Origin of the sequence: Salinimicrobium profundisediminis, from assembly GCF_026241755.1 — a bacterium.
Classification (GTDB): domain Bacteria; phylum Bacteroidota; class Bacteroidia; order Flavobacteriales; family Flavobacteriaceae; genus Salinimicrobium; species Salinimicrobium profundisediminis.
This window is the reverse complement of record NZ_JAPJDA010000006.1, coordinates 8,454-92,051: the sequence shown is the minus strand read 5'-3', so window position 1 is coordinate 92,051 and position 83,598 is coordinate 8,454. Positions and strand designations below refer to the sequence as shown.

The 83,598-nt window shown below is 39.5% G+C and carries 72 protein-coding genes; 32 read left to right on the top strand and 40 right to left on the bottom strand.

Annotation, left to right across the window (positions count from 1 at the left end):
* Positions 1-88: 88 nt before the first annotated feature.
* The 13 genes from OQ279_RS05005 to OQ279_RS04945 all read right to left on the bottom strand — a co-directional run bounded on the left by OQ279_RS05005 (position 89) and on the right by OQ279_RS04945 (position 14,759).
* The gene (locus OQ279_RS05005; RefSeq protein WP_266068738.1) at positions 89-1,501 is read right to left on the bottom strand and encodes an O-antigen ligase family protein; all 1,413 of its coding nucleotides are present in this window, start codon (positions 1,499-1,501) and stop codon (positions 89-91) included.
* A 46-nt stretch (positions 1,502-1,547) separates the two neighbouring features.
* A complete protein-coding gene (locus OQ279_RS05000) occupies positions 1,548-2,612 on the bottom strand; it encodes a glycosyltransferase (protein WP_266068737.1) in 1,065 nt (354 codons plus the stop codon).
* A gap of 178 nt (positions 2,613-2,790) precedes the next feature.
* On the bottom strand, positions 2,791-4,026 hold the full coding sequence (locus OQ279_RS04995; RefSeq protein ID WP_266068736.1) for a glycosyltransferase: 1,236 nt from the start codon (positions 4,024-4,026) through the stop codon (positions 2,791-2,793).
* Positions 4,027-4,830 carry a class I SAM-dependent methyltransferase gene (locus tag OQ279_RS04990; protein WP_266068735.1) on the bottom strand — a complete coding sequence of 268 codons (804 nt, stop codon included), beginning with the start codon at positions 4,828-4,830 and terminating at the stop codon, positions 4,027-4,029.
* A 31-nt stretch (positions 4,831-4,861) separates the two neighbouring features.
* Positions 4,862-5,857: a glucosamine inositolphosphorylceramide transferase family protein gene (locus OQ279_RS04985; RefSeq protein ID WP_266068734.1), complete on the bottom strand. Its 996-nt coding sequence runs from the start codon at positions 5,855-5,857 to the stop codon at positions 4,862-4,864.
* Between the two features lie 21 nt (positions 5,858-5,878).
* Positions 5,879-6,661: a hypothetical protein gene (locus tag OQ279_RS04980; RefSeq protein WP_266068733.1), complete on the bottom strand. Its 783-nt coding sequence runs from the start codon at positions 6,659-6,661 to the stop codon at positions 5,879-5,881.
* 4 nt (positions 6,662-6,665) lie between these two features.
* Entirely contained in the window at positions 6,666-7,682 is a 1,017-nt protein-coding gene (locus OQ279_RS04975) for a glycosyltransferase family 2 protein (RefSeq protein ID WP_266068732.1), read from the bottom strand.
* Complete coding sequence (locus tag OQ279_RS04970) at positions 7,679-9,244, bottom strand: glycosyltransferase family 2 protein (RefSeq protein WP_266068731.1); 1,566 nt, start codon at positions 9,242-9,244, stop codon at positions 7,679-7,681. The genes OQ279_RS04975 and OQ279_RS04970 overlap by 4 nt, the downstream gene beginning before the upstream one ends.
* 133 nt (positions 9,245-9,377) lie before the next feature.
* Positions 9,378-10,451 (bottom strand): glycosyltransferase family 2 protein, encoded by a 1,074-nt coding sequence (locus OQ279_RS04965; protein WP_266068730.1) that lies wholly within the window; start codon positions 10,449-10,451, stop codon positions 9,378-9,380.
* A gap of 7 nt (positions 10,452-10,458) precedes the next feature.
* A complete protein-coding gene (locus OQ279_RS04960; protein ID WP_266068729.1) occupies positions 10,459-11,628 on the bottom strand; it encodes a hypothetical protein in 1,170 nt (389 codons plus the stop codon).
* Entirely contained in the window at positions 11,625-12,770 is a 1,146-nt protein-coding gene (locus OQ279_RS04955; protein WP_266068728.1) for a glycosyltransferase, read from the bottom strand. The genes OQ279_RS04960 and OQ279_RS04955 overlap by 4 nt, the downstream gene beginning before the upstream one ends.
* Positions 12,767-13,501 carry a sulfotransferase family 2 domain-containing protein gene (locus OQ279_RS04950; protein ID WP_266068727.1) on the bottom strand — a complete coding sequence of 245 codons (735 nt, stop codon included), beginning with the start codon at positions 13,499-13,501 and terminating at the stop codon, positions 12,767-12,769. The genes OQ279_RS04955 and OQ279_RS04950 overlap by 4 nt, the downstream gene beginning before the upstream one ends.
* Complete coding sequence (locus tag OQ279_RS04945; RefSeq protein ID WP_266068725.1) at positions 13,488-14,759, bottom strand: glycosyltransferase family protein; 1,272 nt, start codon at positions 14,757-14,759, stop codon at positions 13,488-13,490. Before OQ279_RS04945 ends, OQ279_RS04950 begins: the two co-directional genes overlap by 14 nt.
* Positions 14,760-14,894: 135 nt before the next feature.
* Between OQ279_RS04945 and wecB the strand changes: the two genes are divergently transcribed.
* A complete protein-coding gene (wecB, locus tag OQ279_RS04940; protein WP_266068724.1) occupies positions 14,895-15,971 on the top strand; it encodes a non-hydrolyzing UDP-N-acetylglucosamine 2-epimerase in 1,077 nt (358 codons plus the stop codon).
* Here wecB and OQ279_RS04935 read toward each other — a convergent pair.
* From OQ279_RS04935 to OQ279_RS04900, 8 genes are all read right to left on the bottom strand, one after another.
* Positions 15,954-16,871: a glycosyltransferase family 2 protein gene (locus tag OQ279_RS04935; RefSeq protein WP_266068723.1), complete on the bottom strand. Its 918-nt coding sequence runs from the start codon at positions 16,869-16,871 to the stop codon at positions 15,954-15,956. The genes wecB and OQ279_RS04935 overlap by 18 nt on opposite strands.
* Positions 16,868-17,746, bottom strand: coding sequence for a glycosyltransferase (locus OQ279_RS04930; protein WP_266068722.1), 879 nt, complete (start codon positions 17,744-17,746; stop codon positions 16,868-16,870). Before OQ279_RS04930 ends, OQ279_RS04935 begins: the two co-directional genes overlap by 4 nt.
* Before the next feature lie 27 nt (positions 17,747-17,773).
* Positions 17,774-18,616, bottom strand: coding sequence for a glycosyltransferase family 2 protein (locus OQ279_RS04925; RefSeq protein ID WP_266068721.1), 843 nt, complete (start codon positions 18,614-18,616; stop codon positions 17,774-17,776).
* 229 nt (positions 18,617-18,845) lie between these two features.
* Positions 18,846-19,634 carry a glycosyltransferase family 2 protein gene (locus tag OQ279_RS04920; protein ID WP_266068720.1) on the bottom strand — a complete coding sequence of 263 codons (789 nt, stop codon included), beginning with the start codon at positions 19,632-19,634 and terminating at the stop codon, positions 18,846-18,848.
* Positions 19,635-19,655: 21 nt separating this feature from the next.
* Positions 19,656-20,453 carry an FkbM family methyltransferase gene (locus OQ279_RS04915; RefSeq protein WP_266068719.1) on the bottom strand — a complete coding sequence of 266 codons (798 nt, stop codon included), beginning with the start codon at positions 20,451-20,453 and terminating at the stop codon, positions 19,656-19,658.
* Positions 20,443-21,720 carry an ABC transporter ATP-binding protein gene (locus OQ279_RS04910; protein ID WP_266068718.1) on the bottom strand — a complete coding sequence of 426 codons (1,278 nt, stop codon included), beginning with the start codon at positions 21,718-21,720 and terminating at the stop codon, positions 20,443-20,445. Before OQ279_RS04910 ends, OQ279_RS04915 begins: the two co-directional genes overlap by 11 nt.
* A 206-nt stretch (positions 21,721-21,926) precedes the next feature.
* Positions 21,927-22,793 (bottom strand): ABC transporter permease, encoded by an 867-nt coding sequence (locus OQ279_RS04905; protein ID WP_266068717.1) that lies wholly within the window; start codon positions 22,791-22,793, stop codon positions 21,927-21,929.
* A 300-nt stretch (positions 22,794-23,093) separates the two neighbouring features.
* A complete protein-coding gene (locus OQ279_RS04900) occupies positions 23,094-23,915 on the bottom strand; it encodes a polysaccharide pyruvyl transferase family protein (RefSeq protein WP_266068716.1) in 822 nt (273 codons plus the stop codon).
* Positions 23,916-24,111: 196 nt separating this feature from the next.
* On the opposite strand from OQ279_RS04900, the gene OQ279_RS04895 reads away from it, so the two are divergent.
* The 9 genes from OQ279_RS04895 to OQ279_RS04855 all read left to right on the top strand — a co-directional run bounded on the left by OQ279_RS04895 (position 24,112) and on the right by OQ279_RS04855 (position 33,849).
* Positions 24,112-24,825, top strand: a complete 714-nt coding sequence (locus OQ279_RS04895; protein WP_266068715.1) for a glycosyltransferase family 2 protein — start codon at positions 24,112-24,114, stop codon at positions 24,823-24,825.
* Positions 24,825-25,550 carry a class I SAM-dependent methyltransferase gene (locus OQ279_RS04890; RefSeq protein WP_266068714.1) on the top strand — a complete coding sequence of 242 codons (726 nt, stop codon included), beginning with the start codon at positions 24,825-24,827 and terminating at the stop codon, positions 25,548-25,550. Before OQ279_RS04895 ends, OQ279_RS04890 begins: the two co-directional genes overlap by 1 nt.
* Before the next feature lie 9 nt (positions 25,551-25,559).
* Positions 25,560-26,834: an ArnT family glycosyltransferase gene (locus tag OQ279_RS04885; protein ID WP_266068713.1), complete on the top strand. Its 1,275-nt coding sequence runs from the start codon at positions 25,560-25,562 to the stop codon at positions 26,832-26,834.
* 49 nt (positions 26,835-26,883) lie between these two features.
* Positions 26,884-27,858, top strand: coding sequence for a polysaccharide deacetylase family protein (locus OQ279_RS04880; protein ID WP_266068712.1), 975 nt, complete (start codon positions 26,884-26,886; stop codon positions 27,856-27,858).
* Positions 27,830-28,630, top strand: a complete 801-nt coding sequence (locus OQ279_RS04875) for a formyltransferase family protein (RefSeq protein WP_266068711.1) — start codon at positions 27,830-27,832, stop codon at positions 28,628-28,630. The genes OQ279_RS04880 and OQ279_RS04875 overlap by 29 nt, the downstream gene beginning before the upstream one ends.
* Before the next feature lie 172 nt (positions 28,631-28,802).
* Positions 28,803-30,224 (top strand): glycosyltransferase family protein, encoded by a 1,422-nt coding sequence (locus tag OQ279_RS04870; RefSeq protein WP_266068710.1) that lies wholly within the window; start codon positions 28,803-28,805, stop codon positions 30,222-30,224.
* 169 nt (positions 30,225-30,393) lie between these two features.
* Positions 30,394-31,674, top strand: a complete 1,281-nt coding sequence (locus tag OQ279_RS04865) for an MBOAT family O-acyltransferase (protein WP_306419742.1) — start codon at positions 30,394-30,396, stop codon at positions 31,672-31,674.
* A 35-nt stretch (positions 31,675-31,709) separates the two neighbouring features.
* Complete coding sequence (locus tag OQ279_RS04860; RefSeq protein WP_266068708.1) at positions 31,710-32,579, top strand: hypothetical protein; 870 nt, start codon at positions 31,710-31,712, stop codon at positions 32,577-32,579.
* A gap of 112 nt (positions 32,580-32,691) precedes the next feature.
* Positions 32,692-33,849: a glycosyltransferase family 4 protein gene (locus OQ279_RS04855; RefSeq protein ID WP_266068707.1), complete on the top strand. Its 1,158-nt coding sequence runs from the start codon at positions 32,692-32,694 to the stop codon at positions 33,847-33,849.
* A gap of 71 nt (positions 33,850-33,920) precedes the next feature.
* Here the strand turns inward: OQ279_RS04855 and OQ279_RS04850 are convergent, their stop codons facing one another.
* From OQ279_RS04850 to OQ279_RS04835, 4 genes are all read right to left on the bottom strand, one after another.
* Positions 33,921-34,274 carry a hypothetical protein gene (locus tag OQ279_RS04850; protein WP_266068706.1) on the bottom strand — a complete coding sequence of 118 codons (354 nt, stop codon included), beginning with the start codon at positions 34,272-34,274 and terminating at the stop codon, positions 33,921-33,923.
* Complete coding sequence (locus OQ279_RS04845; protein WP_266068705.1) at positions 34,264-34,788, bottom strand: class I SAM-dependent methyltransferase; 525 nt, start codon at positions 34,786-34,788, stop codon at positions 34,264-34,266. Before OQ279_RS04845 ends, OQ279_RS04850 begins: the two co-directional genes overlap by 11 nt.
* Positions 34,788-35,621, bottom strand: coding sequence for a polysaccharide pyruvyl transferase family protein (locus tag OQ279_RS04840; RefSeq protein WP_266068704.1), 834 nt, complete (start codon positions 35,619-35,621; stop codon positions 34,788-34,790). The genes OQ279_RS04845 and OQ279_RS04840 overlap by 1 nt, the downstream gene beginning before the upstream one ends.
* Positions 35,622-35,729: 108 nt before the next feature.
* Positions 35,730-36,161 (bottom strand): helix-turn-helix domain-containing protein, encoded by a 432-nt coding sequence (locus OQ279_RS04835; protein ID WP_266068703.1) that lies wholly within the window; start codon positions 36,159-36,161, stop codon positions 35,730-35,732.
* A 735-nt stretch (positions 36,162-36,896) separates the two neighbouring features.
* Between OQ279_RS04835 and OQ279_RS04830 the strand changes: the two genes are divergently transcribed.
* Genes OQ279_RS04830 through OQ279_RS04820 form a run of 3 tightly spaced genes read left to right on the top strand, consistent with a single transcriptional unit; the run spans position 36,897 to position 44,126 of the window.
* Positions 36,897-39,869, top strand: a complete 2,973-nt coding sequence (locus OQ279_RS04830; RefSeq protein WP_266068702.1) for a SusC/RagA family TonB-linked outer membrane protein — start codon at positions 36,897-36,899, stop codon at positions 39,867-39,869.
* An 11-nt stretch (positions 39,870-39,880) separates the two neighbouring features.
* Complete coding sequence (locus OQ279_RS04825) at positions 39,881-41,281, top strand: RagB/SusD family nutrient uptake outer membrane protein (RefSeq protein ID WP_266068701.1); 1,401 nt, start codon at positions 39,881-39,883, stop codon at positions 41,279-41,281.
* Positions 41,282-41,294: 13 nt separating this feature from the next.
* Positions 41,295-44,126: a M16 family metallopeptidase gene (locus OQ279_RS04820; protein WP_266068700.1), complete on the top strand. Its 2,832-nt coding sequence runs from the start codon at positions 41,295-41,297 to the stop codon at positions 44,124-44,126.
* Between the two features lie 104 nt (positions 44,127-44,230).
* On the opposite strand, the gene OQ279_RS04815 is transcribed toward OQ279_RS04820, so the two are convergent.
* The 3 genes from OQ279_RS04815 to OQ279_RS04805 all read right to left on the bottom strand — a co-directional run bounded on the left by OQ279_RS04815 (position 44,231) and on the right by OQ279_RS04805 (position 45,972).
* Positions 44,231-44,509: a DUF6520 family protein gene (locus tag OQ279_RS04815; RefSeq protein ID WP_266068699.1), complete on the bottom strand. Its 279-nt coding sequence runs from the start codon at positions 44,507-44,509 to the stop codon at positions 44,231-44,233.
* 160 nt (positions 44,510-44,669) lie between these two features.
* A complete protein-coding gene (locus OQ279_RS04810) occupies positions 44,670-45,584 on the bottom strand; it encodes an AraC family transcriptional regulator (RefSeq protein WP_266068698.1) in 915 nt (304 codons plus the stop codon).
* A 19-nt stretch (positions 45,585-45,603) separates the two neighbouring features.
* Positions 45,604-45,972, bottom strand: a complete 369-nt coding sequence (locus OQ279_RS04805; protein ID WP_266068697.1) for a DUF7793 family protein — start codon at positions 45,970-45,972, stop codon at positions 45,604-45,606.
* Positions 45,973-46,180: 208 nt separating this feature from the next.
* Between OQ279_RS04805 and OQ279_RS04800 the strand changes: the two genes are divergently transcribed.
* A complete protein-coding gene (locus tag OQ279_RS04800; protein WP_266068696.1) occupies positions 46,181-48,586 on the top strand; it encodes a bifunctional aminotransferase class I/II-fold pyridoxal phosphate-dependent enzyme/GNAT family N-acetyltransferase in 2,406 nt (801 codons plus the stop codon).
* 144 nt (positions 48,587-48,730) lie between these two features.
* On the top strand, positions 48,731-49,726 hold the full coding sequence (locus tag OQ279_RS04795) for an N-acetylneuraminate synthase family protein (protein WP_266068695.1): 996 nt from the start codon (positions 48,731-48,733) through the stop codon (positions 49,724-49,726).
* A gap of 196 nt (positions 49,727-49,922) precedes the next feature.
* On the opposite strand, the gene OQ279_RS04790 is transcribed toward OQ279_RS04795, so the two are convergent.
* Positions 49,923-50,561 carry a putative polyvalent protein kinase domain-containing protein gene (locus OQ279_RS04790; protein WP_266068694.1) on the bottom strand — a complete coding sequence of 213 codons (639 nt, stop codon included), beginning with the start codon at positions 50,559-50,561 and terminating at the stop codon, positions 49,923-49,925.
* A 558-nt stretch (positions 50,562-51,119) separates the two neighbouring features.
* On the opposite strand from OQ279_RS04790, the gene neuC reads away from it, so the two are divergent.
* From neuC to asnB, 4 genes are all read left to right on the top strand, one after another.
* Positions 51,120-52,274, top strand: coding sequence for a UDP-N-acetylglucosamine 2-epimerase (gene neuC / locus OQ279_RS04785; protein WP_266068692.1), 1,155 nt, complete (start codon positions 51,120-51,122; stop codon positions 52,272-52,274).
* A gap of 72 nt (positions 52,275-52,346) precedes the next feature.
* Complete coding sequence (locus OQ279_RS04780; RefSeq protein WP_266068691.1) at positions 52,347-52,709, top strand: four helix bundle protein; 363 nt, start codon at positions 52,347-52,349, stop codon at positions 52,707-52,709.
* A 106-nt stretch (positions 52,710-52,815) separates the two neighbouring features.
* On the top strand, positions 52,816-53,514 hold the full coding sequence (locus OQ279_RS04775; protein ID WP_266068690.1) for an acylneuraminate cytidylyltransferase family protein: 699 nt from the start codon (positions 52,816-52,818) through the stop codon (positions 53,512-53,514).
* A 277-nt stretch (positions 53,515-53,791) separates the two neighbouring features.
* Positions 53,792-55,492 carry an asparagine synthase (glutamine-hydrolyzing) gene (asnB, locus tag OQ279_RS04770; RefSeq protein WP_266068688.1) on the top strand — a complete coding sequence of 567 codons (1,701 nt, stop codon included), beginning with the start codon at positions 53,792-53,794 and terminating at the stop codon, positions 55,490-55,492.
* 66 nt (positions 55,493-55,558) lie between these two features.
* On the opposite strand, the gene OQ279_RS04765 is transcribed toward asnB, so the two are convergent.
* The 6 genes from OQ279_RS04765 to OQ279_RS04740 all read right to left on the bottom strand — a co-directional run bounded on the left by OQ279_RS04765 (position 55,559) and on the right by OQ279_RS04740 (position 62,406).
* Positions 55,559-56,233, bottom strand: coding sequence for an outer membrane beta-barrel protein (locus tag OQ279_RS04765; protein WP_266068687.1), 675 nt, complete (start codon positions 56,231-56,233; stop codon positions 55,559-55,561).
* Positions 56,234-56,415: 182 nt separating this feature from the next.
* Positions 56,416-57,339, bottom strand: a complete 924-nt coding sequence (locus tag OQ279_RS04760) for a GDP-L-fucose synthase family protein (protein ID WP_266068685.1) — start codon at positions 57,337-57,339, stop codon at positions 56,416-56,418.
* Positions 57,340-57,376: 37 nt separating this feature from the next.
* Positions 57,377-58,537: a GDP-mannose 4,6-dehydratase gene (gmd, locus tag OQ279_RS04755; protein WP_266068684.1), complete on the bottom strand. Its 1,161-nt coding sequence runs from the start codon at positions 58,535-58,537 to the stop codon at positions 57,377-57,379.
* A gap of 55 nt (positions 58,538-58,592) precedes the next feature.
* Positions 58,593-58,988 carry a four helix bundle protein gene (locus OQ279_RS04750; protein ID WP_266068682.1) on the bottom strand — a complete coding sequence of 132 codons (396 nt, stop codon included), beginning with the start codon at positions 58,986-58,988 and terminating at the stop codon, positions 58,593-58,595.
* 157 nt (positions 58,989-59,145) lie between these two features.
* Positions 59,146-61,614, bottom strand: coding sequence for an exopolysaccharide transport family protein (locus OQ279_RS04745; protein ID WP_266068681.1), 2,469 nt, complete (start codon positions 61,612-61,614; stop codon positions 59,146-59,148).
* Between the two features lie 3 nt (positions 61,615-61,617).
* Positions 61,618-62,406, bottom strand: a complete 789-nt coding sequence (locus OQ279_RS04740; RefSeq protein ID WP_266068680.1) for a polysaccharide biosynthesis/export family protein — start codon at positions 62,404-62,406, stop codon at positions 61,618-61,620.
* Positions 62,407-62,674: 268 nt separating this feature from the next.
* On the opposite strand from OQ279_RS04740, the gene OQ279_RS04735 reads away from it, so the two are divergent.
* Positions 62,675-64,540 carry an ABC-F family ATP-binding cassette domain-containing protein gene (locus tag OQ279_RS04735; protein ID WP_266068679.1) on the top strand — a complete coding sequence of 622 codons (1,866 nt, stop codon included), beginning with the start codon at positions 62,675-62,677 and terminating at the stop codon, positions 64,538-64,540.
* A 183-nt stretch (positions 64,541-64,723) separates the two neighbouring features.
* A complete protein-coding gene (locus OQ279_RS04730) occupies positions 64,724-65,314 on the top strand; it encodes a hypothetical protein (RefSeq protein ID WP_266068678.1) in 591 nt (196 codons plus the stop codon).
* Positions 65,315-65,573: 259 nt separating this feature from the next.
* Here OQ279_RS04730 and OQ279_RS04725 read toward each other — a convergent pair whose 3' ends face one another.
* Positions 65,574-68,372, bottom strand: a complete 2,799-nt coding sequence (locus OQ279_RS04725; RefSeq protein WP_266068677.1) for a DEAD/DEAH box helicase — start codon at positions 68,370-68,372, stop codon at positions 65,574-65,576.
* A gap of 183 nt (positions 68,373-68,555) precedes the next feature.
* Between OQ279_RS04725 and OQ279_RS04720 the strand changes: the two genes are divergently transcribed.
* The 11 genes from OQ279_RS04720 (at position 68,556) to OQ279_RS04670 (ending at position 79,353) form a co-directional block, all read left to right on the top strand.
* Positions 68,556-69,509, top strand: a complete 954-nt coding sequence (locus OQ279_RS04720) for an O-methyltransferase (RefSeq protein WP_266068676.1) — start codon at positions 68,556-68,558, stop codon at positions 69,507-69,509.
* Positions 69,510-70,016: 507 nt separating this feature from the next.
* Positions 70,017-70,718, top strand: a complete 702-nt coding sequence (locus OQ279_RS04715; RefSeq protein ID WP_266068675.1) for an ABC transporter ATP-binding protein — start codon at positions 70,017-70,019, stop codon at positions 70,716-70,718.
* Positions 70,719-70,823: 105 nt separating this feature from the next.
* Positions 70,824-70,994: a hypothetical protein gene (locus OQ279_RS04710; RefSeq protein WP_266068674.1), complete on the top strand. Its 171-nt coding sequence runs from the start codon at positions 70,824-70,826 to the stop codon at positions 70,992-70,994.
* A 474-nt stretch (positions 70,995-71,468) separates the two neighbouring features.
* Positions 71,469-72,044: a cob(I)yrinic acid a,c-diamide adenosyltransferase gene (locus OQ279_RS04705; protein ID WP_266068673.1), complete on the top strand. Its 576-nt coding sequence runs from the start codon at positions 71,469-71,471 to the stop codon at positions 72,042-72,044.
* A gap of 154 nt (positions 72,045-72,198) precedes the next feature.
* A complete protein-coding gene (locus tag OQ279_RS04700; protein ID WP_008272287.1) occupies positions 72,199-72,420 on the top strand; it encodes a DUF2795 domain-containing protein in 222 nt (73 codons plus the stop codon).
* An 88-nt stretch (positions 72,421-72,508) separates the two neighbouring features.
* Positions 72,509-75,868 (top strand): preprotein translocase subunit SecA, encoded by a 3,360-nt coding sequence (gene secA, locus OQ279_RS04695; protein ID WP_266068670.1) that lies wholly within the window; start codon positions 72,509-72,511, stop codon positions 75,866-75,868.
* Positions 75,869-76,046: 178 nt separating this feature from the next.
* Entirely contained in the window at positions 76,047-76,565 is a 519-nt protein-coding gene (locus OQ279_RS04690; protein ID WP_266068669.1) for a DUF4199 domain-containing protein, read from the top strand.
* 197 nt (positions 76,566-76,762) lie between these two features.
* On the top strand, positions 76,763-77,293 hold the full coding sequence (locus OQ279_RS04685) for an iron transporter (RefSeq protein ID WP_266068668.1): 531 nt from the start codon (positions 76,763-76,765) through the stop codon (positions 77,291-77,293).
* Between the two features lie 18 nt (positions 77,294-77,311).
* Positions 77,312-78,043 carry a VIT1/CCC1 transporter family protein gene (locus tag OQ279_RS04680; protein WP_266068667.1) on the top strand — a complete coding sequence of 244 codons (732 nt, stop codon included), beginning with the start codon at positions 77,312-77,314 and terminating at the stop codon, positions 78,041-78,043.
* A gap of 148 nt (positions 78,044-78,191) precedes the next feature.
* Positions 78,192-78,689: a DUF2383 domain-containing protein gene (locus tag OQ279_RS04675; RefSeq protein ID WP_266068666.1), complete on the top strand. Its 498-nt coding sequence runs from the start codon at positions 78,192-78,194 to the stop codon at positions 78,687-78,689.
* A gap of 79 nt (positions 78,690-78,768) precedes the next feature.
* On the top strand, positions 78,769-79,353 hold the full coding sequence (locus tag OQ279_RS04670) for a DUF2911 domain-containing protein (RefSeq protein ID WP_266068665.1): 585 nt from the start codon (positions 78,769-78,771) through the stop codon (positions 79,351-79,353).
* Between the two features lie 110 nt (positions 79,354-79,463).
* On the opposite strand, the gene OQ279_RS04665 is transcribed toward OQ279_RS04670, so the two are convergent.
* From OQ279_RS04665 to OQ279_RS04650, 4 genes are read right to left on the bottom strand one after another with little or no spacing between them, the layout of a single operon-like run.
* Positions 79,464-80,165 carry a peptidoglycan DD-metalloendopeptidase family protein gene (locus tag OQ279_RS04665; protein ID WP_266068664.1) on the bottom strand — a complete coding sequence of 234 codons (702 nt, stop codon included), beginning with the start codon at positions 80,163-80,165 and terminating at the stop codon, positions 79,464-79,466.
* Between the two features lie 7 nt (positions 80,166-80,172).
* Positions 80,173-81,573: a YggN family protein gene (locus OQ279_RS04660; RefSeq protein ID WP_266068663.1), complete on the bottom strand. Its 1,401-nt coding sequence runs from the start codon at positions 81,571-81,573 to the stop codon at positions 80,173-80,175.
* The gene (locus tag OQ279_RS04655) at positions 81,554-82,171 is read right to left on the bottom strand and encodes a hypothetical protein (RefSeq protein ID WP_266068662.1); all 618 of its coding nucleotides are present in this window, start codon (positions 82,169-82,171) and stop codon (positions 81,554-81,556) included. Before OQ279_RS04655 ends, OQ279_RS04660 begins: the two co-directional genes overlap by 20 nt.
* Positions 82,155-82,700 (bottom strand): RNA polymerase sigma factor, encoded by a 546-nt coding sequence (locus OQ279_RS04650; RefSeq protein ID WP_266068661.1) that lies wholly within the window; start codon positions 82,698-82,700, stop codon positions 82,155-82,157. The genes OQ279_RS04655 and OQ279_RS04650 overlap by 17 nt, the downstream gene beginning before the upstream one ends.
* Between the last annotated feature and the right edge of the window lie 898 nt (positions 82,701-83,598).

Here is an 83,598-nt window from a genome sequence, read left to right as displayed (position 1 = left end):
GAACTCACAACTGAGAACTCACAACTGAGAACTCACAACTGAGAACTCACAACTGAGAACTCACAACTGAGAACTCACAACTGAGAACTCATAACTGAGAACTCACAACTGAACTTAGTTTTCGTTCTTCTATTCCTGTCCTTCTATCTCTCCTTTTATCATCAACTATATATAGCAAGGCCAAACCATATACAAATGCCGGTAATGCAATTCTCATGGCTGAATGATTAACAGTAAGGAACCAGAACAGCATAAAGCAAAGAAAGAAATAGTTGTTCTTGAACTTTAGCCAAAAGAGCATAGGTACAATAACTAAAATAGCCACTCCCAACAGCCCCAAAAGACCATGTTCAGAGAGTAGCCTGCTCACTTCGCTATGGGTGGCAATTTCCTCCCCCAATTCCTCCTCCCGGTAAGATTTGGCTTTTCCTACCCCTACTCCCACTACAGGATTATGATAGAAGGCTTCAAGTTCAGTCGACAAAAGATCTACTCTTCCCGTAGTCAAATCTTCCTTCTCTCTACCCCTTGCGTCTTTCCCCGTCCATCGGTTCACTATTAACCCGGAACTTCCGGCAGCCGATAAAGCCCATGAAGCAAAAAGAACTCCTACTAAAAAAATAATTTTAATTTGCAGTTGTTTCTGCTCCCTACGACCCTTCTTGTAGTATAGCAGAAATATAAAAGCCGCCGCACATATTAAAGCAGTTACTATTCCTCCTCTCGAAAATGTAATTATTGCTCTATAACTCATCATACCTAATAAACCAAGGTCAATGAGATTGACCCATTTACCCTTTACATCGAAAAGTCGAATGACCAACAATAAACTTCCCATTCCCATAATAGTGGCTATCTGGTTGGGCCCATAGCCTCCAGTGGCTGCATAGTTGGCTCCAATATTTATAACCATTTCCTGTAGACTTGGAGTATAGAAAAACAAATAGAACATGTTTGTTATTATAGGCAGCAGTAACATTAAAAGTACTTTTTGAAAATTTTTTTTAGAAATTTTCTTATAATAACAATATAAGGCAGAAACCCCCAGGCATACAGGCCCACTCAAGTTAAATGCCACAGCTTTCCTAAATACCTCATCATAGTCGGGGTTCAGAGAAGCAATCACAATACCGGGTACCAGGATCAATAGATAGAGCCAAAAAGGCGTGGTCTTCGCCGAAGTTCCTTTAAAAAGCATTCCTATTAGCAGAAAAACAATAACTGCATATTTACCGGTTTCATAAAAAACGACCCCTCCCGTCATTCTCCAGAATATCTCAACGCCGGCAATGTAAGCAGCGGCCATTAAAGCTTCGTTATTCTTATTTTTTTTCTGTAGGATAGTAAAGATAAAGTAAGCAAAAACTGATAGTGAATAGAGCATAGAGAGAGGCTCGTATAAATAAATAGCAAAAGCTATTGCCAAATGTAGCAACACCAATTTGATATACTCCACCTGTAAAAGGTTTTGCACTACTCTGGATGGTCTCTTATATCTCACTTTGTCTTTTTAACCTGCAACCTATTTTTCATTCCGAATGATCTGATCACAAATCTCTCATGAAGCTCAAAAGCTGTTTTAATACCTGCTTTTCTGAATAAGTTTCAAAAACCCTTTTTTGGAAAGCTACGGAATCTTTCCTTCTTTCAACTTCATTTTCCACATATGATTTAAGAGCCAAAAATAGGGCTTCCGGATCATTCGGGGGAACTAATACCCCCGCTGTTCCGACTACAGACTCACATTCTCCCACTTTTGTACAAACCACAGGTAAACCTGCAAAACCATACTCCAGGAGGGCAACGGGTAAGCCTTCCGAGGAAGAAGATAGCACCCCAAGATCAGCCTGTTGCAAAAGATTCATTATCTCTTCCCTTTCACCGTAAAAATAGATTTTATCTTCAAGACCATTTTCTTTAATAAACTTTCTTAATTCCTGGGAATAAAAATTATTCTCCTCTTTCCCTATTAAATGAAGGCTTACTGATGTATTGACCTGTGATAACTTCCCGAAAGCCTTCAAAAGATTCAGGTGGTCTTTGGGTGGTTTTAAATTAGCCAGATGAATAATTTTAAAACCTTCTCTAATTTGAAGATTATTATCCTTAGGCTCTCTTCCTCCAAAGGAAGCAAAATTAGGTATAAAAGCAATTTTATTACAATGAAGGTTTCTCTCTGCCCACTCCTTAAGTTGTAGGTTCACACTAATAATTCCGTCGAAATACTCGGAAAATATGGATAATAACCCCGGTCTCAGATCTTTCTCTGCCCTTGCCCCATAATGATCATGCCACACCAGCTTTAATTTCGGAAGAGATATTTTTAGAAGTACCCCCATGAACCATGAGCTACCATGGGCCTGTATGATATCTACCTTATTTTCTTTTACAAATTTCTTCAACTTCAGGAAAGCTCTAAGGTCAAAGGTTCCGGTTTTATTAAGGAATAAATAACCTACTTCGGGGGCTAATTGCTTTTTCAGCAAACCCTCCATTCGGGTACAACAGAGGAAAGAAGCATCTATCCGGGTCGTCAAAGCATTTGCGTAGGATACAGACATTTTTTCGGCGCCGCCGGGCCTTAGGCTGTCGATTAGCTGTAATACTCGCATTTTTCTGTTTACTGTTTACTGATTACCGTTTTTCTTACGAATGTCACACTGAGCTCCCCGACTGAAGGAGGGGATGGTCGAAGTGCTTTTTCACTAATGCTTCATTCTTATTCTTCCCTCTTTCCCCGTTTTACCCCGTCCCTAAAGGGAGCCGGGGAAAGCTTCCCTTTAGAAATACTTACCTCCTCATTAGGATGTCATTAGGATGTAAAAGCACTTTCTTTATCGCCTCCTCAAACCTCTCCAACGTATAATGCTGACTCCATTTTTTTGACTCCTCAGACATTTTCTCCATTTCTTCCTGATCAGCTAATAATTGTGCAATTTTCAGGACATCCTGTCCTCTGTCCTCTGCCCTCTGTACACTCCTATTTAACTTTTGGCCGTTAGCTGTTAGCCTTTGGCTTAGATCCTCTAATAATACTCCCCTACTACCGTAGTCGAGCATCCACGGCACACAACTAACGGGAGTGGCAATTGGAATGCAGCCAAAGAACATGCCTTCGGCAAGGGCTTTGGGCCAACCTTCAGATTTGGAAGGGAGTATCACAAAATGGGCTTTTTGGTAAGCTTTTTTCAAGTCCTCTAGAGGTCGGTTTCCTTTTATACTTATTAATTGCTCTAAATGATTTTCCCTTACGTAGGTTTCAAGCTTCTCTCTTTCCGGGCCATCCCCATATAGTTCCAATTTCATTGGAATGTAGCTGGCGCGGATCTCCTGATCCGCACCTTCTCTAAATTTATTTATTTCCTCCGCAAATTTAATCGCTTCCAGTGGCCGCTTTCCCTCCACCAGGTTGCCTACAAACAGGAAAATAAAAGGTTCTGAAAATGCCTTTTTTGGCACCTCAGTTTTTTCTCTCTCTGAAAAGGAAGCTGTGAAAAAAGGTATAATATTTCTTGACTGCTCCGGCCATTCTCCGTAAACCAGTACCTGCATATTTCTTGTCAAAAAGGTGTTGCTCAAAAGCCATTTTTGGAACCTGTAACTCCAGGGTTGTTTCGCCTCCGGGTCCCAGTTACCGGCATATTTAGCTGATTTTGGTTTGGACGGAAAAAAGATCTGGCAAATACATGCCAGCAGACCAATATTCCCCGGACACCGCAGATGCAAATGATCTGCCCTCTTCATTGCTCCCAATATCTTATAGTGTATATAGGGAATTTTTAAAATAGTCTTTAAAGCACCTCTCAAATTCAGAAAATGAAATGACGGAATTGTATTAAAAGTCAGATTTTCATGTTGGTAGCAATTTTGTCCGCCAACCTCCCCCTTTGGGGGCCGGGGGGCCACAACCTCCACCTCCTCCACATATTTCAACCATAGCTTCATCTCCCGCATATAAGGCGCGTAGGCATAATACCGGCCCTCCCGTTCAATATGTTCGACATGTGAAAATATCGCAAATTTCATCTATTCCTTTTTTTGCATCAGCATGCTCAAATGCATACAGCTGAACATATGTTCATCATCAACCGTCGAACGTTCCCAATCTTCGCGGTGCCAGGCGGCAGCTTTTTGTACTTTTTTTTCCTGAGAAACCGACAGGATATTGAGCAGCGCCGTCCACTTGGTCTTTCCCAGCACCGCCCTTCTTTCTACGATCTTGAATTCCTTTGCAAAACTGTAATAGGTCTTCCTGTTAAAAGGCCATTCCCAGTCCCTGTCACTTTGGAAGGGCCTATAGATCCTGCGGATTGTTTTAATAGGTAAACTTGTTTCCAATGGATCGTGACTGACAATTATTCCATCCTGATTAAGCTTTTCCTTCAGCTTCAGGATAAGTTGATCTAAATCCTTAAAGTGGTGCAGCACTCCATAAGCATAGATAAGATCAAAGTTTTTTTCTTCAAAAGCTTCAGAAAGAAAATCCATTGCTTCTGCCCGGGCTCCCGGAATATTTTTTAGGCGCCTGTTCAGGTTTTCGATTCCTTTGGGGCTGAGATCGATGCCAAGGTAACTTTTGGAATTTTCGGCCAGGTAAAAACTCAGGGAGTTTCCCTCATAACAACCCAAATCAAGCACTTTCTTTTCTGAAAGATCTCCAAACCAGGATTTGTGGAGCATATAAATATCGGCTTCGATACCTACCCTCTTCTTGATACGGTTTAGAGCCCCATTCCTCAGGGAAGACCAAAGCCGGGTGGGAAAATTTTTCTTCTTGGAATCATAGAATTCCCGCTGTCGTTGATTTACTGTTGGCCATTTCTTCTTCATATCCTTTGTTCCTGCTAAAGCCTTTTTATATCTAAAGCTGCAAATAATTGTACAAATCGACGAGATTCCATTTTACTGATCTTTTCCACTGAAGTTCTTTGTCCTCTCCTTTGCTCATGTCTCCATCATATACCATATAATAACCACCATCATCTATTGGCTGTACATCCAGGTGGTGCATGCCTCTCTTAAACCAATCAATTTCTTCCTGGGGTTTCAGGAGCAGCTTATTTGCCAATTGAAACTTAAATTCTTCCTCAGTAAAAAGCAGCTTATACAAAGAGATCCCGGTTCCATAGCCTTCTATATGATTTTGAAGGGGAAGATACCAGTCTTCATCAATTGAAACAAATCTTCCACCCGGTCTGCTTTCATTCCCCCAGCGAGGCTGAAATTCTTTTACCTCATTCCATTTTCCGTTAAGGGAGTCTGCCTTGTACATTACTTGTTGTAGATCGTCATCTACTGCCACAAGGAGATTTAGTTCCTTACTTAAAAGAATGGACGCATCCTTTAAAGCCCTGTCTTTAATCAATGTATCCACAACTTTCCAGGAGTAGGGAAAATTTTCAGCTTTATAAAGAAGCACCTGATTTGCTCCTTTGGTTTCAGGCAACATATAAAAATTTTCTTTATGCCGTAAGACCTGAGGGTAAGAAAGGTGGAAAGTTTCATCCAGAACAATTCCCTCATAGCTGTAATCCACCCCATCCTCAGAAGTGAAAAGTGCAATATTCGCATTGTCTTTGCCTTTGATCTCGGTAAATAGATAAAATGTGTCCTGCTCTTTTATGAAAAAAGGATCGGCTATATAGGCTATTTCTTCTTCAGTTATCCTGTTCACCTGTTGATGTGTAATTATACCACTGGGGCTGACATCCATACCCGAAATCTGAGAGGCTTCCTGATAACCTACCGACCAGTTCCCTCCCGGTGCGACCATGAAAGGATACCTGTAGTTCATTATTATAATGATCAACAGTAAAACTCCTAGGAATCCCAGGAAAAACAGTGCTCCTTTCTTCATTCTTCTCTCCGTATTTAAGGCTTAATCCTTAACATTTCCCTGAAAATTAGAGAAATTCTTCACTTCCACATCACTCCTATATAGTTTATCAAGGAATAACTTTACGAGTTCCCTGTTTTTTTGGGACTTCACACTCCGTCCAAGGGGAGAATCCTTATTAAAATATTTATTCCCCCCAATGCCCATATCCAGCCCATATACTTCCAGGGGTTTACTTTCAAGGTACGCCAGTAAAGCAGCAAACACCAAAGTATTAAAACCGGAATTCACCCTGTAGTGCCTGTAATCAAAAGCCTCCTGCAAAAGAATTTCTGCCTGGTAGTAAAGAGATTGTAGTTCTTCTTCGCTTTTATTTGTTATTAGAAACTCCCTTTTTTCTCTGGAATAGCGTTGTAAATATTTACGGGTAAGCCTGTAGATCTTGTGGGAGTGAGGGTTGTTGTAATTATACCAGAAGATACTCCCTTTCCAGCCATTCCCACCTTCATAGGTCTTTAAATACCTGGTAAGGTAAAACATATCGTAAAGCATATATATATGAGGAAGATCCTGCACCAGTCTTAGAGAATCATTACAGGCAAAATAGATGTTCTCCTTATCAAAAATTATTTTCGAGGCAGAAGGACCACTGGCCACAACCACGATCTTCCTGTATTCTTTGATTTCCATATAATCTAGAAGATCGCTCAGATCCTTAAATTTGGAATAGTCAAGCGGTTCTTTTTTTACGGTAGCAGGAAAAGGTTTTATCCTGTGAAAGAAATGCTGATAATTCCGTGATCTAAAGAGTGATTTGTAATTCATGAGCTTATTCTACAGAATTTTTAGATCTTAGGTGAGGGCGTTTCAGCAGCAAACTACACCAGCCTGCTATCCTGCCGAGGCTTTCTGTCAATGCTTCTTTCTTTTTTGAAGTATTAAAGATGTTACTAATGCGCACCAAAGTAAGTAAAAAAGAGGTGCCATGCCATTTCAGTTTGACTTTTGAGGAAGGTTTTGGATGTCTTAGTCTCCATACATACCAGCCATTTCTAACCACCATTTTCCCATACCTGAAATTGTTAGGCCTACCCGCTTCATCGTGATAATGCTCCAGTTTTGCTGCTGTGTTCACGTAAAGTTTACCTTTCCTGGAGACCCTGAGAGAAAAATCGGCATCTTCATAAAGACCATAACCTTCGAAGAAAGGTGAAAATTGAATTTCTGAAAAAATCTGTTTTCGATAAGAAGCAATACCTCCCATTAACATTTCTACTTCATATGTTTTTCCCGAGGGGGGAAGAAATCCGGCAGAATAACCATGAGAGAACTCAGGCATATAACCGGGAGGCACATCAGGTTGCAAACCGAATCTGCGACGTAATAAAAATCTGCTGCCTTCTTTTCGAATCCATCCATCAAACATAAATTCTCCAAAAGTTGGTGTATAATTCTCCTCCACTGCTTTCCATTTAGTTTCGTTTACAGTATATCCTGAAACTCCGTGTGCCTGGGGAAAACTTTGGTAAGTACCCAGGATCTCCTCAAAATAATTTGGGCTTATGATCACATCATCATCCAGGAAAAAGACTATTTCAATTTGTAGATCTAATTTAGAGATACCAAAATTTCGCTGTCGCGTTAATCCTCTATCATCTTTACCCACCTTAAAATACTCCAGCTTAGAAAATTCCTGCTGCTGCAATACCCTTTCAGTTTGATCATCCAGGGAACCATCTACCACCAGGATTTGATTTGGATAAACAGTTTGATCCCTTATAGACCGCATCAATTTCATTATCGCCTCCGGTCGTTGATAAGTACAAATGATCAACCCAGATTTCATACTGTTCTCTCTTTAAGGTTAATTTCCAGCAGCAATAACTTCTTTGCCCATGTTTTACTCTTCTTCCAGCTCTCTCTCATCTCCCTGTTATACTTAAACGGGTTCCTGACCGATTGCTTATTATAATATTTAAGAAGCAGGGAAGTCTTGAAACCCGCTATCTGTTCTTTTGAATAATATTTTAGCACATAAGCCATTAGAGTGGGGGATGGTTTTGGCTTTGGATTTCCTTTCTCCCATTCCATTATAGGTTTGTCACGAAAGCCACCAATGGGAGCCTTGAGATGATGAATAGTGATTCCGGGATGATATACAATATCACATCCCAGATTGCGCAGTTGCATTCCAAAATCTAAATCCTCACCATAACCGTGTTCATAAACTGGAGAAAAGAAACAATTTTTAGCAAATGAGGATTTGACAATACTTGTACCTGAACCGAAACTTCCCCATTGTTTTATTTTGTTAAAAACTGTTTTTTCTCCCTCCTGAACACAGTTCATGCTTAGGGCATCAATTTTATATCTATTGATTTCAAAAAATGCGTTCTCCAACGTATCATGCATGAGCCTAATATCATCATCTGCAAAAAGAACCCATTCAGACTTAATCTCTTTTAATGCTATATTCCGGGCATTACAGGCACCTGTTTGGTGGATGAAATGGTGAATGATCTCAAAAGGCCACTCTTCAGTTTCCAGATAACCCAGACCAGAAACAGAACTCCTATCGGAATTTTGTTCCACAATAATGATCTTTTGAGGAAGACGAGTTTGTTTGGAAAAATCTTTTAGAACATTGAACAAATGTTCCGGTCTTCCCATTGTTGGAATGATGACATCTATTGCATCTGATACCTCCGAAATCCTACCGGTAGAAATCTCAAGTCCTGACAGATCCACTTTATTCTGAAAATATTTGTTCGTTTTGAAGCCTTTCAAAAGAGATCTTAAAGAAAGATCCTTTTCATATTTATAAAAACACCATATAATGATCAACAACCATATAGAATTGTAATGCTGATAGACAAACGTAAAAAGCTGTTGTTTCGAAGCAGTATAGCTAATATTCTCAGCAGGCTGTTTTTGTAAGAGGCTCGGAGCGCTGTAACAGAAGAGGGAATTTTGCTGGCCTAGTTTAGCCACAGAGTTGAGAAGGTACTCCAGGTCCTTGATCTCACTCATCAAAGGCTTAAAACGGTTAAGGACCTTAGCATGAATCCCTCCCACATCCCTGCTCATCCTCCAGGTGGCAAATAGCACATTTCTGTTGAGAGTGGCAAATGGCAACTGCTCCACATATCCTATACTCTCAGGTAAAAAAGTAGTCTCAACAGCATAGGAAGCCATAATAAGATGATGATAAAAAATCTCCTTCCATTGGTTGAGATCCAGGTGTTTCAGATAAGATTCCTCACACCAGCCGATAAGTTCATTAGGAAAACGCCCGGCAAGTTCCCATAAAGCAGCAGTACAGTTTTCGCTTTTCAGAGATATTTCTTCCCCATTAGAAGAAATTCCTTTCACGGGAACAAGAGCTCTTTTATGAACGAGGATCTTCAAATTGAGGGACTTTGCAGCAAATATAATATAATTAATATTCTATTCTTTTTGATCCTTTGAATCGGATGAAATCTGGCAAAAAAGAAAGGGTCATCGGGTGAGTCTATAATCCTAAATTTGACTCGTGGTTAATTTAAAGTTTGATGCTCAACGTTAGGCTGTCCAAATTGTCGTCTACCATATAAATATAAGGTCTAGTTCGGTAAAAAGAAATAAGATGGAGCAACACAAGATCATTTACTTCTTTTAAAGTGTAATATTCAGGAACTTTTTTTCGTAGAATTCTTTTTAATTTATATTTCAGGGATCTTTGATACAGGCTTTTCTTTATCTCAATTTTTACAGCTCGGTTCTTAAAAGAAGGAAACTGCCCATATAAAAGATCATCAATTTTTCTTTTTTCATTATCTATACATTGGTCTGTCTTTAACTGATCTAAAAATTCGAAATCCTCCTTACTGGTAACTACTCCCCACTCTTCCCGATTTGTTGCAGTAGTGTTTTTTTGAATTGCCCATTGAAGGTGTTGATGGTTCAGTTGTACAATTCCATTGATTTGTAGCTCCCGGGTCAAAGTTTTTCTTTCTTCTCTCCGATATGAAGGATGCCATTGGTGGAGGAGCAAAATCTCTTTATCATAAAATTTTACCTCATATCCGGCATTCTCTATACGTACATGCATATCGGTGTCCTCGGCACCCCAAAAGTGATAGAATTCATCAAACCCGCGGAGGTCTTGTAATACCCTAACTGGAAACATGCTTAAACCAGTTGCTTCCCGGGTGCTTTTTCTATAATCCCCGGTTGTGAAATGATTCTGTGTTACCTCATCTCCTTCAGAAAGAAAACCCACCTGAAAATATGTGCTTTTATTGAGATCCTGAAGCTGAATGGCCTTTTGAATGAATTCAGGATGAAATATAATATCCACATCGGCCACAAAACAATATCCAGATACCAGTGTTTTTATTACAGAATTTAAAGCCCGACTTTTATTCCAGGGTTGATGTTGATTAAAGGCGTATCTATAATTTATAAAAGAATATTTTGCACAAAGTTCCTTTACTTGGAATGCAGTTTCAGGGGACGAACCGTAGTCTATGAAAAAAACTTCAAAGGTTGGTTTGGTTTGACTCCGTAAAGAATCCAGGGATCTTTTTACACCTTGTAAGTTACGATTGCGATATGGATAAATTATAGACAGCAATTTAGTTTTATAATTTTTTCTTGAGTAATTTCTTAATCCCCAACGTTTTTGATCTCATTTTATATTTTATTTTATAACTCCAATAGATTCTATTATAAAGTTTTTTTTCTTTTAAAACCTCATAAATATCAATGTTAAAAGGATCATTTGGAAAATTTAAAATCTTTCCAATAAATTGATTCTTCCTTTTATAAAACTCTTCAAGGTGAAAAACATCATGGTACAATTCAAGTTTATCATATAAATCTAGAGTTAGTTGAGTTCTTAAACACTTATCACATTTAGAACAATTAATTTTATTGTTCCTTTCATTTGGATTTGTACAAACATCTAAATGAGAATAAGTATCAGGAAATGTAGAAATGAAATTCGTTCTTTCAGTTCTCTTTAATTGAGAAACCGCAGAATGAAAAGTTAATGACTCCGTGGAAAGTAATCCTAGTATTAATGTATCATAATCCTGGTTATCTTTTGCATTCAAATTGAAAATATCAAACCGGTTCTTGGATGCCAAATAATAGTTTTTAAACAATTTTTGAAGATGGAGAATACAAGAAATATTTCTCAATGAGTTTGTTTGTAAAAAATTCATCTGCAAAATTTCACTAATATTGGAATCTACAGTAATGACGTCTTTCTCAACTTTATGAGCAAAAGAAGAAACTTGGTGCAGTCTATCGTTATAAACCTTCCAGGCATGTTCTCCTCCAAGATCTCCGTGAGAACCTGAATTGAAAAAGGTGAAGTATTCTATTTTAAAGGGTTCTATTTCATCTAAATGATCGTAGTAGGTTGCAAAGGAATCCACGCCACACGAAAGACCAGTTCCCGCTATGTTACCAATATTCAGGTCTACATCACTCAACTGAGTAGCATAGATCTTAATTTTTTTAAATTGTGGATTAGCCAGACAAAGAGCATTAATTAAGTAATGAGATATGTTATAGTAAAGTTTATGGGAAATTGCTGCATTAATTTTTATATCATAACCTTTTTTTAAAGCAAGAAATAATATCCCCACCAGAAAGGCATCTGCTTGCTCAACAACCAAATATTTTTGAAACTTTCCTGACAATTTGTACCACAAAACTCTTTCCTTACCATTAACGTTGATTTTGGAGGAAATATTTACAAATTGAATATCTTCTTTAATAACCGGTTGATGAATAACAATCATAAATTTTCTTCTATAAAACGATACTTTTCTAATACCTGATTTTTTATATACTGCCTTTCCAATTTTGGTTTGATATGTTTATTGTTATACTCAACTCCCAGTTGAACTAGTCGAGGACTTTTTAAAGTTTTTATAATTAAATCCGCAATTCCGGTACTGTCATAAGCGTTTTCAATTAAAAATCCATTTTTTCCGTTTACAATTATTTCAGAAGATGCACCGCCGGGATTAGATTGGATTGGAAAGGCCTCCATGACAATTGCTTCCAAAAGTGTATTAGGCATTCCATCTGAAATACTATTCCCAATATATATAAGAGATTTACCCATCAATCCCATAACCTGAGAATGAGAAATTCTTTCAAAAATTTCAAGCCTTCTTTCAAACCATAATTCTGTTTGAGAAACAAAATTCAGAATTTCGGGATCGGCTCCAAAAACAATAATTTTATTATCACCTAGTGAGCCTTTTATTTCATTTAAAGCTTTTAGTACTTCTATGCAACGACCATGTTTTCCCTGATACCCTTTTATTAATATAACTTTTCTTTCATTTTGCGAGGTTATGAGGTTTCTGAATTTCTCAAAGTCATACCCCCCACCTCCTGGAAAAACACCAAGAAATTCTCCTCTGAACCCATTTCGCTTCGCAATTTCGTAATCTCTTTTACAGTCAGCAAACATAAAATCAATACGAGGTAAAACTTTTTTAATTTTCATTCCCTGCATCCCTTTATTTTCATAAAAATACAAATCACTCCCCCAGGAGGAATATGTCCATTTTATGTTAGGCTCAGCTTTTAAAATTTTATAAATAGGAGTAACTGCAAGAGACATAACAAAAGAATGAACTATATCCGGTTTAACTTCTTTCAGCGTATTATTAAAAACATCTACTAATTTTCTTTCATTAAAAACATTGATGACTTTATCTAAAACAGGTGTGTTTTTTTTAAAAAAATATCTGCCGGGATAATTCCATCTATAACGCCATCCAGTTATTTGCTTTACAAAATTTATCTGTTCTACTTTAGTTTTAGAATCAAAAATATCCAACCAAAATATTTCGTGACCCGAATCCTTTAACTGTTCAGACCAATTAAAAAAATGAGGTGAAAAAATTGAAAGCATCAAAATTTTCATAATTCCTGAAGTCTCTTATAACCTAGTTCAGTGAAATCATCCTTATAATATTCATTTACAAATTCTAGTGTTTTTGGAGTAAAATGACCTAAAGGTAAATTGGATATCTTATTATTTATATTTAAATGGAAAATAGAAGACGGTTCTTTTATAATGTAATTGAAAATAAATCTAATATTCCAGCGACTATAAATATTGAAACCTCCCACTGAACTATTGATGTGCTCTAATTCCGATAATGGAAATGGTAATTTTTCACTAATCCTTTTGAAATCCTCTTGAAGATTTTCAAATCTGCCAATATAATCTATTAAACACTCATTATCTTTTCCAAAAAGATATTCAACCTGAGGCTTAACAAAATAATGTTTTTCTCTATGAAGTTTTGGAAAAACATATTTTATAAATGAGGTAAAAGAAATTATCCGATCGTAGTTAAAATGCCGGTAAATAGACACGATTCTTTCGTACGGATTCCGGACAATAGCAAATTTAAAATAGTCTTTGTATAACTTTTGAGATAAATAGGAGTGCTGCACGTATTCATAACTGGAAAGATGAGCTAAAGATAAAGGTCCAATTTTTGGATTTTTATTATAAGTGAGCATTAGAGGTGGACACTGACCATTATAAAATCTTAAATTCAAAGATTTCATAAAAGCATTTTCAATGCTCATACCCCCAGTTTTTGGAATATGAATAAAAATGCATCCGTGCTTATGTGAAATCATAGTTGCCAATTTTTTTAATTACTCTTTTCAAATGCATTACAGAAAGATAATTAAGTAATTCACCATAACCTTCTGATAACGAGGATTTATTTTGCAACCAACTTTTATAAAGTTTAGAAATATTAAGTTTAATTCGTTCCTCATCATCAATCTCACTCCACCAAGGATAATCATTTCCCAGTAACCTCCTGGATTCACTATAGTAAGGACCTAAGAGCAAGATAGGTTTTCTAGCCTGAATACAATGGGGGAATTTTCCTGGGAGAAAAGGACTAATCGGCCCTTTGGCTTCAAGAATTACATTTACCGCTGCCCTATTTTGTAAGGTCTGGACCTGCTCAAAAGGCAAATTTCCATCACTGCTATAGAATTGGGGTACTCCTTTTTTAATTTTCGCAAATTCTTCAGTATATCTTGATTCTGGACCTAAAAAAAGAAGTTGACTGTTTGCTGCCGCCTCCGGCACTTCTTTCACAAACCTCTTAAAGGCTTCGATCAACCCCATGGGATTCCTGGCACCCATCAAAGCACCCGCATGAACAATAGTAAAAGCCTCTTGTAGGAAAAATTTGGGTAATTCTGTAGTATTGATTTTTTCTTCAACAATTTGATGTGGAATTATTATTCGCTTTCCTTTCAACGGCAGATAATAGCTCTCCATCCATTCTGCCAGCAATGTGCTGGGATAGCAAGCATACTTCGCTTTACTGGCAATTTTTAAAAAAAACTTTCTTTTTTGCTGATGACCCGGTTCAACATAATCGTAAGGTCTGGGGTATGATGCAAAAGGATATGGATCGTGAATATAGGCCATCCACTTGTCATGCCACTGCTGAAAATTTAACATTGCATAATGTGGTCTAAAACTAGCTCCTTTACTTAAGGTTAGCACCATATCTGGGTCAATATCTTTTATTTTCCTTAACCCCCCCGTAATACTATTCCTATCGTTCAAAAAAGTTAAAGAAAATCCCAGCCATCTTTCTATATAAGGATTTAAATTTATTCCAATTTTTTTTCGCAAATGACGTTCCAGACGGCTAAGAAAGAAAAGTATACTCTTCCTATCTTCATTTAAAGCTACACATCTGATACCAGGCAATTGAATTTCCTGACGAGTGTAATGATAAACCACTACATGAAACCCTGCTCTGGAAAGATTTTTAATTAATGCAACCCGGCCTTTTGTTCCACTACTGTCTTCTACATCAATAGATTCAGCAACCACGAGTATTTTCTTGACCAAAGTCTTTTTCAATTTTTCCTGATTTTCGGATAAAGCTATTACTTCTGACCAGAATTTACAACTAGGCTTCTAAAAACTCAATCAATAATTAACGTCAAGTGAGATGACGAAGCAATTCCTTAAATTCGCTCAAACATTTTTGCAGGAATGAAGATAGACCTTATTGCAGGGACAAGACCCAACTTTGTAAAAATAGCCGCAATTATTCATGCTATTGATTCAGAAAGATCCATTAAATATCGCTTAATCCACACTGGGCAGCATTATGATGATGCCTTAAGTGGAAGTCTTTTTAAAGATCTGGAATTACCTGAGCCAGATATCAATTTTGGCATTGGAAGCGGCAGTCAGGCGGAACAGACAGCAGCTATAATGCTTGCTTATGAAAAAGCACTTCGGGAAGAAAAACCTGACCTGTGTCTTGTAGTTGGAGATGTTACCTCCAGCATGGCCTGCGCCATCACTGCCAAAAAAATGCAGGTTAAAGTAGCTCATGTTGAGGCAGGAATACGTTCTGGAGACTGGAGCATGCCCGAAGAAGTGAACCGTATTATAATTGACAGTATAACTGATTACTTCTTCACCACAACCCAGAGAGCAAAGGAGTTCCTCTTACAAATCGGAAAAAAGCAAGAACAGTTGTTCTTTGTGGGGAACACCATGATAGATACCTTGTTAAGATTTAAGCCAAAATTTAAGAAACCCGATTTTTGGGATAAGTTAAATTTGGGAGAAAAGAGCTATCTGGTACTAACCTTGCATCGTCCGGCTAATGTAGATGAATTAAAGAAACTAGCACAAATCCTAAATGAGATCATTCAAAATTCCAATGAGCTTCCTGTAATTTTTCCCATTCACCCCAGAACAAAAAAAGTTTTGTCAACTCTGAAAGTGCCAACACAAAGGCTACATCTTATAGATGCATTAGGTTACTTGGAATTCAATTATCTTGTACAACATGCGAAAGCAGTACTTACCGATTCAGGAGGTATTACAGAAGAAACTACCGTGCTGGGAGTACCATGCCTTACTCTAAGAAACAATACTGAAAGACCAGAGACTATTGAGCAGGGCACCAATGAATTAATAGGTGCAAATCCTGCAAACATTGCTCCTGCCTTGAAAAATCTCATTAATGGGATCACGAAACAAGGAAGTATTCCGAAATATTGGGATGGGAAAACGGGAAGAAGAATTATAGAGATTTTACTTCAAAAAAGTTAAACCTCTATTCATACTTAGTGTTCTATTTTTTGCCGTTTTAAAATATTTTAGTCTTAATAATGTCTGTACTTCTCTTAAAGCTATCTGAATCCCTTTTTTTTCAAACCTAAAGAGGGAAATTGTGAATTTTATAAAGCTAATCAAATAAAAATAGCTTAAAGTCTTCTTGATCTCGGGTCTGGATAGTTCTCGTATTACTATTCGTTCAAAGTTAACTTCAGGGTTTTTTAAGAACCTATTAGATTTTCTGCTTTGCCTATCATGAAAAATTTTGACTGAAGGCACAATTCCAATTTTTAGTTGATGAAATCTTACCCTATCAGCATAATTTAGATCTTCCGAGTAATGGTAGAAAGAGGGATTGAAACCTCCAACTGTTTCGAGACAGTTCCTGGTTAAAAGCCAAGCTGCTGCATTCACAAAATTGACAGCATAAATTTCTTTCAAGGGTTTTCGAACTGCCAAGTCCGAAGTTAGACCTTTACATCTATCGGCTCCTATAAAGGTTGAAAAATTATAATCCAAAGCACTTCCTGTCCCGTTGTAGTGCATAGGGCTCAAAACTCCATACTCTTTATTACTTCTAGCAATTGCAATCAACTTTTCAATAGTGTTGTTTTCCACCCAGGCATCTTGATTTAGTAAAAAAATATAATCTCCATGCTCTTTATAAGCCTTTTGAATTCCAATGTTATTTGCTGCACCAAATCCTAAATTAGAGGAAGATTGAATAAAATCAACTTCAGAAAAATTTCTTTTTATAAACGATTGGGTGCCATCTGTTGAACCATTATCTATAACTATAACATTTAATGGAATAAGACTTGACTGTAAACTTCCAAAACATTTATTGATCCATCTTTTGGCATTAAAAGTAACTATGACAACATAAACTTTCACAAAGGATATCTATTAAAAATTTGCTTCAATTTCCTTATTACTCTTGGCACCGGATGGAAAGTTAACCATAGCTGCTTTTGAACCTTAGGATGAAGAAGCCAAAAATAATTCTGATATAAGATTTTGGGATATAATAAGTAATCCAAAATTTGTCGATTTCTATTTACATTGGTGGCCTGTTGGTCATGTATCCTAAACTTCACTAGGGACTCATCAATTATAGCAATTTCGTGTTTTTTCAAAATACGATACCAATATTCATAATCTAGTATTTGTTCTAATCTTTCATCAAATTCACCAACTTCTTCAAATACAGATTTTGGAAACATAACTACACTTGGTTCACCTATTTTATTAAAAGGTGAAGTATAGAACTGTGGGGAGCTAAAAAAATTTCTATTTAAAATATTTATTCTTCTAGAAGGTAAATGTAGATGTGCCTGGAGATCCGCGTGTCTCTCAATCCATTTATTCGTCCTTTCAGTTTTCATCGATTTCTCAACCAAAAACTTCCTTTTAGAAACTACTAAACCTATTTCATTATTAAATCCAAAAATACTTACCATTTCATTCAGACAATTTGGTTCTAAAAGGTCATCTTGAAAAAGAAATTTAATATACTTACCATTGGCTCTTCTTATACTATTATTCCAATTTGCTCCAATTCCTTTTGGCCTATGATGGAAAATATAAATAGGGAAATCAACTTCTTCCGCAAACTTTCTAACTACCTCAAGAGTGTTGTCGGTCGAATTATCATCGCTCACAACCACCTCAAAATTAGTATAAGATTGAGATTTTATACTATTTAAGGTTTCTTTTATAAACTGCTCTCCATTATATGTTGGAATGCATATCGAAACCATTACTTTCATTTTTATTATTCTGAATAATTACGAATGTTAATTTCTCCATTTGTCCTTAAAAATAGAAAAGCCAAAAAATGTTCTGAAAAAAAGATTAATCACAAATTTTTCACTCTTTAATTTTATTTTATTCTCATACTTTATCCTGTCCACAGTCTCTATTAGTTTTTGAAAAGAACCTAACTGTTCAACATAGAAATGAGCATGTTTAACGCTCAGATATTGAAACATTTTTTTTTGTTTATTTTGGCTTATTTGAGTATTCCTTGAAACCTTTTTGATTCTATAAAAAAAACAAACTTCTTTTAATTTCTTTACTTTACCTCCATTTTTCAAGAGGGAAATCCAAAAATCCCAGTCCTCCAGCCCTATAGCCATATTTTCATCGTATCCCCCTATTTTACACCAGTCCTGTTTCTTAAACACTGCTGAACAAAAGATCATATTGAATCTAGCTAAATTGTTCAAAGAAAAAGGTTGTAGCTTCCATTTTTCCTCTATAGTTCCAAAAGTTTCAGCTTCAGAATAAACTAAAGTTAAATCAGGTTCCTGCCGAAAAGCATCCATAGCTAACCTGATATACTCTTTTGAAATTTTATCATCTGCATCTAATGGCAAAATGAAATCACCATTTGAATGGAAAATTCCGAAATTCCGTGCACTGCTCACTCCTTTATTTAATTGATACAAGTACCTGAACCTTCCATCTTTTGCAACCCAACTTTGGGCAATCTCCTCAGTATTATCTGGACTGCCATCATTTACAATAATACATTCCCAGTTAGAAAATGTTTGTTGTCTCACTGAGGCCAATGCCTCATCTAAATATCGAGCATGATTAAAGCAGGGAACTATAATAGAAACTATTGGATACTCCATTTCAAATTTTCCATAAAGAAATGCTTTCTAATTCTTTAAAAGCTTAAATATAATTCTTATTTGCCGAAGTTACTATTCCAGTATGCTACCGGAATTAAAGCAATGGCTGAGTAAACTGATTAACTATTAATATTTCTGAAATAGTTGGAAAATTATTGACTATAAAAGATATTCTAAATTTTTAAATGTTAATGGAGGATTAGGTACCACTAGTTTTTGATCAAATAATTCAAAACCTATTCAATAAACCTAGCTTTACCAAAAGCTTAATTTTTCTGGATTTTCTCAGACTACTCAAAGTTTCTTCTTTATGTTTTAGTTCTTTATAATCTGAAAGAAATGGATCAAAATGAGTCGCCAAAACAGATTTCCTTTCTTGTAATATTTTCTTATAATTTTTTTCCTTTGAACTTATTCCATCCAGGTAAAATACCGAAAGTGTACGATTAATTTTTCGATAGGAACAATTATATTTAAATAAAGCAAGAATTAAAAACTTCCAATCTGAAGTAATTCTCAAGTTTTCATCAAACGGCCCCACTACTTTAAACATTTTCCTTTTAAGTAAGATTGCTTGATGACAAATAGTGGCATTTATAAAAAATGAAAATCTTAAATCTGACGGGTAAGTTATTTGATTTGCAACTTGGTCTTTCCTAGTCTCTATATTAAAGTATATTACATCAAAAAAAATAACCTCATCTTTAATTTCAAAAAGAATTTTCTTACTATGAAAATGATCCCCACTATTTAAAAACAACAAATACTCACCCTTCGCAACTTGAATACCCTTATTCATCCCACTATAGATTCCGTTATCTGGTTCACTTGTCCAGTAATCTATCTTTGCTGAATTTTCTTCAAGATACTTTTTACTGCCATCATTAGAACCTCCATCAATAACAATATATTCAAATTCCTGCCAGGTTTGTTCGAAAACACTCTGCATAGTTCTTTTTAAACCTTCCAGATTATTGAGATTAACTGTGATAATGCTAAGAAGACATGGATTTCTCATTTTTTCACTTGGATAAAAAAATTATTCATTCCCACTATACCATACTTCCGGAAGAACCAGACTGGAGTTCGTGACATTATCCCTGTCCAGAGGGTGAGGGAAACTCTCCACTTTCCCAAACGTTTTGATTCTATTTTTTCTTATAAAGGTAAATTCAGCTACTACAGGTACCTCAACCTCGTGGACAGTTCTTATTCCACAGCAGTTATTGGGATGAATATGTACGCAGAAATGATTTTTAAGCAGCTTCTTAAAAGCTTTTGTGGCTTCATAGTAGTATATTGGATCTGATAAAAAATGGAGACCGTGAAATTCAATTACAATTATTCTAAATTTTTCGAGGACCTTTTCTGAAGTTGAGTTTAGTACTACAAATTCATGCCCTTCAATGTCCATTTGGAGTAAAAGATCATCGGAATTTGCCATTTTTGAATCTTTGACCCATTTATCCAATGTAACATATTTTCCCCTGGTTTTATTTCCAAGGAATTTTTTGGTAAAATGGAATCTACTGTCTTGAATTGCCGGACCATATACAGAGGCATCAGCCATAAATATTTTCATGCCAACTTCCGCACAGTCCAGCTCAAAATCGCTTAGGTTACCTACGCCGGGTGAAAAACAAGCCTTTATTCCTTTAAGGTCATCTGGAACCAGATATCCTCCATCACTTTCTCCTCCAAGACGGATTAATTTTTTATCAGTCTTTAAAGGCTTCAAAATGGATATCAACTGTAATATATCATCCCTGGATGGATTGGGATAAATTTTCCTCCTAAGAAATTTATTTAATTTAATAATCAACTCTTTAAATCTCATACTTACCTAATTTAGAATCAAAGTGGATATCACCCCATCCCTTATTCCACCTAATAAAAATCCCTGAATTTTTCTCTTGTAGAACATCAAAGCCAATAGATTCAAATGCCTGATCAAAAATGATAAAATTCGACTCTTTCAAACTGCCATTAGCTACTGAAAAGTTCAAATAATATTCTCCGGGAGATAAATTATGATTTGGAATCTTTAAATCTACCCATTGTTCCTCATTGTTTACAACTATTGAATCTGAAAAAAACGACCCAATCCCGAAACCGCTTTGGTTTACAATAGTACCAGTAATACTAATGGGTACAGCAAGGGATGAATTTTTCTTTATGAGAATATGAAATATAATAGGAATATCCTGTTGAAGATTTTCATTTAAAGATCGAACTTTCACAATTTGAAATTCTTTTGAAGTTTTCTGTCTTCTATGATCCTCGCTTATAGTATTTTCTCTTTTTGGAATAGCTTTCGTATTTAACAAATAATGATCCACACTCTCTATTGCTTCTCCAGAAAAATCTATCATTCCTTTGTCAAGAACAAGACCTCTTTGACAAAGAGTTTTTATGCTCGCCATATTATGGCTTACAAATAAAACTGTTCTCCCTTCCCCTGTAGAAAGATCTTGCATCTTGCCAATAGCCTTTTTCTGAAATTCTGCGTCCCCCACAGCAAGCACCTCATCTACCACCAGAATTTCCGGTTCCAGATGTGCGGCCACGGCAAAACCCAGCCGCACTGTCATTCCACTGCTATAGCGCTTTACTGGGGTATCGATGTACATTTCACAGCCTGAAAAAGCTATGATCTCATCGAGCTTAGCTTTAATTTCAGTTTTTGTCATTCCCAAAACTGCACCATTCATAAAAATATTTTCCCTACCTGTAAGTTCGGGATGAAAACCGGTTCCTATTTCCAGTAAAGAAGCAATTCTACCCTTTGCTTTAATACTGCCCGTAGTTGGGGCGGTTACCCGGGAAAGTAGTTTGAGCAAAGTAGATTTTCCTGCACCGTTCTTACCAATAATCCCCAGTACTTCCCCTTGTTTTACTTCAAAATTAATATCCCGAAGCGCCCAAATGTAATCTTCGGTTGCTTTGGCCTTTCGATCGTTTACGCCGCCCACTTTCAAAAAAGGATCTTCTTTACCTCTTAAACCATACCACCATCGTTTTATATCATCGCCTAAAGTCCCCGTCCCCACCTTTCCGAGGCGGTATTGTTTCGAAATGTTTTCGGCTTTAAGGATGGCACTCATCTTTAATAGGTAAGTTTAAAAGAAAATTACTTATGGTTATTTATTTCCCGGGGGAAAATAAGAAATTTTTCAGGGTTTCCCTTTATTCCAATTCCAAGTCGGAAAATTATTTCAGACAAGAACACAATTCCCTCTGAATTTCAGATTATGAATTATTCATCAATTTATTCCAAATCTAATACAACAGACAATTGAATATCAACAAATTATACTGTATCAATAAAATTCTTTTCGGTACGATTAAAGACAACCAGTCCTAAAAGGAAAAGAACAACCGAAACACCAAGTGTATAAAAAAACCCACTCCAACTAAATACCCCCAAATCTAAGACCATATATCTAAATCCTTCTATAATTTGGGCTAAAGGATTATATTGTACCACCCAGGCCAGAGACGGTACTTTATGTGAAACTTCACTCAACGGATAAGGTACCGCTGAGATATACATCAATAATGAGGTGGCAAAACCCACCATAACGGTTAGATCCCGGTATTTCGTGGTAAGAGCTGAAATGATCATTCCCGCACCGAGGCCTAGTAATGCCATCATTAAAACATAAACAGGAAATAATAAAAGATTAGCGTTAGGACTTAATTCAAAGCCCCTAATCAAGAAATAAAAGTAAAAGACAATTAAGATCATCAACTGAATTCCAAATTTGAAAAGTCCGGCTATAACTGTTTTTAAGGGCATAATTACACGTGGAAAATAAACTTTCCCAAAAATTCCGGCATTAGCGGTGAAAGTATTGGACGTCTTAGTAAAACTCTCATTAAAGTAATTCCAGGCAGTAATTCCCGCCAGATTAAACAAAAATGGAGGTACATTCCCAGTAGGAATGTCAGCAATGTTATTAAAAATCAGGGTAAAGATTACAGCGGTAAAAAGAGGTTGAATAAAATACCATAAAGGCCCCAAAATAGTCTGTTTATAAACCGTAACGATATCCCGTTTCACGAACAAAACAAGCAAATCCCGGTATTGCCAGATCTCCCTAAAATTAAATTCGATCAACTTTCGTTTAGGGGATATTTCATAAATCCAATCGTTGTTATTTCTTTTCTTCAACATTCTAATATTGGAATCAAAAATTTATTGTCCAGTAAAGCCCAAAATATCAACTACTACCTGAAATAATGAGATAAAGGTATTGCAAATGTCTGCATTTATCTTGTTCTTTTATGAGCTTATAATTTCAGCAATTGAAAAGATAGCTTCTCAATATAAATCTTGCTATATTTCTAAAATTTTAAATTTCTTTATTTGTTTAAAAACATCAGGCTCTTATAAATGTTATCTTTGAGCTCCCTCCAGCGGGAGATATTTTTACCTCTTTCAAAGAATAATTATATTAGAACAGTAAGGATTTCATTATATAAATGGACAACTGGCTATTAAGGTATTACATAAGCCGTCAATTGTGTCCCTTCCAGGCAAGGCTGGATATTGTTCTATAATTTGCTCAAGCTCCTGCCAATCCCTCTTTTCCTGAAAAAATAACGGCTGATAAACAATTAACCCCACTGATTCAAAATAATCCTGAAATTTTACACCATCTCCAAACAACTTGTTCGAAAATTCCACCCAAACAGAAGGTATTTTATAGGCATGTGAAACAATTAAGCCATGAAGGGAGGAAGATATGGTTTTTTCACACTGAAGAATTTGCCAGGTTACTTCTTCCACATCCATGGTCATCAAATCTATCACAAGGACTCCGGGAGAGTCCCGGTACTCCTGCTCCACCTGTTTAAAATCATGATAATGTGGAATAATTCCCAGTTCATATTTCTTCTCCACCTCAGGCTGGAAGAATCTTGGCAGTAAAAGTGCAGGATCTCCGTATATCGCAGGGCATCCATAACCGGCTTTGAGAACAGCCTTCCTGGTTTGTGGACCGCGTACTGCCAGAAAATTAGCAGGTGGGATCATTTGCTTCCTATCTATGATCCCACTCCCCCATACCACACTATTTTTTGTAGCATGATGAAGAATACTTCCAACCGCCAGGAAATTTTTCCTGTTAAATCTATACCACGGCTGTTTTTTAGGATGGACCCATTTTACAGACCGCCCCGAAAGTTTTTCAACCAGGTATTTTGAAAGTAGATCACCATAATTTTCTTTTTGTTTAAAAGAAAATTTAATTTCACTCCAATAGAAAAGTGGTATTGCTTCTTCTTTTTTTGCCATGTCCCTTAAAGTCGTGGTACCTTTTTAATATCAAGAATGAATACGAAAATAGAAGAATAAAGGGACTATTGAGAAGAATCTCGCAGAAAACATAATTAAAATTAGAATGGGATAGTTCTTTTGAACGACTTTACCGTCCCAAGGAAGTTACATTCTGAGCTAAAAAGATATATTTGCTTCTTAAACAGGTATTCACTTGAAGAAATTATCTATTCTTATTGCAGCATATAATGAAGAGGAAAGTATCATCTCACTTTTAGAAGTACTCGCAGATCTTGAACTCCATTACCCTTTAGAAAAAGAAGTAGTTGTCGTAAATGACGCCTCTACAGATAACACAAAAAACCTGATTGAAAATTTTACGAGGTCCAATCCCGATCTTCCTGTAACCTTGCACCATCAGGAATCCAACCAGGGGAAAGGGGCAGCTTTACACAAAGCTATTGAATTAGCTACGGGAGACCTCATAGTCATACAGGATGCAGATCTAGAATATGATCCAAATGAATATAATCATTTATTGAAGCCAATTATGACCGGAAGAGCAGATGTCGTCTACGGCTCCAGATTTATGGGCGGAAATGCTCACAGGGTCTTATTCTTCTGGCATACTATAGGAAATAAATTCCTTACAAACCTTAATAATGCTTTCACCAATCTCAACCTTACTGACATGGAAACTTGTTACAAACTTTTCAAATCAGATATTCTTAAAAGTTTAGTGTTGAAAGAAAAAAGATTTGGTTTTGAACCTGAAGTGACTGCAAAGATATGCAGAATACCAAAAATCAGGATCTATGAAGTCGGAATCTCATATTATGGTCGCACCTATGAAGAAGGCAAAAAGATTAACTGGAAAGATGGGATGAAGGCGATTTATTGTGTATTTCGATATAACATATTTCGGTGATGGAAGAGTCTATTACAGATAAAACAGGTAAAGATACCTTACAAATCATTAGTGAGGCTAACGGGTTTAACAATTGGATGTTTCAAACCATTCTCCCTTTTACCAAAGGAAAAATCCTGGAAATAGGAAGTGGATTGGGAAACATTTCTAATTTTTTCCTACAGACTGAGCGAGAAATAATGCTCACTGATCTACGGAAAGAATATTGTGAGTTGCTTGAGGTCCAATTCAATTCAAAAATTAATTTGTTAGGGATAGATCAGGTGGATCTGGTTCATCCGGAGTTTGACTACGTGTATAAGGAGTATCTGGGAAAATTTGATACCGTTTTTTCCCTCAATGTGATTGAACATATTGAAAATGACCATCTCGCGATTGGGAATTGTAAAAAACTACTGAACAAGAATGGTCATTTAATTATTCTTGTGCCTTCTTACCAGAAATTATATAATAAGTTTGATAAAGAATTGGGTCATTACAGAAGGTATACATTGGAAAACCTATCAGAGTTATTCCTTGAAAATAACTTTGAAATTTTACACAAACAGTATTTCAATGTTATGGGAATCGTAGGATGGTATTTCAGTGGCAGCATATTAAAAAATAAAAGCATCCCCTCCAGCCAAATGAAATTATATGAAAAACTTGTGCCTGCCTGGAAAATGCTGGACAAAATAGTAAAAAACAGGGTTGGGCTCTCCTCCATAGTAGTTGGAAGAAAATAAAATTATGAAGTGAAAATATTAACATCTCTAAAAATAGGTTTTGGATTAACTTTTCTTTTTGTATTCGTGTACAACGGACTCGTTGCTTTAGATAATAAACATCAAGCGGAAGGAGATGCCTGGGATTATATTCATCTTGGACTGAGTATTGCAAAAACCGGGAAATACGGCCATTTCGATGCGTCCAGAGAACAAATTATTTCACATTTCAAGGCTAATAGAATAGATTCCGAAAAATATGATTTCACAGAAAGTACTGCATTCAGGCCTCCAGTTTGGCCATTACTGATAGCTGGTATATTTATAATATTCGGGTATAATCTTACATACTTGATTGCATTTAAATTCCTCCTACACCTATTGGGGATGTACTACTTTTATCAAATTTTAAAGACTCTAAAGGTTCAGGAAATTATAGCAATAGTGGGTGTTTTTTTATATGCCATAAGTCCGGCCTGGCAGCTTTACTCGCGGGTTTTCTTATCAGAACCTATTACTCTGTTTTTTATCACCCTTTGGCTTTATCTTTTGGTGAGATTCGTAAAAAATAGATCTGGATTTTTACCGCAGGCCCTGGTAGGAGGTATTCTTGTTCTGGCTCATCCTTATTATATATTTTTACCTTTTTCGGTTTGGTTCATTCTTTTTTTATACAAAGAACTTTATTTCAAAATTTTTCTTTTTTCCTCTATAATATGTGCTGCCGTTATTTCTATTTGGATTGCCAGAAATTTTATAGTCCTGGACTCAAATAGTCTAATCCTCACAACTTCATCAGGAGCGGTTATGGCAAAAGGCTGGAATAAAAAGGTTAAAAATGAGCACACCAACACACAAGGGGATTTGGCAGATGAAACATTGGTATTGAAATATATTGACTATGACAGAATGAGAGAATATGATGAAATTTCAAAAATGCGTTTATATAAAGAAGCCACTTTAGCCTTTATATGTTCTAATCCTGAATTAATACTTCCCACAGTAAGCAGAAAACTTTTAAGTGCTTTTAATCCATTTCCGGAGACTGCGAAACCGGGGATATTGGAAACCGGCAGGTGGGTTTTTCAACTATTTGCTCTAATAGCTATGGTCTATCTCCTGGCATTCTCTAAAAACAAATTGGTTCGATCCCTTGTACTTGCGCTAATTATATCTACTATTGGTATTACCATCATCACGTATTCCGGTTTTAGATTTAGATCTCCCCAGGCAGGTCTGGAATTATTATTTATGATCTTTGCAATTAGAGAGATGACCAAGAGAAGAAGCTTAAACAAAGGCTGAATTTTCAGCATCAACCAGAAATGTCTATTTTTGATTTCAGTAAAATTTTATGCTCATAGTTGCCAATTATCATTATATACGGGAAGATTTCTCCGCCCCCTATCCGAGCATATTTGGGCTAACTCCGCAACAATTCCGTAGCCAATTGGAGCAGCTTTCCAGATTTGGAAATTTTATTTCGCAGGAAGATTTACTTTACCATCCAAAAAGGGCATTTGATAAAAACTTTTTTCTCATCACTTTTGATGATGGTTTAAAAGAACAATATGACCTGGCACAGCCTGTGCTGGAGGAGATGGGGATTCCGCATGTGTTTTTTATCAATACCTTCAACTTCAGTGACAACAAAGTTTCTTTGGTACATAAGATCCATTTACTGCGGTCACAGATACCCCCCCTAGAGCTGCTGCAGGAATTGGAGGTAAATCCACTTTCAGAAATAGAAGAAAAAGCTGCCTTAAAACATTACAATTACGACAGTAAAGAGAACGCGCTGTTGAAATACCTGCTCAATTTTAAACTCAGCCACGAGGAGCAAAAGAATTTTGTGGAACCTTTGTTTGCTGAGGTCTTTGAGGAAGAGAAAATTGCAAAAGAACTGTACTTCACAGAAGAAATGCTTCAGGAATTACATAAAAAAAGGGCTTTAGGGTCTCATTCACACCGGCATTTGCCCCTGGGACGGCTTAAGGCTTCTGAAGTAAAAAATGAAATGCACAAGACGCAGGATTTCTTTTTGAAGCGATTTGGCAAAAAGGCCATTTCCCTTAGTTATCCCTATGGCTCCCGGGATTCCTGTGTAGGAATTCAAAAAATGGTAAAAGAGGCAGGATTCGAGTTGGGCTTTAGTATGGAAAGGGCAGCTAATGCTTCCCTGGAAGAAGACAGTTTACTTTTAGCCAGATACGATTGCAACGACCTGCCCGGAGGAAAAAATGACCTTTTTGAAAATAAAAATCCTTTTGAAAAAACGGCTTTTAGACAATGGCATACTTATGAAAATAGTCTTACTCACAAGCGATAACCTGCGGCATAAATATATTGCCCATTCTCTGGCAGTGCAACTGGACCTGCCCCTTATAATCACTGAAAAGAAATCTTCTGGAATTACCGAAACCTGTTCTTACGGCGAAGAGGAGGCTTTGTTCATCAAAGAACATTTTGAAGCCAGGGAAACTTCAGAAGAACAATATTTTAATGATTTCCGAAAATTCCCATCAACTTCCACAGTAATAGAGGTAAGCTACGGAGAGATAAATTCGGCACAGGTTGGTACAGCCATAGAAAAAATAGAACCTCAATTTATTGTCCTTTTTGGCACCTCAATTATAAAGAAACAGCTCCTGGAAAAATATCCCGGTCGCATTATTAATCTACATCTTGGAATTTCTCCTTATTACCGGGGTTCTGCCACCAACCTATTTCCTTATTTTTATAAAGAACCCGAATGCGTGGGCGGTACGATTCACCTGGCAACTACTGCCGTGGATAGGGGGGATATTTTGCATCAGTTTCGTCCCAATATCGAACAGGGCGATAATCTTCACGATATAGGAAACAAAACAATTTTAAAGGCTGGCAAAATCCTTCCTAAAATCCTAAAGAAATATAATGCCAGAAACATCACTCCAAAAAAACAAGAAAACTCCGGAAAGCTTTGCAGGAATAAGGATCTTAGTCCGGAGGTGTTAAAGGAGATCTACATGAGTTTTGACGGAGGTTTAATGGAGGATTATTTGGCGGATAAGAGAAGAAGGGATGAGGCTAAGCCCATTGTCAAGAATTACACAAATTAAAGTGGATTTCACAGATTAAGCACTAAATTCCAAAATGGAACCTGTCAATTAGCGGGCTATAACAAAGATATTCGTGAATTCATGGCTGTTTTCAATTTACAATTAAAAATTACCAAATAACCCATCTACAATTAACCATTCACCAATTCCCCATTCCCAAAAATCCCTATATTTGAATCCAACCAAATCTGCCGCCTTGACCGCTAAAAAGAAAATTCTTATTCTGCTTCCTGATGGAGTGGGCTTACGGAATTTTGCCTTCACCTCTTTTGTAGACATAGGAGAAAAAATGGATTGGGAGGTGATCTTCTGGAATCATACTCCTTTTGATCTTTCCTGTTTAAGCTATAAAGAAATTAAGCTGGAAGGAAGGGCAAAGGCAAAAACTGATCTCCTCAAAAGAGCGAAAATAGAAGCAGAGCTTGACCATTTTACCAGAACATTTAAAGATCCTGTATACCAGACCTATAAATTTCCGGCTTCACAAAAAGGTATAAAAGCCCAGATCAAGAATAGTATTATAAAGTATTTGATTCATAGTCACAGTAGTGAGAAGGGCTTGCAGGAGCTCCGAAGTAAGATGCAAGCTTCAGAGAGAAAGGGAAGATTCTATGAACACTGCAAAGCAGTCCTGGAAGAGGAAAAGCCAGACCTGGTTTTCTGTACAAATCAACGCCCAGTAAATGCTATTGCTCCGCTTACTGCCGCCCGGGATTTGGAAATACCTACTGCTACTTTTATATTTTCCTGGGACAACCTACCCAAGGCGACTATGGTAGTTGATACAGATCATTATTTTGTTTGGAGCGCTTATATGGCGGAAGAGCTACTGAAGTATTATTCCCATATCAAACCGCAACAGATTTTAATTACGGGTAGCCCTCAATTCGAACCGCATTCTGATATGAGTTTGAGACAAAGCCGGCAGGATTTTTTTGAGGAACACGGTTTGGATCTTTCGAAAAGATATATTTGTTTCAGCGGAGACGATAATACTACCTGCCCGGATGATCCTCAATATCTGGACGACATTGCTGAAAGTGTAAGACAACTCAACAACGAAGGCAGGAGTTTGGGAATTGTTTTCAGGAGATGTCCGGTGGATTTTTCGAATCGATATGATGCTGTACTGGAAAAACACCAGGATATAATTATTCCTGTCAATCCGCTTTGGAAAAAAGTGGGAGATAATTGGAATTCTATTTTACCAACTATAAATGATCTTGCATTGCAGATCAATACCATAATTCATACAGAGGCTGTGGTGAATCTTGCTTCTTCCATGGTTTTCGATTATGGAATTTTTGATAAACCTTGTCTATATTTAAACTACAAAGTAAAAAATAGAACAGATAAATCCTGGACACCGCAGAAGGTTTACAATTTTGTCCACTTCAGGTCTATGCCTTCTAAAAAGGCCGTTTTCTGGCTGAATTCCAAAGATGAGATTCCTGAAAAATTAGAATTTGCACTTTCGGCCAAACCGGAAGATTTTGAGGAAACCAGGAAATGGTTCAAAAAAATAAATATACATCCCCCTCAAGAGGCTTCGCAGAGGATTTGGGAGAAGATTAAAAAAATAGTTTTAAAATAGTTTAATCAGCCCCCTAACTGTGCTCTTCAATTCCCTTGCTTTCCTGGTCTTTCTCCCTCTGGTCTTTATCCTTTACTGGTCTTTCAAAGGGTCTAAGAAAATCCAGAACATAATTATTCTAATTTCCAGCTATTTTTTCTATGGGTGGTGGGACTATAGATTTCTTGGATTGTTAGCTCTAAGTACCCTTGTTGATTATTTAATAGGTTTAGCTCTTGAAAACCAAAAAGAAAAGAGCGTCCGGAGATCACTTCTGGTTCTTAGTCTCTGTGTGAACATAGGCATCCTGGCCTTTTTTAAATATTTTAATTTCTTTCTGGAAAGCTGGACAGAAGCATGGGGAGGTTTGGGTGTAAATTTCAATATCTCAAGCCTTAATATCATCCTTCCGGTAGGAATTTCTTTCTATACCTTTCAGACATTAAGTTATATTATCGACATTTATAGAGGAAAAATAAAGGCGACCAAAAACTTTATAAATTTCGCTGCTTTTGTCTCCTTCTTTCCTCAGTTAGTCGCCGGCCCCATTGAGAGGGCGGCCAATCTCCTACCTCAATTCAGGAGGAAAAAAAGATTTATTCCCAGTCAGATAATTTTTGGGCTAAACCTGATTTTGTGGGGGCTGTTCAAAAAGATAGTTATTGCCGATAACTGCGCGATCTATGCCGATTCTATTTTCAGGAATTATGAGAATTTAAATTCGGCCACTCTACTATTGGGCGCTTTTTATTTCTCGTTCCAGATCTATGCCGATTTTTCCGGATACACAGATATAGCCATAGGTGTCGCGAAATTATTTGGATATGACCTGATGCGCAATTTCAATTACCCATATTTCTCCAGGAACATAGGCGAATTCTGGAGAAGATGGCATATTTCTTTATCTACCTGGTTCCGGGACTACATATATATCCCATTGGGAGGCTCACGAGTGGGAGAATGGTACCGCATCAGAAATATCCTGATAGTTTTTCTTTTAAGCGGTTTCTGGCATGGAGCAAACTGGACTTTTTTAATTTGGGGCGGAATTCATGCAGCTCTTTTCATTCCTCTATTAATTACGAAAACGAATAGGAAATATTTAAACCCAAAACACAGCAACTCGATTTTTCCCTCCTTCAGGGAGCTTCTGAAGATCTTGGGAACCTTTTCTCTCGTAACTTTCGCCTGGATATTCTTTAGATCGGAAAGTGTTTCTGCCGCATTTGAGTATATCAAAAGAATATTCATGTCCTTAAAATTTGATATTGAATATCTTCCGATAGAAAGATTCAGCGTTGAATTAGTGCTACTTCTTTTAATATTCATAGGGTTCGAATGGTTTCACAGAATGGCTGAACATCCTTTCACCGGTAAACTAAAATGGTTGAAAATAACTGTTGTAGTATTTATGTTACTAACCTTAGGAGTATATTCTGACTATCAGGAATTTATTTACTTCCAGTTCTGATGAAAAAATTTCTCCTATACATATTAAAAATATTAATGGTTTTTGTGATCGGCTTGCTGTTGTTGGAACAGACTTATGATTTCATTTTTGCCAATGGAGTTATCCGCTCCAAGCATCAAAAAGTACAATCCTTAGAAGAAGGGGAATATTTCGAATATGTTTTTTTAGGGTCCTCCCGTACAGAGAATAGTATAGACTGTGAAGTTGTTGAACAGATCACAGGCAAACCCTGTATTAATCTCGGTATTTCCGGCAGCTCACTTCAGGATTCTTACGTTCTTTTAAAGCTTCTAATTGCAAAAGGAGTAAAAGTAAAGCATGTGTTTGTTCAGGTCGATTACTCCTATAATGAAAAAGATATAACCTTATCTCCTGCATTCAAAGCCACACTCATCCCCTACAGGAAGAATCCGGTTATACGGGAGCAGCTCCTTAAAGAAGAAGATGGACCTTACATCCTGAATGTGCCGTTCTATGGCTATTTGAAGTACGAAAAGGTTGTTGGCTTTAGAGAATTCTTTAATCAGACAATCCGCAACAAAACAGGAAGGAATTATGAAAATGGATTTTTTCCACTTACTGGAACAGGTAAAAAACTCTATGGTTCCCTACCCTCTGAAATAGCAGATAAAAATAACAGTTTGGTCGAAATTCAACAACTGATGTCACAACAAGAAGCTAATTTGTATTATTTTTTGGCTCCCTATTGCTCCGAAGTTAAGAACCGGGAATACGCAAAAAAACTTCAGGATAAGCTACCGGAAATGTTTAATTATATTGACATTTTTGACAGGAAAGAAAATTTCTTTGCTGATTGCGGACATATTAATTTAGAGGGAGCTAAAGAATTTACAAAGATCCTGATAACAGACTTCCTTCAGCGGGAGACAAAGGCTAAGAATTGATGTATGAAGATAGCATGATAACCGACAACAGATTGCTTCGCTGCGCCTGCCGGCAGACAGGCAGGCTCGCAATGACAACTCACAACTGAGAACTGATAACCGATAACCGATTATGCACATAGGCTTCCTCACTCCAGAATATCCTCACTCCCGTTCCGGTCCTGCCGCGGGACTCGGCACCAGCATAAAGAATATGGTGACTGCCCTTGTAGAAAATGAAGTAAAAGTTTCCATTTTTATATTTGACCAGCAGGAGGATCACATCTTTACCGAAAACGGGATAAAATTTCATTTCATAAAACATAGGAGCTTTAAGCTATTTGGATGGTACCTGCACCGGAAATTCCTTCAGAATTACCTCAACAAATATATTGCTGTAGATAAAATTGACGCCATAGAAGCCCCCGACTGGACCGGGATCACTGCTTTTATGAAACTGTGTTGCCCTTTGGTAATAAGAATGAACGGCAGTGATGCGTATTTTTGTAAACTGGAAAACAGAAAACAGAAACAAAAGAATTTCTGGTTTGAGAAACTGGCGCTGCAGGGAGCAGATCATTTATTATCCGTGAGCAAGTTCACTGCAGAAGAAACCCAAAAGATCTTTCAGCTTAAAAAGGAAATTAAAGTAATTCCCAATTCCATAGATGTAAAGCGATTTCAACCCCTACAGGAGAAGATGCAGGAAGGAAGTATCCTTTACTTTGGAAGCATGATTAGAAAAAAAGGTGTCCTGGAGCTGCCCGCGATCTTCAACAGGGTCATAGAAGAATTCCCCACAGCACGCTTCTTATTTGCAGGAAAGGATGTACCGGATAACCGCACCGGGAGGTCTACCAAAGAATTAATAACAGAAAACTTCTCTCCCGAAGCAGCAGAAAAGGTGGAATGGCTGGGAAGTCTGCCGTATGAAGCTATACTTGATGAAATTGCCAAAGCCCGGGTAGTGGTCCTTCCTTCCTTTGCTGAAGCTTTGCCCATGACCTGGATCGAAGCCATGGCCATGGAAAAAGCATTGATAACCTCAGACATTGGATGGGCAAAAGAGGTTATGATAGAGGGGAAAACGGGTTTTATGGTTAACCCTAAAGATCATGAAGCCTATTCAGAAAAAGTAGTTACACTATTAAAGGACCCTGAACTAACAGAACAGTTTGGAAAGGCAGCCAGGGAACGGGTCTTAAAAAAGTTTTCTACAGAAGTGGTGGTAAAGGAGAATATTCGGTTTTATGAAGGAGTTGTCAGTAGTCAGAGGATGGAGCACGGGTAAATTACGGTTCTCAGTTGTCGGTTCTCAGTTGCCGGTATTTTTAATTATTTGTTTGCTGTTTACCCTTCTTGTTAATTGTTTATTGCATAATTGTCAATTGACAGAGGTTGTTTGTAAACTATCAATTGGCTCCTTGTTAAACTCCTGTTCAAGTCGTAAGGTAGTTTCTGTTCTTCTTTCAATGCCCATTGTTTGAACTTGTTTTTCTTTTCACCCCATTGAAATATGCGGCTAAAGCGCTCTATAGTACCTACAGGATGAATTTCCACCTCCTTAAAAAATTTTCTACCTGCTGTTTCGAAATGTTTACTGCTGAAACTACGATCGGGATGTGGGTCATTATTTTTCCACTCCTGAAATTTCTCTTTTTGAAATTTGGAGGGACGATTTCCCACCGGAATATGCCAACGGAGTTCATCCAGCAATTGCAAATTTACGGCAGGTTCGAAAAAAACGAGCTTCCCCGTTTGAGATTAAAAGTCGGGCAGTTTCTGCCAAAAATTTCTCTTCCAGAGGAATTTCCAGGTGATGAAGAAATGCCTTACCAATTACGAAATCAAACTGGTTCCCCTTCAGATTATTCTTAATGAAATCCCCGGAAATAAATTTTATGGGATGTTTAAATTCATAATTCTCATTTAGCAGTTCTATAATCCTTCCACTGGAATCGGCAATATCATTCGCGTACACCTCAGCACCGAGAGCTGCCATTATCGCTGCATTCGTACAATCCCCACATCCCATTTCCAGCACTTTCTTTCCCGCTAGTCTATCCCTGAAATTATTTTTATAGATCGCAAACCAACTGATCTCGGTAGTAGTCACCGAATCGAGGAAGGTATTCAGGTTGTTGATCCAGTGCAGAATATTACTCACCTGCCCGTCTTTATACAAGCGATCATAGTGTTCCTTGTTCTTGTTCTGATTTTCTGTACTCATTAAAAAGGTTTCACTTCCAATAATCCTGTTTTTAGCTTGTTCAGCTTAGCTTCGGAAATAAGATTGGGATATTTTTTAAACAGGTCTGAAATCTTTTCCTCTGAAATTTCGTTTTCTATAAATTCCGCTTCATAAGTTTCCAGTTCAACCGATTCCAGGTAATCGGCATACTTAATCTCGTTCCCGAAGATCTTGTTCGACATCTTCACCCAGACTGCCGGGATTCCGTAGGCATGAGCAACAATTAAGCCGTGCAAGGAAGTGGAAAGAATGCGATCACATCCAAGGATCTCTCTGGTAGTCGCCTCTACATCCATCGTGAGCAGTTCTATCACCTTTACTTCCTGCATGCCCGCAAAGACTTCCAAGGCATTTGAATAATCGTGATAATGTGGTACTATGCCCAATTTAAAAATCTTTTTTACTTGTGGGTTATAATAGTCCGGCAGCAGGATAGCCGGGTCTCCATATACTTCAGGACACTCATAACCCAATTTTAAAAGATATTCCCTGGTTCTGGGCCCACGCACTGCTCTAAAATCAGCTTTTTGAAGCTCCTGTTCATGATCTATGATTCCGCTGCCCCAAACTACACTATCCCTGGATGCGTGATGTATGATACTACCTATCGCCAGCAGATTGGCTTTCTTGGTTTTGTACCAGGCCTGTTTTTTAGGATGAACAAAGTTCGTCTCCTTTCCGCTGATCTTCTCCACCAGGTATTTGGAAAGTAAATCCCCGTAGTTCTCTTTCTCCCTGAAGATAAAGCGCCTTTCACTCCAGTAGAAGAGAGGGATTTTTTTGAGGTTCTTAAAATTGAAAGGCTTTTTCAAAAGCAAAATTTAATCAATGCCGAAGATAAGTAAATATGGTTTGGCCTGGAAAGAGTGGAAAAGATCAACCTAAAATTCTGTTTTATTGCCTGAACAGAATTTTGCTGGTTATTTTTCAATAACGGTTAAGTAATTCAAAGCATTCCTTTTCCATGCTTCCTTTTCTTCCTGACTTAGAGGAGTTATGGATAAAACTTCAAACCTTTTGACAATATTCCCCTCTCCATCCATTTCGTGCTTTCTAGTTGAAACCTTCTTCAAATCCAAACAGATCTTAACTAAATCATATTTTAGTACGTCTTCAGGAAAAAAGTACTTATATGAATCTAAATTTAAGGCTTCAGCTATTCTTGTCAGCATTCTAATATTGTACTTAGAACGAATCTTTGGATTTTCAATATTTCCAATATAGCCTTCAGATAAGCCTAAATGTTGTGCTAAAGTTACTTGATCCATGTAGGGTGTAGCTCGAATCCGCAATTCACGCACCTTTTCAATTATAAAAAAATCTAGATATGAGATAATTATTTGAATTTTCATTTGAGCTTTCTACAACTAATGAAAGAAGGCAATTCAAAAAAAAGTTTCACATACATATGAGTATGTAAAAGTTTTTTATATATTTGACTAATATTTATAATAAATTTGCTAACCTTCTTTAGGTAAAACATTAGAAGCATTCGCTTTGAATCTCGGATTGAAAACTGGTAATTTTTAGACAACGAGATGATAAGCAAGATGCTCACGACCCGGGCGTGGGCTCTCTTATCGTTGTCAGGTATACCAGTACCCCAATCCGGTAAGTAGAGTATCCACGCCTTTTTGATTCCCCTCATTAAGACGTCCCCCCGTTACTCTTCTTTTCAAAGCCATTGCTCCTTCTATAGAAGTTTCTCAATTACAGAAAGAACTTTGGCTTTGCTCTGTTTTTATTAGCCTTATTTCATATTGAAGAGCAAGCCGTGTAGGGTCACTGGAAAGTACCCGTGGGTTAACCATTACACAACTCCTACAACCTGTAATGGTGATGGGTGGGTGGGCGACATTTTGCCCTCTTTGGAGGGATGAAGAAAGCTAATTTAAATGAGATGCCAATGACACAGTATTAAAAGAACTTCACGCAAAATTGCCGGTCCCCCCAGGCATTTTGCACCACCTACACCTGTTCCAGGAACGGGTTAACATCAATAAAGGCCTCCCGGTCACTTTTTGCGAAGTACGACGGAAGGCCTTAAATCAAACAAAACCTAAGTTTCATTTAACCATTACAATATTATGAAAAATAACTATGGCCGGTACATTGTGATCACGCTAATCACCATAATTATCTTTCTCTTTGCATTAACCGTTAAAAGTTATGCAGCAGGACTCCCGGCCGCTCTACAGGAGACGGTAACAGGGACTGTGAAAGATGAAGCAGGAATGCCCCTGCCGGGCGTCACCGTTACTGTAAAAGGCAGCAACAGGGGCACAGCTACAAACATAGACGGGGAATATCAAATAACAGTTGCACCACAGGGAACGCTGGTATTCTCTTTTGTAGGATTTAAAGTCATGGAAGTACCCGTTGACGGGCGGGGTGAAATAAACGTAAGGCTGGTAGAAGACATCACAGCCCTTGATGAAGTACAGATAAATGCGGGATACTACAACACCACCAGGAGAGAAAGCACAGGAAACATCTCCCGTGTCACTGCAGAGGAGATAGAACTCCAGCCGGTTGTGAGTCCGCTCCAGGCTTTGCAGGGCCGTATGGCCGGGGTAGAGATCATTCCCGGGGGTAGTCATCCAGGGATGGCACCCACTATAAGGATTAGAGGAACCAACAGCTTACGGGAAGAAGGAAACTACCCCTTGTATATTATAGATGGGGTGCCTATTAATGCAACTCCTGTAGAGACCAGCTCCCTCGCGGGGTATACGGGGATAGATCCTTTGAGCAACCTCGATCTTAATAATATTGCGAGCATTGAAGTATTAAAAGATGCAGATGCCACGGCTATCTATGGATCCCGTGGAGCAAATGGGGTGGTTTTAATCACCACCAAAAAAAACCCGGGCGTGGGCTCTCTTATAGAGGCCAGGTTCTATTATGGAACAGCCACGGCACCGGGTCGACTGGATTTATTAAATACGGAAGAATATCTTGATATAAGGCGCAGAGCCTTTGAAAATGACGGGGTAGAACCTACTGCGCGTAATGCCTATGATTTACTGCTGTGGGACCAGGAACGGTATACAGACTGGCAGGATTTCCTTATTGGCGGGACAGCAGAAACGACCAATGCCAACCTAACCTATTCCGGAGGAAATGAAACAACATCCTTTCGTTTGGGAGGTTCTTATTTTAAACAAAGTACGATCTACCCGGGGGATTATGATTACAGGAAAATGAGTGGGAATTTAAATCTACGCCATCGTTCAATAGATAACAAGTTTAATTTGCAACTCTCCACCAATTACAGTAGGAACATCAACAATCTCGTAGGGAATGTAAGTTTCAATGCCGGCACGATTTTTCTTCCACCTAATGCCCCGGCAATTTTTAATGAGGATGGTAGCCTCCACTGGGAAGACTGGGGAGTTGCAGGCCTGAGTAATCCGCTCCAGGGCTTTTTCAACCAGAGCACCACCCAAACCAATAACTTTATCACTAATGTAGCTTTATCTTATGAATTTCTTCCCGGCTTACAATTCAAAACAAGCCTGGGATATACTTATTTTGATTCTCAAGAGCTGCGGAAACAACCAAGAAGATCTTATAATCCTTCAGGAGCCAACACCAGTAATTCTTCCCACATCAAATTAAATCGAAGCTCCTGGATAGCCGAACCCCAACTGCATTTCAGACAGTCCTTTGGAAAATTAAATATAGAGTCCTTAATAGGAGCCACTTTCCAGGAAAACGAAAATTCCCTTGAGCGCTTTCAGGCTATTGGATATGTAACTGAAGCTTTAATAGGAAAATTAGCTGCAGCTGAACGAATCTCCTTTCCAAGGCGGGAGAACTCAGAGTACCGATACATTGCCCTGTTCTCAAGATTAGGCCTCAACTGGGATAAGAAATATTTTTTAAACTTAACCGGAAGACGGGATGGCTCCTCCCGATTTGGCCCTAATAATCGCTTTGCTAATTTTGGAGCGGTTGGAACAGCCTGGATCTTTACTGAGGAAGGTTTTATTGAAAACAATCTTCCTTTCCTAAGTTTTGGGAAACTTAGAGGCAGCTATGGCACAACCGGAAATGATCAAATTGGAGATTATGGGTATCTCGATGCTTATGAAGCCACTACAGGTCCAGGCGGGCTCTACCCCACCGCCCTTGCAAATCCCAACTACTCCTGGGAAGTCAATAAGAAGTTGGAGGGAGGCATCGAACTCGGATTCTTTGAAGATCGTTTAAGGTTGGGTGTTAGCCGTTATCAAAACAGGTCTTCAAACCAACTGGTGGGTTATCCCCTGCCCTATACTACGGGCTTCTCTTCTGTACAAGCCAATCTCCCTGCCACTGTAGAAAACAGCGGATGGGAATTTGAATTTACAAGCTTCAACGTATCGAATAAAGATTTCGCCTGGGAAACGTCTTTCAATTTTACTTTCCCAAGGAATGAACTGGTAAGCTATCCTGACATAGAACAATCATCTTACGCAAACACTTACAGGGTGGGACATCCACTAAACATTGACCTGTTATATGAATATACCGGTCTGGATCCTGAAACAGGGTTTTATACCATAAGAGATGTAAATGATGATGGCAGGTATGACTACAATGACAGATTAATTATCAAAGACATGAACAGGAAATATTTTGGAGGTATGAACAACAGTTTCTCCTTTAAAAATATCTCATTGCAATTCCTTCTTCAATTTGTAAAACAGGAAGGTAAGTTAAGTAACTTCAATATAGGGAGGATTAATAATATTCTTAAAGAGGCTTTGAACAATGAAGACTCTTACCAGACCATCACCCAATCTTATGAAGGATATCTGGGATCGTTTTATACTCAAAACTCAACATTCCCCTATCGAAATGCTTCTTTCCTAAGGCTCAAGAACATTTCTTTAAATTATGATTTACCTCTCCAGTATATAGAAACCGCCGGCCTTGAAAATTTCAGGCTTTTCCTCCACGGTCAGAATCTTTTGACTTTTTCCTCTTTCGATGCCATTGATCCGGAACAACAGAATCCAACCAGTTTTGGAAATCTAAGATCCATTACAGGAGGTCTTCAAATCAACTTTTAAATAACCCTAATATGAAACAGAACCATTTATTCAGGATTCCTTCCTTTGTACTCCTCCTTCTCATCTTAATTTCTTGTGAGGATTTTATTGAAGTAGAAGTTCCCAATAATCAACTTATTCAGGAGGTAGTCTTTGACAGCGACGACACTGCCCAGAGCGCCATGATAGGGATCTATAATCAACTCTTCCTGGCTGAATTCGCAAACGGCCATTTTTCCAGTGTCACAGTATTATCAGGACTGTCCGGGGATATAATAGAAAACCATAAGAACTATCCTTCAAGAATACAGTTTGAAGATCATCAATTGGAACCAAGCAACCCCGAAAACCTATACATATGGTCTAGTGCGTATAATGTTGTCTATATGACAAATTCGATGCTCGAAGGACTTCTTGAATCTAAGAACCTTTCGCCTGCATTAAAGCAACAACTTGAAGGAGAAGCCCGGTTTATTAGAGCTTTCAGTTATTTTTATTTAGCCAATTTATATGGAGATGTTCCTCTTTTGTTGACTACCGACTATAATGAAAACAGATTGGCCTCGCGAGATCCCGTGGCCGACGTTTATCTTCAAATCATTGAAGATCTTGAGATTTCCCGGGAGCTTTTGAGTACAGATTATCGTGACGGAGAACGAACTCAGGTAAATACGACTGCTGCTACAGCCCTCCTGGCACGGGTTCATTTATACCTGGAAAACTGGGAACAGGCAGAAGCGCTAAGCACCATGATAATTGAAACAACCATGCAATACGAGCTTTTGAATGATCTTGATGAGGTCTTTTTAGCAAATAGCAGAGAGGCCATTTTGCAAATCACCCCCCTTGGAGGCGGAGGGTACATGACACAGACGAACGAAGGTTTTAACTTTATAATTGATCCAGTGATCTATTTTATGGCTGCCTTCAAACTCAATAACGAATTTCCTGAAGCTTTTGACAAAAATGACAAAAGATTGCTCAATTGGATTGGCTTTCATGAGGGAGAGAATGCTTTTTTCCCGTATAAATACAAAATATTTACTAGTAATAGCTTTCCAATAACAGAATATTCCATGGTACTGCGTCTGGCCGAGCAATATCTTATACGTGCTGAGGCCAGGGCCAAAATGGGAAATCTGGTTGGCAGCATCGAGGATCTTGACGTAATTAGAGACAGAGCAGGGCTGCCGCTATTGGCTGAAACTGATCCCGGCATTAATCAGGAAAATCTACTTGACCTCATTTTTGAGGAACGCCGGAAGGAACTATTTGCAGAGTGGGGCCATCGCTGGTTTGATCTCAAGCGGAGCGGAAGAGCTGAGGAAGTCTTTGGTCCTGAGGAAACATGGCAATCTGCCGATTTATTATATCCAATTCCTGAAGAAGAACGAATGAAAAACCCCAATCTAAGCCAGAACCCGGGTTATTAATTCCAGAGCAATTATGAAATTCAAATTTTTATTATGGGCCCTGTTAATATTCTCAGGGTCCTGCCAGAGTCAGACCGCCGCGAAGTTGCAGCAAGATGAACCGCTCCCTTTAGATCCCGCTGTGCGTTACGGAAAACTTAAAAATGGATTTACCTATTATCTCAAAAATGTGGAGGATCCACAAAATGCAGTACGATTTGATTTAATTGTAAAGGCAGGACGTTATCACGAGGATGGGGATCAAAGAGAATATGCTCATCTATTAGAACACATGCTCGCCAAGGAAACAAAACATTTCTCCACTTTAAGGAGATATTTCTCTCAGGATGGCAGGAGAAGGCATGCCTTTACAAACACCCATAGTACTCGATATTTTGCTATCATACCTAAAAATGATGAACAGGTTTTGAATGATGGTTTGCAAGTATTACTCGATTGGGCTCAAGGCAACGCGTGGAAGCCGGAATCAATAGCTGTAGAACGAGGTGCTATTGAGGGAGAGATGCGTACTACCGATCCTTACAGGGATTGGAAAACCAGGAAACTGGAACGTGAGGTTTTAAAAACGATGGGATACAACCCGACTGATATCAAGGCATCCCTGGAAAGCATTAAAAATTTCAATGCAGAAGCCTTTTATCGATTCTATAACGACTGGTATCGTCCCGATCTACAGGCCGTTATCATTGTAGGGGATATTAACGTTGACAGCCTCGAAAATGTCATCAGAGAAAAATTCGGTATACTAAAAGGTCCTCCCTATCCCCCGGATCCTAAAAAATATCTGTATCCGCAAACAGTACATTTTGGTGGTAAAGAACATTTTGCAGTTGTTAATGACAGCCTTGAGCCTGCAGTAAGTATGGAAATTCTTAAAGTGCGTCCTAATTTTCAACAGAATCCAAAGTCAGGAGTAAACTACCGTAGCATGCTATTACAACAGCTATATATGGCAGTTCTTGATAAAAGATCAAAGTTTGTTTCTCAGCAATATGATCCTCCTTTCTCTTATTTCTGGGCTAACTATCGTCCCGGAATTCTGGCAGGAGGACAGGTTAATGCTACTCAAATGAGCGTAAAACTAAAGAGAGATTTGCAAAATATGAAGGAGAAATTTCAAAGGGCAGTGAAAACCTGGAAACAATTGCACCTTAAAATAACCGAAGGAGAACTTGAGGAGGCAAAAAATGAAATTATTGATCGTAATGAATTTGGCCAGTCGACTACTGTCACGCAATTTGCAAAAATATTTAAAGATCATTTCGTCGATGGGAAAGCTGCTCCAGATCCGGAAGTTGAGACTGCACTGATAAAGAATCTCTTAAAGGAGATATCTGTTGGGGACCTGCAAAGTTTTATGGAAGAAAATGGCGATTTGAATGAGTCCACTCATTTTGTCTTCTTCAAAAATAAAAACATAAAAATACCGGATCATGAGGTATTCAAGCAATGGAAAAAAGAAGTTGACTCCATAACTATTAAACCTTTAGAAGCTCCTGCACCAACAATAGAATCATTGGAAGACGCAGCTAAAATATCAGTTTCATTGTCTGTAGAAAACATTGGTGTAGCAACAAACACTATTGGCGCTTCTACAGTCGAACTTCCTAATGGAGTAAAGCTACTTCTTAAACCCTCAAAGCCTGGTGCAGAAATTTATAGAAACAGAATCTCTATACAAGCGTTTCGACCTAACCCTGTTCCTTTAGAGAATCCACAAAGATATCTTGCCGCTCAAGTTGCTCCTGAAGTTATGCTGTTTTCCGGTGCTGGACCATACTCTAAATATGATCTTGAAAGGTTCACGAATAAAAAACGCCTCAATCTTCATTTTTTAATGAATAAGGATAGTCAGATCATCTCCGGGGATTCATATGTTCAAGACCTGCCGGAACTTTTAAATTTATTCTATCTCCACCTCCTTCATCCAAGAGAGGACAAAGAAGCATTTGAGGCATGGAGAGACAAAAAAAAAGAGGAACTCCAAGGAAGGAATATCAGAGGATCTTCCAGTTTTGTCGTGGACAAAATTGAACAAGTATGGTATCCTCAGCTCCCTAATCTGGATGAGAAAGCCCTACGGGAGCTCACCAAAGAAAAGGTGTTTACCGCTGTAAAAGAATGGTTTTCTTCTATTGAAGGCTATACATTCATTGTTACCGGCGATTTTGATACTGATCGCGTTCTGCCCATTCTGATCAGGAAACTCTCTGGCTTTCCTGCAAAAAACAGAGCCCATGTTATCAAAGATAAGGAATTCCATTTTCCTTTGGTGAAAATGCAGGAAAAACTGGCATTCAAAAATATAAATGCAGCCTATGTACGACTCTTCTTTCCTGTCAAAGTGGAAAAAGATATTAAAACAAAAATACATCTAAGATTGCTAAGCAGAGCCTTAAATGAGCGAATTCATGACAGACTGCGAGACGGCTCCTATTCCCCAATTTCTCAAGGAGAATATATAGATAGAGAGAATGGAATTTTCGCCTTTAAAATTATCTTCGACAGTAGCTTAGGTGAGGAGAAAAAGATGATCACATGGGCAATGGAAGAGTTTCAAAACTTGCGAGATCATGGTGTTGAAAAAGAATGGTTGGAGAACGCTATAACACAGGAATTACTCAGCTATGAAAGTAAATTCAACAATTTTCTAGATTATAATAATTTTTGGCAGAATTATCTACAGTCCAAAGTAATGAGCAAAGAAAATCTTGAAAAAGAAGTCCTACAGTATGGCACAATTCTGGAACATTTTATAAATTTCCAGGACTTTAACAGAGCGGCGAAAAATTATCTAAGTGAGGAAAACCTACTAGAATTTATTGGACTTCCAGAGCATTATTAATAAAAGTTTATTTCAGGACAAGTACTGCAAATTGAAGATATCACCTCAGAGAAGATCTGAGGTAATATCTTCAGCATTAAAAATAACTAACCCAACTTTCCCGGCTATGGAAGTACAATTATATCCGGTGTCCCACTAGGCTTGGGGTCTTTATCGCCCATGTTCTCATAAAGATCATGCGGAGTACCGTTTGCTCCAAATTGGATACGGCATGTAAATTCCCCTATACCACAATCCTGTTCAGCAACGGAGTACCATGTGCTTCCCACTTTATAATAGTCAAGAGCCAGAACTTCAGGTTCTTCTTTGTGATCTATGGCAAAGGCCATTCCTATGGCAAAAATAAATGCCAGCATCGGTAATAAAATTTTTAGATTTTTCATCACATTATTATTTAATCATTAAACAAATACCTATGAGTTCTACAGGTTAGGCTTCCCCTGCATTATCGCGCAATAATGATTTAATGAGATAAAGTTCTGTAATTAAAGGCTTTGTCACTTGCCTTAGAAGCTTTATAAGTAGTCCCGGAAGTCATTTTGTTCAGGATTTTCTAATTTGGGAAGGAGTTACACCGTATTCTTTTTTAAAGGATCTGGAGAAATGCGAGAAGCTGGCAAAACCACATTCTTCTGCAATTTCATTTACAGGCAGGCTGGTATTTTGCAATAGCAAATGCGCCTTCTCCAGGCGCTTACGCAGGTGATAATTGTAGATGGTATCACCGTAAGCCCGCTTAAAGATGGCTTTGATCTTGCTTGCACTACCCCCTACTTCCCGGGCAATCACCGGCAGGCTCTTCAGCTTTCTGTCCAGTCTTTTCATTACGTATTTGTGCAACCTCCTGGTTAACTGCCGTTGTTCCCGGAGAAGCAGACTACGGTACTCACTGGGATAACCGGTTTCTTTTTTGTCACCGCTAAGGTCCTTCTTCAATTTTTCGTTATAGTAGGTCGATTTAAAGGCCGATAAGGTGTATGTTTTTTTACCGTTGGAAACCAGGGGATGCAGGTAAGCCTTCCCCACCCAGTGGTAACCGTTGCCATGCCTGAATTCTACTATAAAAGGAAAATGCCTCTCATGGGCTTGATCCAGTAGCCGTTCGGGATCATCTGGTAACTCAGTATCTTCACTTAAATACAATTTGATCGGTCTTTTTAGCAAACCCTCCTTCGGGTATTTAAAGATTTCTTCAACATTGGCAGAATAAGAAATTATATGGAGATCCTGATCGAGATTAAAAATTACATTCTCAATAACCTCTTTGCTTTTCTCATGATTGATTTGATGCACCGCAGTATCAACCTCTTCAACCATAGTATTTAACGAAAGAACAATTTGTTCCAGCTCATCTTTACGGTTTCTTAACGCTAGGGTGTATGTATAATTTCCCAGAGTAATCTCTGCTATAAAATCTAGAATTTCCTGTACCCTACTTTGAAAATTAGCGGTAAACATACCTGTATGATTTTATTACTTAATTAAAGCTGTCCAGAAACCATAAGGCTTCCGGCATCGAAGTAAACTCACGGGTAGGGACCGAAGGATTACTTATGTTTATAAAAGCTGTGCTTAAAGTACCTGAGTAGGCTTTTTCGATTAGCAAGGCTACGGCAAGAGCATTCACGCAACCCTGTTCTGCAAGATATTCGCGAGCAGCCTTATTAGCTGTCTTTAAAAGCCTTATATCACATAAAATAGGATAAGATATCCCGTTTTGAAAACGTAACCTTTCCTTTACAACTGCCCGTGCAGCTTCAAGATCTATTAGGCTATTAGGTTTGTAGACGAAATGCAGGATCCCCTCTTCAATCCAGAAGTCTGCAAAGTCCTGTCCTTTAACCATATATCCTTATTTCATTCCTAATGTAATTAAAAAAATTATTGCTTTTAAAGAAGAAATTTGCCTTTAAAGGATAAAAACTTACGAAAAGCAAAGTATTTCATAAGATTTGCCTTAAAAGAATCGAATTAGCCCTACAAGTCATATTATTCACCTAACAGATTGAATACCAGATTCTTTTTTTAGCTTCATGGAAATAAAGTAAATACCCATGGCAAAAATTAAACCTAATAATCTTCTTGATACCGTTGTTTCGGTAATGACCAATGCTAAAGAGTCCGGCGCATTACATTTATATGCGGAAGGAGAACATTTTGATGGCAGGCAGATCCAGATTAAAGGAAAAAAGCTTTTCCACTTTGGTACCACCGGATATCTTGGATTAGAGCAGGACAGGCGCTTAAAGCAGGCAGCAATTCGCGCCGTTGAAGCGTACGGCACCCAATTTCCGCTTTCCAAGTCCTACGTCTCCCATCCCCTCTATGCCCATCTGGAATCTTTAATGGGAGATATCTACAATAGTCCGGTGGTAATAACGAAGAACAGTAGCCTGGGGCACCTGGGAGTAATCCCTTCAATTGTTGGTGACGGGGATGGAGTGATCCTGGACCACCAGGTACACTGGAGTGTGCAAGGGGCTGTGAATCCTTTGAAGCTGCGTTCGGTTCCCGTAGAAATGATTCGCCACAACAACCTGGAAATGCTCGAAGACAAAATAAAAAAGTTGCAATCCAGATGTAATAAGATATGGTACATGGCAGATGGGGTATACTCAATGTATGGGGACTTTGCTCCTGTTAAAGAGCTTATGCTGCTTTGTAAGAAATATGATCAACTTCATATCTATTTTGATGATGTTCACGGCATGAGCTGGAAAGGGAAACACGGTAGTGGCTATGTAATGAGTGTTTTAGAAGAGCTGCCAGAAAAAGTAGTTCTCTTTGGAACCCTTAGTAAAACCTTTGGCGCCAGCGGTGCCGTGATGGCATGTACCGATAAAAAGATCCACCAAAAGATTAAAAATTTTGGAGGACCTCTAACCTTTTCCGTTCAATTGGAACCTGCATCGGTTGCAGCCGCGATAGCCTCTGCAATAATTCATATAAGTCCGGAAATCTATACTTTGCAGGAAGAGCTTTTGGAACGTATCAACTACTTCAATGAACTTTTGCTGCAAACCAATCTCCCTTTAATAACGATCAATGATTCACCTGTATTCTATATTGGAGCAGGAATGCCCGAGACCGGATTTAACCTGGTGAATCGTCTCATGAGAAGTGGGTTCTATGTAAACACCGGAATTTTTCCCGCTGTCCCGGTGAAAAATACGGGACTTAGAATTACCATATCCAGACATAATCAAAAAGAAGAGATTAAAGGCCTGGTGGAAGCTTTGGAATATCATTTTCCAAAGGCCCTTGAAGACACAAATACCAACTTAGAACGGATCAATTTTGCCTTTGGCAGGTCAAATAAAGTTTTAGAAGTTTCTACGATAAAATCTGCACTTACCATTGAATGTTTTAAATCAATAGAACAAATAGATCCCGAGCTGTGGAACAGTACTGTGGGAGGTCAAAGTTTTTATGATTGGAAAGGTCTTAAAGCAATGGAGGAAATTTTCCAAGATAATGACCCCCCTGAGGAAAACTTCATTTTCTATTACTTTCTGGTAAGGGATGACAAGGGAGAATGTATATTATCCACCTTCTTCACCTATAGTTTATGGAAGGAAGATATGCTGGCTCCCGAATCTGTTTCAAAAAGACTCGAAAAAGTTAGGAAAACCGAACCATATTACCACATTAGCACCTGTCTTTGTATGGGTTCCATGATCACTGAAGGGGAACATTTATATCTAAATTACGACCATCCCAAATGGAAAGAAGCCTTTAACCTATTGTTGGAGCAACTGGAAACAATCGAGAAAAAACTAAAACCACAGTATTTGATTCTCCGGGATTTCCATCCAAAAAACGCAGAGATAAAATCTTTTCTTCACAACAAAGGATTCTTACAATTAGCTATGCCCGAAGCTGCATCTTACTCCAATTTTGATTGGGTAGATGAAACTTCTTACCTCGCAACTTTGAGTAAAAGTTCTCGCAGGCACTTTAGAAAAGAGATAGAGAATTTCAAAGATGAATTTTATGTAAGGCACCTCGTAAACTTAACTAACAATGAATTAGAAAAGAGCTATGAACTTTACCTTGCAGTCAAGGAAAATAATTTTGGCCTCAACACATTTAACTATCCTTATTCCCTTTTTAAGCACATGAATGAAGCGCCACAATGGGAATTTATTTTGCTTTATTTAAAGAAGAAAGGAATGCAGCAGGTGGGGGTGATGTTTTGTTATAAAAATTCCGCGAATATTTATACGCCTGCAGTCGTGGGTATGGATTACGAATTTTCGCGGGAATACAATGTCTACAGGCAGCTGTTATACCAAACCATCCTCCGGGCGAAAGAGTTAGGAACGCGCAGGATCGATTTTGGTTTGACTGCCGGATTTGAAAAACGCAAGGTAGGGGCGCAAATCCATGACCGCTGCGCCTATATTCAGGCCCGTGACAATTTTGCTCTTGAAGCCCTGGAATGGATGAGGAAGGATTAGTGGGGAGTCTTTAGGCCAGAGGCGGTAGTCGGTAGGTTGTCCTGAATTACATTTTCACTACTTTAGCCTTTAAACAAATCGGCAACTAGCAACTAGCAATTAGCAACTGGCACCGAGAACCGACAACCGAGAACTGAAAACAACATGTTCATCATAGCAGAAATAGCACAAGCCCATGAGGGCAGCCTCGGGATCGCCCACTCCTATATAGACGCCCTGGCGAAAACCGGCGTCGATGCCGTAAAATTCCAGGTGCATATTGCCGAAGCTGAAAGCAGCGTACATGAGCCTTTCAGAGTGAAATTTTCTACTCAGGATAAAATCCGGTTTGACTATTGGAAACGCATGGAATTTTCCCTTCAACAATGGCAGGAATTAAAGACCCATTGTGAAGAAGCGGGGGTGGAATTCATGGCTTCGCCGTTTAGCAATGCAGCAGTGGACCTGCTGGAGGAGCTTGATCTAAAAAGATACAAGATTGGATCGGGCGAGGTCAATAATTTTCTGCTGCTGCAAAAGATCGCTGCTACTAAAAAGCCAATGATCCTTTCTTCAGGAATGAGTTCTTTTGAAGAGCTGGATAAAACTGCAGATTTCCTTAAAGACCTGAATGTGGATTTTTCCATCCTCCAGTGCACTACCTCCTACCCTACCCGTACCGAAAATTATGGGCTTAATGTGATTCAGCAGTTAAAGGAGCGATACGGAGTCACAGTAGGATATTCGGATCATTCAGCTCGCATAGAAACCTGCATTGCTGCCACCGCACTAGGAGCTGAGATTCTGGAGTTTCATGCTGTATTCAACCGGCAAATGTTTGGCCCCGATGCATCTTCTTCTTTAGAAATTGATGAAATAAAGCAATTAGTTTCCGCAGTAAAAAACATTTCACTGGCGCAGCAACACCCTGTAGATAAATCGGACAATAGCTCCTTTAGCGATCTTAAAAATATCTTCGAAAAATCCCTTGCTGTAAACAAAGATCTCCCCGCAGGACATATCCTTAGTTTTGAAGACCTGGAGTCTAAAAAGCCAAAAGGTTTTGGAATCGACGCTTCAAATTTTAGGGAGGTGATCGGGAAAAATTTGAGCAGAAATTTGGTGCAGTGGGAGTTCTTACAGGAGGAGGACCTTGAGTAGTTTGTTGTTTCTGGAAAAGTCTTTAGACGGTGGTCGGGAGTCGGTAGTGTAAGTTCCTGATTCCGTTTTTGGGCTCTCTTTAGGATGAGGGGTAAAACCAAAAACGGTTTATTGTGAACAATCTTTAGACGGTAGTCGAGAGTCGGTAGAGAAAGTTCCTGAGTTCGTTTTTGCTTACCTGCTGAAGGTTAGTTTTTTAACTATTGAAATTTTCAGCACTCCAAAAGGATTCAGTTAAGTAAAAGACCGTGTCAATAAAATATAGAATATCATTTTTGGTTAAGACATTCTCGTCATGTAAATCCTCTAAAATGATACCCAATTGAGGATTGAAATAGTCGTTGTTGCGATTATTTTCAAACCCATTTAGAGTTAAAAATGCTTTAACTTGAGCAAGATCTGTCCTTTCAGTAATTGACACGAAAGATTGTTCTACTACTGCATACAGAATATTATTATCGGTTGTAAACCCTTTTAAATTATATGCCGTGTCTGGAAAAAAGTAGTTATGTAGGAGGAGATTATAAAAATAATCTTTCCAGGAAGTATAGTAAATGCTATCGTTTAATTTTAGAACCTTCTCGGTATCTTTTAAATAGACTTTCTGTTCAGCTCCTTCACTAACATATTGCGATGTGTCGATATCGATCCAAAGATTATTCTCAGAAATATATTTTATTAATTTCTTTGTTTCTTCTTTTTTGTAGTACTTGTTGTTCTGAGAAGTTGAGCTTGTTTGCGCGCCATCTTTAAGGTAATTGGCGATTGCCTGGATAAGTTTTCCAAACCTAACTTCGCTCTTTCCTGAAAGGACATTATGTAGTTCATTTTTCAAATGATATTGCTTTGACAAATATAAGAAAATTTCGAATTTCGGAAAAATGGTGGAGAGCGGGAAATGGGAAGTAGGAAATGGAGAGTTTTTACTTTATCGTTTGTTGGATTGGGAATTTATAATAACTCCTGTCGTCTTCGACCTTCTCCTTCTCTGCCCTGCCGGGCATATAAGGAGGCTCAGACTGACAGGCACTATGTTTTTTATTAGCAGATTTTACTTTTTACTGTTTAACTATGGATAGTTTAAGTTTAAAACGGCCTACGAAAATTTGTCGTAAAATTTGAAGTGAACCCCGATAGCTATCGGGGGTGAAATTTTAGGCTGTTTGAGCTAAGCTGCTTTTTCTCTTTTACTGTTCTTTTTCCCGCGAGTTCCTACAATTTAGGTGCCGAACAAAAAATTTAGACAAATTTTCGTAAACCTAGTCCCGACGCTTCGGGATTGGTTCTTTTGCCTGCATCCGACGACCACAGGGAGAGGAATGCAATGCAAAAAAGAACAGACAAATTTGCTACATTAGCTACTCCAAACCGAAAACATCAAACCGGGAACCGAATGAAAAGAAAAATCTGCGTCGTAGTCACTGCCCGCCCCTCCTACAGCAGAATAAAAACAGCACTCACTGCAATACAAAATCATCCAGACCTGGAGTTGCAACTGGTAATTGCCGGTTCGGCCTTACTGGACCGTTACGGAAATGCCGTGGATTTCATTGAAAAGGACGGTTTTCCCATCGCTGCAAAAGTATTTATGGTACTGGAGGGAGAAAATCCCACCACTATGGCTAAGACCACCGGATTGGGAGTGATGGAACTTACTAATGTCTTTTACAACCTAAAACCAGATGCGGTGATTACCATTGCCGACAGATTTGAAACCATCGCAACTTCCATTGCAGCATCTTATCAAAACATTCCCCTCGTTCACATACAGGGCGGAGAAGTAACCGGCAGTATCGATGAGAAAGTAAGGCATGCTAATACAAAACTTGCCGATCTGCACCTCGTCTGCACCCATGACGCACGGGAACGTGTAATAAAACTAGGAGAAGAACCTGAGAAAGTAATTAATACCGGATGCCCTTCGATTGATCTTGCGAAAATGGTAAGTGAAAATCCAAACCTAAATTTTAATCCTATTGCAAAATATGGCGGAGTCGGGATGGAATTAAACTGGCAGGAGGGCTATATTGTGGTGATGCAGCACCCTGTAACCACAGAGTATAAACAAGCTAAAAAGCATGTGCTGGAAACACTACATGCCATTAAAGTTCTTGATTATCCCACTTTCTGGTTCTGGCCTAATGTAGATGCAGGATCAGACGGCACATCAAACGGGATCCGATCTTTCCGTGAACTGGAAAAACCAGGAAATATTCACTTTTTCAAGAATATGAATCCTATCGACTTCCTTAAACTTCTAAAAAATGCAAAAGCTTTAATAGGGAATTCCAGTGCAGGATTACGTGAATGTGCCTATCTTGGAGTACCTGTTGTAAATATTGGAAACCGTCAACACAGGAGGAGCCGGGCACAAAATGTTACAGATGTAGATTACAATAGAGAGCAGATCCTGAAGGTAACCAAAAATGCTCTTGTAAGAGAACATTATCCTTCTTCAGAACTTTATGGAGATGGGAATGCGGGAGAAAAAATAGCGGAGATCCTTGCTACGGTGGAATTGACGTATTCGAAGACGATTACTTATTAGAGTTGTCAGTTGTCGGTTCTCTGTTGTCGGTTGAATTTTTTTAAATTGGTGAAATCCAGAAAATGATGAAGCATGAAAAGCCACAAGGATCTTGATATTTACAATTTAGCTTTTGAATATGCTATTGAAGTCCATAAGCTTTCCTTAAAGTTGCCGAAGTTTGAATTATATGAACAGGGAAGTCAAGTAAGAAGATCCTCAAAAAGTATTAAGGATGCTATTGTTGAGGGATATGGTCGAAAAGTATACAAACAGGATTTTCTAAAATTTCTCACCTATGCTCATGCGTCATTGTTGGAATGCATTTCCCAACTGGAAATGATCAATGAATTATATAAACTGGAGGGAACCCTTGAACTAATAAAGAAATATGATCTTTTAGGAGGGAAAATATTTTCTTTTATGCTTTATGTCGAAAAGAACTGGAAAACATGATCTTCTGTTTCAGGCTGTCAGATACTGAGTTATCGGTTAATTTTACGACTTCATAAATCAATAACCCGACCTGACAAACTGATAACCGCTAACCGCTAACCGAAAAATGAAAATCCTTGGACTCATTCCCGCCCGCGGCGGCAGTAAAGGAATACCCGGAAAGAATATTAAATCTCTCGACGGAAAACCTTTGCTGCAGTACACTTATGAGGCAGCCAAAAACTCAACCCTGCTATCCAGTGTGATCCTGAGTTCAGATGATCCTGAGATCATTCGGATCGCTAAAGAAATTGGACTGGAAGTTCCTTTCATCAGACCTGCAGCCCTGGCAGCCGATGGTACTTCTTCTCTGGAAGTTATTCAACACGCACTGAACTTCTTTGCTCAAAAAGGGCAAAATTTTGATGCAGTTTGTCTGCTGCAGGTGACTTCTCCCTTGCGTAGAAATGGATTGATAGATGCAGCCATAGAGCAATTTTCTAAAGGGAAATTCGATTCCTTGATCTCTGTTCGGGAAGTGCCTGCAGAATTCAATCCGCACTGGATCTTTGAACAAAACAATGGACAATTAGCAATTGCTACCGGAGAGAAAGAGATTATTTCCCGAAGGCAGGACCTGCCTAAGGCCTATCATCGTGATGGTGCAATTTATATAACAAAAACAGAGGTTCTTCAGAAACAAAATTCCCTTTACGGAAATAAGATAGGTTTCATTGACACTACCGGAGATCCGCATGTAAATATTGATACGCCGGCAGATTGGGAGAAAGCCGAGAGGCTTCTGACAATTTTCAGGGAACAATAAACGATTATCAGATTTTTCCGTAGGCTGTTAGCGTTTACTATTGGTTTGTTGTTTTTAGTTTATTGTTTGTTGTTCTAAATTTTCTGAACCCGTTTGTGGGCTCCCCTGCCGGCCGCAGGCGGGCTTTAGGGTGAGGGGCAAAACCAAAAACGGTTGCGTATATTTCTTATTGTTATACCAAATACAACACTAAATTGGAATTTGGTGCTTGTTTATTGGTGCTTTTTATAGCTTTGAAAAAATTATACAATATTCATTATACTATATACAATAGCTAATGTGTGGAATTGCAGGAATCATTGGCCCAAACCCTTCTGAAGCAGAACTTCAAAAAATGCTTCAGGCACAACATCACCGTGGCCCTGATCACACCGGCACATACTTCGATCCGGGTTTTGCAGCCATAGGCCACAACCGGCTTTCCATTATTGATCTTTCCCCCGATGCCAATGAACCCTTTATAGATAATTCCGGTAGATATTATTTGAGTTTTAACGGGGAAATTTATAATTATAAAGAGCTGAAAGAGGAATTAAAACCGCATTACAATTTTAAAACCTCGTCGGATACTGAAGTACTGCTGGCAGCTTTTATCTACTGGGGAAAAGAATGCCTTAATAGATTTAACGGAATGTTTTCCTTTGCCATCTGGGATTGCCGGGAAAAAAAGCTTTTTGCTGCACGGGATAGGTTTGGAGTGAAACCTTTTTATTATTCTGAAGCTGATAAAAACCTCTACTTCAGCAGTGAAATAAAGACACTCAAAAATGTCATTTTTGACACCCCACCAAACCTAAAGGTCTGGGCAAATTATTTTAGCTATGGCTCCTACGGTATGCCGGAAGAGGCTTTTTACAGTAACATCAAACAATTACCGGGTGGATATTTGCTGGAATATTCTGAAGGTCGGCTAAAGCTTGAAAAGTGGTATAATTTTGTTTCAAGAGTCCAAAATATAAGATCTGAAAGCTCTATTGAACAAGCAAAAGCTGAATATCTCGAACTACTGAAAGACAGTATCAAACTTCGTTTCCGTGCCGATGTGCCTGTAGCATTTAACATAAGCGGCGGAGTGGATAGTTCCCTCCTCCTTGCACTGGTGAATATGTTTGAAGATAAACAGCAGGTCAATGCTTATTCTTTTTACACGGGAGATGAACGTTATGATGAGCTTCCATGGGTAGAACAGATGATCTCAACTACACAAAACCCGCTTCACAAAGTACTTTTTTCGGCTTCCGAAGTTCAAACGAATGCAATAAAAATGAGTCGGCAACAGGATGAACCTTTTGGAGGTATTCCTACCATGGCTTATTCTAAAATTTTTGAACAGGCTCATGCCAACGGTGTAAAGGTGTTACTTGACGGGCAGGGAATGGATGAGCAATGGGCAGGGTATGACTATTATCAAACCTCCGGCTCAATCATCCAGGGCACCGGACAAAATTCTCCTTTCCGAACGCATGTGCTAAATCCCGAATTTGCCGCTTTGGCACAAAAGACAGAATATCCAGAACCGTTCGACAACAGACTGCAGAATCTGCAGTTTCGGGATCTTTTTTATACCAAACTCCCACGAGCGCTGCGATTCAATGACAGGGTTTCCATGACCTATAGCACTGAACTTCGGGAGCCTTTTCTTGATTATCGCCTCGTCGAACTCGCTTTTGCACAACCAGAGGGTTATAAAATTAAGAATGGAGTTGGAAAATATATGCTCCGCGAGATCCTAAAACCGCTAGTTCCCTCTACTATCTCTTATGCTCCAAAACGTCCTCTCCAAACTCCCCAGCGGGAATGGTTAAGTCAGGAACTTAAAGCATTTGTGGAAGAGAAATTGCTTCACCTTAAAAATACTTCAGCAACAGATTGGTTTGATCACGAAAAAATTCAGAAAGAATGGAAAAAGTATCTGGCAGGAGATAACACGAGTAGCTTCCATGTGTGGCAATGGGTGAACACAGCATTACTTCTATAACTAATTAACGATAAAATATAATGATACTGAGGACAGGTGCGACTAGCTAACTTTCAAAAGTTCTTTTTAGTAACAAGCCCTTCGTCGTCTTTCGTTTAGTCCTGGACCTCCAATTTTGAAGATCACTCCCACAATTATTTGATTTAGCCTGGAATCTGTGAATTCTGCTTCATTGATTTCATTATAACCTTCACCAAAATCTAAACGCTGAAGCTCAGCCGAAGACAAAGATCTTTCATATCGTAGATCCAATCCAAACCTTCCAAATTCAACCTTCACGCCAGCCTGAGCATTTATTGGTGTGTCTTGAACAACAATTGGGTTCAGGAATTCTTCCCCCTCCAAAGTAGCATCCAGTATATTCGAATACACAGGTCCGGCATAAATATCAATTGGTCCCCAAATATTATAACCTACTAATAAAGGAATATCAAATTTTTGAACAGAATAGATTGAAGTTTCTTCTATAAAAGTGAATTCTGTATCTAATGAAGTATAAACTACCTCGGGCCGGACAAAAAACTTACCAAAATCAACCTGTAAAAAGATACCTCCATGAAAGCCAAGATTCCCCTCAGCCTCAGAAGTATTCTTCTGGAATGCATAGTTGTTTTGTAACCCTACAATCTCACCACCCATAGGATGATTAACTCCGGCTTTTAGGCCATAACTCAATTCTTGAGAAAAGCATATTGAAACTGTGGTCAAGATAAAAAACAGGCCTAAAAGATATTTTTTCATAAGATTTGGAATATGCGTCAATTTGTTTACAAATAAAAAGGAATTTTTTTTATACCCCAATAAATTTGCATTTATCTAACGGATAAGATGGAGAATTATTTCATTTGAGGCGGATAGGATTTGTCTGTAGCCGGTAGTCTATAGTCGATTGTGGGTAGTCATTAGTTGGTTGCCTCTCTCCACTACATCAAAAATTCCTCCTCATAAACTTTTGCAAGACCTTCTTCCAGACCAATTTTATGCCTCCAGCCAAGGTTGTGAATCAGGCTTACATCCAACAGCTTTCGGGGCGTACCATCGGGTTTAGATCTATTCCAGGTAATCGCTCCAGAGTAACCTGAAATGTCTTTTATCATTTCTGCAAGTTCTTTAATAGATAAATCTTCTCCTGTCCCAATGTTTACGCTAACATTTCCGCTGTAAGTATTCATGAGGTGCAGGCAGGCAGCAGCAAGATCGTCTACATGTAAAAATTCCCTTTTCGGCTCCCCGCTTCCCCATACTTCTACGGAAACTTTATCTTCTACTTTTGCCTCATGAAACTTCCGAAGTAAAGCCGGAAGCACATGAGAAGTCTCAGGATCATAGTTATCATTGGGACCATATAGATTTGTAGGCATTACTGAAATAAAATCACAACCGTACTGCCGATTGTAATTCTCGCACATTTTTAGCCCGGCAATTTTTGCAATGGCATAAGGCTCATTGGTATCTTCGAGTTTTCCTGTGAGCAGGTAGTCTTCTTTTATGGGCTGGGGTGACATTTTAGGATAAATACAGGAAGAAGCGAAAAAAAGGAGCTTTTTGACACCATTTAAATAGCTCTGGTGGATGACATTATTCTGGATCATCAGGTTTTCATACAAAAAATCAGCTCTGTAAGTATTATTGGCCATAATACCCCCTACTTTTGCCGCTGCCAGAAAGACATAATCAGGTTTCTCCTCTTTAAAGAAGTTTTTTACCGCTTCCTGGTTTGTGAGGTCGAGTTGGGAAGAGGTGCGAAAAATGACATTTTTGAAACCCTCCTTTTCCAGCTTCCGCAGTAACGCCGAACCCACCATTCCGGTGTGTCCTGCAACATATATTTTTGAATCTTTCTCCATTTCTAAAATCTACCGTCTAACGTCCATAGACTACGAACTACTCTCCATTATAATCTAATGTCTTATGCCCTCCTTCTCTTAAATATTTTTCTTTACGGAAGAGGTTCACATCGGCTTCCATCATTTCCTGCACCAGATCTTTTAAATCATACTTCGGCGTCCAGCCCAACTTTTCTTTACATTTTGAAGCGTCTCCAATAAGCTGATCGACTTCGGTGGGGCGATGGTATTTAGGATCTACCTGAAGTACTGTAGCTCCCGATGCTATCTGGTAATCGGGATTTTCGCACTTTATCACTTTTGCAACTTCTTCAATTCCGGCACCCAAAAATTCCACAGTAATTCCAACACAGGCAAAGGCCATACGCACCAGTTCTCTTACTGAAGTGGTTTTTCCAGTGGCGATCACATAATCATCCGGCTGATCCTGTTGCAGCATGAGCCACATAGCTTCCACATAATCTTTTGCGTGCCCCCAATCTCTTTCAGCATTAAGATTTCCTAAAAAGAAATTTTCCTGCATTCCCAGGGCAATACGGGCAACGGCACGAGTTATTTTACGGGTGACAAAAGTTTCTCCCCTTAACGGAGATTCATGGTTGAATAGAATTCCATTACATGCAAACATCTTATAAGCCTCCCGGTAATTAATTGTTATCCAGTAGGCATACAATTTCGCAACGCCATAAGGGCTTCGCGGATAGAAAGGGGTGTTTTCGTTTTGCGGCACCTGCTGTACCAGTCCATACAACTCTGAAGTTGAAGCCTGATAGATCTTTGTTTTCTTAGTGAGGCCAAGAAGCCTTACCGCCTCTAAAATCCTAAGAGTCCCTAATCCGTCGACATTAGCAGTATATTCAGGGGTGTCAAAGCTCACCTTCACATGAGACATAGCTCCAAGATTGTATATTTCATCGGGCTGCACTTCCTGAATGATCCTCGTGAGATTCATAGAATCACTCAAATCTCCATAATGAAGTTTAAACCTGATATCTTTCTCGTGCGGATCCTGATACAGGTGATCTACCCTTTCTGTATTAAAAAGGCTAGACCTCCTTTTGATCCCATGCACCACATATCCTTTCTCCAGGAGGAATTCGGCCAAATAAGCACCATCCTGGCCTGTGATGCCGGTTATGAGGGCGGTTTTTTGTCGGGGTTCTTTATTGATAGCTCTTTTCTTTAAAGTGTTTTGCAATTCAATTATTTACGGAATAAGCTGTTGTTTATTGTTTGTAGTCTATGGTTTATGGTTAAGTCTTCTTGAACTTTATTCCTCGCATATCCGATTTCCGGAGGTATGCCATGAATGCACCTATACGATTATCGGCTTGAGTGCAATCGGCTCCGAGATTGTCAAACTGTTCTTGGGAAATCAGCTTTTTATCTAATGCTCTATAAAGTTGGGATTTTAGTTCGGTAGTAGATCCTTTCGAATAACTTAGAAAGTTTATAAATTCTTGATTACCTCCTCTTCCGAAACCTTCAGCAATATTGTCCATTATAGAACCTGAACTACGTTCCATTTGATTTCTGAGTGAATAGTTTTTCCCTAAACCCGTTTCCTGAAATAAAGTTTCTATCTTCTGACAAATTACACGAGCCAGCTTCCAAACTTCCAGATCCTCAAATCGCTCCACTTTTCCCATCGTTTCTCAGAATTACAATAAACAAAAAACCAAAAACAACAAACAAATTTTCTTGTGCTCAAAATTCAGTAGTAGCTCCAAAGTTCCGTCTCCGACTTCCTATTCGAAGTTACACAGCCCCTCTTCCCACTCTCCTCTAATTCGAGCTACGCGAGAATTACTCAAAATTCCGCATTATCTCCCTCCACTTCTTCTTCAGCTTACCAGTCCTTGTTTCCTGCTGCCCATAACCTTTACCATACTGGCCATACCCATAACCGTAACCATAGCCATAGCCGTAACCATAGCCATAACCATACTTGGCCCGGTGCACAAAGTGGTTAAGAACGAATGAAATATTCTTTACTTCACCTTTGTTATACTTCTCGTTGATCACTTCAAGCATTCCGCGTTTGGTGTAATCCTGGCGGATGAGGTATAGAGTGGCATCGGCGTATTTTATGAGGTTGAGCGCATCGGCAACCACACCCACCGGCGGGGTATCCATAATAATATAATCATAACGCTCCCGCAGTTCACTCATGAGGGTTTCCATCTGCTCGTTCATAAGTAATTCTGAAGGGTTTGGCGGAATTGGCCCTGCAGTAATCACATCCAGGTGTGGCACCATACTTGGCTGTATGATTGCCTCCAGCGACTCCTGCCCTATAAGATAATTCACCACTCCCACATCGTTATTGATCTTAAAGTCATCAAAGATCTTCGGTTTACGTAGATCGGCACCCAGTAACAGGGTCTTCTTTTCACTCAAAGCAAAAACAGTGGCGAGGTTCATGGCACAAAAAGTTTTCCCTTCCCCCGAAACCGATGAAGTGATCATCACCGTTTTAGAGCCGCTCACCCCCTGCTTTTTGTACATAAACTGCAGACTGGACCTCAACCCTCGAAACCCTTCAGCAATAGCCGATTTGGGTTTATTGAAGACCGCAAGATTTGTGTCCATCCTACTTTTCCCAATCATCCCCAGAATGGGAATGGGTGATAAACGGGTGACTTCCTGTGCGTTGTGCACGTTGGTATTCAGAAAAACTAACAGGAAAACAAAAGTCAGCGGAATCATTCCACCCACCATTAATGCCATCACATAGTTAAGTTGTGTATTTGGTCCAATCTGTCCGCCACCGGTATCTTTGGCGGTATCAATAACCATAACATCACTCACGTTGGCTGCTTTTACGAGTCCGGCTTCACTGCGTTTTTCCAGGAACATATTATAAGTGCGCTCACTTATAGAATACTTTCGCTGGATTTTAAGCAAGTCCTGCTCTTCCTGCGGTAGTTTCCTAATTTCGGCTTCAGCCAGGGCAATTTCTCTATTGATGTCTCGCAGCTCCTGCCGCAGGAGGTTTTGAGAAGAAGACATATTTTCGAGCAGCACATCTTTTACTGCATTTATCTGCCGGTCTATATCCTGAAAAACAGGGGAATTTTCCTGTAGGGAATATTCGTATTTCCGCCTTTCTTCGGCAAGGGAAACAATTCGTCCTACTCCGCTAACAATACTTCCTTCAGCAATTCCCGCTACCGAAGGTGCCGGCACATCAGAATAATCATTTCGTGATTGCAGGTAATCCTGCAGGGTTTCATAATAGGCCAGTTGACGTGAAATATCTTCTTTCCTCACATCAAGCCCTGTAAGTTTGGAGTTTAGCTGACTGCTTTCCGCAGAAATATCCAGGATAGAATTGGTATTTCTAAACCTATTCAATTCATCTTCCACCACCTTAAGCTCCATAGCCTTGACACTTAAACTACTGTCAATAAACCGAATGGTCTTGGTGGCAAAAAGATTCTTGCGCTCCAGCATATTTTGACTCAATACCCGTACAGTTCCATTGAGGTAATCTACGATCTCAGCTTTATTATCACCTGTCATGGAAAGATTTAAAACCGAAGCTCCCTGCGACTGCGGACTTACCGCCACTCCGCGGAACCTCCCCACAGTACCATCAAAATGCCGGAATTGCACGTAAAAAGGTTTATCTATAACAGGAACTCGTGGCGTTGGCACAAGCTTACCATTGAAAAATGGCAAATTTATGGGCTCGTTAAGCCGGTATTCACGGCTAAACTCCCCTTCCTCGACCACCACATTGCCATATTCTTTCGTATCATAATTATATACCGAAGCATTTCCTCCGGCAAAAGTCGTGCTGAGCGTAAAGGTTTCAGGGTCTTTAAAACGAATGGTAAAAGTGGTTCCCTGGGCCTGGTACGCAGAAGTATCGGCCACTACTTTAAAAGGAGTGAAACCGTAAGCATTCACACGTTGATATTCTCCGTCCTGTTGATAAGCAATATAATACTGCAAGCGCTCTACCACCTCTTCATTATGCGATCTTGACCGCAAAATGGTCATGGCCGTATTCACCTTGTCTGAGGTTCCTCCCCAGTTAAAAGTGAGGCTGGTATTGCTGGTAAAAAAGGGGTTTTGATCGTCTTTTATGGAAATGGAATTCCCTAATTGATAAACAGGAAGTTTACGTACATTATTGTAATAAGCCACTCCCAGACTTATAGCTATAGACAACAGAATTAATTGCCAGTAGCTAAAGACTTTCAGCACAAATCCTTTAAAGTCAAATGTGGAACCTACATCACTAATATGATCATCTTCATGTGCCATACATCACCGGGTAATTAATAATATTGTTGAAGTTACAAACGCTAAAATAGTCGTGATAGTACGAAAGGCTTCCAGCCCTGTAGTACCCAGTCCCAATGCTTTCTGCGGAAGCGGATTCACGATAATAAGATCGTTAGGCTGAATATAATAGTACGGCGACTTCATCGCATCTATGCTTGTAAGATCAATATGGTGTCTTTTCTCCCCGCCCGGGTATTGGCGCACAATCACCACATCGGTCCTGTCTCCGAACTCAGATATATCCCCGGCCTGGGCTATGGCTTCCATAATCGTCACCTGCTCTTTATAGATCACCTGGGTTCCTGATCCTATCTCTCCAATTGTGGTATATCTTATTCCCGCCAGCTTAACCGTGACAAAGATGTTTGCCTGTTCCTTGAAATACTTGTCTAAAAGGGCTTTTTCGATCTTCTCTCTCACCTCCTCTACCGTGAAACCCAGCACATTCACCTCGCCCAGGGTGGGCACTCGAATATTTCCATGAGCATCCACTAAGAAGCCGTCATAATAAAGCCTTTCTTCTCCCGTGGCGTTAGGATTTTGCTCCCCAATAGGGTTAAACATCCCAACCACGTCCTGGTCTATTGCCTTAACCCTGATACTTAGAAGATCATTAACCTGAATTCTATAGGGTTTCTGAATTCTTTCTATAGAAATTAAACTGTCTGTCTCCTTACCATCTTCCTGCAAGTACATCAACCGCTTAGTGGGCACACAGGAAGAAACAAAAAACAGAATACTAACAACAACAATTAATTGCCTGATACTCATTTGGGACTAATAGCTTGAGACAAATATAGGTCTTGAAGGTTAATAATAAAATAATTGCATCACTAGTTTGTTAAATACTGTTAATCAAAGGCAGAAGGCTGATGTTGGATGTGAGATTTTTACAAATACATATCGGCGTTAGATTGTTCGAACTCCATTTCATCTTCAAATTCCCACATCCTCAAATTTTCAAATCTTCAAAATCTCTCTGCTAATTCTAAATTGTTAATTGATCATTGAAATACCTACTTTTGCCAAAAATAACTGTGTGAATTATTTATCTGTAGAAAATGTAGCCAAGGCTTACGGAGAAAGAGAACTTTTTTCAAATCTTTCCTTCGGAATTAATGAAGGAGATAAGGTGGGATTTGTAGCCAAGAACGGAACAGGAAAAACCTCTCTCCTCAATATACTTTCGGGCGCCGATACTCCCGATGCCGGCAATGTGGTATATCGTAAAGATATCACCACAGCTTTTCTTCCGCAGGAACCTAATTTAGATCCGAAGCTTACAGTAGAACAAACCATCTTTGCTTCAGATAATGAAATCCTGAAAGTCATCGAGCGCTACGAAAAAGCTCTCGAAAATCCTGAAGATTCCGATGCCTACCAAAAGGCTTTTGAACAGATGGATGCCCATCAAGCCTGGGATTTTGAAACTACCTATAAACAGATCCTTTTTAAACTGAAGCTTGAAGATCTTCACGCGCTGGTAGGAAGTCTTAGCGGCGGACAAAAGAAACGTCTCGCCCTGGCCTCCATGATCCTAAATAAACCCGACCTCATCATCATGGATGAACCTACCAACCACCTCGATCTTGATATGATCGAGTGGCTGGAGGAATTCTTCCGTAAAGAGAACTTCACCATTTTTATGGTAACGCACGACAGGTACTTCCTGGAACGTGTATGTAACGAGATCGTAGAGCTTGAGGACGGAAATCTTTACACCTACAAAGGCAATTACTCCTACTACCTCAGCAAAAAAGATGAACGCATTGCTTTAGAGCAAACCAATACCGATAAAGCCAAACAACTTTTCAAGAAGGAACTGGACTGGATGCGACGCCAGCCAAAAGCTCGAACCACCAAATCTAAATCGCGTATAGACGACTTTTTCGAAATTAAAGACCGCGCCTCAAAACGCCGCAACGACCACCAGGTGCAACTGGAGATCAATATGGAGCGCCTGGGGAATAAGATTGTGGAGTTCCATAATATTTCCAAAAGCTTTGGCGATCTCCAACTGCTTGATAAATTCAGTTACAACTTTCAGCCGGGCGACAGGCTGGGAATTATCGGAAAAAACGGAACCGGAAAATCCACTTTTCTAAACATTCTCACCGGCACCCTTGCTCCCGATTCCGGGAAGATCACCATTGGGGAAACTATTAAGTTTGGTTACTACACCCAACGCGGAATTGAGGTAAAGGAAGGCCAGAAGGTCATTGATGTGATAAGGGAATTCGGGGATTATATTCCGCTGAAAAAAGGTCGGCAAATCTCTGCACAGCAGCTTTTGGAACGTTTCCTTTTTGACCGTAAGAAGCAGTACGATTATGTAGAAAAATTAAGTGGGGGAGAAAAAAAGAGGCTTTACCTGTGTACCGTCCTTATTCAGAATCCAAACTTTCTTATCCTGGATGAGCCCACAAACGATCTTGATATTGTGACCTTGAACGTACTCGAAGACTTCCTGCTCGATTTTCCGGGTTGTCTTGTAGTGGTTTCTCACGACCGTTATTTTATGGATAAGATCGTGGACCATCTTTTTGTCTTTAAAGGAAAAACAGAAATTGAAGATTTCCCCGGAAACTATACCGATTACAGGGAATATGAAGCCAGTTCTATAGCTGAACCTACCGAAAAGACCGAAGTTTCAACAGAGAAAAAAGCCTGGAAAAAAGAGAACAGCACCTCGGCCACCCTCACCTACAACGAGCAGAAAGAATACAACAGGCTCGAAAAAGAAATCCATAACCTGGAGAAGAAAAAGAATGATGTGCAGCAAAAATTCCTTGAAGACCTAAGCCCCGACGAGATCACAAAAGCCTCCATGGAACTTGGAAAGATCGATGCTGAAATAGAGAAAAAAACCGAGAGGTGGTTTGAACTGGGTGCTAAAATGGAGTAAGAGAACCCTTTCAGCTGTTTTTTAACCCTAACCCTGGAAGCGGTTGATTTCTCCTAACCCTCTTTCGGGGCTCCAAGCCGCCGAAAGGGGGTGATTGAAACTCTTTCAGCGGTTTTTTCAACCCTGAAAGCGGTTGATTTAAGGAAATTCATATCTTTAAATTAAAGCCTCAATAACAAAAAGTTGCAGATTGAACCTATAGAACCAGGAAACTTCTACCACATCTACAACCGTGGAAACAATGGCTCGAATATCTTTTTCGAGGAGGAAAATTATGCGTATTTCCTGCGACTCTATGAGAAATACATCCATCCCGTAGCCGATACCTTTGCCTGGTGTCTCATGCGTAATCATTTTCACGTACTTCTTTATCTCAAAACAGATAGTGAAATCAGGAAAGAAGATTATTTATTTTTTCCGGGTAAAGAACCGAAGAAACCCGATGCCTCCAGGCAGCTTGGTCATTTATTTAATGCTTATGCTCAAGCCATCAACAAAAAATATGGCAGAACGGGAAGTCTAATGGAGAAATCATTTGAACGAAAAAGGATCACGTCTGAAGATTATCTTAAACAAATAATTTTTTACATCCATAATAATCCTGTTCATCATAAGGTTGTTCAAAGAATGAGAGAATATCCCTGGTCCTCCTATAATATTATTATATCCGATAATCCAACTTTCGTAAAGCGAAAAGAAGTCATTGAAATATTCGGTGACATAGATAACTTTAAGGCTTACCATGAGAGAAATGAGGGAAGGGATTTGTTTTGAACCCGCTTTCGGGGCTCTAAGCCGCCGAAAGGGGTGACCGGTCGCCCAACCCTTTCAGCAGTTTTATTATCTCTGAAAGCGGTTAATTTCCCCAAACCCTCTTTCGGGGCTCCAAGCCGCCGAAAGAGCTGATCGATTGCCCAACCCTTTCAGCGGTTTTTTTACCCTGAAAGCGGTTGATTTCTCCAAACCCTCTTTCGGGACTCTAAGCCGCCGAAAGGGGTGATTGAGACAGGGCATGACCAAATTTTAGTCACCGCTAAACCATCCTCTCCTCCAGCAAATCCTTCCAAATAACAAATCCTTTTCGATCATCAGAATAATCATGAAAAATACGGCTGAAATTTTTTGGCTGATTTTCTAGATATTGTTTTCTTCCTTTATTCCGAATGAAATTTAATTCCCCATCAATATAAACTAGATTTTTCTGAAGTTCATTCTTATTGAAATGCCACACATAAGTCGCTTCTTCTGTGTCTAGAGTTTCGAGCACAAGGTGGTATTGATCTATTCCTGAAATAAGGAAAAGGAAAGAAAAAGGATCAAGAACAAAACGGAGCTTCAGAATATTGTATTCATGCCTGGCTGCCAAATATTTTAATTGCCGGGAATGCTTATACTTGTTATTGTCTAAAATAACCTGAAGTAAGTCTTCCCCGGAACCAAAAATAGCTGAAATGTTATTTTCTGTCTGAAGTTGATCTTTTTCCATTTCTTCACCTTTACTTTTTTTTCTGAAAAGTCCTTTCTCAAGGAATTTGAATTTTACACTTTGCAGTATTTCCTCATCAAGCTCTTCCAGATCACTGGAAGTTGCCATTTGAGAAATTATTTTTCCCTCCTGAATTTCAGCAGAAATTTTAATCCGGACTTTTCCCGACTTCAAAACTTTAGCAAAATAGGGTTTCAGAACGTCAAACTCCGGTCTAAAAAGGTCATTTTCAACTTCAAATTCAAGTTTAATGGCAGGGTTGGGTATTTGATAAGTAAAAGCAACTGCACCAAAGCGAAAATCAAGATCCTCCCACAAAATATTGAGATCCTCATCAACACTAAAAATTTTTGGAGCTGTAGAATTTTTCATTGACAGTTCTTCTTCATTAAACAAAGTAACCTGCTTGTCGAAATGACGATAATAGGTATTTCTCTTCAGAAATAGTTTATTCAGGTACTCTATTTTATGATCCCGATAATCATAAATTACAGGAGTAAGCTCAGAACGCTGAACCCGACCTATGTACTGAATCAACTTTCCTTTAAAGGAAAAAGGATAAACAAGAAAAAGAGTAGAGGCATTTTGCAGGTCAGATCCTTCGCCAAAAAACTGGCCGGTGGTGATTAAAACCTGGTAATCTCCTTTTCTCAAGCTCTCCCATTTTAGGCTCCGGCTTACCTGTGAATCATCTCCGCTCAAGGTTATCGTTTCAAAGAACTGTTTAAGTAGTAGGTAAAGTATGTCTATGTGTTCTTTACGTTCAGTTAGCAAAACAACATTTCTCCCTTTCTCAACTTGAAGTGTTACATCTTCACAAATAAGCCTGTTCCTGTTTGAATCATGCACGAGTACCTTAGACAATACTTCGAAAGGATCTGTTTTTGAATTGTATGGTATATCAAGAGAAGTATTGCGAATTATTACCCTCGCCCGTTTGTAATTTTCAATTTCATGGGAATTTATATGAGCTATAAGCTCTCCCAAATATGTAAAGATCATTTTTCCGTCACTTCCTTTTCTAAAAGGGGTTGCAGTTAATCCATACTGAAAAAATGGAGTAAGTTGGGAAATCACATTTTTATAAGTTTCAGCAGGGATATGGTGGCATTCATCAATGATAACGGTTCCAAAGGATTGAGAGAAATTAGAATTTTCAGCTTTTTTTATTTGTTTACTTAAACTCTGTATCATAGCCACCGTAACTAACTTTCCACTTTTGGCTTTTCCCTGTCCAATCCTACCAATTTCCCTTTTCGGAATTCCGAGAAAGCCTTCAATACGCTCTATCCACTGCTCCATTAATTGTTTCCTATGCACCACAATAAGGGCCGGTAATCCTTTATCTGCAACAATCTGCAGGCCAATAACAGTTTTTCCTGAACCCGGAGGTGCTGTAATAACTCCAAAATCTTTTCTTTTTGCTGCTGCAACAGCATTTTTTTGATGTTCCCGCAGCGCTATTCCTGCTGAAAATTTAACCTTTTTTGGTTTTTTTCTTTGATCTATAAATTCATGATCGACATTCTGCTTTCTACAGAACCGGATAAATTTCCCAATAAATCCCCGCGGCAGTAGTAGATGATCACTTGTCTCTTCATAAGTCTTAAAATATCGATCTGTGCCCCAGGTACTTTTACCTGTCTTCTTTTTGATGAAAAATTCTGAATTGGCAAAATTCAATTCATCTTTTAAATATGCTGCAACTGAAGGAGGCAATGACCATTTATTCAAAATAACTTTATTATCAAGTGTTACTCTCAGCTTTCCTGAACCTGCCCTTTTTAATGGCAAGGCAATTAAATTTCCCAAACCTTTTCCCGATAAAGCATCCTGATTAGGGAAGAGTCTGTCAAAACTTGAACTTTTATCCAACAAAGAAAATGCGCCGGTTTCTTCCAGCAGGGTCTTGAATAATTTTCGACTTTTGATCGCCGGATAACTCCCCTCAAAAAAGATCCAGACGTGTCCTCCGTTTCCCGAACGTGATCTTTCAATGTATGCAGGAATTCCCCTGCTTTTTAAAGTATTAATTACAGAAATACATTCTTCTGCCCAGTTATTGCCGTCGAAATCTGCAACAATAAACCAGGAGGTATTGTCCTGCAATAAAGGATAAATACCAATGAGCTGCTCGCCCTGTAGATGCTTCTCAATTTCATTATCTGTAAGCGAAAGAAAAGTTTTTTGCTCATAAGACTTAAATGTACCACCCTTCATCTTGTGAAGCCGGAACATGTAAGGATCAAATTGATATGCCGGCATATAACCTTTTTTTGATCCCTTTTGCCAATGACGTGCAAAAACATCCTGCCTACCTTTGAAAAGGCTTTTTATCAATTCCATGTTTGAAAGTCGACTATTCTGCATCTTTCATTTTAGTTGGTTATAACTTCCACGCTCTAAAAATAAGGTTTTGACTTACATTTGCAAGCAAAGCAAAATTTAGATATTAGTTTCTCAATTAAAGCAAATATTGGAATTTGGAGCTTGAAATGAGTAAAATTGAGTTATCATATTAACATATAGATGTTTCATTTAGTCAAAGCCTATTTCCGTTTTCTTCTCCGCTCCACCAATCAACATGGAGTGCATTCGCCTTTTGTTTATGGGCTGGTGACCCGCTGTTTTTATGACCGAAGAAAATACTCTTCTTATGCGCTGCTGAAGCAATACAGAAGATCTTTGCTGAAGGACAAAAGAGCAATTAAAGTAAAAGATTTTGGTGCCGGAAGTAAAGTTTTTACTTCTGAAGTCCGTAAGCTGTCAAAAATGGCAAAAACGGCAGGCATTTCTCCCAAACGCGCCCGACTCCTTAATCGGCTGGTTAGGTATTTAGAGGCAGAAACAGCCCTGGAGCTTGGAACTTCCCTTGGGCTGGGCACAGCGGCAATGGCAGCCGGGAATAAAATAAAGGTCACTACTATTGAAGGTTGCCCCCAAACAGCTAAAATTGCTTCGGAAAATTTTCAAAGATTCGGATTAGAGAATATTGAGCTGAAGGTTGGGGAATTTGAGAAATATTTAATGGTCAGGGTTCAGGGATCAGAGGTCAGAGGACAGAGGACAACGGACGGGGGGATTCAGGATTTAAAATTCAAAATTCAAGATTCAGAGAGTTACTCAATCGATAACAAGACATCCTTCGCTGAAGCTTCAGAGGACAGGCAACAGGGAATTGGGAACATGCGACCAAAGACTCTTAACTCTGAACTCATCATAACTCATAACTTCGATTTACTATTCATCGACGGCAACCATCAAAAAGAAGCCACACTATCCTATTTTGAGAAACTACTCCCAACGGTGCATAACGATTCTGTAATGATCTTTGATGATATTCACTGGTCAAAAGGTATGGAAGAAGCCTGGGAAGAGATAAAAGCCCACCCAAAAGTGAAGGTTTCTATAGATACTTTTCAATGGGGCCTCGTATTTTTCAGAAGAGAACAGGAAAAGGAACATTTCGTGATTCGTGTCTGATAAGTTTGCAGTACGCAGTATTTAGTAGGCAGTGAACAAAAAAGCTGATAGCATTTTTGTCATTTCTCCTAGTATAAAATTTCTTACTTCTAAACATTTCTCTTCAGGTAAGATTTTTTGGAGTCCTCCTTTTAGGCCGGGGCAAAGAAGCGCAAAAAAGATTACCTGTTCCTGATTGAGGAATTTCAAAATTACTACTTCCCACTGCGCATTACCTCCTAAAAATATGACGCTCCGCTGGAGCTCATTAAATCGACTTAATTAACATCCTATAGATATTACGCTCCTCCGGGGAGCTTAATTATGCACTTATCCTCTCCCTGTCCTCTTCAAAAGAGTGGGAGAATTCTTAAATAGTTCCACTCTTTTAGGAAGAGTCAAAGGTGTGGGATGACAAACAAATCTTCAAATCCCCACATCTTCAAATCTTCAAATCTTCCTCTTGCTTATTGATAATTGTAACAAACTCTCCTAACTTGCGTCTAACTTTTGAATTCACATTAGCTTATGAGCAGCGTAATCAAAATAAGGCAAATTACCAGGGATTTTCACCTGGGACAGGAAGTTGTAAAAGTTCTAAAAGGTATCGATCTCGATATTGAAAAAGGAGAATATGTAGCTTTTATGGGTCCTTCGGGATCGGGAAAGTCTACCCTTATGAATCTCCTTGGGTGTCTTGACACCCCAACTTCGGGCCAGTATATCCTCAACGGTAAGGATGTGAGCCAAATGAGTGATGATGAGCTGGCAGAGATCAGAAATAAAGAAATAGGATTTGTCTTTCAAACCTTCAACCTTCTTCCCCGCACCACGGCTTTAGAAAATGTGGCACTCCCCATGATCTATGCCGGAGCTACAAAAAGTCAGAGAAAAGAGCGCGCCGAAAAAGTACTTGCCGATGTTGGCCTGGCCGACCGGATGGACCATAAACCCAACCAGCTTTCAGGAGGACAACGCCAAAGAGTTGCTGTGGGTAGAGCCCTGGTGAATAATCCGTCAATAATCCTTGCCGATGAGCCTACAGGGAACCTCGATTCAAAAACTTCCGTAGAGATCATGAATCTCTTTGATGACATACACGCTTCAGGAAACACCGTAATCCTGGTTACTCACGAAGAAGATATCGCCCGTCACGCCCATCGCATTATCCGACTTCGGGACGGAATGATCGAAAGTGACGAACGCAAAAAAGTTCTTAGTGGTCAGTAATCAGTTGGCAGAAAAATGTTTTAAGACAAAACAATTTTTAAGCAGTAACTTCTTCATTAAGAAAAAACCTCTGAACTCGAATTAGCTAACCCTCAACCAACAAAAATGTCATTTTTAGATAGCGACACGATTCTCTATATCATCATTATTGTGGTTTTTCTAGCCTTCTTCTTATGGAATGGCAATCGCACAAAAAAGAACCGGGAGCTTAAAAAGAACAGGAATTTCAGAAACCGGTACAACGAGCGAAAAAGAAATAAATTCTGCAGGTATTGAATTAACACTTTATAAGTACAGGATAATCAGATGATTTATTAAATTATCTTCTGAAATCTTTGTGCGCCATGAATGACTTCTGGAATAACGAACTATTCTTGTACCTGGCCCTTTTATGTGTTTGCGTCGCCTTTTTATTATGGATAAGAAGCCGTAAACGCAGGAAAAAAGAGCTGGAATGGAGGCGTTCTTTAGGCAAAAACTTTCAGAAGAAATTCAGGAGACAAAAAACAGGCAAAGTACAGGATTCTTCAGCAGGGAAGAAATGACCATGTAAAAGCCTCATTTATAATATTTCCACCTGACTTCTAAACTAAGATGATCTCCGGAAAATACCTCCCAAAAATGGCATTTTTGGAACCTCTTCAGAAAATAACTTCCGAACTTTAACTTCCTACAATCCCATTTTAAAACCCCTCTTTATTTTCTTACTTTAGGCGCCCTTTCCAACAGGAAGTTCTTAAAAACATAAAAATGAAGATTTATACTAAAACCGGCGACAAGGGAACAACCGCTCTTTTTGGCGGTACACGGGTTCCAAAACACCATATTCGCATTGATAGCTACGGCACGGTAGATGAGCTCAATTCACACCTGGGCCTTATGCGCGACCAGCAGGTAGATGAGCACAGCCGCGAGATCGTTGTAAAGATACAGGACCGTTTGTTCACCCTGGGTGCTATTCTTGCCACCGATCCTGAAAAGGCAGTCCTCAAAAATGGCAAAGAACGCCTCAATATCCCTAAGATCTCTACGGAAGATATTGAACTTCTTGAACAGGAAATTGACAGGATGAATGAAGCGTTGCCGCCCATGACACACTTTATACTCCCAGGGGGGCATCAAACCGTGTCAGTTTGTCACGTAGCCCGCTGTGTGTGCCGCAGGGCCGAGCGTCTTGCCACCGCGCTTTATGAAATTGAACCTTTTGAGGAGCAGGTGCTGCAGTATCTTAACCGCCTAAGTGACTATCTTTTTGTGCTGGCACGAAAGTTGTCTCATGACTTACAGGTGAAAGAAGTTAAATGGATTCCACAAAAGAATTCCTAAAATTGATTTCAACCAGTTTCTCTGCAGAAGTCCTCTATTTTTAAAGGAATTACAGTAGATACCACGTTCTTAAAATTAGTGATAAAAAGATGAATTTTTTCTTGACTTTCTCGTCAAAAAAATTATTTTTGCAAAAATTTAAACCGATTAACCGATGTATTGGACATTAGAATTAGCATCCTATCTTAGCGATGCACCATGGCCCGCCACAAAAGATGAGTTAATTGATTACGCCATCAGGACGGGTGCTCCCCTGGAGGTTGTCGAAAACCTACAGGCGATTGAAGATGAAGGGGATTCCTATGATTCAATAGAGGAAATCTGGCCAGATTACCCTACAGATGAGGATTACCTCTGGAATGAAGATGAATATTAAAAGCACACCACAATAAAAGCAGAAAAAAGTCTCAGATTTGAGGCTTTTTTTTTGCTTAACTTTGAAATATTAAATACCACAAAAACATATGAGTTTTTTAGATACCGTATTGAAAGTTTTTGTCGGCGACAAGTCTAAAAAAGACATTAAGGAAATTCAGCCTATAGTCAACAAGATACTCGCTCTCGAAAAAGAATTTGAAGCTCTTAGCCTGGATGAACTGCGCGAAAAGACAGTTACTTTCAAAACAAGGATCAAAGATGCACTTAAGGAGGTGAATGAACAAATTGCCAACCTTAATACTGAAGCCGATGCATCTGAAGACATTACCCGCAAAGAAGATATCTACGCCGAAATAGACGCCTTAAAAGAAAAGTCTTACGAAATTTCTGAAGGTGTACTTAACGAGATTCTCCCCGAGGCCTTTGCCACTGTAAAGGAAACTGCCAAACGATTTAAAGACAATCCACAGCTTAAGGTCACAGCATCAGCTTATGATCGTGAACTTTCTGCAGAAAAAGATTATGTCAATCTCGATGGCGATTATGCCGTGTGGAATAACTCGTGGGATGCAGCCGGGAAACCTATTACCTGGGATATGGTGCACTACGATGTACAGCTTATAGGCGGGGTTGCCATGCACCAGGGGAAAATCGCCGAGATGCAAACCGGGGAAGGTAAAACCCTTGTGGCAACGCTCCCCATGTACCTAAATGCCCTTACCGGCAACGGAGTTCACCTGGTAACGGTGAACGATTACCTGGCCAAGCGTGACAGCGCCTGGATGGCACCACTTTTCCAGTTTCACGGGCTTACAATTGATTGTATAGATTATCACAGGCCCAATTCGGCAGCACGTAGAAAAGCCTATAACGCCGACATCACCTACGGAACAAATAATGAATTTGGTTTCGATTACCTGCGTGATAATATGTCGCATTCTCCCGATGATCTTGTACAGCGCCCCCACAACTACGCGATTGTAGATGAGGTAGATTCGGTGTTGGTGGATGATGCCAGAACCCCATTGATCATTTCAGGACCAATTCCTAAAGGAGATATTCACGAATTCGATCAGTTAAAGCCTGCTGTTGCCAATATTGTTGAAGTACAGCGAAAATACCTTACCGGGGTTCTTGCTGAAGCTAAAAAATTAATCGCCGCAGGAGATACTGAAGAAGGTGGGTTAAAATTGCTTCGCGTGTACCGCGGACTTCCAAAGAATAAAGCGCTCATTAAATATTTGAGTGAAGAAGGTGTTAAGGCCTTACTTCAAAAAACAGAGAACAAGTACATGGCCGACAACAACCGGGAAATGCCGAAGGTTGACGCCGAACTGTACTTTGTGATCGAAGAGAAAAACAACCAGATTGATCTTACCGATAAAGGAATCGAATTCCTTTCTGGGAAAGATGATCCCGACTTCTTCGTAATGCCCGAAATTGGGATGGAGATCGCCAAAATCGAAAAAGAAGGCCTTTCCAAAGAACAAGAAGCCGAGAAAAAAGAAGACCTTTTCCGTGATTATAGCGTGAAAAGCGAGCGTATTCACACCATGCGCCAGCTCCTTAAAGCTTACACCCTGTTTGAAAAAGACACAGAATATGTGGTAATGGACAATAAGGTGAAGATCGTAGATGAGCAAACCGGGCGTATCATGGAAGGCCGCCGTTACAGCGATGGGCTCCACCAGGCAATTGAAGCCAAGGAGAGTGTAAAGATCGAAGATGCAACGCAAACTTTTGCTACAGTTACGCTTCAGAATTACTTCAGGATGTACAGTAAACTTTCTGGTATGACCGGTACTGCCGTGACCGAAGCCGGAGAATTCTGGGAGATCTACAAACTTGATGTGGTAGAAATTCCTACCAACCGCCCTATTGCCCGGCAGGATAAAGAAGACCTTGTTTACAAAACAAAACGTGAAAAATACAATGCTGTAATTGATCACGTGACCGATCTTTCAAGGGCCGGGAGACCTGTACTTATTGGTACAACTTCCGTAGAAATTTCAGAATTACTTAGTAGAATGCTTACGCTTCGAAAAGTTCCTCACAACGTATTAAACGCAAAACTCCATAAAAAAGAGGCCGATATTGTTGCCGAAGCCGGTAACAGCGGCGTAGTGACCATTGCCACCAACATGGCTGGTCGTGGTACCGATATCAAGCTTTCTCCTGAAGTAAAAAAAGCAGGGGGTCTTGCAATTGTAGGTACAGAGCGCCACGATTCGAGACGTGTTGACAGGCAGCTTAGAGGTCGTGCCGGTCGTCAGGGAGATCCAGGTAGTTCACAGTTCTACGTGTCTCTTGAAGATAATTTGATGCGCCTTTTTGGTTCAGAGAAAATTGCGAAGTTGATGGACCGAATGGGTCTCGAAGAAGGAGAAGTGATTCAACATTCCATGATCTCAAAATCTATTGAGCGCGCCCAGAAGAAGGTAGAAGAAAACAACTTTGGTGTACGTAAGCGTCTGTTAGAATATGATGATGTGATGAACGCACAACGCGAGGTGGTTTACAAGCGCCGTTACCATGCCCTTTTTGGGGACCGTTTACGCGTGGATATCGCTAATATGATCTATGATACTTCGGAAAATATTGCCGAAACCAACAAAATGGCGAGCGATTTCAAGAACTTTGAATTCGAGTTGATCCGTTATTTCTCCATGAGCTCTCCTATTACTGAAGAAGAGTTTGACAAAATGGACTTCCAGAAGATCGCACAGGTGATCTATAAAGCTGCTTATGAGCATTACCGCAATAAAATGAAGAGCAGTGCCGAAGCTGCCTACCCGGTGATCAAGCAGGTGTGGGAAGATAAGGGCAATAACTTTGAAAGAATTGCAGTTCCCTTTACCGACGGGGTGAAAACCCTGCAGGTGGTGACGAATCTGGAAAAAGCTTATGAAACTGAAGGAAAGCAATTAATCACCGATTTCGAAAAGAACATAAGTTTAGCCATTATTGATGATGCGTGGAAGACCCACCTTCGCAAAATGGATGAGCTTAAGCAGAGCGTTCAGCTGGCGGTGCACGAGCAAAAAGATCCGCTTTTGATCTATAAGTTTGAAGCCTTTGAGCTGTTCAAGGTAATGCTTGACCAGGTGAATAAAGATGTGATCTCCTTCCTTTTCAAAGGGGAACTTCCGGCACCAAACCCCGAGCAGATCCGCGAAGCGAGACAGACCCGAAGGAAAGAAAATGTGGAGACCTCAAAAGAAGAGATCCCTAATATGGACGAGAGAGCTGCACAGAGCAGGGCCGCAGGCCAAACTCAGCAGCGCCGCCCGCAGGTGACCGAAACCATTACCCGCGAACGTCCTAAAATTGGTCGCAACGATAAGATAACCATCAAGAACGTAATGACCGGTGAGAACAAGAGCATGAAGTTCAAACAGGCTATCCCGTTATTAGACAAAGGAGACTGGGTACTTGTTGATGAATAGGCAGTAATCAGTCGTCCGCTGACTCTAAATATTACATATTTCTCCCCTTTCTGAGGGGAGATGCCCGAAAGACAGAGGGATAAAGCCTGAAAAGCAAAATTGCTTTTCGGGCTTTATCTTTTTATTCTGCTTTATTTATTCCAATTTTCATTAAGTTTAAAGAACCAACTAAACTACAATGAGAAAATACCTTTTTGAAATCAAGTGGGCGATCATCTTTTCTGTGGCTATGATACTCTGGATGCTGGGAGAAAAACTCTTTGGCCTGCACGACGAATACATTGCAGAACATTCATTTTACACCAGCTTTTTTGCCATAGTAGCTATTGGTATTTACCTGCTCGCCCTCTACGATAAAAGGAAAAATTATTATAACGGGGTTATGAACTGGCAGGAAGGCTTTAAATCGGGAGCTTTTTTAACCCTTGGTATCGTGATCTTCTCCCCTTTTGTACAACTCCTAATAATTGAAGTGATCACGCCCGACTACTTCAGTCATATCACCGAATATTCTGTGGAAGCAGGAGAAATGACTCCGGAAGAAGCCGAAGCCTATTTCAACCCTCAAAACTACATTATTCAAAGTATGGTGTGGGCGGCAATAACCGGTTTGATCACAGCTGCTATTGTTGCGCTCATGTTGCGGCGAAAAGTACCAAATCCGCATCAGGTTAAAGGCACTACCCCATACAGGTAGATAAACAGGAAGATTGCAAAATCCTTCCGCAGGAAAATTATTAAAAGGACTGTAAGTAGATTCTTTTATTTCTTCTGAAAAAATTTTTAGAAGGGGTCTTAAAAATGCCATTTTTGAGCCCCCTTTTTAACAGGACATTGGCAGGAAAAAATTCAGCTGCTGCTTAACTTCATGGAACAACCCTAAAAAAGTATCCAATGAAAATTGAAGACAACGAGAAGAAGATCAAACTGGCCGAAGACCAGGGCAAGGCATATTCTGCAGCGCTGGACTATATGAAGGAAATGGATAACCATGCCGAAAAAGAGGTAGATGATTATATTATTAGCCTTGCTTCAGAAGAAGCCGAAGGCACCTACCAGCTGCAAGACGGGAAATTAAAATGGAATACGCCCGAAGAAGGCTTTAACACGCATCTTGAAATCGTGGTGCGAGATAAACACGATAAACGTTTTATTCCCGGCCTAAAAATCCGCGGTAAAGTACTTGATGACCAGGGAAAGGAGATCATAGAAACAGATTTTCCATTTTTATGGCATCCGTTCCTGTTGCATTACGGCGCATTCTTTAAAATTCCGAAGGAGGGAAAATATAACGTTCAGCTTGAAATCCCGGCTCCCGAATTCCACAGACATGATGAGATCAAAGGCAAGCGATTTGAAAAGGATGTACAGGTAGAGATCGAAATTGAAATGGAAACCGGCAGAGAACCTCATGGTCCCGAATAACCTCTAGATTTAATTCCCATGCAGGAAAAACAACTTCATTCCGGCAAGAAAAATCTCTTTTTCAACAAAGATTATATTTCCGAATTTGTTTACGGCGGTATTGACGGTGCTATTACCACTTTTGCCGTAGTCGCCGGGGCCGAAGGAGCAGATTTGGGAATTCAGGTTGTGGTAATTCTGGGAATGGCCAATCTTATTGCTGATGGCTTTTCTATGAGCGTGGGAAATTTCTTTTCAACAAAGACCGAAAGAGACACTTTTGAGCGCCATAAACAAATAGAATACTGGGAAGTAGAAAATCTTCGGGAAAAGGAAATACAGGAAATACGTGAAATTTATGCTGCAAAGGGCTTTAAAGGCGAACTGCTCGAGCAAGTAGTTGAAGTAATTACGGCCGATAAAGAGGTGTGGGTAGACACCATGATGAAAGAGGAACTGGAAATGGTGAAAAGTGATAAAACCCCTTACAAAACTGCAGGCATGACCTTTTTTAGCTTTGTAATAGTAGGGTCGGTCCCACTTCTTTCATATTTCTTTGCAGGCAGAGGGCCTGCCATTGATGAAGAACTCTTTCCCTTTTCCTGCATCCTCACAGCAGTAGCCCTTGCTATAATTGGTAGTTTAAAGAGTATTGTGACCGAAAAGAACCTCTTTTTTGGCATTTTAGAGACCCTCTTTCTGGGAGGAATAGCTGCTTTTCTAGCCTATTTTGTAGGAGATGTGCTTGAGAAAATGTTTGTAAACTTCTAATTGTTTTCTAAGACTTTAAATTCTTAACAACTCATTTTTTATTCTTAAATTTTACTGAATATTCTATTAAAAATCAGCTATTTAACAATAGATTGGCAGATCATAATCTGTTTCTGTAGTTATCTTCGAACATATAAAATTGACAACTATGGAAGATCGTTACTCTAAATTTAAGAAGTTGAACTGGCTGCTTACAGAGAGTTTTGAAGCAGAGCGTATATACTACAACGCAAGTGAAGATGTACAGCAAGTGGAGCTGAAGCGATTTTTCAACCACGAGACTGTAAACAGGAATCGCTTTAGCTACGAAATTTCGGAACAACTGGTACAGGCGGGCATAGAACCTGCAAGAGATTGGGTGCAAAAAGGAAATCTTGATCGTGACTGGCGGGAAGAGAGAAAAGCCCTTGTAAAAGCCAAACCTTTAAAACTTCTGAAAAAATGTCGAAAAAAGGATCAGGAAAACCTGGAAATTTATAATGAATTACTGGAAAAGAAAGCTTTACCAAAAGAGATCCTCAAGCTTCTGAAAAAACAAAAAGAAACCATTGAAAATGCTGTGGAGAAATGCCAGAAGTATGAATCTGGTGAAGAAGCTTTAGACCCTTCCAACCAGCCACGAGTCCGCAAACTGAAGGCGGTATAAACTAACTTTCCGGTATATTTCTAAATGAGGTCGGGATATAAAATGTGAGCTTCCGGTGGAAAATCGCTATCTTTAATCTATGCAAAGTACGTTTAGAAAAGGTCTCGCCGGACTATTTGTAGTCCTGGGGGTTGTAATGCTTATCTACATAATTTATAAAAATAACACCAAGTCTTATAGTCCTGAAGATACTGTAGAATATAACAGTGGCGATCTACACCTTGAAGTCTTTTACAACAGACCTTATAAAAAAGACAGGGAAATCTTTGGCGGCCTTGTACCATACAACGAAGTGTGGCGAACAGGAGCAAACGAAGCTACCACCTTTACAACTTCAAAAGATATTCTCGTAGATGGTTCGCCGCTTCCCGCCGGCACCTACACCCTATGGACGATCCCGATGGAAGATTCGTGGAAGGTTATTTTTAATTCTGAAATGTACCCCTGGGGTATTACGGCAGACAAGCTTCCGTCACGTGTTGCAGATTATGATGTGCTTACCATTGAAGTTCCTGTTCGAAAGCTGAAAAACCCCGTAGAACAATTCACCATAAATTTTGAAAACCAGCGCGAATTCATCAATTTAAATCTGGCATGGGATCAAACCCTCATACGTGTTCCAATAAGAAATCCGGAGACACTGCAACGAGTAAGAGCTTTCTAAAATGGCATTTTTGAGAGGTGATTTTGTTAGATCTCGAGGCTTTGGAAAAAACATTAATTCTCCTTTCAAATCAACATCTTTACTCTACTAAGCACGATTCATTAAAGCACTTACTTTATCTTCAGCAGTAAGTTAGGATTAGGACAGTTATTCAGGAAGAAGTCCAGCTCTTTTTTGTTGGCTACACCGGGATAGTCCCCTGCTTTTCCCTGCAAATCAAGAATTATCTGAAAATGTAGATGGGCGGCGTAATTGCCATTTTCAGAAGCGTCACCTAAAGCAGCGATTTGCTCTCCCTGCCTCACTGCCAGGCCCACTGCTAATCCTTCTAAAGATTTCTTTTGAAGATGGCCATAAAGGGTGTAAAAGTGCTTTCCTTCAGCCTCATGTTCAAGAATGATCGTAGGGCCGTAATCCCCAAAGTTGTCGTTATTCCGGAAGCTGTGGATCTTCCCATCGAGCACCGCCAGGACTGCAGTACCCGCCGGAGCCCAAATATCAACTCCAATATGTCTGTTCCTTATTAATTCCTCATCTTCAGCCGAAGAAAACAATTTGCTGCGCTTGTAAAGTCCGCGGTGTTCGTTATAGCCGCCCCAGGCTACTTTTCCACCTTTCTTCCGAAGAAATGTTTCTATATACTGCTGGAAAGCTTCCGGGGAATCTAATTGCTCTTGTGTCAATTCAGCATTATTAACCGAAAGATCGACGTGCTGATAATCTTCCAAAGAAAAACCGGCATCAATTACAGGTGTAAATCCTGTAGTGAGGCCGGTTAGAAAATGAGCATCTGGCATGATGTTTTTTGCCAAAAATAAATTACTTCAGCACAACATCACTAAATTTTGCAAAGATATTTATCGCTGCTCCCGCATTCTGGCTTCCATTGTAGCCCTTCAGTTTTTGATTATCGTAGGAGTTACTTGAAGTCAGATTGAGTCCTTTAGGGTATTTCACTGCGCTATTGGTTCCATTGTATGTAAAGTTAAAAGCACTTTCGGGCAGGTCGAGGATAAGGTCTGAATTCTCCAAAGTAACGTCCAGACTTTTAAACTTAGGAGACACTTTGTCGATCTTAAGCTCTCCAAAAGTTCCTGAGAGAATTCCTGTCTCCCCCAATTCTTTAAGGTAAACACTACTGGAATTGGAATCGAGCTTCAGGCTCTCGGCTTTTTCAATTTTAAGATCCTGCACATAAGCGGCATTGAGAACGCCATACTTCCAGCTCTTGATCATCACAGGAGTATACGCAACTCTAAAATTGGTATTTTCCCCTGCTATTTCTGCAGCATTGAACTTTGAATGTGAAACCTCTCCTCTTAGATTGTTTGTGGTGCCGGCAAGCTTTACCTCCCCGTGGCGCACCTTTAGTTTAAGCTGTCCAGACCTCGGAATTTTAACCTTCAGCACTTTTTTAGCCATGTTATGGTCTTTGAGCACAATAACATTTGCCCCTGATTTAGGATTTTGATTGCGAGCTTCTTTTTCAATATTGGCAGCCCAGGCTTCCATTTCCTTTCCAAAACTTTCACCCCACTTTTCCATATCTTTTTCGAAGGTCTTTCCCCAGGCTTCCATCTCCTTCTCAAAGTCTTCGCCCCAGGCCTCCATTCTCATTTCATGCTTTTTCCAGAGCACAGAATCCTTTTCAAACTTTTGGGCCCATTCTTCCATGGCTTTTTCAAAGTCTTTCCCAAAATTCTTTTCCATCTGTTTCTCGAACTTCTCCATATATTTCTCGCCATCTTTTTGGTACTGTTCGTAGTCAAAATTGATATTCCCCACACTCGCATAAAATTCTGGCGGCAGTGGCGGGTTTGTCGCGAGGCTCTCGAGCATTGGTCCCATCATTTCGGTGAGGGGCGCTATCATTTCGGGTAATTTTGCAAGTGGTGCCTGCAGGGCAGCCATATTAAAATCTCCCGGGCCGCCTGGCGTAGCTTCAGAATGTATCCTTACTTCTGAAGCCGATCCATCTACATCAAGCCTCCAGCTTTGCAGCATCTTGTTCTGGTCCTCACTGCCACCTTCGAGAAAGGCCGAAACCTGCACTTCGTTCCTGTCCCAATACTCCACGTCAATATGCGTGTGGCGGGCGTTAATATTAACGGTTACATCCTTATTCGTCTTAAACGTTTTATTTAGTTTACTCGTTTGCGCCAGGCCAGCGGTTGCACAAAGCAGCGCAATAATTGCTGTTTTAAGCTTTGTAGTTTTCATTTCCCTGTATTTTTGATTGATTGACATCTTTAATTTTATTCTTCAGTTTGTACAATAGCTCCAGCCTAAGCTGCAGGTTGGAGATCAAAGCCTCAACACTGCTTTCGGTAAGGCCGGTTTCACTAATTTCGGCATTCAACTTTTTGTATTCCTGGTCAAGACCTGCCAGTTGTGTCATAAAAGAATCTACTAATGCCTTATTTGATTCATTCACATCCAGTTTTGCAAGCTCAATATTGAGGCTTGCCAGGTAGAAATTCTCAATCTTCCTGAACTCGGGAGATTCATCGCTAAGCTGATATTCTTTGGTTACCTCGATTTCCTCTTCCTTTTCCTGTTCAACCTCTGCGGGAGCATCGGTGATCTCATTTCCGCTAAAAGTTCCTTTATTATTAAGGAAGAAGAAGCCTACACCCAGTGCTACGACCAGCACGGCAGCTATTTTGAGGAAAAAGAAACTCCTGTTAGAAGATTTTTCCTGTTTATTCTCCGGAAAATGCTCTTCCAGCCTCGCTTCAAATCTATTACGATGTCCTCTTGGGGGTTGAGAAGGCAACGACTTGTCTTCCTGCAACATCTTTCTAATATCCTGTGCCATATCTTTTCTCTTTTAATTCGTCCTGTAATTTTTTCTTTCCGCGGTGAACAAGGGTCCTGGAAGCAACCTGCGAAATGTCGAGTATTTCTGCAATTTCCTGATGGTCATAACCCTCCAGCAGATACAACATCAACGGGTATCTGTATTTTTCGGGCAATTGCTGCATCGTCTCCTTCACCTCTTCAATACCTACCCCGTCCTCAACATTCCAGTTCTCTTCCTCTTCAACCGTTCCCAACACCTGTTCATTGATCGCAACCATCTCCAGCTTTCGGGCTTTTAATTTATCGAGACATTTATTTATCACGATCCGTTTAAGCCAGGCCCCAAACGATACCTCGCCTGTAAATTGTGCCAGTTTTTGAAAAGCCTTTATAAAAGCTTCCTGCATGGCATCTTCAGCTTCAAACGGATCATTTACGAACCTCAGGGCCACATAGTACATGCCGTCGCAATACTTATTGTAGAGCTTGAGCTGGGCTCTGCGGTCATTTTGTTTGCAAGCCTCTATTAATTGATGTTGTATCAAAATAACTTCAGTTTGGTTGGGTTTCACTTTAAAGACGACAGGAAACAAGTCGCGTTGCAAAATTTATCACTAAATGTAGATTTTTTTCTTAATACCTGCGGAAGAGTGGCGGGTTGCGAGTTGCGGGTTGTGAGTTGCGGGTTGTGAGTTGCGGGTTGCGGGTTGCAGGTTGCGGGTTGCAGGTTGCGGGTTGCAGGTTGCGAGTTGCGAGTTGCGAGTTGCGGGTTACGAGTTGCGGGTTGCAAGAGGTGCTGAAAATGGCATTTTTAGAAGGTAATACTGCGGAAGAGGTTCGGGTTGAAAATTTTTCCAGTTGCAGGTTGCGGGTTGCGGGTTGGACGTTTCGGGTTGCGGGTTTAGACCGGTTGCAAGTTCCTTGTTGTTATTTCGAAGGAGCTTTTTTCACGACTGAAGGATCTCTTCTGGAATGGAAAAATGTCGGTTGTAAAAAGGTCAGGAAGAGGTGCTGAAAATGGCATTTTTGGAAGGTAATACTTCGGAAGTGTTGCGGGTTACGGGGTACGGGTTTAGCCCGGTTGCAAGTTGCTGATGTCATTTCGAAGGAGCTTTTTTAAGACTGCGAAATTTCTTCTGAAATGGGAAATTGTCAGTTGCGAAGAGGTCAGAAAGAGGTGCTGAAAATGGCATTTTTGGAAGATAATACTGCGGAAGAGGTTCGGGTTGCAAGTTGCGGGTTTACCCTGTTGCATGTTGCAGGTTACATGTTTTGTCCTGCTACAGGTTTCTGTTGTCATTTCGAAGGAGCTTTTTTAAGACTGAGAAATTCCTTCTGACATGGGAAATTGTCAGTTGCAAAAAGATCAGAAAGAGGTGCTGAAAATGGCATTTTTGGAAGATAATACTGCGGAAGAGGTTCGGGTTGCAAGTTGCGGGTTTA

Bases quoted from the DNA above. Each gene is read 5' to 3' on its own strand.
- OQ279_RS04875 (WP_266068711.1), top strand. From the start codon at position 27,830: ATGAAAATAGTCTTACTCACAAGCGATAACCTGCGGCATAAATATATT.
- OQ279_RS04890 (WP_266068714.1), top strand. From the start codon at position 24,825: ATGGAAGAGTCTATTACAGATAAAACAGGTAAAGATACCTTACAAATC.
- OQ279_RS04960 (WP_266068729.1), bottom strand. From the start codon at position 11,628: ATGATTGTTATTCATCAACCGGTTATTAAAGAAGATATTCAATTTGTA.
- OQ279_RS04700 (WP_008272287.1), top strand. From the start codon at position 72,199: ATGTATTGGACATTAGAATTAGCATCCTATCTTAGCGATGCACCATGG.
- OQ279_RS04835 (WP_266068703.1), bottom strand. From the start codon at position 36,161: ATGAAAATTCAAATAATTATCTCATATCTAGATTTTTTTATAATTGAA.
- OQ279_RS04775 (WP_266068690.1), top strand. From the start codon at position 52,816: ATGAAAATCCTTGGACTCATTCCCGCCCGCGGCGGCAGTAAAGGAATA.
- OQ279_RS04980 (WP_266068733.1), bottom strand. From the start codon at position 6,661: ATGAATTACAAATCACTCTTTAGATCACGGAATTATCAGCATTTCTTT.
- wecB (WP_266068724.1), top strand. From the start codon at position 14,895: ATGAAGATAGACCTTATTGCAGGGACAAGACCCAACTTTGTAAAAATA.
- OQ279_RS04655 (WP_266068662.1), bottom strand. From the start codon at position 82,171: ATGGCACAGGATATTAGAAAGATGTTGCAGGAAGACAAGTCGTTGCCT.
- OQ279_RS04815 (WP_266068699.1), bottom strand. From the start codon at position 44,509: ATGAAAAATCTAAAAATTTTATTACCGATGCTGGCATTTATTTTTGCC.
- OQ279_RS04750 (WP_266068682.1), bottom strand. From the start codon at position 58,988: ATGGGAAAAGTGGAGCGATTTGAGGATCTGGAAGTTTGGAAGCTGGCT.
- OQ279_RS04990 (WP_266068735.1), bottom strand. From the start codon at position 4,830: ATGAAGAAGAAATGGCCAACAGTAAATCAACGACAGCGGGAATTCTAT.
- OQ279_RS04920 (WP_266068720.1), bottom strand. From the start codon at position 19,634: ATGAGAAATCCATGTCTTCTTAGCATTATCACAGTTAATCTCAATAAT.
- OQ279_RS04800 (WP_266068696.1), top strand. From the start codon at position 46,181: ATGGCAAAAATTAAACCTAATAATCTTCTTGATACCGTTGTTTCGGTA.
- OQ279_RS04810 (WP_266068698.1), bottom strand. From the start codon at position 45,584: ATGTTTACCGCTAATTTTCAAAGTAGGGTACAGGAAATTCTAGATTTT.
- OQ279_RS04805 (WP_266068697.1), bottom strand. From the start codon at position 45,972: ATGGTTAAAGGACAGGACTTTGCAGACTTCTGGATTGAAGAGGGGATC.
- OQ279_RS04855 (WP_266068707.1), top strand. From the start codon at position 32,692: ATGCACATAGGCTTCCTCACTCCAGAATATCCTCACTCCCGTTCCGGT.
- OQ279_RS04725 (WP_266068677.1), bottom strand. From the start codon at position 68,372: ATGGAATTGATAAAAAGCCTTTTCAAAGGTAGGCAGGATGTTTTTGCA.
- OQ279_RS04930 (WP_266068722.1), bottom strand. From the start codon at position 17,746: ATGAAAGTAATGGTTTCGATATGCATTCCAACATATAATGGAGAGCAG.
- OQ279_RS04715 (WP_266068675.1), top strand. From the start codon at position 70,017: ATGAGCAGCGTAATCAAAATAAGGCAAATTACCAGGGATTTTCACCTG.
- OQ279_RS04720 (WP_266068676.1), top strand. From the start codon at position 68,556: ATGTTTCATTTAGTCAAAGCCTATTTCCGTTTTCTTCTCCGCTCCACC.
- OQ279_RS04825 (WP_266068701.1), top strand. From the start codon at position 39,881: ATGAAACAGAACCATTTATTCAGGATTCCTTCCTTTGTACTCCTCCTT.
- OQ279_RS04685 (WP_266068668.1), top strand. From the start codon at position 76,763: ATGAAAATTGAAGACAACGAGAAGAAGATCAAACTGGCCGAAGACCAG.
- OQ279_RS04760 (WP_266068685.1), bottom strand. From the start codon at position 57,339: ATGGAGAAAGATTCAAAAATATATGTTGCAGGACACACCGGAATGGTG.
- OQ279_RS04710 (WP_266068674.1), top strand. From the start codon at position 70,824: ATGTCATTTTTAGATAGCGACACGATTCTCTATATCATCATTATTGTG.
- OQ279_RS04740 (WP_266068680.1), bottom strand. From the start codon at position 62,406: ATGAGTATCAGGCAATTAATTGTTGTTGTTAGTATTCTGTTTTTTGTT.
- OQ279_RS04860 (WP_266068708.1), top strand. From the start codon at position 31,710: ATGGTTTTTGTGATCGGCTTGCTGTTGTTGGAACAGACTTATGATTTC.
- neuC (WP_266068692.1), top strand. From the start codon at position 51,120: ATGAAAAGAAAAATCTGCGTCGTAGTCACTGCCCGCCCCTCCTACAGC.
- OQ279_RS04795 (WP_266068695.1), top strand. From the start codon at position 48,731: ATGTTCATCATAGCAGAAATAGCACAAGCCCATGAGGGCAGCCTCGGG.
- OQ279_RS04910 (WP_266068718.1), bottom strand. From the start codon at position 21,720: ATGAGTGCCATCCTTAAAGCCGAAAACATTTCGAAACAATACCGCCTC.
- OQ279_RS04925 (WP_266068721.1), bottom strand. From the start codon at position 18,616: ATGGAGTATCCAATAGTTTCTATTATAGTTCCCTGCTTTAATCATGCT.
- OQ279_RS04670 (WP_266068665.1), top strand. From the start codon at position 78,769: ATGCAAAGTACGTTTAGAAAAGGTCTCGCCGGACTATTTGTAGTCCTG.
- OQ279_RS04765 (WP_266068687.1), bottom strand. From the start codon at position 56,233: ATGAAAAAATATCTTTTAGGCCTGTTTTTTATCTTGACCACAGTTTCA.
- OQ279_RS04680 (WP_266068667.1), top strand. From the start codon at position 77,312: ATGCAGGAAAAACAACTTCATTCCGGCAAGAAAAATCTCTTTTTCAAC.
- OQ279_RS04830 (WP_266068702.1), top strand. From the start codon at position 36,897: ATGAAAAATAACTATGGCCGGTACATTGTGATCACGCTAATCACCATA.
- OQ279_RS04985 (WP_266068734.1), bottom strand. From the start codon at position 5,857: ATGAAGAAAGGAGCACTGTTTTTCCTGGGATTCCTAGGAGTTTTACTG.
- OQ279_RS04705 (WP_266068673.1), top strand. From the start codon at position 71,469: ATGAAGATTTATACTAAAACCGGCGACAAGGGAACAACCGCTCTTTTT.
- OQ279_RS04675 (WP_266068666.1), top strand. From the start codon at position 78,192: ATGGAAGATCGTTACTCTAAATTTAAGAAGTTGAACTGGCTGCTTACA.
- OQ279_RS04905 (WP_266068717.1), bottom strand. From the start codon at position 22,793: ATGTTGAAGAAAAGAAATAACAACGATTGGATTTATGAAATATCCCCT.
- OQ279_RS04975 (WP_266068732.1), bottom strand. From the start codon at position 7,682: ATGAAATCTGGGTTGATCATTTGTACTTATCAACGACCGGAGGCGATA.
- OQ279_RS04950 (WP_266068727.1), bottom strand. From the start codon at position 13,501: ATGATTTCACATAAGCACGGATGCATTTTTATTCATATTCCAAAAACT.
- OQ279_RS04900 (WP_266068716.1), bottom strand. From the start codon at position 23,915: ATGGCAAAAAAAGAAGAAGCAATACCACTTTTCTATTGGAGTGAAATT.
- OQ279_RS05000 (WP_266068737.1), bottom strand. From the start codon at position 2,612: ATGCGAGTATTACAGCTAATCGACAGCCTAAGGCCCGGCGGCGCCGAA.
- OQ279_RS04880 (WP_266068712.1), top strand. From the start codon at position 26,884: ATGCTCATAGTTGCCAATTATCATTATATACGGGAAGATTTCTCCGCC.
- OQ279_RS04845 (WP_266068705.1), bottom strand. From the start codon at position 34,788: ATGAGTACAGAAAATCAGAACAAGAACAAGGAACACTATGATCGCTTG.
- OQ279_RS04915 (WP_266068719.1), bottom strand. From the start codon at position 20,453: ATGAGATTTAAAGAGTTGATTATTAAATTAAATAAATTTCTTAGGAGG.
- OQ279_RS04780 (WP_266068691.1), top strand. From the start codon at position 52,347: ATGAAAAGCCACAAGGATCTTGATATTTACAATTTAGCTTTTGAATAT.
- OQ279_RS04955 (WP_266068728.1), bottom strand. From the start codon at position 12,770: ATGAAAATTTTGATGCTTTCAATTTTTTCACCTCATTTTTTTAATTGG.
- OQ279_RS04660 (WP_266068663.1), bottom strand. From the start codon at position 81,573: ATGAAAACTACAAAGCTTAAAACAGCAATTATTGCGCTGCTTTGTGCA.
- OQ279_RS04995 (WP_266068736.1), bottom strand. From the start codon at position 4,026: ATGAAATTTGCGATATTTTCACATGTCGAACATATTGAACGGGAGGGC.
- secA (WP_266068670.1), top strand. From the start codon at position 72,509: ATGAGTTTTTTAGATACCGTATTGAAAGTTTTTGTCGGCGACAAGTCT.
- OQ279_RS04690 (WP_266068669.1), top strand. From the start codon at position 76,047: ATGAGAAAATACCTTTTTGAAATCAAGTGGGCGATCATCTTTTCTGTG.
- OQ279_RS04820 (WP_266068700.1), top strand. From the start codon at position 41,295: ATGAAATTCAAATTTTTATTATGGGCCCTGTTAATATTCTCAGGGTCC.
- OQ279_RS04745 (WP_266068681.1), bottom strand. From the start codon at position 61,614: ATGGCACATGAAGATGATCATATTAGTGATGTAGGTTCCACATTTGAC.
- asnB (WP_266068688.1), top strand. From the start codon at position 53,792: ATGTGTGGAATTGCAGGAATCATTGGCCCAAACCCTTCTGAAGCAGAA.